The organism is Chitinophaga sancti (genome assembly GCF_034087045.1).
Classification (GTDB): Bacteria; Bacteroidota; Bacteroidia; order Chitinophagales; family Chitinophagaceae; genus Chitinophaga; species Chitinophaga sancti_B.
This window is the reverse complement of record NZ_CP139247.1, coordinates 1,383,425-1,498,767: the sequence shown is the minus strand read 5'-3', so window position 1 is coordinate 1,498,767 and position 115,343 is coordinate 1,383,425. Positions and strand designations below refer to the sequence as shown.

The 115,343-nt window shown below is 43.8% G+C and carries 104 protein-coding genes (2 of these 104 running past the window's edge); 42 read left to right on the top strand and 62 right to left on the bottom strand.

What is annotated here, in order from left to right:
• A protein-coding gene (locus SIO70_RS06310; RefSeq protein ID WP_320580102.1) for a TonB-dependent receptor crosses the window boundary here: on the bottom strand, nt 1-1,471 show its 5' portion. It extends 1,343 nt beyond the left edge of the window; only the first 1,471 of its 2,814 coding nucleotides appear in the window; the start codon lies at nt 1,469-1,471; its stop codon lies beyond the left edge, outside the window.
• A gap of 403 nt (nt 1,472-1,874) precedes the next feature.
• Between SIO70_RS06310 and SIO70_RS06305 the strand changes: the two genes are divergently transcribed.
• Both SIO70_RS06305 and SIO70_RS06300 read left to right on the top strand, forming a co-directional pair.
• On the top strand, nt 1,875-2,225 hold the full coding sequence (locus tag SIO70_RS06305) for a carboxymuconolactone decarboxylase family protein (RefSeq protein WP_083724409.1): 351 nt from the start codon (nt 1,875-1,877) through the stop codon (nt 2,223-2,225).
• Nucleotides 2,226-2,331: 106 nt separating this feature from the next.
• Nucleotides 2,332-3,366 carry a 2-oxoacid:ferredoxin oxidoreductase subunit beta gene (locus tag SIO70_RS06300; RefSeq protein WP_320580101.1) on the top strand — a complete coding sequence of 345 codons (1,035 nt, stop codon included), beginning with the start codon at nt 2,332-2,334 and terminating at the stop codon, nt 3,364-3,366.
• A 139-nt stretch (nt 3,367-3,505) separates the two neighbouring features.
• Here SIO70_RS06300 and SIO70_RS06295 read toward each other — a convergent pair whose 3' ends face one another.
• Both SIO70_RS06295 and SIO70_RS06290 read right to left on the bottom strand, forming a co-directional pair.
• Nucleotides 3,506-4,156, bottom strand: coding sequence for a LysE family translocator (locus tag SIO70_RS06295; protein ID WP_083724405.1), 651 nt, complete (start codon nt 4,154-4,156; stop codon nt 3,506-3,508).
• Nucleotides 4,157-4,248: 92 nt separating this feature from the next.
• Complete coding sequence (locus SIO70_RS06290) at nt 4,249-5,787, bottom strand: GH3 auxin-responsive promoter family protein (RefSeq protein ID WP_320580100.1); 1,539 nt, start codon at nt 5,785-5,787, stop codon at nt 4,249-4,251.
• 192 nt (nt 5,788-5,979) lie between these two features.
• Between SIO70_RS06290 and SIO70_RS06285 the strand changes: the two genes are divergently transcribed.
• Both SIO70_RS06285 and thiL read left to right on the top strand, forming a co-directional pair.
• Nucleotides 5,980-6,753 carry an inositol monophosphatase family protein gene (locus SIO70_RS06285; RefSeq protein ID WP_320580099.1) on the top strand — a complete coding sequence of 258 codons (774 nt, stop codon included), beginning with the start codon at nt 5,980-5,982 and terminating at the stop codon, nt 6,751-6,753.
• Between the two features lie 8 nt (nt 6,754-6,761).
• Nucleotides 6,762-7,796: a thiamine-phosphate kinase gene (gene thiL, locus SIO70_RS06280; protein ID WP_320580098.1), complete on the top strand. Its 1,035-nt coding sequence runs from the start codon at nt 6,762-6,764 to the stop codon at nt 7,794-7,796.
• A gap of 309 nt (nt 7,797-8,105) precedes the next feature.
• Here thiL and SIO70_RS06275 read toward each other — a convergent pair whose 3' ends face one another.
• From SIO70_RS06275 to SIO70_RS06215, 13 genes are all read right to left on the bottom strand, one after another.
• The gene (locus SIO70_RS06275) at nt 8,106-9,788 is read right to left on the bottom strand and encodes an ArnT family glycosyltransferase (RefSeq protein WP_320580097.1); all 1,683 of its coding nucleotides are present in this window, start codon (nt 9,786-9,788) and stop codon (nt 8,106-8,108) included.
• Between the two features lie 20 nt (nt 9,789-9,808).
• The gene (gene nagA, locus SIO70_RS06270; RefSeq protein ID WP_320580096.1) at nt 9,809-10,918 is read right to left on the bottom strand and encodes an N-acetylglucosamine-6-phosphate deacetylase; all 1,110 of its coding nucleotides are present in this window, start codon (nt 10,916-10,918) and stop codon (nt 9,809-9,811) included.
• A gap of 26 nt (nt 10,919-10,944) precedes the next feature.
• Nucleotides 10,945-11,328, bottom strand: a complete 384-nt coding sequence (locus SIO70_RS06265) for a VOC family protein (protein WP_320580095.1) — start codon at nt 11,326-11,328, stop codon at nt 10,945-10,947.
• A complete protein-coding gene (locus tag SIO70_RS06260; RefSeq protein WP_320580094.1) occupies nt 11,328-12,122 on the bottom strand; it encodes an amidohydrolase in 795 nt (264 codons plus the stop codon). Before SIO70_RS06260 ends, SIO70_RS06265 begins: the two co-directional genes overlap by 1 nt.
• A gap of 58 nt (nt 12,123-12,180) precedes the next feature.
• Nucleotides 12,181-12,642 carry a regulatory protein RecX gene (locus SIO70_RS06255; protein WP_320580093.1) on the bottom strand — a complete coding sequence of 154 codons (462 nt, stop codon included), beginning with the start codon at nt 12,640-12,642 and terminating at the stop codon, nt 12,181-12,183.
• Nucleotides 12,642-14,993, bottom strand: a complete 2,352-nt coding sequence (locus SIO70_RS06250; RefSeq protein WP_320580092.1) for an ATP-dependent helicase — start codon at nt 14,991-14,993, stop codon at nt 12,642-12,644. Before SIO70_RS06250 ends, SIO70_RS06255 begins: the two co-directional genes overlap by 1 nt.
• Before the next feature lie 225 nt (nt 14,994-15,218).
• Complete coding sequence (locus SIO70_RS06245) at nt 15,219-15,719, bottom strand: RNA polymerase sigma factor (protein ID WP_072362852.1); 501 nt, start codon at nt 15,717-15,719, stop codon at nt 15,219-15,221.
• A 607-nt stretch (nt 15,720-16,326) separates the two neighbouring features.
• On the bottom strand, nt 16,327-16,788 hold the full coding sequence (gene rpiB / locus SIO70_RS06240; RefSeq protein WP_320580091.1) for a ribose 5-phosphate isomerase B: 462 nt from the start codon (nt 16,786-16,788) through the stop codon (nt 16,327-16,329).
• A gap of 36 nt (nt 16,789-16,824) precedes the next feature.
• Nucleotides 16,825-17,682, bottom strand: a complete 858-nt coding sequence (gene tatC / locus SIO70_RS06235; protein ID WP_320580090.1) for a twin-arginine translocase subunit TatC — start codon at nt 17,680-17,682, stop codon at nt 16,825-16,827.
• Nucleotides 17,683-18,393: 711 nt separating this feature from the next.
• A complete protein-coding gene (locus tag SIO70_RS06230; RefSeq protein ID WP_320580089.1) occupies nt 18,394-19,662 on the bottom strand; it encodes a hemolysin family protein in 1,269 nt (422 codons plus the stop codon).
• Nucleotides 19,663-19,745: 83 nt separating this feature from the next.
• Nucleotides 19,746-20,309, bottom strand: a complete 564-nt coding sequence (gmk, locus tag SIO70_RS06225) for a guanylate kinase (RefSeq protein WP_320580088.1) — start codon at nt 20,307-20,309, stop codon at nt 19,746-19,748.
• Between the two features lie 95 nt (nt 20,310-20,404).
• Nucleotides 20,405-21,718 (bottom strand): UDP-N-acetylglucosamine 1-carboxyvinyltransferase, encoded by a 1,314-nt coding sequence (gene murA / locus SIO70_RS06220; RefSeq protein ID WP_320580087.1) that lies wholly within the window; start codon nt 21,716-21,718, stop codon nt 20,405-20,407.
• Nucleotides 21,715-22,437 (bottom strand): DUF4290 domain-containing protein, encoded by a 723-nt coding sequence (locus SIO70_RS06215; protein ID WP_320580086.1) that lies wholly within the window; start codon nt 22,435-22,437, stop codon nt 21,715-21,717. The genes murA and SIO70_RS06215 overlap by 4 nt, the downstream gene beginning before the upstream one ends.
• A gap of 436 nt (nt 22,438-22,873) precedes the next feature.
• Between SIO70_RS06215 and SIO70_RS06210 the strand changes: the two genes are divergently transcribed.
• On the top strand, nt 22,874-23,170 hold the full coding sequence (locus tag SIO70_RS06210; protein WP_320582057.1) for an SDR family oxidoreductase: 297 nt from the start codon (nt 22,874-22,876) through the stop codon (nt 23,168-23,170).
• Here SIO70_RS06210 and SIO70_RS06205 read toward each other — a convergent pair.
• Nucleotides 23,058-23,978, bottom strand: coding sequence for a tryptophan 2,3-dioxygenase family protein (locus SIO70_RS06205; RefSeq protein WP_320580085.1), 921 nt, complete (start codon nt 23,976-23,978; stop codon nt 23,058-23,060). The two genes, SIO70_RS06210 and SIO70_RS06205, sit on opposite strands and share 113 nt — an antisense overlap.
• Nucleotides 23,979-24,057: 79 nt before the next feature.
• A complete protein-coding gene (locus SIO70_RS06200) occupies nt 24,058-24,525 on the bottom strand; it encodes an Lrp/AsnC ligand binding domain-containing protein (RefSeq protein WP_012788686.1) in 468 nt (155 codons plus the stop codon).
• Nucleotides 24,526-25,019: 494 nt separating this feature from the next.
• Between SIO70_RS06200 and trmB the strand changes: the two genes are divergently transcribed.
• The 6 genes from trmB (at nt 25,020) to SIO70_RS06170 (ending at nt 29,687) form a co-directional block, all read left to right on the top strand.
• A complete protein-coding gene (gene trmB / locus SIO70_RS06195; protein WP_320580084.1) occupies nt 25,020-25,727 on the top strand; it encodes a tRNA (guanosine(46)-N7)-methyltransferase TrmB in 708 nt (235 codons plus the stop codon).
• Nucleotides 25,699-25,902: a DUF5522 domain-containing protein gene (locus tag SIO70_RS06190; RefSeq protein WP_320580083.1), complete on the top strand. Its 204-nt coding sequence runs from the start codon at nt 25,699-25,701 to the stop codon at nt 25,900-25,902. The genes trmB and SIO70_RS06190 overlap by 29 nt, the downstream gene beginning before the upstream one ends.
• Before the next feature lie 158 nt (nt 25,903-26,060).
• Entirely contained in the window at nt 26,061-26,504 is a 444-nt protein-coding gene (locus SIO70_RS06185) for an IPExxxVDY family protein (RefSeq protein ID WP_083723246.1), read from the top strand.
• Nucleotides 26,505-26,584: 80 nt separating this feature from the next.
• Nucleotides 26,585-26,815, top strand: a complete 231-nt coding sequence (locus tag SIO70_RS06180) for a 4a-hydroxytetrahydrobiopterin dehydratase (protein WP_320580082.1) — start codon at nt 26,585-26,587, stop codon at nt 26,813-26,815.
• 16 nt (nt 26,816-26,831) lie between these two features.
• A complete protein-coding gene (locus SIO70_RS06175; protein ID WP_320580081.1) occupies nt 26,832-28,907 on the top strand; it encodes a histidine kinase in 2,076 nt (691 codons plus the stop codon).
• 24 nt (nt 28,908-28,931) lie between these two features.
• Nucleotides 28,932-29,687 carry a LytR/AlgR family response regulator transcription factor gene (locus tag SIO70_RS06170; RefSeq protein ID WP_320580080.1) on the top strand — a complete coding sequence of 252 codons (756 nt, stop codon included), beginning with the start codon at nt 28,932-28,934 and terminating at the stop codon, nt 29,685-29,687.
• A gap of 47 nt (nt 29,688-29,734) precedes the next feature.
• Here SIO70_RS06170 and rho read toward each other — a convergent pair whose 3' ends face one another.
• The gene (rho, locus tag SIO70_RS06165; RefSeq protein WP_414017923.1) at nt 29,735-31,450 is read right to left on the bottom strand and encodes a transcription termination factor Rho; all 1,716 of its coding nucleotides are present in this window, start codon (nt 31,448-31,450) and stop codon (nt 29,735-29,737) included.
• Nucleotides 31,451-31,931: 481 nt separating this feature from the next.
• Here rho and asnS point away from each other — a divergent pair, with 481 nt between their 5' ends.
• The 4 genes from asnS to chrA all read left to right on the top strand — a co-directional run bounded on the left by asnS (nt 31,932) and on the right by chrA (nt 36,316).
• Nucleotides 31,932-33,371 carry an asparagine--tRNA ligase gene (asnS, locus tag SIO70_RS06160; RefSeq protein ID WP_320580078.1) on the top strand — a complete coding sequence of 480 codons (1,440 nt, stop codon included), beginning with the start codon at nt 31,932-31,934 and terminating at the stop codon, nt 33,369-33,371.
• Between the two features lie 103 nt (nt 33,372-33,474).
• The gene (locus SIO70_RS06155; RefSeq protein ID WP_320580077.1) at nt 33,475-33,981 is read left to right on the top strand and encodes a biopolymer transporter ExbD; all 507 of its coding nucleotides are present in this window, start codon (nt 33,475-33,477) and stop codon (nt 33,979-33,981) included.
• A 38-nt stretch (nt 33,982-34,019) separates the two neighbouring features.
• Complete coding sequence (locus SIO70_RS06150) at nt 34,020-34,976, top strand: isopenicillin N synthase family dioxygenase (RefSeq protein ID WP_320580076.1); 957 nt, start codon at nt 34,020-34,022, stop codon at nt 34,974-34,976.
• Between the two features lie 146 nt (nt 34,977-35,122).
• On the top strand, nt 35,123-36,316 hold the full coding sequence (gene chrA, locus SIO70_RS06145; RefSeq protein ID WP_320580075.1) for a chromate efflux transporter: 1,194 nt from the start codon (nt 35,123-35,125) through the stop codon (nt 36,314-36,316).
• A 7-nt stretch (nt 36,317-36,323) separates the two neighbouring features.
• On the opposite strand, the gene SIO70_RS06140 is transcribed toward chrA, so the two are convergent.
• Nucleotides 36,324-37,097 carry a Ku protein gene (locus SIO70_RS06140; RefSeq protein ID WP_320580074.1) on the bottom strand — a complete coding sequence of 258 codons (774 nt, stop codon included), beginning with the start codon at nt 37,095-37,097 and terminating at the stop codon, nt 36,324-36,326.
• Nucleotides 37,098-37,182: 85 nt separating this feature from the next.
• Here SIO70_RS06140 and SIO70_RS06135 point away from each other — a divergent pair, with 85 nt between their 5' ends.
• A complete protein-coding gene (locus tag SIO70_RS06135) occupies nt 37,183-37,530 on the top strand; it encodes a hypothetical protein (RefSeq protein ID WP_320580073.1) in 348 nt (115 codons plus the stop codon).
• A gap of 44 nt (nt 37,531-37,574) precedes the next feature.
• On the opposite strand, the gene SIO70_RS06130 is transcribed toward SIO70_RS06135, so the two are convergent.
• The 3 genes from SIO70_RS06130 to SIO70_RS06120 form a co-directional block, all read right to left on the bottom strand.
• On the bottom strand, nt 37,575-38,624 hold the full coding sequence (locus SIO70_RS06130) for a DNA topoisomerase IB (protein ID WP_320580072.1): 1,050 nt from the start codon (nt 38,622-38,624) through the stop codon (nt 37,575-37,577).
• Between the two features lie 78 nt (nt 38,625-38,702).
• On the bottom strand, nt 38,703-39,242 hold the full coding sequence (locus SIO70_RS06125) for a ferritin-like domain-containing protein (protein ID WP_320580071.1): 540 nt from the start codon (nt 39,240-39,242) through the stop codon (nt 38,703-38,705).
• 13 nt (nt 39,243-39,255) lie between these two features.
• Complete coding sequence (locus SIO70_RS06120) at nt 39,256-39,465, bottom strand: hypothetical protein (protein ID WP_320580070.1); 210 nt, start codon at nt 39,463-39,465, stop codon at nt 39,256-39,258.
• Between the two features lie 261 nt (nt 39,466-39,726).
• Between SIO70_RS06120 and SIO70_RS06115 the strand changes: the two genes are divergently transcribed.
• Genes SIO70_RS06115 through SIO70_RS06105 form a run of 3 tightly spaced genes read left to right on the top strand, consistent with a single transcriptional unit; the run spans nt 39,727 to nt 43,044 of the window.
• On the top strand, nt 39,727-41,166 hold the full coding sequence (locus SIO70_RS06115) for a sensor histidine kinase (RefSeq protein WP_320580069.1): 1,440 nt from the start codon (nt 39,727-39,729) through the stop codon (nt 41,164-41,166).
• A complete protein-coding gene (locus SIO70_RS06110) occupies nt 41,153-41,608 on the top strand; it encodes a response regulator (protein WP_320580068.1) in 456 nt (151 codons plus the stop codon). The genes SIO70_RS06115 and SIO70_RS06110 overlap by 14 nt, the downstream gene beginning before the upstream one ends.
• Before the next feature lie 2 nt (nt 41,609-41,610).
• A complete protein-coding gene (locus SIO70_RS06105) occupies nt 41,611-43,044 on the top strand; it encodes an ATP-binding protein (protein WP_320580067.1) in 1,434 nt (477 codons plus the stop codon).
• A gap of 38 nt (nt 43,045-43,082) precedes the next feature.
• Here SIO70_RS06105 and SIO70_RS06100 read toward each other — a convergent pair whose 3' ends face one another.
• The 3 genes from SIO70_RS06100 to SIO70_RS06090 all read right to left on the bottom strand — a co-directional run bounded on the left by SIO70_RS06100 (nt 43,083) and on the right by SIO70_RS06090 (nt 45,619).
• Nucleotides 43,083-43,544 carry a low affinity iron permease family protein gene (locus tag SIO70_RS06100; protein ID WP_320580066.1) on the bottom strand — a complete coding sequence of 154 codons (462 nt, stop codon included), beginning with the start codon at nt 43,542-43,544 and terminating at the stop codon, nt 43,083-43,085.
• A 106-nt stretch (nt 43,545-43,650) separates the two neighbouring features.
• The gene (locus tag SIO70_RS06095) at nt 43,651-45,120 is read right to left on the bottom strand and encodes a sigma-54 dependent transcriptional regulator (protein WP_320580065.1); all 1,470 of its coding nucleotides are present in this window, start codon (nt 45,118-45,120) and stop codon (nt 43,651-43,653) included.
• A gap of 70 nt (nt 45,121-45,190) precedes the next feature.
• Nucleotides 45,191-45,619, bottom strand: a complete 429-nt coding sequence (locus SIO70_RS06090; RefSeq protein ID WP_320580064.1) for a response regulator — start codon at nt 45,617-45,619, stop codon at nt 45,191-45,193.
• Between the two features lie 753 nt (nt 45,620-46,372).
• On the opposite strand from SIO70_RS06090, the gene SIO70_RS06085 reads away from it, so the two are divergent.
• A complete protein-coding gene (locus SIO70_RS06085) occupies nt 46,373-46,612 on the top strand; it encodes a hypothetical protein (RefSeq protein WP_320580063.1) in 240 nt (79 codons plus the stop codon).
• Between the two features lie 33 nt (nt 46,613-46,645).
• Entirely contained in the window at nt 46,646-47,959 is a 1,314-nt protein-coding gene (locus tag SIO70_RS06080) for a DEAD/DEAH box helicase (RefSeq protein ID WP_320580062.1), read from the top strand.
• Here SIO70_RS06080 and SIO70_RS06075 read toward each other — a convergent pair.
• From SIO70_RS06075 to SIO70_RS06025, 11 genes are all read right to left on the bottom strand, one after another.
• Nucleotides 47,952-48,956, bottom strand: coding sequence for an NAD(P)H-dependent glycerol-3-phosphate dehydrogenase (locus SIO70_RS06075; RefSeq protein ID WP_320580061.1), 1,005 nt, complete (start codon nt 48,954-48,956; stop codon nt 47,952-47,954). The genes SIO70_RS06080 and SIO70_RS06075 overlap by 8 nt on opposite strands.
• 97 nt (nt 48,957-49,053) lie before the next feature.
• Nucleotides 49,054-51,090, bottom strand: coding sequence for a glycoside hydrolase domain-containing protein (locus SIO70_RS06070; protein ID WP_320580060.1), 2,037 nt, complete (start codon nt 51,088-51,090; stop codon nt 49,054-49,056).
• A gap of 85 nt (nt 51,091-51,175) precedes the next feature.
• On the bottom strand, nt 51,176-51,451 hold the full coding sequence (locus SIO70_RS06065) for a hypothetical protein (RefSeq protein ID WP_320580059.1): 276 nt from the start codon (nt 51,449-51,451) through the stop codon (nt 51,176-51,178).
• Nucleotides 51,452-51,775: 324 nt separating this feature from the next.
• Nucleotides 51,776-53,086, bottom strand: coding sequence for an efflux RND transporter periplasmic adaptor subunit (locus SIO70_RS06060; protein ID WP_320580058.1), 1,311 nt, complete (start codon nt 53,084-53,086; stop codon nt 51,776-51,778).
• 33 nt (nt 53,087-53,119) lie between these two features.
• Complete coding sequence (locus SIO70_RS06055) at nt 53,120-54,577, bottom strand: TolC family protein (RefSeq protein ID WP_320580057.1); 1,458 nt, start codon at nt 54,575-54,577, stop codon at nt 53,120-53,122.
• Nucleotides 54,578-54,756: 179 nt separating this feature from the next.
• On the bottom strand, nt 54,757-55,419 hold the full coding sequence (locus SIO70_RS06050; protein WP_320580056.1) for an ABC transporter ATP-binding protein: 663 nt from the start codon (nt 55,417-55,419) through the stop codon (nt 54,757-54,759).
• Nucleotides 55,420-55,423: 4 nt separating this feature from the next.
• Complete coding sequence (locus tag SIO70_RS06045; protein ID WP_320580055.1) at nt 55,424-57,838, bottom strand: ABC transporter permease; 2,415 nt, start codon at nt 57,836-57,838, stop codon at nt 55,424-55,426.
• Nucleotides 57,839-57,847: 9 nt separating this feature from the next.
• On the bottom strand, nt 57,848-60,211 hold the full coding sequence (locus SIO70_RS06040; RefSeq protein ID WP_320580054.1) for an ABC transporter permease: 2,364 nt from the start codon (nt 60,209-60,211) through the stop codon (nt 57,848-57,850).
• On the bottom strand, nt 60,208-62,547 hold the full coding sequence (locus tag SIO70_RS06035) for an ABC transporter permease (RefSeq protein ID WP_320580053.1): 2,340 nt from the start codon (nt 62,545-62,547) through the stop codon (nt 60,208-60,210). Before SIO70_RS06035 ends, SIO70_RS06040 begins: the two co-directional genes overlap by 4 nt.
• A 199-nt stretch (nt 62,548-62,746) precedes the next feature.
• Nucleotides 62,747-63,436, bottom strand: coding sequence for an ABC transporter ATP-binding protein (locus SIO70_RS06030; protein ID WP_083723276.1), 690 nt, complete (start codon nt 63,434-63,436; stop codon nt 62,747-62,749).
• A gap of 19 nt (nt 63,437-63,455) precedes the next feature.
• A complete protein-coding gene (locus tag SIO70_RS06025) occupies nt 63,456-64,703 on the bottom strand; it encodes an efflux RND transporter periplasmic adaptor subunit (protein ID WP_320580052.1) in 1,248 nt (415 codons plus the stop codon).
• Between the two features lie 290 nt (nt 64,704-64,993).
• Here SIO70_RS06025 and SIO70_RS06020 point away from each other — a divergent pair, with 290 nt between their 5' ends.
• The 5 genes from SIO70_RS06020 to SIO70_RS06000 are packed head-to-tail and all read left to right on the top strand — an operon-like array spanning nt 64,994 to nt 70,847.
• The gene (locus SIO70_RS06020; RefSeq protein WP_320580051.1) at nt 64,994-66,349 is read left to right on the top strand and encodes a sigma-54 dependent transcriptional regulator; all 1,356 of its coding nucleotides are present in this window, start codon (nt 64,994-64,996) and stop codon (nt 66,347-66,349) included.
• Entirely contained in the window at nt 66,350-67,687 is a 1,338-nt protein-coding gene (locus tag SIO70_RS06015) for a sensor histidine kinase (RefSeq protein ID WP_320580050.1), read from the top strand.
• Between the two features lie 17 nt (nt 67,688-67,704).
• On the top strand, nt 67,705-68,334 hold the full coding sequence (locus tag SIO70_RS06010) for a hypothetical protein (protein ID WP_320580049.1): 630 nt from the start codon (nt 67,705-67,707) through the stop codon (nt 68,332-68,334).
• A 34-nt stretch (nt 68,335-68,368) separates the two neighbouring features.
• Nucleotides 68,369-69,967, top strand: a complete 1,599-nt coding sequence (gene nadB / locus SIO70_RS06005) for an L-aspartate oxidase (protein ID WP_320580048.1) — start codon at nt 68,369-68,371, stop codon at nt 69,965-69,967.
• Nucleotides 69,968-69,986: 19 nt separating this feature from the next.
• Complete coding sequence (locus SIO70_RS06000) at nt 69,987-70,847, top strand: lysophospholipid acyltransferase family protein (RefSeq protein WP_320580047.1); 861 nt, start codon at nt 69,987-69,989, stop codon at nt 70,845-70,847.
• Between the two features lie 79 nt (nt 70,848-70,926).
• On the opposite strand, the gene SIO70_RS05995 is transcribed toward SIO70_RS06000, so the two are convergent.
• From SIO70_RS05995 to SIO70_RS05970, 6 genes are all read right to left on the bottom strand, one after another.
• Entirely contained in the window at nt 70,927-71,238 is a 312-nt protein-coding gene (locus tag SIO70_RS05995; RefSeq protein ID WP_320580046.1) for a BON domain-containing protein, read from the bottom strand.
• Between the two features lie 28 nt (nt 71,239-71,266).
• The gene (locus tag SIO70_RS05990) at nt 71,267-72,076 is read right to left on the bottom strand and encodes an SDR family oxidoreductase (RefSeq protein ID WP_320580045.1); all 810 of its coding nucleotides are present in this window, start codon (nt 72,074-72,076) and stop codon (nt 71,267-71,269) included.
• A 105-nt stretch (nt 72,077-72,181) separates the two neighbouring features.
• A complete protein-coding gene (locus tag SIO70_RS05985) occupies nt 72,182-73,585 on the bottom strand; it encodes an MBL fold metallo-hydrolase (protein WP_320580044.1) in 1,404 nt (467 codons plus the stop codon).
• Between the two features lie 294 nt (nt 73,586-73,879).
• Nucleotides 73,880-74,239 carry an ArsR/SmtB family transcription factor gene (locus SIO70_RS05980; protein ID WP_012788619.1) on the bottom strand — a complete coding sequence of 120 codons (360 nt, stop codon included), beginning with the start codon at nt 74,237-74,239 and terminating at the stop codon, nt 73,880-73,882.
• 291 nt (nt 74,240-74,530) lie between these two features.
• Nucleotides 74,531-75,208 (bottom strand): tRNA (adenosine(37)-N6)-threonylcarbamoyltransferase complex dimerization subunit type 1 TsaB, encoded by a 678-nt coding sequence (tsaB, locus tag SIO70_RS05975; RefSeq protein ID WP_320580043.1) that lies wholly within the window; start codon nt 75,206-75,208, stop codon nt 74,531-74,533.
• 3 nt (nt 75,209-75,211) lie between these two features.
• A complete protein-coding gene (locus tag SIO70_RS05970; RefSeq protein ID WP_320580042.1) occupies nt 75,212-75,865 on the bottom strand; it encodes a 3-hydroxyacyl-CoA dehydrogenase family protein in 654 nt (217 codons plus the stop codon).
• 50 nt (nt 75,866-75,915) lie between these two features.
• On the opposite strand from SIO70_RS05970, the gene SIO70_RS05965 reads away from it, so the two are divergent.
• The gene (locus tag SIO70_RS05965; protein ID WP_083723287.1) at nt 75,916-76,296 is read left to right on the top strand and encodes a RidA family protein; all 381 of its coding nucleotides are present in this window, start codon (nt 75,916-75,918) and stop codon (nt 76,294-76,296) included.
• A gap of 21 nt (nt 76,297-76,317) precedes the next feature.
• Here SIO70_RS05965 and SIO70_RS05960 read toward each other — a convergent pair whose 3' ends face one another.
• The 4 genes from SIO70_RS05960 to SIO70_RS05945 form a co-directional block, all read right to left on the bottom strand.
• The gene (locus tag SIO70_RS05960) at nt 76,318-77,973 is read right to left on the bottom strand and encodes a L,D-transpeptidase family protein (RefSeq protein WP_320580041.1); all 1,656 of its coding nucleotides are present in this window, start codon (nt 77,971-77,973) and stop codon (nt 76,318-76,320) included.
• A gap of 117 nt (nt 77,974-78,090) precedes the next feature.
• A complete protein-coding gene (locus SIO70_RS05955; RefSeq protein WP_320580040.1) occupies nt 78,091-79,641 on the bottom strand; it encodes an Rne/Rng family ribonuclease in 1,551 nt (516 codons plus the stop codon).
• Nucleotides 79,642-80,075: 434 nt separating this feature from the next.
• Nucleotides 80,076-80,918 carry a tetratricopeptide repeat protein gene (locus SIO70_RS05950; RefSeq protein ID WP_143708856.1) on the bottom strand — a complete coding sequence of 281 codons (843 nt, stop codon included), beginning with the start codon at nt 80,916-80,918 and terminating at the stop codon, nt 80,076-80,078.
• Nucleotides 80,919-80,941: 23 nt separating this feature from the next.
• Nucleotides 80,942-81,232 (bottom strand): HU family DNA-binding protein, encoded by a 291-nt coding sequence (locus tag SIO70_RS05945; RefSeq protein WP_072362799.1) that lies wholly within the window; start codon nt 81,230-81,232, stop codon nt 80,942-80,944.
• Nucleotides 81,233-81,750: 518 nt separating this feature from the next.
• Here SIO70_RS05945 and mutY point away from each other — a divergent pair.
• The 5 genes from mutY to SIO70_RS05920 all read left to right on the top strand — a co-directional run bounded on the left by mutY (nt 81,751) and on the right by SIO70_RS05920 (nt 86,274).
• Entirely contained in the window at nt 81,751-82,815 is a 1,065-nt protein-coding gene (gene mutY / locus SIO70_RS05940; protein ID WP_320580039.1) for an A/G-specific adenine glycosylase, read from the top strand.
• A gap of 178 nt (nt 82,816-82,993) precedes the next feature.
• Nucleotides 82,994-83,449: a single-stranded DNA-binding protein gene (locus SIO70_RS05935; protein WP_083723292.1), complete on the top strand. Its 456-nt coding sequence runs from the start codon at nt 82,994-82,996 to the stop codon at nt 83,447-83,449.
• A 170-nt stretch (nt 83,450-83,619) separates the two neighbouring features.
• Nucleotides 83,620-84,981 (top strand): gliding motility-associated protein GldE, encoded by a 1,362-nt coding sequence (gene gldE, locus SIO70_RS05930; protein ID WP_320580038.1) that lies wholly within the window; start codon nt 83,620-83,622, stop codon nt 84,979-84,981.
• An 18-nt stretch (nt 84,982-84,999) separates the two neighbouring features.
• On the top strand, nt 85,000-85,635 hold the full coding sequence (gene gldD, locus SIO70_RS05925; RefSeq protein ID WP_320580037.1) for a gliding motility lipoprotein GldD: 636 nt from the start codon (nt 85,000-85,002) through the stop codon (nt 85,633-85,635).
• A 63-nt stretch (nt 85,636-85,698) separates the two neighbouring features.
• Nucleotides 85,699-86,274 (top strand): DUF3109 family protein, encoded by a 576-nt coding sequence (locus SIO70_RS05920; RefSeq protein WP_320580036.1) that lies wholly within the window; start codon nt 85,699-85,701, stop codon nt 86,272-86,274.
• Here SIO70_RS05920 and SIO70_RS05915 read toward each other — a convergent pair.
• Nucleotides 86,271-86,405: a hypothetical protein gene (locus SIO70_RS05915; RefSeq protein WP_320580035.1), complete on the bottom strand. Its 135-nt coding sequence runs from the start codon at nt 86,403-86,405 to the stop codon at nt 86,271-86,273. The two genes, SIO70_RS05920 and SIO70_RS05915, sit on opposite strands and share 4 nt — an antisense overlap.
• On the opposite strand from SIO70_RS05915, the gene SIO70_RS05910 reads away from it, so the two are divergent.
• Both SIO70_RS05910 and SIO70_RS05905 read left to right on the top strand, forming a co-directional pair.
• On the top strand, nt 86,400-87,776 hold the full coding sequence (locus tag SIO70_RS05910) for a LutB/LldF family L-lactate oxidation iron-sulfur protein (RefSeq protein ID WP_320580034.1): 1,377 nt from the start codon (nt 86,400-86,402) through the stop codon (nt 87,774-87,776). The two genes, SIO70_RS05915 and SIO70_RS05910, sit on opposite strands and share 6 nt — an antisense overlap.
• 24 nt (nt 87,777-87,800) lie before the next feature.
• Nucleotides 87,801-88,010: a YqaE/Pmp3 family membrane protein gene (locus SIO70_RS05905; RefSeq protein WP_320580033.1), complete on the top strand. Its 210-nt coding sequence runs from the start codon at nt 87,801-87,803 to the stop codon at nt 88,008-88,010.
• Here the strand turns inward: SIO70_RS05905 and SIO70_RS05900 are convergent.
• The 7 genes from SIO70_RS05900 to SIO70_RS05870 form a co-directional block, all read right to left on the bottom strand.
• Nucleotides 88,004-89,260, bottom strand: coding sequence for a TonB family protein (locus SIO70_RS05900; RefSeq protein WP_320580032.1), 1,257 nt, complete (start codon nt 89,258-89,260; stop codon nt 88,004-88,006). The genes SIO70_RS05905 and SIO70_RS05900 overlap by 7 nt on opposite strands.
• On the bottom strand, nt 89,235-89,831 hold the full coding sequence (locus SIO70_RS05895; protein ID WP_320580031.1) for a sigma-70 family RNA polymerase sigma factor: 597 nt from the start codon (nt 89,829-89,831) through the stop codon (nt 89,235-89,237). The genes SIO70_RS05900 and SIO70_RS05895 overlap by 26 nt, the downstream gene beginning before the upstream one ends.
• Before the next feature lie 77 nt (nt 89,832-89,908).
• Nucleotides 89,909-91,423, bottom strand: a complete 1,515-nt coding sequence (gene purH / locus SIO70_RS05890; RefSeq protein WP_320580030.1) for a bifunctional phosphoribosylaminoimidazolecarboxamide formyltransferase/IMP cyclohydrolase — start codon at nt 91,421-91,423, stop codon at nt 89,909-89,911.
• A gap of 11 nt (nt 91,424-91,434) precedes the next feature.
• On the bottom strand, nt 91,435-93,375 hold the full coding sequence (locus tag SIO70_RS05885; RefSeq protein ID WP_320580029.1) for a ComEC/Rec2 family competence protein: 1,941 nt from the start codon (nt 93,373-93,375) through the stop codon (nt 91,435-91,437).
• Between the two features lie 472 nt (nt 93,376-93,847).
• Nucleotides 93,848-96,664: a carbamoyl-phosphate synthase large subunit gene (carB, locus tag SIO70_RS05880; protein ID WP_320580028.1), complete on the bottom strand. Its 2,817-nt coding sequence runs from the start codon at nt 96,662-96,664 to the stop codon at nt 93,848-93,850.
• Nucleotides 96,665-97,239: 575 nt separating this feature from the next.
• On the bottom strand, nt 97,240-98,397 hold the full coding sequence (locus SIO70_RS05875; protein ID WP_320580027.1) for an MFS transporter: 1,158 nt from the start codon (nt 98,395-98,397) through the stop codon (nt 97,240-97,242).
• A gap of 14 nt (nt 98,398-98,411) precedes the next feature.
• A complete protein-coding gene (locus SIO70_RS05870; protein WP_320580026.1) occupies nt 98,412-99,158 on the bottom strand; it encodes a DeoR/GlpR family DNA-binding transcription regulator in 747 nt (248 codons plus the stop codon).
• Nucleotides 99,159-99,252: 94 nt separating this feature from the next.
• Between SIO70_RS05870 and SIO70_RS05865 the strand changes: the two genes are divergently transcribed.
• Entirely contained in the window at nt 99,253-99,774 is a 522-nt protein-coding gene (locus SIO70_RS05865; RefSeq protein WP_320580025.1) for a 5' nucleotidase, NT5C type, read from the top strand.
• Here SIO70_RS05865 and SIO70_RS05860 read toward each other — a convergent pair.
• Both SIO70_RS05860 and SIO70_RS05855 read right to left on the bottom strand, forming a co-directional pair.
• Entirely contained in the window at nt 99,769-100,245 is a 477-nt protein-coding gene (locus SIO70_RS05860) for a hypothetical protein (protein WP_320580024.1), read from the bottom strand. The genes SIO70_RS05865 and SIO70_RS05860 overlap by 6 nt on opposite strands.
• Nucleotides 100,246-100,422: 177 nt before the next feature.
• On the bottom strand, nt 100,423-101,046 hold the full coding sequence (locus SIO70_RS05855; protein ID WP_320580023.1) for a helix-turn-helix transcriptional regulator: 624 nt from the start codon (nt 101,044-101,046) through the stop codon (nt 100,423-100,425).
• A gap of 372 nt (nt 101,047-101,418) precedes the next feature.
• Between SIO70_RS05855 and SIO70_RS05850 the strand changes: the two genes are divergently transcribed.
• The 3 genes from SIO70_RS05850 (at nt 101,419) to SIO70_RS05840 (ending at nt 104,860) form a co-directional block, all read left to right on the top strand.
• Nucleotides 101,419-101,712 (top strand): hypothetical protein, encoded by a 294-nt coding sequence (locus SIO70_RS05850; RefSeq protein WP_320580022.1) that lies wholly within the window; start codon nt 101,419-101,421, stop codon nt 101,710-101,712.
• A gap of 227 nt (nt 101,713-101,939) precedes the next feature.
• Nucleotides 101,940-103,853 (top strand): acetate--CoA ligase, encoded by a 1,914-nt coding sequence (gene acs, locus SIO70_RS05845; protein ID WP_320580021.1) that lies wholly within the window; start codon nt 101,940-101,942, stop codon nt 103,851-103,853.
• A 71-nt stretch (nt 103,854-103,924) separates the two neighbouring features.
• Nucleotides 103,925-104,860 (top strand): alpha/beta hydrolase, encoded by a 936-nt coding sequence (locus SIO70_RS05840; RefSeq protein WP_320580020.1) that lies wholly within the window; start codon nt 103,925-103,927, stop codon nt 104,858-104,860.
• Nucleotides 104,861-105,054: 194 nt separating this feature from the next.
• Here the strand turns inward: SIO70_RS05840 and SIO70_RS05835 are convergent, their stop codons facing one another.
• The 5 genes from SIO70_RS05835 to SIO70_RS05815 all read right to left on the bottom strand — a co-directional run bounded on the left by SIO70_RS05835 (nt 105,055) and on the right by SIO70_RS05815 (nt 111,626).
• Nucleotides 105,055-105,642, bottom strand: coding sequence for a L,D-transpeptidase (locus tag SIO70_RS05835; protein ID WP_320580019.1), 588 nt, complete (start codon nt 105,640-105,642; stop codon nt 105,055-105,057).
• A gap of 143 nt (nt 105,643-105,785) precedes the next feature.
• Entirely contained in the window at nt 105,786-108,701 is a 2,916-nt protein-coding gene (locus SIO70_RS05830) for a M16 family metallopeptidase (RefSeq protein WP_320580018.1), read from the bottom strand.
• Between the two features lie 404 nt (nt 108,702-109,105).
• Nucleotides 109,106-110,014 carry an outer membrane beta-barrel protein gene (locus SIO70_RS05825; RefSeq protein ID WP_320580017.1) on the bottom strand — a complete coding sequence of 303 codons (909 nt, stop codon included), beginning with the start codon at nt 110,012-110,014 and terminating at the stop codon, nt 109,106-109,108.
• Nucleotides 110,015-110,067: 53 nt separating this feature from the next.
• Nucleotides 110,068-111,114, bottom strand: a complete 1,047-nt coding sequence (locus SIO70_RS05820) for a hypothetical protein (protein WP_320580016.1) — start codon at nt 111,112-111,114, stop codon at nt 110,068-110,070.
• 26 nt (nt 111,115-111,140) lie between these two features.
• Nucleotides 111,141-111,626 (bottom strand): RNA polymerase sigma factor, encoded by a 486-nt coding sequence (locus SIO70_RS05815; RefSeq protein ID WP_320580015.1) that lies wholly within the window; start codon nt 111,624-111,626, stop codon nt 111,141-111,143.
• Between the two features lie 363 nt (nt 111,627-111,989).
• Here SIO70_RS05815 and kbl point away from each other — a divergent pair, with 363 nt between their 5' ends.
• The 4 genes from kbl to SIO70_RS05795 form a co-directional block, all read left to right on the top strand.
• The gene (kbl, locus tag SIO70_RS05810) at nt 111,990-113,177 is read left to right on the top strand and encodes a glycine C-acetyltransferase (RefSeq protein WP_320580014.1); all 1,188 of its coding nucleotides are present in this window, start codon (nt 111,990-111,992) and stop codon (nt 113,175-113,177) included.
• A 69-nt stretch (nt 113,178-113,246) separates the two neighbouring features.
• Nucleotides 113,247-114,059 (top strand): penicillin-binding transpeptidase domain-containing protein, encoded by an 813-nt coding sequence (locus SIO70_RS05805; RefSeq protein ID WP_320580013.1) that lies wholly within the window; start codon nt 113,247-113,249, stop codon nt 114,057-114,059.
• Between the two features lie 182 nt (nt 114,060-114,241).
• Entirely contained in the window at nt 114,242-115,276 is a 1,035-nt protein-coding gene (locus SIO70_RS05800) for a VWA domain-containing protein (RefSeq protein ID WP_320580012.1), read from the top strand.
• On the top strand, nt 115,273-115,343 hold the start of the coding sequence (locus SIO70_RS05795; RefSeq protein ID WP_320580011.1) for a tetratricopeptide repeat protein. 724 nt of this gene lie beyond the right edge of the window; the window shows 71 of its 795 coding nt (coding positions 1-71); its start codon is at nt 115,273-115,275; its stop codon lies off the right edge, out of view. The genes SIO70_RS05800 and SIO70_RS05795 overlap by 4 nt, the downstream gene beginning before the upstream one ends.

Sequence of the window (115,343 nt, the reverse complement as noted above, 5' to 3'; positions counted from 1 at the left end):
ATTTCAGACCCAATTCATTCTCGCGGGTATAATCATGATTCTCCGACAGGGAATTGAAGTTCAGATCTTCATCAGTTACGGTCGTTGTTACCAATGGAAAACGGGTGTCAGAAAGATCCAGGGCTACTGGTGCATCTTTCACACGGAATTCCATATAACGTTCGTTCGGACGATCTTCGCTGGCAGATGAATAGCTCACAGCCCAGTCCAGGTCGACCTTGCTACCCAACAGGTGTTCACCACGTACAGAGTAGTTCTGTACACGCTGGTCTTCCAGTCTTCTGCCTTTATTTCTATCATTGTTAATACCACCTTTGGTTTCACGACGAACCTGACCGGTATAACTACTGATACTGCCATCATCGGCATACTCAGGTTCGATATCGCTATACCTCAGGCGATAACGGTTTTCACGGTCATCGCGCCAGTTGTACATAGCGTTGAGGTAAATGGTATTCTTAGGATTGATCTTATAGTCCAGTGCAGCAGATAAGCTACGACGGATGCGCTGTACATTGTAAGTACGCACCTCCATTTCTTCGGTGTATACATTTCCTGCGTCATCTTTTTTCCAGGTAGCTTCCACATCGTCGGAGCCGTAATCGTTGTTATTGTAGGAAGCACTTACAACTGCACCCAACTTGTTGTTGAAGAAGCGGTTACCCAATACCAGACCACCAGTGTACAATGGTTTGTTACGGATAGGATTCACACCACCGGAGAGGGTGGCAGATACACGCAAGCCATTGGGTGCTGCGCGGGTCACGAGGTTCACCGAACCACCGATTGCATCTGCATCCATATCGGGGGTGAGGGTTTTGTTTACTTCGATGGTTTGCACCATGTCTGAGGGAATGAGGTCCATCTGTACACGGCGGTTATCACCTTCGGCAGAAGGGATCCTGTCGCCGTTCATGGTTACTGAGTTCAGCTCAGGAGCCAGACCACGGATAATGATGTTACGGGCTTCGCCCTGGTCGTTCTGCATGGTGATACCTGGAATACGCTTCATCGCATCGCCGATGTTTGCATCCGGGAAACGGCCAATCTGGTCAGCAGACACGATATTGGTGACGTTTGGATTGTTTTTCTGCTGGTTCAGGGCTTTTGCCTGACCGCGCAGACGGTCACCCACTACCAATACCTCTTTTCCGGCGATTCCACCGGCTTCGAGTTGCAGTTTCAGATCAGTGGCTTTGCCTGGGGCTACAGTTACTTCCTGTGTGTAAGATTGGTAGCCAATGTAAGTAACTTCGAGTGTGTAGGTACCCACCGGAACGCCGAGAAATTCGAATTTACCCTGCTGGTTGGATACTGTGTAATGACTACCTGGTTTCAGTTTCAGGGTGGCTCCCGGGAGGGATAAAGCCTGATTTTTGTCGACGATACTACCGGTTACCAGCCCGGTAGTCTGACCCAGACAAATAACGCTGAGCCACGAGAAGAGCAAAGTGAAAATTAACTTCCGCATAAAGGTTGAATTAATGTGTGGGATTTTTTTTCGCATAGTTGAATAGAAGCAGGTTCCCCAGACCTGCAGGTGAGCATTTAGTTCAAAACATGTGGTTGAATAGTGATGCAAAGGAAATATTCTAATGTTACGCCACTGTTAAGGGGGTGAAAAAATTGGGTTCGCCTTCGGCAAAAGCGATTTTTTTGAAGGGGGTATGGCCTGTGGCTGGCTTTTGAATGGGGTTACGATTACTAATTGTTATGACCTATAACTGGCAGTTATGGCAAACCCCGTAATAATTTAGAAATCAAATACTTAATAAAGAGTGGTTTTGACCGTTCAAACCAATAGTCTACTCATTAAGTAGATTGATTTATATTTGGGAATCGTTTCATAGCTTTATTGTGACAAATACAACAAAATGGCAGACGAGATAAAAGCATTTAACGATTACCGGGAAAAGATGAATGAGGTCATTCTGGGTAAACAAAACAAAGTGATCAACCGGTTATTCAATCTGGACACCAACACTTATATGGAAGGTGCCCTTAGTACAAAAGTGAAAGAAATGCTGGGGTTGGTTTCATCTATGGTATTACGTTGCGACGACTGCATCAAATACCATCTGGGCAAATGCCACGAGCAGGGAATCACCACTGAAGAGATGTACGAGATTTTTGCAGTAGCTAATATAGTTGGGGGTACAATCGTAATACCACATACAAGAAGAGCGGCTGAATATTGGGAAGCTTTGTTGGCACAGGAAAGCTGATTGTGGTCAGTTCCCTATACAAGTATTCCGGATTGCGCAATACCTATCGGGATACAATTCGTAACTTTGCCAACCAATTATTACTATTTCTATTAACAATACAACAATGTCAACAGCAACTATAGCTCCGCAGGCGTTAACGGCGAAGGATTTTGCAACGGACCAGGAAGTACGCTGGTGCCCGGGTTGCGGGGATTATTCTATATTGAAGCAGGTGCAGACCATTATGCCTGGATTGGGTATACCGAAAGAGAATATCGTGATCGTTTCCGGTATTGGCTGTTCATCCCGTTTTCCATATTATATGAATACCTACGGCATGCACTCCATCCATGGCCGTGCTACTGCGATCGCATCTGGTCTGAAAGCCGTGCGTCCTGAGCTGAGTGTATGGATTGTGACTGGTGATGGTGATGGTTTGTCCATCGGTGGTAACCACACGATTCACCTGCTGCGCCGTAACTTTGATGTCAATGTAATGCTGTTCAACAACCAGATCTATGGTCTGACCAAAGGACAGTACTCTCCTACTTCTGAAACCAGCAAGGTGACGAAGTCTACGCCTTACGGCAGTATTGACCATCCGTTCAACCCAATGGCGCTGGCGCTGGGTGCTGATGCGTCTTTCATTGCCAGAAGCATGGACCGCGATCCTAAACACCTGCAGGAAATGCTGAAACGCAGCCATGCCCATAAAGGTGCTTCTTTCCTCGAGATCTATCAGAACTGTAACATCTTTAATGATGGTGCTTTTGAAGTGTTTACGGAGAAATCAAGCAAGGCTGAGCAGGCAATCTTTGTAGAGCAGGGACAGCCGCTGGTATTTGGTGCACAGAAGAACAAAGGTATCCGTCTGGATGGATTGAAACCTGTGGTAGTTGAGCTGGGTAGTGAGTATAGTGCAGATGACCTGTGGATCCATGATGAACATGATTTCTATAAGGCACAGATATTGACCCGTATGTTCGACGATCCCCGTATTGAAGGACATTTCCCACGTCCATTCGGCGTGTTTTATCAAGGATTCCGTCCTACTTATGAGGAGCAATTAAATTTCCAGGTAGAAGATGCATTTAGCAAGAGAGGTCCTGGGGATTTGGATAAGTTGTTGGCTGGTAAAGAAACATGGACAATCAGATAATCGCTTTTAATCCACCAATAAATAAGAAAAGCATCTTCCGCAAGGGGATGCTTTTTGTTTTATAATGAAAAACGCGCTTTCACCTTCGGTAAAAGCGCGTTTTTCGCAGCGCGCCTGCGGCAGGCTCTAAATTCGATTATTAGTGGCCCAGGGCACTTACATTAAATACCATCTGATACAACAACAGCACTCCAAACACAATCATACTCGCCCCTGATATCTTATTCAACCACTTTACATTCGTCAGGGTCAGCTTATGCCTGATCTTATCCGCCACAAATACCTTCAATATATCTGTAGATAGCACCCATACCAGGCATACTCCGTAAGTAATAATCTTATGCCCCGTTGTGTGCGGACTATTCGAAACACAGATACCCAACCAGAATAATATCACACCGGGATTCAGGGAATTCATCAGGAATCCAGCCAGCCAGATCTTTAAATAATCATGGGTCCGGAACATCTCCGGCTTTTCATCACCGGTACTGATCTTCACCTTTTTGAACAGAAGCCCATATAGCCCCATACAAATCAGTAAACTCCCACCAACAATACCAATAGGTTTATTATATTCCTTCAGATCCAGAAAAAACGCTGTGGCCAGATTCCCCAGCAACACATAAAATATATCACTGAATGATACACCCAGCGCAAAACTGATTCCAGCCTTGAAACCGTTATTTACACTATATTTTATTATCGCGAAGATGACGGGGCCGACAGATACGGATAAAACCAGTCCAAGTGCCACTCCGGAGAAGACCGCTGATAAGAAAGCAGATGTCATGCGCTACAAAATTCCTATCTAAAAATAAGGGGTAACTCTTCCCTTTGTTGATGAAGTTACCCCCTCTTCTAACTTTATAATTCGTTAATTTCTTACACTGACTTCAGCCTGGACGCCAGAAAGTTCTCCCAGTCTTTCAATTTATCACCTTTCATCACCCGTGGGAATTTGTTCATAGCACCTTCTTTGCCCTTTACGCGCAGGTAGTCAATGAACACATCTTTTGGCAGGATCTCAACAAAGATCTCCTTCAGTGCAGAGGTACGTTCTACTGCGTAGTCGTCATTTACCTCGCTCAGGGTCTGGTCAATGATTTCACGGACACGGCTACTGTCTACATTCACATCGTCTGTACCGATAAACCAGCGGTGAGCAAACAGGTTCTCATGTGGGAACCCTGCTACGGTAAATTCATTGACAGTAATACCCAGCTTCTTCTGCACGGCATCGATCGCATTGTTCATGTTATCGATACTCATGTGTTCGCCACAGAGGCTCAGGAACTGTTTGGTACGACCTACAATGATGATTTCATGCTCTTTTACGGAAGTAAACTTCACAACGTCACCAATCAGGTAGCGCCATGCACCGGCACAGGTCGACAGCATCACCGCATACTCCACATCTTCCACCACCTCATGGATCATGTAAGACTTAGGATTTGGTTTTACTTCGCCATCGCTGGTAAAGTTCTCTTCTGTAAATGGAATGAATTCGTAGAAGATGCCCGCGTTCAGGACCAGTTTAATGCCCCTTACATTCGGACGGGCCTGGAAACCGAAAGAGCCTTCCGAGGCCATATATGTTTCAATGAAATTGATCGGTTTACCCAGCAGTTTCTGGAAACTGTCACGATAAGGCTCGAAGCTAACGCCTCCATGGATGTACACAGCCAGGTTTGGCCAGATCTCATGGATGTTCTTTACCCCGTGGTATTTGATGATCTCTGCCAGTACAATCTGTACCCAGGCAGGCACCCCACATACCGTACCTACATCCCATTGTGGCGCCTTGCGCACAATGAGCTTGATACGCTGTTCCCAGTTTGGTTTTTTGGAAATGTTGCCGCCTGGCTTGTAGAAACGTCTGAACCAACGGGGGATATTCTTTGCCTGAATACCACTCATATCTCCTTCATAGTAATCCCCTTTTTCGTACAGAGCAGTTGTACCACCCAGCATGAGGATCCCTTTGGAGAAAGATTTAGGGGGAATGTCGAAGTTAGCCATAGAATACAGCTGCTTAACACCCACCTTCTTCACGTTACGCAGCATATCGCGGGTAACAGGTATGTGCTTACTCGCAGATTCGGAAGTTCCCGAACTGAGGGCGAAATATTTGATCTTCTCAGGCCAGCTTACATTAGCCTCTCCTTCCAGACACTTATACCACCAATCCGCATGCATCTTGTTATAGTTGTGTACGGGTACAGTGGAACGATAATTAGCGATGATATTCGGGCTATTGAGTATGTCCTGGAAGTTGTAATGCTGACCGAACTGCGTATCCTTAGCTTTCGTAAGTAGCCTGTACAATACCTGTAACTGATACTGGCGTGGCGTACCTAACTTGAATGTGAACTTCTTCCTGATGCGCAGTGACCTGGATATAAGATTACCTAAAATGGCCATTAATTACCTTCTTCTTTATAAACTGCAAAAATACGGCGAATTTCGGATTAGGTGGAGACTCAATTTTATCAGACCGGCCGTTAGCAGCCTGAACATTCAACTACCAGTTTTTGTCCCCTCCTGGCAATCCTATACAAACATATTACTAAAAACGATATGGGCAGTAAAAAAATTGAAACGTACCTTTGCCCCATGTTAAAAGATACCCTTCTCAAGGCAACACAGGCTGGCGGACAAGTTTTACAGCATTATTTCAATGGGGCTTTTCAGATCAGCAGCAAAAGTACCATCAATGACCTGGTAACGGAAGCGGATAAAGGGGCAGAAACTGCCATCTTCAAGGTCATCCAGGATACTTACCCTGACCATTTTATCCTCAGTGAGGAGTCGGGTGAACTGGTGACCACCTCCAACACCAAATGGATCATTGATCCACTGGATGGTACGGTAAACTTTGCTCATGGTATTCCTATCTGCTGCGTAAGCATCGGGGTGGAAGTAGATGGAGAAATGGTACTGGGAGCTGTGTACAACCCCTTCCTCAATGAATTCTACTTTGCAGAAAAAGGGAAAGGGGCTACGCGGAACGACAAGCCTATTCACGTATCTGCCAAGACAGATCTGGGTAGTGCCTGCATGGCAACGGGTTTCCCTTACCAGTGGGAAGGTGGTGAAAATGATCCGGTAGATATTTTTGCTTACTTCGTAAAGAGAGGACAGGCAGTGCGCCGCCTCGGCTCTGCCGCGATTGACCTGTGCTGGGTAGCTGATGGTCGCTTTGACGGTTATTATGAACATACGCTGAATGCCTGGGATGCTGCTGCCGGCTTCCTTATCGTAGAAGAAGCAGGTGGTAAAGTAACCGATTTCAAAGGCAATAGATACTCCCCTTACCAGCGCACGCTGATTGCCACAAATGGCAATATTCATCAGCAACTGGTAGATGTCGTTAATGGAAAATTTTGAACTAAACAATGAGTGAAGAAAGAACCGAGATAAACTCGTTAGGCGAATTTGGCCTGATCGATCTCCTGACTAAAAATATTGAAATCCAGCAGGCGAGTACTGTATTGGGTGTGGGTGACGATGCTGCCGTGATAGACCACTTTGGCCGTCAGACAGTGGTATCTACCGACATGCTGGTGGAAGGTATTCACTTTGACCTGATGTATACCCCGCTCAAGCACCTGGGATACAAGTCTGTAACAGTGAACCTCTCCGACATATATGCCATGAATGCAACGCCTACACATATTACGGTGAGCATTGCCTTCAACAACCGTTTTTCCGTAGAGGCACTGAACGAGTTTTACGAAGGTGTATATGCCGCCTGTGAGAAATATGGTGTGGACCTGATTGGAGGTGATACTTCCAACTCTCAGAAAGGGTTTATCATCAGCGTCACAGCTATTGGTGAGGTAGCGCCTGACCAGTTTGTGAAGCGCTCCACTGCCCAAAAAGGCGACCTGCTATGCGTATCCGGCGATCTGGGTGCTGCATTCCTGGGTCTCACCCTGCTGGAAAGAGAGAAGAAGATCTACCTTGAAAGTCCGCAGTTGCAGCCTGACCTGGAAGACCAGACCTATATCATAGGCCGTCAGCTGAAGCCAGAAGCAAGAAAGAACATCGTCGAGTGGCTGGAGAAGAACGACATCAAGCCTACAGCCATGATGGATGTAAGCGATGGTCTGAGCTCTGAAATCCTGCATATCTGTAAGCAGTCGAACCTGGGCGTAGTGCTGTATGAAGAGAAGATCCCTATTGCACAGGAGAGTAAGGAAATGGCGCTGAAGTTTGGAATGGATCCAACCGCATGTGCACTGAGTGGTGGCGAAGACTATGAGCTGCTGTTTACCATGAAGCAGGAGGACTACGATAAGATCGTATTGTCCGAAGAAATCAGTGTGATCGGGTATATGGCAGATATCAGCGAAGGAGCACACATCTTAACGAAAGGTGGAAATAAGTTTAAGTTGGTAGCGCAGGGATGGAATGCGTTCAAGCAATAAAATATTAAAGCATTGATTTTAAAAAGCGCTTCTCTCGAAGCGCTTTTTTGATAACAAATATTTCTGTTTTGGATCATTAATTTTCCATCTTGCGTAATGTAACCAGTTGTTTTTCAGTAGATATTTGTCTCACTGTAAACAACTCCATGATACTGAAGCATGCGCTGATCCTAACACCAGGCAGCATCGTAATCTCCTCTCAACCAATTTTTCTCAACAAATCACGCCGGCGCGGTGGGGTGTGGGGTTGTTTGAGAAAACGAATGGAACGCCCTTTTATTTGCATAATGGTAGGGCGAGGACGGAGGTTTATTGAACGATGACTTTGACTGCCTGGCTATTATGTGTAGGTGGTAATACCCCTGCAAATACACAGAATTTCAGCTGGTAAGTACCTGGTTTATCAGGCATTTGCACCTCTATCCGCACTATTCTTCGATCTATTGCTTTGCTGATTGTCAGCGCTGTTTTTACCGCAGGTATTTCTACATCTTTTTGTGTAAAAGCATACCCCACTACCGCCTCATTCGCTGTATCTACGGGCACCGCTTCATGATACCCATTATCCACCTGCAGCAGGAATCCCATGGTTGCACCCGGATTTACTTTCACCTGTTGCATGGCAGCTTTGAACTGGATCAGTGAATAGGAATAATAAGGATCCTGCAGGTGAAATTTCACTAACCCTCTTGAGGTAATGAAGCTATCCGTAACTGGAATAAGCTCTGTTGAGTAGCTAATTTCTACCTGTTTCCCCCACAGCTGCTTTTCCGTTTCCCAATAGTTATACTGACTACGGCGGTTGTACCGGCTATTGATACTATACCCCAAACCATTGTCACTATAAAACATGTATTTGGAAGGCTGCTGATAACTATTCAAAAATACGATCGGACGGCCACCGGCATGTTCCTGCAAAGCCTTTGCCCACTCCCTGTTATGATGTATTTCAGGACGGATATTTACACCAGGCATAAAATCCCATATCAGGTATACACGGGCAACGAATACAATTACCAGTGTAACAGGCGCCAGGTATTGAATCACTTTCAGTGAACGACGAATAGATCTCTTTCTTCTTACTGACTGATGCGCCAACACCATTACAGGTGTAAACAACATTACCGTCCAGTTAGCCTCTACCCTGCCCTTGAATGTACTGAACAGGAAGAACACCAGCACACCGATTGTACAGAACTTCAATGCTCTTTCAAAAGCACTCTGGATCGGACATACAAAAGCATAATACAACACTAACCAACCTGCCAGCGGACCAAATAACAGGATCTGTCCAAGGATGTATTCTATCGTAAAATTCAGCTGATAAACGGAGGCATTCCTTTCTATCAGGTGATACTGCAGGGAAGGGAAATTATGCGCGTATTGCCAGTATAAATGCGGTAAGAATAAGATCGTAGTGATAGCTACAGCTATATAAAACTTGAATACCCGCAGGAGATTCAGGTTGGAGAGTACAGTAAATCCTACCAGCAATACACCATGGTATTTGCTATAAAACATCAGCGCCATACTCAATGCCAGCAGGAAAGTATTTTTCCAGCTTTGCTGTTCGAGAAACGCTCTGTAGATGTAAAAGTATAATGCTGCAAAGAAGATCAACGGCACATCAGGCACTGCCAGCATACCCCCCAGCTGCATAGCACCCATTACCAGCAACAAAAGGTAAAATAGCCGGTTATCCTTGCGGGGAATGAGTTTGTCAGTAACAATAATGGTCCCCAGGTTCAGGATCACCATGCCGATACGTACACCAAATTCATTGTGAAAAAGGCCATACCCCAGTTTGATCAACACTGCGACCATTGGCGGGTGGTCGAAGTACCCCCAGCTCAGATGATGGGCATACACCCAATAATAAGCTTCATCATCCATCAGTTCTGTAAAACCTGCCTGTATCAAGCAAAGCAGGAACCAGCCCAACAGGAAAAGGTTCTTATATTGATTCCTGGTAAAGTAGCGTAGAATGCCCATGAATTAACTGGTTAAAACCGCTAAGATAAGATAAGTTGCTGGAAGGCCCACCTTTCATCCAGTGCCAGCATGGCTGTGCGGAATCCAGGGGCAATGCGACCCAGCTCCTGAGAGAGTCCTGCTACTACCGCAGGATAAGCTGCTGCCATTCGCAAAGCTTCCTGAGGTGCAATACCTACCTGTGCAATACAGTTCTGTACAGCTTCCAGCATAGTGAGTGCAGAACCGGATAATGTGCCATTCGCATCTTCATAACGACCGCTTTCGGCATTCCAATGAAACCCATAGTCCTCTCCATCACTACCTGCCACAGCATCAGTGATCAGGAACAGACGGTTGCCCATGATCTTCTTGCTGATGCGGATGGTATTGAAGTCTACATGTATACCATCGGCTACCACACTCGCATGTACATGCGGATGATCATAGATAGCCCCCACCATACCGGGTGCTCTGCTTTGCAGTTGAGACATTGCATTGAAGAGATGTGTACAGGTAGTAATACCATTGTCAAATGACTGATAAAGCTGTTGGTAGGTACCATTGCTATGACCTGCAGACACCAGCACTCCTGCTTCCTGCAGGCGGTCGATGAGTGCAGGGGCACAACGCTCAGGCGCCACTGTCATCATCTTTACGATACCAGCGCCATGTGCTAAAATCCAGTCTATATCATCTGAAGTAGGTGCTTTGATGTATTTCAGTAAGTGTGCCCCATTCTTTTCAGGGCTGATATAAGGACCTTCCAGGTGTAAGCCTAAGCATCCTTCTCCTCCCTGTTCCCAATATTCCTTTACAGCAGCGATAGATTGTAGAATAATTTCAGGTGATTGTGTAGGAATGGTAATCATAAAGTAAGCCGCACCACCAGCTTTGCAATATTCATACGTTGCTTTGATAGATTCCACATCAGGTAAGGCAGGGAAATAACGACCGTTGCCACCGTAAATCTGTAAGTCAATGAATGCGGGTACCAGGTCTGCACCGTTTAGGTCATGGATTGTCGCGTGGGCGGGGATTGTTTTTTGGGATACAATATCAATGATCCTACCGTTTTCTGAAAGTACTACATGGTCTTCCAGCCAGTTGTCGCCAGTGAAGATCCTGCAATTGCTATACGCATTCAGCATGGGTTATGTTTTATGATCCGCCGGGCTCACTGTTCATAAAGCTCCAGTGGTAACCCATCCGGATCGGTAAAGAATGTAAACCTCTTTTCGGTATAGGGGTCAATACGAACAGGCTCTGTGATGACAGCGTGGGTCTTCAGGTGAGCCACGGCCTTGTCGATATCCGACACTGCAAATGCCAGGTGACGCAGGCCGTTCGCCTCCGGCCGGGAAGGCCGGGGCGGGGGATCAGGAAATGAGAATAGTTCGATCACATACTGCCCATTTAATGCAAGATCCAGCTTGTACGATTTTCGTTCCTGCCGGTATACTTCACGGATTATTTCCAATCCGAGTATTTCCGTATAGAATTGCTTACTCCGCTCATAGTCTGAGCAGATCACTGCAATATGATGAATAGCTTGTAACATTAAAACAACTGAAATTTATCAGCATCTCTGAGGAAAGGAATTTTCTCCCGTATGTCGTCCAGTTTGGCGCGCTCGAGTGTAGTAGTAAAAATATCTTCGTCGTGACTCTTTCTGTATAATATTTCACCCAGTGGGTCAATGAGGCTGGTGTCGCCGCTGTGGTAGATGCCATTACCATCGTCTCCTACCCTGTTCAAACCAATTGCATATACCTGGTTTTCTATGGCACGTGCCTGAATCAGTGTTTTCCAGGCGGTGCTACGGCGCTCAGGCCAGTTAGCTACGTTGATGAGAAGGTCGTATGCAGGCGCGTTGGTGTCGCTATTTATCTGGTTACGCTGCCATACGGGGAAACGCAGGTCGTAACAGATGTTGAGGCATATTTTCCAACCTTTTACGGAAGCGATCAGGCGGGTATCGCCAGCTGAGTAGTGTTTATCTTCGCCGGCAAAGGCAAAGCGGTGACGTTTGTCGTAAACACCGGCTACGCCGTTTGGCTGCATCCAGATGAAGCGGTTGTAATATTCTCCTTCTTCTTCGATGATCAGGCTTCCGCCGATAATGATGTTTTTCTCTGCTGCTTTTTTAGTCATCCACTGCACTGCCTTGCCATCCATCTTTTCAGCCAGCTTTTCAGGCTGCATGCTGAAGCCTGTGCTGAACATTTCAGGAAGGACGACTACTTCGGTTCTTTCCTTGATGCTATCAATCTTTTCATTGAACATCTTCAGGTTAGCATCAATGTCTTCCCAATGCAATTTGGTCTGTATAAGCGTTACTTTCAGATCTGACATAAATTATCGGTTTCTAATTGCATAAAATTACGATGACTTTGGCTAAAAACTTTTAAAATTATAGCCCATCTTTTGCAATTTGTTTAAGGGTTTCACTTACCAGCTCAGGTTCGTACCCTTTTTGTAACAGGTATTGGGTAGTCTTGTACTGTCTTTTCAGGTATTCTTCTCCTTTCAGGGATGCATATTTCTTTTCCACCAGGGATTGCAGCACATCCATATAATCCTCATCATCAATTTCTTCCATGCCTTTTTTGATGCAGTAAGCAGATACCTGGTGTTGCCTGAGGCCTGCCAGGATCTTTTTGCGTCCCCACTTCTGTGAGCGGAATTTACCACCGGCATAGGCACGGGCAAATCGCTCTTCGTTCAGGAAGTTGTCAGCTATCAGAGCTGCAATAGCTTCCTCTATCTCATCACCACGCAGCCCCAGCTCAAGGCATTTTGTTTTCACCTCGCTGTGGCTGCGTTCCTGATAGGCACAGTAATGACGTAATTTTAAGAGGATAGAAGTCTGCATTATTTCTTTACGATCATCAATCGTGCGTAGTTCAGCATAATCTTTTTCTCCCCGCCGCCCTTAGGGAATACAACGGTTGCAATACGGTTGTTAGGTGCTCCCTCCATATTGAGGATGGTACCAAAACCGAATTTCTGGTGTTCCACATCCATACCAGCTTCCATAGTAGCCGGGTCGTCCGGCGTAAAACCGGCAGTAGGCACATGGGTGCTGGCAGCACCGTTGGCAACGGGTTTAGGTGTAGGGCGTGGGCCGGCAACAGGCTGGGAAGACTGGCTACCCGGCGTTTTCTTCTGCATACGGTCGAACATGTTGCTACCACTATTGCCCCATAGGCCACCACCATTGTTGATCGGGCTTCTGCCACCTACAGCACCACCACCTGCATAGCTGCGGTCAATGTATTGCTCAGGCATTTCCTCGAGGAAACGGCTGGATTCATTATTGACCAGCTGACCAAAGCGGTAACGGCTGTTTGCATAAGTGAGAAACAATCTTGCCTTAGCACGGGTGATCACCACATAGAAAAGGCGGCGTTCTTCTTCCAGCTCTTCTCTTGAATTGATAGAGAGGGAGCTTGGGAAAAGGTTTTCTTCCAGACCTACGCTGAATACTACCGGAAATTCCAGGCCTTTTGCAGCATGGATCGTCATGAGTTTCACCACATCACTGTCTTCGTCGTTGCCTTTGTCAGCATCGGTGAGCAGGGTAATTTGCTGCAGATAGGTACCCAGTGATTTTTCCAGCAGCTCACCATCTTCAGTAGGTGTTTCGGTAAACTCCTTCACAGAGTTCAGGAGTTCCTGGATGTTTTCGTAGCGGGCGAGACCTTCGGTCGTTTTATCGTTGAAGAGTTCTTTGACGATGTTAGTAGACTTACCTACCTGTACGGCGATGTCGTAAGCATTGTGTTTACCCTGCATAGCCTGGAAACTACGGATCATCGTCACAAAGTTTTCAATGGCTTCCAGTGTACCGCCTTTAAATCCGAATTCCTGCGCCCTTTCCAGCACGTTCCAGAAGGTGATATTGTGGTCGTTGGCGAAGATCACTACTTTTTCGACAGTGGTTTTACCAATTCCGCGGATCGGGTAGTTGATGATGCGTTTCAGGCTTTCTTCATCAGATGGATTCATCACGATGCGCAGGTAAGCCACGAAGTCTTTGATTTCCTTTCGTTGATAGAAGGAGATACCACCATAAATCCGGTAAGGTATAGCTTTGCGGCGCAGGTTTTCTTCAAATGCACGGCTTTGTGCATTGGTACGGTACAGGATAGCGAAATCCCTGTTTGCGTAGTGGTTGCGTAGTTTTTGTTCGGCAATGGTTTCGGCTACGAATTTGCCTTCTTCATTGTCGGTCATGGTGCGCACCAGTTTTATCTTTTCACCATTTGGATTGTCCGTCCACAGGTTCTTTTCGATCTGTCCTTTGTTGTTCGCGATCACATCGTTGGCAACCTGGAGAATGGATTTGGTACTACGATAGTTCTGTTCCAGTTTTACCACCCTGGCATCGTTGTAATCCTTCTCGAACTGGAGGATGTTCTGGATGGTAGCACCACGGAAGGAGTAGATACTTTGTGCATCGTCTCCCACCACACAGATATTTTCATGTGCAGCGCCTAGCAGTTTGATGATTTCGTACTGGGCAGGATTGGTATCCTGGTACTCATCGATCATGATATACTTGAATTTGTGCTGGTATTTGTGCAGTACTTCGGGGAAGTTCTTCAGGAGCTGGTACATTTTGAAGAGCAGGTCATCGAAGTCCATTGCGCCATTTTTGAAGCAGCGTTTGGCATACATTTCATACAGCTTGCCGGTCATAGGGCGGTTGGCCCTCATATCTTCCTGCTGGATGGCGTAATCGTGCTGGTATTCTTCAGGGCCTACAAGGTTATTTTTGGCGGAGGATATACGGTTATAGACCATGTTAGGTTTATAATGTTTATCATCCAGATTTTGCTCGTTTATGATTGTTTTCAGTACGCTTTTCGCATCGTCAGAATCATAAATAGTAAAGTCGTTGGGGTAACCGAGGCGATGTGCTTCGGCCCTTAACAAACGGGCAAACACGGAGTGGAAGGTCCCAATGTAGAGGTTCCTGGCTTCGGTACCACCGAGGATCTTTTCCACACGTTCCTTCATCTCTTTAGCGGCCTTGTTGGTAAAGGTCAATGAGAGAATATTAAAAGCATCTACACCATTGTGGAGCAGGTGGGCGATACGGGTAGTAAGTACTTTCGTCTTACCGGAACCAGCACCCGCTACGATCATCAGCGGGCCTTTGATATGCTCAACTGCTTCGCGCTGCCGCTCATTCAGTTCGTCTAAGTAATTTGCCTTCATTATGTATATTAAAAATCCACATTACCATCAGGAACTGATGGGCAAAAATTTAAAGGGAAGCCGTAAAAATACGAATTAAATTCATGTACCCATCGCTGAATGTGGAAAGCGGGGCGGGATGCAGGTTTTAGGGTATTTTTAATTGTTAAGGTAAAGAGAAATAATGTCTATGCAGATGGTAAAATCTGCGGTAACGAATTGTCCAAATTTCATGTAATAAAAAGATTAGAAGCGTACGATCCTCGACTTCAGCATTTTTCTGGCAAAGTGGATGCGGCTTTTCACGGTACCCAATGGTTCATTAAGCATGGCTGCAATTTCATAATACTTATAACCTTCGAAGTAAAGCATGAATGGTTGTTTGAAAATCACAGGCAGATTGTACACTGCTGAGTGAACATCCTTGATACGCAGATTCGTTTCGGCAGCATTACCAATGGTTGGGATCTGCTGGTGCATGAGGAACTCGCCTGCGGAATTGTCAAGCAGACGAAACTGTCTGTTGCCACGACGGTAATTGTTGATAAAAATATTGCGCATGATAGTATAGAGCCAGGCGCGGATATTTGTACCTGCAAGGTATTTATCGCGATTGGCGAGTGCGCGGAAAAGTGTTTCCTGGTAAAGGTCTTTTGCTGATTCGGCATCCTTGGTGAGGGTAACAGCATACGGTCTCAGGAAATCGGCATTTCCAAGTAAAAGTGCATTAAATTCTGTCGAAGACATATTTGTGAAGTTTAAGCATCTGAAAAAAATGTTGTTTCAGCTGATAAACCGGATTGAAGGAAAACAAATATTTACCAGTATGGGATAAAGGGAATATCGCTGCTTGCTCTAAATCCGGATGGGGGTTGCATCACATTATATTCAGATCATGTATCCCCGCAATTCACAAATGATGTCGTTGCGCTATTACGACGAATAATAGTGGTTAGGCGCCGGCGTACAATATTAGTAGCAGGTATTTCCATGGTGGTAAAATTTATAGGTTACTTATGATGGGGGTTTTGGTTTGCAATTCTCTTGTCTAAAAATAATTCCTGTGCGATGTTAAATACCGAACGTTACAATGCTTGTTTTTGATAAAATGGAATAGTCGTAGGTATTCACTAAAGCACGCTATGTACAGATTGGATTCTAATATAAAATGACACTCAAGTGACTGACTCTTAACACAATTTAACAAAAGATTTTATTATTGCCAAAATAATTATATGCTTAAAATGAGTGTGCTATTTACGTTTTTGGAAGTATTATTTTTTGCCTTCGATTGCAATATAAAAAAGGCGCTGTGGCATATGCCACAGCGCCTTTTTTATTCATCAAGCACCTGTTATAAGCAGGCGATTTTTCTAACTCTGTTTTCATGTCTGCCACCTTCAAATGGGGTGTTTATGAATACGTCTACCATTTGTTTTGCCACCGTATCATCTACAAAGCGGGCAGGTACGCACAACACATTTGCATTGTTATGACAGCGGGACAGGCGGGACAGTTCTTCGCCCCAACAGATCGCTGCACGAATACCCTGGTGTTTATTAGCTGTAATTGCTACGCCATTACCACTCCCACACACGAGTATGCCAAACGCTGCCTGCTCTCGTTCTACCAGTGTCGCTACGGGATGAGCGAAGTCAGGATAATCGGCCGATTCACTAGAGAATGCACCGACATCCTTAACCTGTAAACCTTTTGCTTCCAGGTATGAAATAATCTCTTCCTTGTAGTCGAAGCCAGCGTGATCAGAGCCGATGGCTATTGGCAAAGACAAATTGAATGTTGTTTGTTGTGACATAAAAAAACTTTTAAACAGTGAAACCGTTACGCTTTATCAGGACCACTCTTCTATTTCCGGTTCTTTTTCTTTATCGTCCATACCTTTCAGTGCTCTAACAGATATATAGATACTGATTTCATATAGCAAATATAAAGGTGTAAATACGATCAGCTGGTCAATTACGTCAGGTGGAGTGATTACCGCTGCCAGTACCAGTATTATCACGATTGCGTGACGACGGTAGGTGCGCAGGAAAGTAGGTGTAATCAATCCGATCTTGGTAAGGAAGAAGATGAGTACGGGCAATTCAAATAATACACCCATACCAATTACGATCTGGGTCATCAGATCGAAGTAGTCATCTATGAAAAACTGATTGACAGCTTTGGTCGTTACGGTATAGCCAGCCAGGAAGTTGATCGTAAAAGGCGCCATCAGGAAATAACTGAAGCAGATCCCTAAGAAGAACTGGAAGGATACCCAGAAGATAATACCTCTTGCTCCTTTTATTTCTCTTTCTTTCAGTGCCGGTTTTACAAAGCGCCAGAATTCCCAGAAGATATAAGGAAAGCCTAATACCAGGCCGACAATAAACGCCAGCTTGAACTGGAGCATGATTTGCCCCGTCAGGATATGGTTCTGAAATACTATATCCACCGGGGTAATACAGAGCTTATCTCCCAGCCCGGTTGCGTGGCTAATTTTACACAGTGCGATATAGGAAGGAAAATCCCTATTAGTAGGACCAAAAACAATTCTATCCAGTATTTCATTTGTATATACCCAACCGATGATACCAAACACCACAATTGCTACAGCAGCGCGGAACAGATGCCCTCTTAGTTCATCCAGGTGGTCAAAGAAAGTCATCTCCGCTTTCTCATTGTTATTTGCAAAAAGTCTCTTGAACATATCTGATATCAGGCTGAGTTAAACATTATTTCCTAAGGAGCACAAATATAGCTGTTGCCTGGAAGAAAACAGAGTAATACGGATGGTTTTAATGTGATTTAAATGCAGGAAATGATAAGTGATAAGTAGTAAGGTATAGTCTGGCAGGGAAGTTGATATTAGGTTAACGATTTAGCAGTACAAGAGGAAGACTACTTAAAAAAAAGAGAGCCAGCCCGAGAAGAATCAAGAGCCGGCCTTTCATCCATTGTTTGTTAACCCCAAAAAAGTTGAATTCGAGAATGTCTTTAGTTTCCAGTGTCACTTCCTATTCGATTGATGGCAAGCTTTCAAAATAGTCCGTGTTTCTGGTCACTTTTAAATTTCTATTACAAAAATAGTAAAGAATTATGTTATTATCAATGTTGTAACAATTTTTTTTACATCCTTTTAACAAAAATCAAATCATTGTGTTACATCATCTGTAGCAAATGTATAAAATTCGTGTTAATTCCCTACTACTTTTTTTAAATCGTTTTAGCAGGTCAGATGCTTAATGACTATGCAAATATATTAAAAAAAATATCACAATATCAATACCTGATTTCTTTTCTTTTATAAAAAACTAGTAAGTTCTCCTAAATACCTGACAAATAAGCAACTAAAAGTGAAGTTTTTTTCAAAAAAAGCCGTCATTTTATCCAGATGTGGATAAGTACATGATCTCTATACTTATCCGAGTACTTTCATCTTAATCATTTCGATGCGTGTCTCAGTCACATTAATTATTTCGAACTCATAATCATTGATAATAATGCGTTCTTTTTGACGAGGAATAGTCTCGTGATGATTAATGATATAACCTGACAGGGTCTCACTTTCATCTTCAGGAAAATCAAATCCATATTTTTCATTGAGATAATCGAGTTCCAGACGACCGGAGAAAATATATTCTTTTTCTGCGATCTGCTTGTCTACAAACTCTTCCTCATCGTGTTCGTCCTTGATTTCCCCGAATATTTCCTCGAGTACATCTTCGATGGTTACAATACCAGCGGTACCACCAAATTCATCTACTACCCAGGCAATGCTTTTACGCTCTTTATTGAACTTGCCCAACAGGTCGATGGCACTCATCGTCTCAGGTACAGCCAAGATAGGGTGCAGAATGGCCTGAATATCAGTAGGGCCTTTGAACATATCCAGCTGGTGAATATAACCGAGTATATTATCGATGGTGTTTTCGTAAATGATGACCTTAGACAGCTTGGTGTCCATAAACTTGCGCTGTGCCTGTGCAATAGGACTATTTATCTCCAGGGCCTCTATTTCCTTGCGGGGAATGAGACAACCACGGATCTTGACATGTGCAAGGGATAGGGCATTTTCGAACAACTCAGTATTCAGCTCCTGGTTTTCGGTCACATGCTGTTGCGACTGGCGTATAAAATGCTCCACATCCACACGTGGGAAAGAGGTAGCGGTTTCTATAATCCTGACGTTAAAAAGATATTTCAGTATCCATTCAGATACTGATACGAGCAGACTACCTACTACAAACAGTGGTTTTGAAATCACTGATATAGGCAGGGCAAAGAAACTGAGCAGTCCTTCAGGCCGGGAGCGGAATATAGCACGGGGCAGGAAGAAACCGAATGTAAGTAATATCAGGGTCGCCAGCAGCAATTCCATTAACAATAACAGGGGCTGATAGCTGGTACTTTCCTGTGGGGAGAGTACTTTGTTCCAAAGGGGCTGAAAGAATCCGGCGAACAGAATGCCATAGATAACGATCGTAATCGTAAGGCCCAGCAGGCTGGTAGCCAGAAAACGCGAGGGGTTATCATTAAAACTGGCAAGGATCTTTCCGGTAGCGCGGCCTTGTTTCTTCTTGAGCTCAATGCTAAGTTTGTTCACATTGGCGAAAGCTGTTTCCAGCCCGGCGAAGAAACCTGCCAGCAATACCAGGAATGCCAGTATTGGGAGTGTATAAGTATCCATATGTAACAAAAATAAAGAATTCCTGACTGCAAATAGTGTGCAGATAATTTGGGAAAGGGGCCTTGCGGCCCCCTACGATACAATTATTTTAAAAAGGCCTCTACCAGCGCTTTTACTTCTGCATAAGCGACTGGTAATTTATCATTGATCACAATTTCATCAAACTGATGCGAGAAAGAAAGCTCATAGCGGGCTTTCCCCAATCGTTCTTCCAGCGAAGCCTGGGTTTCTGTACCCCGCTCACTCAGACGAACCCTGAGGGCATCGAGTGTAGGGGGTTGAATAAAGATAGTCAACGCAGCTTCCTGATAATGCTCCTTGATACTCAGTGCACCCTTAACATCAATGTCTACCATTGGCGTCTGCCCATTGTGCCAGATGCGTTCCAGCTCTGACTTCAATGTACCATAATACTTACCGGCATACACCATTTCATACTCGGCAAATGCATGTTCCTCTATCTTATCATGAAAATCTTCCTGGGTCAGGAAATAATAATCCTTTCCATTCACTTCCTGCTCTCTCGCTTTACGTGTAGTTGCAGAAATGGAAAATGCCAGCTGCGGCATCTCTGATAACAGTTGCTTAACGATGGTGGTTTTTCCTGCTCCGGAAGGGGCGGTGATAATAATGATCTTATTAGCCATAATATAGTTTCCTGATTAAAATTAAGCCATAAGCAGCAGGAGTTCGTCTCTTGAAGCTTATGGCTTATAAATATTCTGCGTACAGCTAATTGTACTTATACTCTCTTGATATCTGCCCCCAGCTTACGCAGGCGCTCATCGATGTACTGATATCCGCGATCGATCTGCTCAATATTCTGGATGGTACTCTTACCTTCTGCACTTAATGCAGCTATAAGCAGAGATACACCCGCCCTGATATCAGGTGATGACATAGTAATACCTCTCAGTTTATGCTGACGGCCCAGGCCTATCACCACTGCACGGTGAGGATCACAAAGTACGATCTGGGCACCCATATCGATCAGTTTGTCCACAAAGAACAAACGGCTTTCAAACATCTTCTGATGGATCATTACACTACCTGATGCCTGTGTGGCAACCACGAGTACAATACTCAGCAGGTCTGGCGTAAAGCCTGGCCATGGGTGGTCAGAGATAGTGAGGATAGATCCATCCAGGAAAGTCTGGATTTCATATTTGTCCTGTGCGGGAATATAGATATCATCGCCCTGGATCTCCAGCTGAATACCCAGTTGACGGAACTTTTCAGGAATTATACCCAGGTGCTGCACACCGGCACCTTTGATCGTGATTTCGCTTTGTGTCATTGCAGCCAGACCAATGAAGGAACCGATCTCAATCATATCAGGCAGCATACGATGGCTGCAGCCTTTGAGAGAAGTGACCCCTTCGATGGTAAGGAGGTTAGACCCTACTCCACTGATCTTAGCACCCATGCTGTTCAGCATTTTTGACAGCTGTTGCAGATAAGGTTCGCAGGCAGCATTATAGATGGTGGTTGTACCATTTGCCATCACAGCCGCCATTACGATATTGGCTGTACCTGTTACCGAAGGCTCGTCCAGCAGCATGTATGTACCTTTCAGGCCACCATCGCCAGCTTCAAGCCTGAAGTAATTATCATCATTATCATATACGAACTGGGCACCCAGCTTTTCGAACCCAATAATGTGGGTATCGAGACGGCGGCGACCTATTTTATCACCTCCGGGTTTAGGGATGTAGGCTTTGCCAAAGCGGGCGAGTAATGGGCCAGCTATCATGACAGAACCTCTCAGTCGTCCTGATTTCTTTTTGAATTCTGCACTTTCCAGATAAGGAAGGTTGATCTGATCAGCCTGAAATTCGCAGGTGTCACGGCTAATCCTGTTAATTTTCACCCCCATATCACCCAACAACTCTATCAGCAGGTTTACATCCAGGATATCCGGAATATTGCTGATGGTCACCTTTTCGGGAGTTAGTAAAACAGCACTGACAATCTGTAAAGCTTCATTTTTGGCACCCTGGGGCACAATTTCCCCTTTAAGACGGTTGCCTCCTCTTACTTCAAAAGCACTACTCACTTGTTCCTGTTTTTATATTTTTGGTTCTTATTGTTGTTGTTTTTAGTTTTTCCGCCTTTGAAGTTATTCTGCTGCTGGAAATTGCGTTTCTTGTTACTACCACCAGCATTATTGCTGGAAGTACGAACAAATTCAGCATTGGTATTAAAGTTCGGACTTGTTGCAGCAATTACAGCACTCGCATGTGCCGCTGTATTGAAACCTGGGTGAAATTCCAGCTGACCGTTAGTGATACCGGTGAGCTCCGCTTTGATAGCATCGTCATGCACACTTTCCTTATGCCAGTTGCTATAGGCCAGTTTCATGTAGTTACCGATACATTGTGTAAACCCATCCTTCTTTTCCTGATTGTCTTCGGCGATGGCCTTATCAATGACCATCTCCAGATTTTTACCAAAGTGACGATTGCGGGGATACTTTTTAGGGTAAGGCAGTCTTTCTGGTCTAGCTTTCAGGGTTTCGCGTGTAGGAATGGGGTAAGGTGATTCTACATCTAATCTGAAGTCGGAGATGAGAAACAGGTGATCCCATAACTTATGCCGGAAGTCTTCAACATTGCGGAGGTGGGGGTTGAGCGTGCCCATAAGCTCGATAAGCGCCATTGCATTGGCCTGGCGGTGATCTGGGTCTTGTATATTCAGGACGTACTCGATCATCTTTTGGATGTTCCGTCCATACTCCTTCATAATCAAATGGTTACGGGTGGTATTGTATTCCATATCACAATTTAAAAAAATACTAATGTAGTCTTGCTTGAAAGGTAAGTTTTGTGCTTTGCGCATTCACAAATGCAAAAGTGCTAAAGGAGAACATTTTTAATTTTTGTACCCTGGGCTCTGGCTAAAGCCGGGATGGCTTTTTTCATGTGAAAGCAAACCGTTCTATGCAAACTTATGAAAAATAGTTTAATTGTACGATAGCTGAGAGTTTCGTGGAGAATTAGTTTAACGTTTTGTATAGAACCACCGGGCCCTGCTGATACCTATGTTAAATCTTTTCCAACTTTAATATTACTTCAACTTCCGGGCCTTAAATTTATTGTTACAACATGCATTCTTCAAAAATTCTATTTTATGGGAGCACCGAACAGCAAAGTTGCGCTGGTAACAGGCGCAGGATCAGGCATTAGGCGAAGCAATCGTGGTGTAGGAAGCAATCGATCAGCTGGCAGCTTTACACCCTATAGGCCGGTTAGGTCAACCTGAAGAAGTTGCGGAACTGGTGCTATTCCTGGGTAGCCCCGCCGCATCATTCATGACAGGATCTTATGATCAGGTAGGTGGATGGCTGTTATCTCGCACGATAAAAAAAAGCCGCAATTTAAAGCTGCGGCCTATTTTTATAATTCCTTTCCCCAGTTGTCCATTTCTTCTTCTGTCCATAATTCCGGGAAGAAAACAATACGTTTATTGCGGGGAGGCAGGTATTTCTGCCAGTTGGTTCCACCAGTAGCAGCTATATCTTCCGGCTTGCGGTTCAGATAGCGAACAGCTGATTTATAGTGCATGAGTGGCCAGCGTACATTGATATTCGTATCATACTCCTTCAACAGCGGTATGAGCTCCTGCTGGTCTTGCGGAGACAACCGGCGATACTGCGCCTGTATGTTATTATCCTTGTAACGAGTGGCCAGTTGCAGGAACTCGTTCATGTACTTCAACTCAAACTGCCGGAGAGTAAGAGTTTTCTTACCTGTAGACAATTCAGTAGCCCCACTTCGCCAGTAGATCTTTTCCAGTACCTGATCCAGCTCAGTCTCTTTTAGGTCCGCGCGCTGTGGTTGATAGACCAGGTTGACCAGGTTTGTGGAGCAGATTTCAATTTTTCTGAATTGGCCACTCTGGAAACCGGAAGCCGGTAACAGGGCCATTCGGAACTGCAGGAACTGATCTTTGTCCATACCATCTACCATGATCTCAAAAGAGTTGATCAGGTTACGAAAGTAATTGTTGATCCTTTTGAGTTGTGTCTGAAAAACTGCTACAGTGAGCGTTGGTGCAAAGCTGATTTGCTCAATAGCCTGGAGCGCGAGTTTGAAATACAATTCAGTGATCTGGTGATAAATGATAAAGATGTTCTCATCCGGAATGGGGGTACGGGGATGCTGAAGGTTAAGTAGAACGTCGAGCTGGATATAATCCCAATAGGTGAGGTAATCTGCATAGAGCAGCCCATCCAGATAGGAAGACAGGTCCTGGCCCATAGCAGCATACTTCTCTTCAAGACGCTTGATCTTGTCAGTAATTTCTGTTGTAACCATAAAGTATGAATATGAATTTAGAAGTCCCCTCCCCTGCCTTTTACAGCTGACGGGAAGGGGAAAATATCATGGGGCTTGCCTATTCCACAACGTTGATCGTTCTATAAAAGCTTTCTTCCAGAGAAATTAATGTTTCGGTGCGTTCAATGCCTTTGATCTTCTGTAATTCATCGTGAAGTATGCGGCGAAGTTGTGTAATGTCTTTACAGATTATCTCTGCAAACATGCTATAGCTACCAGTTGTATAGTTCAAGCGTACCATTTCAGGTATCTTACGCAATTCCTTAGCCACAGTGTCGTACATGGAGCTTTTTTCAAGGTAAATACCGATAAAAGCAATTACGTCGTAGCCGATCATTTTTAAATCTACGTGTAATTTTGTACCTTTAACGATACCCAGTTCTTGTAGCTTCTTCATTCTAACGTGGATCGTGCCACCGGAAACGAAAAGCTTCTTTCCGAGGTCAGCGTAGGAGATTTCTGCATTATGCATCATTTCACTGATGATCTGCAAATCGAGTTTGTCAATATTCAAATTGTGGCTCATTTTTACAATTTGTTTTTGAATGCATTAAAATTACATGCAAATATTTGAAAAATATCGAATTTTCAAAAATTTTTCTTAAAAAATTTGCAAGAAAACCGTTATGTCTTTAGATTTGCATCATAATAATCATTCAAAACAACGCCGACGTCAAATAAACGGGGGCCGGAATTGAAAAAAGAGAGTGAGAAGTTCTTAAATATTGTGGGGTGATGAAATTTGGCAGACATGCCCTCTTGTCTCGGGGGTTGGGAGTCCAGGATAAACACAGCATAATGGGTTGACCACTAATCTTATTTGTGCTGCGGCTAACTGCCCAGTGGAGGTTCGAGCCCTCCCCCTACAGCCTTGGTTTAAAGCTGTTCCGTTCACGCGGGACAGCTTTTTTGTTTTTAGGCCCTTTCGTTCCCCTTTTAGAGCCAGCCGTAGACCTTTCTGCTCCTTTTTATATCTTCTGCCGAAGGCAGATACAGTTAATCTATTATTTTTGCACCCAAATGGGACAAAAAAAATTACAACGTTTCGCCGAAATTGAGACATTCCCGAATGTACTGATCTATCCGGAAGGCATGCCGGGCCAATGGCAGTCATTCTATAAGAATACCAATCCCCTGACACTGGAACTTGCCTGTGGCAAGGGAGATTATACTATTGGGCTCGCCAGACGCTTCCCTGAAAGGAACTTCCTGGGCGTAGACCTGAAAGGTAACCGCATATGGAGAGGTGCTAAGACCGGAATTGATGAGAATATAGATAACGCCGCCTTCCTCCGTACACAGATCGATAAGCTCAACAATTATTTCGTACCGGGAGAAATCAGTGAAATCTGGATCACCTTCCCGGATCCATTTCTTCGTCAGTCCAAATCAAAGAAAAGACTGACCCATCCTAAGTTTTTACAATTATATCAACCACTCCTGGCGCCAGGTGGCACCATCAATCTGAAAACGGACTCCCCGGAGCTGTATGCCTTTACCCAGGAAGTGATCGAACATAGTGGATGTACTTTAATAGAAGACATTCCCGATATTTATGCTTTAGGTGAAGTACCTGCCCTTTTACAGATTCAGACGTATTACGAAAAAATGCACCTGGAGAACGGCAGAACTATCCGCTATCTCAAATTCAGACTACCGGAACAACCGATTGACTGGAAGTCTATAAAATTACCATCTGATGCAGCCCCAGCTGAAGGAGGGAATTGATTTTTACTATAATGAAAACGGGTATGTAGTACTCACAGCAGCTTTTCTACTAAAGAGAGGATATTGCTGCGGCAATGGATGCATGCACTGCCCTTACGATTACGAAAAAGTACCGGAACCCCGCAGAAGTGATCTGCTCGCTGCCCGGAAGTTAAATAATAAAGAAAAAGGCTGACCTCGACAGCCTTTTTCTTTTATTGGCACGGAAAGTGCCCGATAAGTGTGACAAATCCGTAACCTTAAAAGGTGTACATTGGCGTCCGCCGGGAAAAATGGTTTATAACAATGAGAGACGCTGTTGAACATCAACCTTCTACTAGTCAACCTACTAGCATGTCAGTACTCAAATTAAAACTGGATCAGGACCAATTAGTGGAAGACTTCTTCGAGTCGACCCATCTGATTGGCATCGTGTCTTCTGCGCGGGATTATCAGGTGTGCTGGCAGGTAAATCGGGATCTGCACTACGACTTCAGGGTTAACAATTCTCTGGAGATCAACCTGACTAAAAATCAGCGGTCGTTTTACTTCAGTGTGTTTGAATTTGAAGAACCGACCAAATCAGCGGCACATTATTTCTATAATAATCACTGCCAGGCAGAATTCCTACTCCCTGAGCTAAAAAATGTAGATTATCTCTGGTTGATTAAAGGAGATTACTACCAGCTGCAGGATGTCAAAAAATTAATCGGGCAGTTACGTCATGTGGAGCCAGTACAATTAGTATCTTTATTGGATATTAGAAAGCTCGAAAACAAGATGAACCTCATCTTTTAACCGGAAATTACCGGTTTTCCTCACCGAATCACACTATTGCATGAACACTTTAATTGTTTCATGATTAAAATCTTTTTGTTATGTGGCAAGAGAAAAACAATCAACTATATCGTGCCTTTACATTCAAAGACTTTAAAGAAGCATTCTCATTTATGACTAAAGTAGCACTGATAGCTGAAAAAATGGATCATCACCCCAATTGGAATAACGTCTATAATAAGGTGGAGATTTATCTGAACACGCACGATGCCGGGGACACCATCACCGACAAAGACCATGCGCTGGCAAAAGCTATTGATAGTTGCCTATAAATTTTATACTTAAACAGTGATTCGGATCTATTTCTTATTACTGTTGTTTTGTTACTCCAATAAAACCCTGGGCAGCTTAACAGCAAAAGACACACTGGCAGCAGATTTTGATAATCTTCCGACAGCTCTGGATCTGCGGCCCTGGTTGATGAGCATGGAAGATTTGGGGGAGCAGGTAACACCACAACAGATACCTATTTTGCATTTCAACCACAACGTTTCCCTTTTCCACGACTCAAAAAAGAACAATGGAAAAGGCCACGATTGCTGGCTTCGTCTATCTGTAAAAAATACCGGTAGTGAAGATTCTGTATTGGCTCTCTTTACAGGGTGGCATGACCATATGTACTGGTACGTGCAGGAAGGCCAGCAACTACAATTGCTGGTTCAGACTGGTATGATGCAGGACAGAGACAACATTCGCCGCTGGGAACATTATGCTTTTCCTGTGAATGTGCCACCCGGAAAAACACGTACTTTCTATTTACATATCAATAACCAGTTTTTTAACGAGAACCCACTCATGCCAGTATTGTACGACGCCATGCAATACAATAACTTCCGGAATGCTACTTTGGCGCACTTCCGTAAAGAAGAAGCCATGATCTTTATGCTGCTGGGCATGTTGCTGGTATGTCTTACAATTGCAATCATCAATTATATTCAATTACCGGATCGCTCGTATCTGTACTTTGCTGCATACATGCTTGGGTTGATTTTATTTTTTGCCCTGCGGCTGGATAGTAAACCCTATCAGCTATCCGTGTTTTACAACTGGCCAATGTTGAAATATTACTGGGATGTGCCGGCACTATTATTCTGTTTTTATCTTATGTACCTGGCCTTCGGGAAATCCTTCCTCAACCTGCAGGAGCGGTATCCCTTTATGGAAAGGTTGTTCAATATATTTGCCTCCTGCATTGGTGGTATTATTATCATTTGTTTTTACTGTATCGCCAGGGGATTGTACCAGGTGCCGGGCATGATCTACAGCTATGTATATCTCGCCACCCTCCTTCCTTTGCTGGCGGTATTCGCAGCACTGGCCAAGCGATCCCGCCATCATCCACTGGTACGTTTTTTTCTCTTTGGATCACTCTGTTTTTATATGGCCAGCTTTGGCTCCTTTCTCATGCTGATACGTCCTCTGGGACTGATCAGTGCACTGGGAGAACTGTCTGCCCCTTCGTTGCTCATCATTGTCGGGGTATTGCTGCAATCTATGTTTTTCCTGGCAGGCCTCAGTTATCGCAATAAACTAGTGCACCATGAAAGAACCCGTACACAGGAGCTGCTGATCAAACAACTGAATAAAAACAAAGAACTTCAGCATAAACTGAATGAGCAACTGGAAGAACTTGTAAAAGAACAGACGACAGAAATTCTCCGCAAGAAACAGGAGCTGGAAGAACAACGAAAAATACACCTGGAAACAGAGTACGATAAAAAACTAACAGAGATAGAACTGAAGGCCATCCGCGCGCAGATCAATCCACACTTTATTTTCAATTGTCTTAATTCCATTCAGCTGTTTGTCATGCAGCGGGATTATGAATATGCACAGAAGTATTTGTCTGATTTCTCTTACCTGATCAGGAAAACATTAGATTTCTCAAGACGCAATTTCATATCATTAGCAGATGAAATCGCGTATCTGAATACTTACCTGGGTCTTGAAAAGATGCGGTTTGAAAATAAGATGGAATATGAGCTGCAGGTAGATCCGCTCATTGCCACCGCGGAACTGGAAATACCTGCTATGCTGCTACAACCATATGTAGAAAATGCGGTAAAATATGGAATGACGAATTCCCGTGACCATATCGGACACCTGTTGATACAGTTTAACCAGGTAGCGCCGGATATGCTGGAATGCCTGATTGAAGACAATGGTATTGGTATAAACAGGTCTAAGTCTATGCGTACATTACCGAAGCATCATCAGTCGTCCGGCATGGAGATCAGCTCTAACCGTGCAGAGTTGCTTAACAAGATGTACAACACGGGAATTCACATAGACATCATTGATAAATCGGATAAAAATTCTTTGGAAAGTGGTACTATTGTGCGGATACTTATTCCCCAATTGTAGGCCAGCTACTACTCTTTAGACTTTATGATAAAGGCCGTAATTATAGATGACGAGCGCAATAGCCGGGACATCATTTCCCTGATGCTGGAAAAGTATTGTCCTCAGGTAGAAATTGTAGCTACTGCTTCTGACTGTGCTGATGGTATAGCTACAATCCGGGAATTCCAGCCCGAGTTGGTTTTCCTCGACCTTGAAATGCCTGATGGAACCGGGTTTGATGTATTACTGGGCACACAGAACGTACCGCCGTTTGAAGCGGTGTTTGTCACTGCATTTGAAAAAAAATTCCTGCATGCGATCCGTTTCAGCGAAGTGGAAATTATTTTAAAACCAATAGATCGGGAAAGTCTCACAACAGCCATTACCATTATCGGTGCAAGGCTGGCAGCGGGAAAAAGTAAAGACAGATACAAAGTACTGCTGGCTAATTTTAACAAGGGTCGGAATACAAGTCTGGAACTGGTATTGCCACAGTCAGAAGGAGATGATACCACCATCACTTTATCTACCATTACTTACCTGGAAGCACTGGGCGATAAAACATTGTTTTACCTGGACGATCATCACCAGGTACAGGCGAACAGGCCATTCCGATACTATGCAGATCTATTCAGTACCTTAAGATTTTACCAGGTCAATAATCTACAGATGGCGCAGATGAGTCAGATCAGCCATGTAAGTACAGAAGGAGGAAATGTAGTGATGAGAAATGGTGTGACACTGGAAGTAGCAGAACGACGAAAAAAAGATCTACTCTTACACTTAAAACAGTTTAAATAAAAAAGCATCCCGGTTGGGATGCTTTTTTATTTATGGTTGGGAGTTGCTTATCCGTTCATAGAGATCAGGAACTCATCATTATTTTTAGTCCCCCTCATGTGCTGTAACATGAAGTGCATGGATTCTTCTGTATTCATATCCGCGAGGTGATTGCGGAGAATGTGAAGGCGTTTCAGATGATCCTTATCGAGGAGCAGATCATCACGGCGGGTAGAGGAAGCTGATACGTCGATAGCAGGGAAGATACGTCTGTTCGCCAGTTTACGATCCAGTTGTAATTCCATGTTACCGGTACCTTTGAATTCTTCGAAGATCACTTCGTCCATTTTAGAACCAGTATCGATCAGTGCAGTTGCAAGGATGGTCAGTGAACCACCATTTTCGATCTTACGGGCTGCACCGAAGAATTGTTTTGGTTTCTGCATAGCGTTTGCTTCCACACCACCACTCAGTACTTTACCTGAAGCAGGAGCTACGGTGTTGTGCGCACGGGCGAGGCGGGTGATGGAATCCAACAGGATCACTACATCATGTCCGCATTCTACCAGGCGTTTTGCTTTTTGCAGTGCGATGGCAGAAACTTTCACGTGCTTTTCAGCTGGTTCATCGAAAGTAGAAGCGATGACTTCTGCTTTTACGCTACGTTCCATATCGGTTACCTCTTCCGGACGCTCATCGATGAGCACTACCATCAGATAAACTTCAGGGTGGTTCGTTGCGATTGCATTTGCTACTTCTTTCAGCAACATGGTTTTACCCACCTTAGGCTGTGCTACGATCAGACCACGCTGACCTTTACCTATAGGGGTAAACATGTCCATGATGCGGGTAGAGTAGTTATTAGAAGTAGTAGTTAGTCTTAATTTCTCGAAAGGAAACAGAGGTGTCAGGTAATCGAATGGTACGCGGTCACGTACTTCTTCAGGTGATTTACCATTGATCGTTTCTACTTTCAGGAGAGCGAAGTATTTCTCACCTTCTTTCGGAGGTCTAACGGAACCTTTAACGGTATCGCCTGTCTTGAGACCGAATAATTTGATCTGGGAAGGAGACACGTAAATATCATCAGGAGAGCTGAGGTAGTTATAATCAGATGAGCGGAGGAAACCATAGCCATCAGGCATCATTTCCAGTACCCCTTCGCTGAGGATAATACCATCAAATTCTATATTGAAAGCAGGTTCTTTCTGCTTGTTGTTGAAACGTTGTTTCTGCGGCACGATAGGCTCTTCCGGCATTACGAAGTCGTCGTCGTCATCCTCTTCTTCCTCATCGTCTTCTTCATCCTCTTCTACTACTACTTTTTTTGCAGGAGCAGCAACAGGCGCCTTGGTATTAGTAATTACTTCTTCCTCTTCATCCTCTTCGTCTTCAGTAAACTGAGGGATGATTTCATCGTCGTCGTCGTCAAATGTAAGGGAAGGAATACTATCCAGATCTATATCGAAGTCTTTCTTTTTGGGTTTGGTTTCGGATGCCTTAGGTTCTTCAACTTCTTTAGCTTTATTGAGTGCTCCAGGTTTTCTACCGCGTTTTGGTTTTTCATCTGATGCGGCTTCTGCTACTGGTTCTTCGTGTTCGTCTTCTTTTTTTGTTGATTTCCGTTTACGTGTCTTCTTTTCTTCTCCATTGGCCGGGTTACCTTCTGAGGCCATTACTGCCTGCTTGTCGAGAATTTTGTAGATAAGATCCTGTTTGCTCAGTTTTTTGGCGTTTGGCACATCCAGTTTCTCTGCAATGTCAAGCAGCTCAGGAACGAGCATGTCGTTCAGTTGTAAGATGTCGTACATCATCGTGTGTTGTCAAATTTTAGAAGTGTTGCAAGGTGGGTACCACTACATACCAACATACACCAATTACAAAATAATTGTTTTTTGAGTCCAATAAATTTAATCTGGTTATTAAATCTGATAGGGAATGTTGAGTTTAGGACTGCTGATGAAGATGTGAATTTGAACTTAATCAGACAGATTGTAACGCAAGATTAAAACAACTTTCGCTATTATCCAAAAAAAAAGCAGGTTCCAAAATGCCTGTAATCCGGCCCTGAGGCCCTTTGGAGAGCAGTTTCAGGGAGGAAAACACCGGCCCACAGCCTGTCTTCGGATATGGTCCCGCTTATTGCCCGCAACTTTCCTGCCAAATCGGGGATAACAGTATTTTTCCACATTTAACATTTTATTTGGAAAAGGGTGCAGAATCACCCTTATCACTTAAATTTGCAATCCTAAAATTTACATTAATATGAGCCAAAGAACGAAGGTTAAGCAAATCCTGCTTGACGACAAAACAGACTACAACGTGGTGGTAAAAGGCTGGATACGGTCTTTCCGTAACAACCAGTTCATAGCTTTGAACGATGGCTCTACCAATAATAATATCCAGATTGTATTGGATCAGAACTCTGTTTCTGCTGAACTAATCAAGCGTCTGACCACAGGTGCTGCCATCAGCGTATCAGGGACTGTAATTCCATCTCTGGGTAAAGGCCAGCGCGTAGAGATCAAAGCTGTAGAACTGGAAATTCTGGGTGACTGTGATGGTGAGAAATATCCCCTGCAGCTGAAAAACCGCCCGAGCCTGGAATATCTGCGTGAAATTGCACACCTGCGTTTCCGCACCAACACCTTCGGGTCTGTATTCCGCCTGCGTCATGCACTGGCTTTTGCTGTACACAAATTCTTTAACGAAAAAGGCTTTGTATACCTGCACACGCCTATCATCACTGCATCTGACGCGGAAGGTGCCGGCGAAATGTTTCACGTAAGTACCCTGGATCCTAAAAATCCACCCCTGACTGAAGATGGTAACATTGATTATAAAGAAGACTTCTTTGGCAGAGCGACCAATCTGACCGTATCTGGTCAGCTGGAAGGCGAACTGGGAGCAATGGCATTCGGTGATGTCTACACCTTTGGCCCTACCTTCCGCGCAGAGAATTCCAATACAGCCCGTCACCTTGCTGAGTTTTGGATGATCGAACCAGAAATGGCTTTCTATGACCTGGAAGACAATATGAACCTGGCAGAGGCTTTCATCAAATCCGTAATCGGTTATGTGCTGGAAAATAACCGGGAAGACCTGGAATTCCTGGCTGCACGCCTTGCTGAGGAAGAAAAGCAAAAACCACAGCAGGAAAGAAGTGAAATGGGGCTGATCGAAAAACTGGAGTTTGTACTGAACAATGAATTCCAGCGTCTCACTTACACAGAAGCAATTGACATTCTGAAAAACAGTAAGCCAAATAAATCAAAGAAATTCAACTACCTGATCGAAGAATGGGGTGCAGATCTGCAGAGTGAGCACGAACGTTACCTGGTTGAAAAGCACTTCAAGAAACCTGTGATACTCACAGATTATCCTGCGGCGATCAAGGCTTTCTACATGAAGCAGAACGATGACGGCAAAACCGTTAGAGCAATGGATATTCTCTTCCCGGGTATCGGTGAAATTGTAGGTGGTTCTCAGCGTGAAGAAAACTACGACAAGCTGGTAAGACGTATGGAAGAAATGAAACTGCCAGTAGAAGAAATGAGCTGGTACCTGGATACAAGACGCTATGGTAGTGCTCCGCATGCAGGTTTCGGCTTAGGTTTTGAAAGACTGGTACTGTTTGTAACAGGTATGGGAAATATCAGAGACGTGATTCCTTTCCCAAGAACTCCAAAGAGTGCAGAGTTTTAATTCTTAATATGCACAATATTTAAAATGGCTCCGGGGTGAAAATCCGAAGCCATTTTTTTATGGAATATTGTTACGCCCGCGTCTATATTATAAATCTTTTGTTATGGCTGAAATGAACACCCAATCCAACCCTGGCAAACAAAGAGGTGGCCAGCGCGCTAAGAAACTGAATACCCGGGTAGATATGACCCCTATGGTAGACCTGGGATTCCTGTTGATCACTTTTTTCATGTTGACCACTACTCTCCTGCAACCAAAAACCATGGACCTGATCATGCCTCGTGACGACGGTAAACCACAGCCACTGGCCGAAAGCAATGCTATGACCGTACTGCTCGGCGCTAACAATACCGTAAAATATTATGAAGGCATGTATCATCCCGAAGACGTAAAAACCATTACCTATGCGGATATCAGGGATGCGATCATCAAAAAGAAAAAAGAGATCATGAAAAGAACCGGCGACAATAAACTGATGGTACTGATCAAAGCCAACAACGACGCCAACTATAAAAATGTAGTAGATATCATGGACGAAATGCTTATCAACCGCGTAGACCGTTATGCCATGGTAGACATTACAGACGAAGAAAAAGCATTACTGAAATAGTCATTTTCTATACCTTAGTGATGTAAATCGCATTAACTATGGTAACGACACATTCCATCCCTGTTGTAGACCTCGCCGCCTTTACAAAGGGCGACGCCGCCAGCAAAGCAGCCTTTGTGCAGCAGCTGGGTAAAGCTTATGAGGAAGTAGGATTTGTAGCAGTAAAAAATCACGGTATTCCCGACAAGCTGATTGAAGACCTGTATAAGTATGTACAGCAGTTCTTCGCATTACCAGCTGATGTAAAGCGCAGTTACGAAATTCCGGAACTGGCAGGCCAGCGTGGTTATACTTCATTTGGTAAAGAACATGCAAAAGGATTTGATGCCCCAGATCTGAAAGAGTTTTTCCAGTTTGGACAAACTGTAACAGATGGTGATCCGATTGCCAAAGAATATCCGGATAACGTAGCAGTGAAGGAACTGCCGGCTTTCACACCTACCTGCACAGCAGCTTATAAAGCTTTTGAAGCTTCAGGTATCTCCCTGTTACAGGCTATTGCACTGTACCTGGGTCTGGATGAGCATTACTTCGACCTGTTTGTTCATAACGGTAATTCTATCCTGAGAGCGATTCACTACCCTCCTATCAAAGATGAACCTAAGTCTGCCATCCGCGCAGAACAGCATGAGGATATCAACCTGATCACCCTGCTGGTAGGTGCTTCTGCAGATGGTCTGCAGATCCTGGATAAACAGAATAACTGGGTACCGGTGACTTCACTGCCTGAGCAAATCGTAGTAAATGTGGGCGATATGCTGCAAAGACTGACGAACAATAAACTAAAGTCTACCACACACCGCGTAGTAAATCCACCTCGTGAACTGTGGGGTACCAGCAGATTCTCTATTCCATTCTTCCTGCATCCTAAGTCAGAGATGCCGCTGAATTGTCTTGAAAACACAATAGATGCAGCACATCCGAGGGAGTATGAACCAATTACCGCCGGTGAGTACCTGGATGAACGATTGAGAGAAATAGGATTAAAGAAATAATTCCCTTTTAAATAAGCCGGCCATCTCTGGCCGGCTTTATTTATGATAAATATCATAGTTAACCCACAAAATCAACCTTTTGTCGCATAAATGTTTGATATCTTCAATATTTTAATGAAATTCGGGCAGCCGTAATTTCCCGCATAGTGTTTCTTCGTCATATTCCGTTCCTGCGGGCTGTTTTTTTACACAGTTTAACAGCCTATGGTGGCCCGCAAGGTCACCTGGCTATGATGTTGCAGACATTCGTGCAGCAAAGAAAGGATGTGACAGAGCAGGAGTTGATGGAATACAATGCTTTCTGTCAGCTGCTCCCCGGAGCTTCTTCTTCCCAGACCCTCACCCTCATCGGCTACAAACGTGGAGGTGTACCACTGGCAGTCGCCACCCTGCTCATATGGATTGCACCAGCCTGTTTTTTGATGGGATCTCTTAGTTTCCTCTTACAATATTTTGATCAGAAGGCCCTGCATACAGACATTTTCAAGTATGTACAACCCATGGCGGTAGGCTTCCTCATTTATGGCAGTTTCCGGGCTTTCAGTATCAGTATCCGTAACCTGGCCACTTTTATCATCATGGTAGTGGCCTTACTCACGGCCATCTACCTGAAGTCTCCATGGACGTTTCCCGCCCTGATCATCCTTGGTGGCATTGTCTCTAACTTCAGTAACAAGCGTATTCCTGATATTCCTGACCAGCCTAAAAAGATCCAATGGACCAACATCTGGTTGTTTGCCACTCTCTTTATACTCGCAGGTGTATTCTCTGAAGTAGCCCGTACGCACAACTGGATCACCCGTCGTCCGTTCAACCTGTTTGAAAACTTTTATCGTTTCGGCAGCCTTGTATTTGGTGGTGGTGATATATTGATTGCGATGATGCTGGAACAATATGTAACCCGTGCAAAATCGGCATTTATGAGTGCAGAGGAGTTACTGACAGGTGCAGGTATTATGCGTGCCTTGCCAGGACCTACATTCTCTATTACTGCTTATGTGGGGGGAATGGTAATGCGCAACCTGGGACCGGGGTATCAGTTGCTGGGTTGTATGCTGGCGCCAATTGCTATCTTTTTACCCAGCTTGCTGCTGGTTTTATTCTTCTTCCCAATCTGGACCAATCTGAAAAAATATGTAGTCATCTATCGTGCATTGGAAGGTATCAATGCCGCTGTGGTAGGTATCATGTGGGCGGCGACCTTCATGTTATTTATGGCCATACCGCACACATGGTACAATATTGCAATCGCCCTGAGCACACTGGCAATATTGGCATTCTCACGTCTCCCCTCTCCTTTTATCGTACTTGCCTGTCTGGTACTTGGTTGGTTAATGTAATCAATCATCATGATGCCCGCTTACCCCCGCTACCCAGACTGGCTTTCAGCTGACTAAACAGGTCTGTACTCTTTGTATGCACCACGTTCATCTTCTTCACCGCACGCTTCTTACCACTCGCTTTTTGTTTGATAATTTTCAGCAGCTCTGCATGATATTCATCTTTAAACCGACTAATGTCAAATTCTGTGGTATAACTTTCAACCAGCTTTACTGCCATATCCAACTCTTTTTTCTGGATCCTGGCAGCAGGCAATGTCAGCTCCTCAGGTGTGCGAATTTCTTCCTGAAAACGGAGTTGATGCAATAGTAAATAATTATCCCGTGGGCGGATCACTACAATATGCTCACTGGTGCGCAACACAAATCTGCCGATACCAGCTTTCCCTGTTTGTTCAAGCGTTTTCAGCAATAATGCATATGCTTTCGTACCTGATTTTTCCGGTTCTATAAAGTAAGGTGTCTCGAAATAAATATCATCAATCTCAGTTTCCTCTACAAAAGATTCAATGGTAATGATCTTTGTTTTTTCAGGACTTGCGGCCTCAAAATCTTCATCTTCCAGTATAATGTATTCATCATTATACTGGTATCCTTTTACTATTTTATCCCATGGTACTTCTTTACCAGTGCTTTCATTTACCCGGTGAAATTTTATGTGTGCCTGATCACGCTTGTCAAGCATATCAAGGTCGAGCCTGCTGTCTTTGACTGCGCTGTACAGTTTTACCGGAATATTGACCAGCCCGAAGCCGATAGTCCCTGACCATATTGCTCTCATAATAATTGATTTATACTTCTATTGGCATCCAAAGGATATGCCATGGCACGGCTTTTGGATTTTTAATCTGTAAAAACCTTTGTTTATGGAAAAGCCAGGTGAAATGACAACACTTACCAGAGTGTTAGAAAAATTGCACACTAAGGGTCTGGATCATGAGTTGGTAATGAGTGACCATGGCCGCTTGCAGAATAAAGAAAAACAAAAGATCTACAACCCTGATGAGTTGAAGATCATTAAAACCTACCGATTTGAAGGTGAATCAGATCCCGGAGATATGTCAATATTGTATCTTATAGAAGACAAAGAAGGAGAAATTGGGTATGTTCTGGATGCTTATGGGGCCTATAGTACGCACGAAGAATCAGGGTTTGATGAATTTATTCAGAAAATACCGGTAGAGGACAGAGAAGATCAAATGATCTTTGCCTAAATTAATAACTACTAAAACTTATTGACTGACGGACGATTGTTGTTTTACGATCGTCCGTCTTTCATAAATTTCAACAGCACCCTCTCATCATTGTGTAACCCACCTTTAGGAACCTTTTCCCTTCCGGCTTTCAATGCATCCAGATACGGACCGAGCTTACATTGTTCATATGCTTCTACAAGACGGGGATGGATGTAATATTTCTTACACACGGCCATGGTATTGCCCAGTTTTCCCGCTACGCTATCGATAATACCTACCAGGTTTTGTTTGCACTCATGTTGCGACTCAAAAGGCGTCAGATCTGCCAACAGGTTTAATGCATGCAGGGTACCTGACCAGGTACGAAAATCCTTGCAGGTAAAGTCTTCTCCTGTCCAGAGTTTCAGGTATTCATTAATATCGCCGGAGTCGAGTGATTTATGATCTCCTGCTTCATAGTATTGAAACAATTCCTGACCGGGAATATCTCTTACTTTCTGCAGCAATCTGGCAAGTTGGCGATGCTTAAGTGTGATCTGGTGTATTACTCCTTTTTTGCCTTTAAACTTGAAGAAAGCCGTTCCATCACTTATTTTCACATGCTGATCACGCAATGTGGTCAGGCCATAGGAGCCATACAGTTTTTCATAAGCTACATTGCCTACGCGGATCAGGGTTTCCTGCATAACACTGAGTGCAATGGCGATCACTTTTCCCTTATCGAGTGTTTTCTTTTTCAGTGCCTCATCTATATTGCGGCGCAATTGCGGTAGTTTCTCCCCAAAATGTAGCAGGCGGTCGTATTTGGTTTCGTTGCGCACCTTGGCCCAGGTAGAATGATAGCGGTATTGTCTTCTGCCCATGGCATCGATGCCAGTAGCCTGCAGGTGACCATTTGGATAAGGAGAAATCCATACTTCCTGCCAGGCGGGTGGAATTACTAATCCCCTGATGCGATGCAATGTATCCTCATCAGTAATCTTCTCACCATGCTGATCCTGGTAGTAAAAACCACTTCTTGTTTTTACACGGGAATAACCCGCGGTACCAGATCTTACATATCTCAATTTCACTGCCCTTGCGGTGGCCATTGCTTCGGCTACTACATCCATAATTTAACCTTTTAAAAAGGCTCCATACATTTTACAATGCAGGAGCCTGAGGGTTCTCAATGATTAGTAAGAAAAAAACTATTCTGCTGCAGCTTCTTCATTGATAGAAGATTCTGCTATTTGTGTGAGCAGACTGTCTGCTTCTTTTTCTTCGCCCAGTGTCTGCTCCAGTACGGATGCTACATCATCATGTCCCATGATATGTGCGAGTGTACGCAGGCTACCATAAGCTGAGATTTCGTAGTGTTCAATTTTCTGGGAACAGATGATGATACCTGCATCTCTTACTGCTGTATCTTCTTCTGTATCGTCTACTACTTCCTGACCTTCTGAAATCAGGCCTTCCATGGCTTCACATTTCTTGGCTCTTGGTGCTTGTCCCAACATTTCGAATACCTGTTCCAGTCTTTCAACATGTCCTTTAGTTTGTTCCTGGTGATCTGTAATAGCGTTGATCAGTTCCTGGGAAGTGGCTGCTTTAGCCATTTTACCCAGTGCCTTTACCAGATTTTTTTCAGCCCAATAAATATCTTTCAGCTCATCCATGAAAAGCTTATGGAATTTTGATTCAGGCATGGCGCTTTTTGATGCTGCCTTTTTTTTAGTAGTCGTTGCCATAATTTTTGGAGTTTTATGCTTTAGGATTAGGTGGAGTACGATGTGTGTCATGATCAGGCACCTCGTTCGGAACCGGGTTTCTTTCTGGCCCCTGGGGTGATGGCGGAGGTGTGATCTCCGGACCGGGAGCTGGGTTTGGATTCGTTGGAGGTGTTTGTATCGGTTGTTTTTCAGGTACGCCTCCTGGAGGCGGATCACCTGCGAACATTGTATAGTGTATCATGATGATCAGTTTTTACAGAAAATAAAAACAAAGTTCATTCCCGGTGCCAGATTTTGATGCATAAATCCCAAAAACCATTTACCCACAACCCTTCACCACAAATAGTTTCATAGGCATATAACCAACGTTGACAGCTATATTTTTTCATGCAGCAGCCACGGCTGCACATGGTGTAGACAAGTGATTTCATATTGTAGAATTTGTTTCCGTTTCGGAACCCGGAACTTTTTAGTACATTCGAATGCTGTCGAATAAACTACCATGCATATCCCGGTTCAGAAAAAGCTACGAGCAGGATTTTTTATAGCTGCTACTGTAATGATCATTGCTTCTGTTTGCTCTTATATTGTTACTAAGAACCTGCTTGATAATGCTAGATGGATGAACCACACCATTGAAGTATCCAAAAGGCTGGAAGTAATCACCAAGCAGGTAAAAGATGCGGAAGCTGCAATCCGCGGTTTTAGCATCACCAGGGACACTGCCTTCCTGCGACCCAGTATGCAGGAACGGAGCATCAGGATTGAAGAAGAATACCTGCATCTACGCCAGGTAACAAGTGGTTCGCCGCAACAACGGCTACACCTTGATACGCTGAAACAACTCCTGGATAATAAATACAAACAACTCGCTGCCGGCGAAACCAAATGGCGTTCTTTCCGGAAAGACACTTCCTCGGTACAGGAAGGTGAAAAATCAATGGATAAGATAGATAGGAAAGTACAGGATATGATGAAGATCGAAGAACAGCACCTGCCGGAAAAATCTGAGATGCAGCGATTTTATTCCATGATATGGGTGCCTGTTATATTTATTTCTTCACTCATTGCCATCTTCATAGGCATCTATTCCTATGTGACCCTCACACGGGAATATCGCCTGCAATTACACATTGAATCAAGATTAAAATCTTACCAGCGGGACCTGCAACAAAACATCAGTCTGTTAAATAAATCCAACGAAGAACTGGAACAATTCGCTTATGTAGCCAGTCATGACCTGCAGGAACCCTTGCGCAAGATCTCTACCTTCAGCGACCGGTTGCAAATGAAATACGGCTCTCAACTCCCTACCGAAGCCAATGAACTATTGGAACGCATGGGAGCTGCAGTGACCCGCATGCGTATATTGATCAGTGACCTGCTGCTTTTTTCAAGAGCTGGCCGCATTACCCCTGAGAATATTGTAAAAACAGACCTGAATACCCTGCTTCAACAGGTATGCAGTGACCTGGAAGAAAGTCTTCAGGAAAAGAAAGGTACTATTCATTCAGAAGTGTTGCCTGTAATAGAAGGCAATCTCACCTCTTTGCAACAGCTCATTCAGAACATCCTCACAAATGCAATTAAGTTCGCCAGCCCCGAGCGGCAACTGGAAATCAATATCCGTTGTCAGCTCCTGAAAGGTGCTGCACTGGACATCCCCGTGAGAGAAAATCAACTGGAAGATACCTTTTGCCGTCTTTCATTTGAAGATAATGGTATAGGATTTGAACCGGCCTATGCCGAGCGCATCTTTTTGCTTTTTCAGCGGTTACATGGCATGAGCGAATACTCAGGGACTGGTATTGGCCTGGCTATCTGTAAAAAAATCACAGACAGTCATCATGGTTACATCAAAGCTCATGGAGAAGCAGGCAAAGGCGCCAGTTTTATAGTTATATTACCACTTACCCAAACCCATCAGGATGAGCAGTATTAAACCTGCCGGAAAAATTAGCATCCTTATTGCTGATGATGATGCAGATGACCGGGAACTGATCAAGGCCGCATTTGAAGAAAACAGTACAGATCATCAGATTAGCTTCGTGGAAAACGGGGAAGAGCTGTTGCTCTACCTGAAGCGGAGTGGGCAGTATGCGGATGAAACGCTACACCCTCTTCCACACATCATACTGCTGGACCTCAATATGCCCAAGAAAGATGGTCGTGAGGCATTAAAAGAGGTAAAGGCTGATCCTTTATTAAAGAGTATACCTGTTATCATTCTTACTACCTCCATGGAAGAAAAGGATATTGCTAAGAGCTACGAACTGGGTGTAAACAGTTATATCATCAAACCGGTAACTTTTTCAGGTCTCGTAGAATTTACCAATGTATTAAGTAAATATTGGTTCGAAATTGCAGAACTGCCAAACATTTAAGAATGACTGATCAACCTGTTCACATATTGATGATCGATGATGATGAAGATGACTTTTACCTGGTAAGCCAGTTATTGCAGGACATCTCTCCGGGTCAGTACGATCTGGCCTGGGCACCTACTTATTCAAAAGCAGTGGAGGAAGTAGAGCGGAAAAAGCATGATATCTACCTAGTAGATTATCGCCTGGGACCATATACAGGTATCGACATCCTTCATCACTTCCAACAGCTGCAATACAAAGCACCCGTGATTATGCTCACGGGTAAAGGGGATTACAGTATAGATAAGGAAGCCATGCAGGCAGGTGCCTCTGACTACCTCGTAAAAGGAGAAATCAGTGCAGACCTGCTGGAACGCTCCATTCGCTATGCCCTGGATGAGGCCCGCCACCTGCGCACCATCGAAGAAAAAGAAAAAAAATACTTTAGTGTGTTTGAAAAAGCACATGACCTCATCATACTCGCAGATTGTGACAAGAACGTCATCGATGCAAACCCCGCAGCCATCAGGACCCTGCTGTATAGCAAGGAAGAATTCCTGCAGATGAATTTGAAAAAACTATTTTTCCAGGAAGAACAAAGCCGCCACTTCTTCGACCACATCTGTGGAGAAGACAGTAGTCTGCAAACAGAGTATAACTTCGTGACCAAAGAAGGTAAAAAACTGGATGTAATGGTCAGCGCAGTGATGCTGGATGAAGCAGAACAGATCTTCCTCTGTATTGCACAGGATATCACCGAACGAAAAAGAGAAGAACTGGAAAAGCAACAGCAACAGAAGTTCATCGTCACCGGTCGCATTGCCCGCGTGATCGCTCATGAGGTAAGAAATCCGCTCACCAATATCCTGCTGGCCGTAAGCCAGTTCAAAGGTGAACCGGTGAGTGTGGAAGAAAGCCAGGTATATGTAGATATCATAGAGCGCAACTGTACCCGCATCAATCAGCTCATTACAGAACTGCTCAGTTCTACCCGTATGATAGAGCTGAACATCCATGCACATGGTGCAAATGAACTGACAGAAAAAGCATTGCTGCTGGCGAAAGACAGGTTGCAACTGAATGAAATAAAAGTCAAAAAAGAATACATTTACCCCGACATCATGGTACCTGCTGATGAAGAAAAAGTAATCATTGCATTACTCAACATCATCATCAATGCTATTGAGGCGATGACACCAGGTAAGGGGGTGCTCACAATTAATACAGAGCGCCTGAAAGACAAGGCGATTATCATGATCAGTGATAATGGTCCAGGCATACCTGAAGAAACGAAAATGAGGCTGTTTGACCCCTTCTTTACGAACAAACCGAAAGGTACCGGTCTGGGGTTAACAAGTACCCAAAACATTATAATGAACCACAAAGGAACCGTACATGTAGAAAGTGAGATTGATAAAGGCAGTGTATTTACGGTCGTTTTGCCCGCTAACTAATCACATAAAAAGGCCGGAGACTTTATAGTGATCCGGCCTTAATTTTTTTCATCCACTTCTATCTTGTCTTCTGCATTTTCGATTGCCTCTTCTACAGAGTGTGACTCTTTCATCGACATCTTCTTTTTCGTTTCCTCCGCCAGCTTGCAATAATATTTATGCAGGGTATCCAGTTCTTCTTCTGATAAATCTTCGACCACAATAAGGCGATTACTCGCCATTTTATTGGCTGCAATTAATTCATTCAGTTTTAACTGTAATGATTTGGAATCTTTATTCTGTGACTTTTGTATTACGAACACCATTAGAAAAGTGATGATAGTAGTACCCGTATTGATGACCAGCTGCCATGTATCGGAATAATGAAATACCGGCCCTGTAAGTCCCCATATAACTATTGCTAACAGAGCAAGAAAGAACGCTCCCGGCGAACCTGTGATATGACTGACTTTACTTGAAAATTTCTCAAAAAAATTTCCATTGTCTTGTTGCGCTTTCATGATGTTGTATTTATACTTAAGTAAGGCAAATAATATACCTGTTAAAAAATAAAAAAGGGGCGCTATAAAGCGCCCCACAATAAACTATAAACAAACACTATATTGATCAATAATTTATATTCAGTAACCGGAGCTTGTTGTACAGGGTTTTCCTGTCAATATTCAACAACTGCGCGGCCTTCGTTTTATTGTATTTTACCTCTTTGAGTACGTTGATGATCTTATTGTATTCAGCCTGCAATGCAACTGTTTTCAGATCATTTTCGTTGGTAATAGAAATCAATTCACCTGACATATTCACCTGATGATCTTCATCATAAGATGGTTGTTGGGAGAATGATTCTTTCATTTCCAGTGGTAATGTAGACAGCGTGATATCTTCATGTTCCGGTGTTAACAGGCAGGCACGGCGAATCACATTTTTCAGTTCGCGGATATTACCGGGCCAGTTGTAACGGTTGAAGCAATCCCATACTTCATGTGTAATCTTACCACAGTTCTTTTGCAGTTCTCCTTCCACCTGACGCATGAAAGCATCTACGAATAAAGACAGATCTTCTACTCTCTCACGCAATGGCGGAATATAAATAGTGAACTCATTGAAGCGATGGAAAAGGTCTTCACGGAAACGGCCTTTCTGTACAGATTCAGACAGCTTCTCGTTGCTCGCTACGATGATGCGCACATCAATCGGAATTTCCTTCAGGTTACCAACACGACGGATCACTTTTTCCTGGATCACACGCAGCAGGGCTACCTGTATATCGTAAGAGAGGTTTGCCACTTCATCGAGGAAGAGCGTACCGCCATGTGCCTGTTCAAAGGCGCCGATCTTGGTATTGATCGCACCGGTGAAGGCTCCTTTTTCGTGACCGAACAATTCACTTGCAGCCAGTTCTTTCGAAAGGCTTCCACAGTCCAATGCTACAAAAGGTTGAGAATGACGTTTACTATGGTGGTGAATGAGGTGGGCAACAGATTCTTTACCCGTACCTGTTTCACCAAATATGATAGTACTATAATCGGTAGGCGCTACGAGCTTAATCTGGCGGATTAGTTCGCGGGCACCAGCACTTTCCCCATATACATATTTATTACTCTTATCGATCATCTCTCCATTTTGTACATCTGCAATGGCAGCAGCGGCAGGTCTTTCTCCTACACTGCCATTGTAAGTTCTGGCAGGCATAGAATTTTCCCTTTCGCGTTCGGAATCCATGTGCGCGAAGGCTTTATGTACAAGGTTGAGGATTTCGTCCGGATACAATGGTTTTGATAAATAATCATAAGCACCATTTTTCACCATATCTACTGCGACCCTTACATCGGTATAACCGGTGATGATGATCACGATTGTACGGGGATTGATTTGCAATATGTCCTGTAATAACTGAGCACCATCTGTATCCTTTAAACGATAGTCACACAACACCAGATCAAATGTTTTCTCCTTCATCATTTTCAGCGCAGTGGCACCGCTCATAGTAGTATCTACTTTGAAGCCGTGTTTGCCCAGAAACTTACTAAGCAGTGTACAAATATTGATCTCATCGTCTATAATCAGAATATTTCTCATAAAAGTTATATGTGGTGTTAGAACAACAGCTTTTTTAAATTTACTAATTAATACCTTTCATTGCAACGCATTATCTGCTTAACATGTTACTCATCAGCTCATCCAGACTTTTTACATTGAATGGCTTGGCGAGGAAGTAACTGGCACCCGCCTTGAGTGCTTTCTGTTTTTCCATACCATTATCATAAGCGCTAATGGTGACAACTGGCAGGGCTGGGCATTTTTTCTTAATGCCAGGTAATGCTTCCAATCCCGACCCATCTGGCAGATGGATATCCAGGAAAAGCAAATCCGGTTGTTGCTGCTGCAAATACTGCGTTCCCTCCGTGAGTGAATGCACATATTTTACATTATATCCATGCTTAACAAGACTCAACTGTAGCAGTATACAGATATCCGGTTCATCGTCAATAATCAGAATAAATGACTTGTTCATCCCCTCATGCGTATATAGTGTGTCGGATGGGGGTCCCACATCCGGTTTAATATGCTGTGACATGCTTACACTTGTTCCATTAATAAATGATTATCAAAAACATAGGAGGATCCTTTGGCTTCAATTCACACTTCACCTATTTTTCCCACTCCTTTTTCAGTATAGTAGTTCCAAATATCAATCCATTATACCTGTGGCAGCTTCTGCAAGATATTCCATACAAATGTGTGGAATTATTTCCACAATACATGATCCCTATTACCCCAATTCCCAGGGCAGAAGTGTGGAATCAGGGGTTGGACCGCGTGGTATGGTAATTGAAACCGTTATCCACGAAGCATAACATTTTTTCATTCATAGCTGTTGTTTTAGTTTATTGTCCTGGGTGCGAACCCGGGACAATCTTTTTTATGCCTGTTCCTATAGCATGTCCTTAGTACAATAAGGGTACTAATAGGGCACCAAAAGGGCACCTCATTATCTCTGGGATAATGAGGTGCCCTTTTGGTGTAGTTATAATGACCTGTTTATGATAAGGCCTGGTTATATTCAATCAGGCTTTTTTTAGTCGATCGACTATTTTTTTTCATTAACATGGCGTTCACAAAATTCTGAGATCAAGACGCTACATTTGACTCAGACGACGAAAAGCTAATTCAGACGCCTTGCCTGTGAGCAGGCTCATCATCATTTATTTATACATTTTATTAACAGGTTCTTGAGGCGACTGCCTGGCTAAAATAATAGCCAGGCCAGCGCCATCAGTTATTCTGTGAAAACCGCTATTCTTTATTCATCTAAAACCTCAATCTTCACATGCGTACGCTTGCTTGTAGTATTACAGTCAACGGGGTCAGCAGGAAAATATCCCTGCGTAAAAAAGCCAAAGAGAAAAAATATCTTGTAGTTATGAAAGGAGATGTGCTGGAATACACCTTTGACAAAGACAATATACTTTCACAGTCAGCAGGTCCGGCTATTACTGAGGCCGGTCTATCTGAACATATTGAATGGATGATCCGGAACTATTTCGGACCCGAGCCTTCCGCTCAATAGCGTTTGAATAACTTACCGTACTTTTGCCCCGCAATGCAAAATGTATACGAAAATATCCTCTCTGCGCTCCAGATCGATGCGCTAAATGAGATGCAAGAGGCATCTATCAAGGCAAATCAGGAAGCAGACAATGTCATCCTGCTCTCAGACACCGGCTCTGGTAAGACCCTGGGCTTCTTAATACCTGTACTGGAATCACTGGACAAAACAGTATCCGGTACCCAGGCCCTGATCGTCGTGCCTTCCAGAGAACTGGCCCTTCAGATCGAAAATGTGTGGAAAAACATGCGTACAGGTGTAAAAATCACTTGCTGCTATGGTGGCCATAAGAGAGAGACGGAAGAAAATAATCTCCAGGAAGCACCTGCCCTCATAGTTGGTACCCCTGGCAGACTGGGAGACCACATCCGTAGGGAGAATATCAAACCTGAGACTATCAAAATGCTGGTACTGGACGAGTTTGACAAGTCGTTGGAACTGGGTTTTGTAGATGAACTGGAATTTATCCTCAACGGACTCACCGGACTGAAAAAGCGCCTGCTCACCTCCGCAACCGACACTGTAGAAATACCTGAATTTGTAAACATGGAAAATCCGGTAACCCTGGATTTCCTGAGTGGCGAACCCGCTCCTGCCCTGGCTATTCAATACCTGGAAAGTCCTGAAAAAGATAAACTTGACACCCTGTTCGAGCTTGTCTGCAAACTGGGTAACCGCTCTACCATCATCTTCTGTAACCACCGTGATGCTGTAGAGCGTACCAACTCCCTGCTTAAGGATAAGGGTCTGGTAAGCGTGTTCTATCATGGCGCCATGGAGCAACATGAAAGAGAAGCGGCTCTCGCCAAATTCAGAAATGGCTCCTCCAACCTCCTTGTCACTACCGACCTGGCAGCAAGAGGACTGGATATTCCAAACATCCGTTACATCATTCATTATCACCTGCCTACCACAGAGGCGATCTTCACCCATAGAAACGGTCGTACAGCCAGAATGGATGCCAGTGGCACCGCCATCCTGATCATTGGCCCTGATGAGCACCTGCCGGATTATATCTCCGAAGAGGTGAACCTGATCTCTGTAGAAGGTGATTATGAAATTCCTGAAAAACCAAAATGGACGACCTTCTTTATAGGTGCCGGTAAGAAGGACAAGGTGAATAAGATCGATATCGTAGGCTTCCTGAGCAACAGGGGTGAACTGAAGAAAGAAGATATCGGCTTAATTGAAGTGAAAGATTTCTACTCTTTTGTAGCGGTACGAAAGAGCAAGGCCAGTCATGTGCTGAACCTCATACAAAATCAAAAGATCAAGAATAAGAAAGTGAAAATAGCTATCGCTAAATAAAACCTTTTTCCAGCGCCAGAAATGCTTCCGCAGCATTCTGGTGCTGCCATAATATGGAAAATACCGCCTGTGCTACAGGCATATATGCCCCCACCTGCTCATTCATTTCTTTCAGACACTTACTGGCATAGTACCCTTCGGCAATCATGTTCAGCTCCAGCTGTGCAGACTTCACGCTATATCCCTTACCAATCATATTGCCAAAGGTACGATTACGGCTATGGAGGCTATAGCAGGTCACCAGCAGATCGCCCAGGTAGGCGCTGGCATTGTAGTTATGCTCTATTATAGGTTCTGTATGGTCCTGACTATAAGTTTCCAGGAACTGCTGCATCTCTCTGAAGCAGTTTGTGATATATACACTGAGAAAGTTGTCTCCATAGTCCAGGCCATGGGCAATACCGGCACCCAATGCATAAATATTCTTTAATACAGCCGCCAGTTGTACACCAATCACGTCTTTGTTGACAATGGTCTGTAAATAACTATTTGTAAAAAGATCCGCCATTTGCTGAGCAGCATCTTCTTCCAGACCGGAGAAGGTAAGATAAGAAAGCTTTTCATTGGCTACCTCTTCTGCATGGCAGGGACCCGTGATAGTAAAGTATTGATCTAAAGGAAGATTGAAGATATCTTCGAGGTATTCGTTGATGAGTTGGTTAGCCCCAGGCACCAGACCTTTGATAGCGTTGATCACCTTTTTTCCTTGCAGGGCATCCGTCGGTAATTGTAAAAGCACTTCTTCCAGGAAGGCGGAAGGCACCGCCAGTACAAGTACATCGCTGGCTGCCACTACAGCTTCCAGGTCATTGCTCAACTGTATCAGATTGGTATCAAAGTATACAGATGTGAGATAATGTTTATTGTGGTGGCGTTGCTGCATATAACGGATCGTCTCTTCACTTCTGATCCACCAGTTGATCTGTCTGCCATTGTCCGTTAATATTTTGGCCATGGCTGTAGCCCAGCTGCCGCTACCAATGATTCCTGCTTTCATCTCTGTATCTATTTGGTCTATACTCCAATATCCTGCAAAGTAAAGGAACTTCAATAAAAAAACGCTTTTGCCACTTGCAAAAGCGTTTTTTTATTCATTATTTCGTGAGGTAAATATTGTCGACCCCCTGTTTCTCATTGGGTTTATCACCGGCTACAATGGTGAGCTCCCCTCCTTTTGTGATCTCCTCCTGCGTAATCCAGTTTCGATCTATCTGCTTTCCGTTTAGCAACACCTGTTGGATGTACACGTTCTTCTCTCCAAAATTCTTTACCTGTACATGGAATTTCTTTCCACCATTCCACTCCCACTCAACTGATTCGAACAAAGGCACATTCAGGTAATACACAGGTTCTCCGATACAAGCCGGGAAAATACCGGCAGATACCAGTACAAACCAGCTGGACATTGTTCCTGCATCATCATCCATCGTTCTTGCATAAGCTGCAGGCTGGTTCTTGTAAATCACATCAATTTCAGATCCTATGCCTCTACTATTATCATTGAAGTAATGCTGGATCATGGTATCCACTGCAATCTTATGTACAAGTGCCTGTGACTTCCATGGCTGTGTAGTCATATTGTACTGGAAAGGCGCCTGCAGATCCGGCTGATTGGTATGGTTGTAATAATCATGACCAAAGAATTCATCCAGCTGTGCAATGTAATTTGCTTCGCCACCACATAACGCTATCAATCCTTTGATATCAAAAGGTACAAACCAGCGATACTGCCAGATAGTGCCCTGGTACAAACCTCTTGCCTGCATCTGATCTACATCGCGACGGGTCAGGTCCTGAAAATCTTTCGTCCAGTATTGTTTGTAATTAGCAGCCTGCTCACGATAGGAAGTTGCTTTCCGGGAGTTCTTCAACACATTGAAGATGCCTGACATTGCCCATAGGTCATAAGAAGATTCCAGCGCTTTATCAGGATGTGCAAAATCTAAATTCGCCGCTTCTTTTTCCAGTGAATCAGCGATGGTTTTAAAGTCTACTTTATACCCTTTGCGATATGCATCCAGCAGCACCACTTCGGCATGTTCAGTACGAACCGTGATGCTTGGTTCATGCAGGGTCGCCATATCTTTTTTACCATGTGCATACAAGCCTGCAATAGAAGTCATCATATCCTGGTACTCACCAGGAAATGCGATAGACAACAAAGGTAATTGTGCACGATAGTTATCCCAGATTGCCCAGCCATTGTAGATCTTGCTGGTTGTCTTTTGCAACGTACCATCAGTAGCTGCATAACTGCCATCTGGTTCTGATACTACATAAGGAGATTGAATAGAACGATAGAATAAAGAATAAAAGAGTTTCTCACGGGCAGCATCACCTTTCACTTTGATGTGTCCCAGCATGGCATTCCAGTCTTTGTCACTGGCTGTTTTCAGGGTTTCAAAGCCACCTTTGCTGATCGATGCTTTTGCATAAGATTCACCTACTGCCGAAAGCGCCACACGTACATTGAGCAACTTTGTGTTGTTACTCACCCGTGCAATCAGCTGGTGATTGCCGGTGGAGTCCCAGGTTACGCCCTGTTCTGTTTCCAGGTAGTAGTAAATGCGATAGACGCCTGCGCTACAGGTAGTGCGGGATTCAATCCATCCACTTACAGCATTGCCATTGATGGTATGCTGCTCAGCCACAAAGCGGCCTACGTGTGCAAAACCGAGATCAATGAACAAACCTTTTTTACCTGCGGGAAACTGGTACTGATGCAAGCCGGCATTTTTATAAACGGTAAATGAGGCACCGATACCATTTTCGAATGCCACAGTATAATACCCAGGCGAAGCTTTTTCCGCGGCCTTAATCAGGTCTGCTTTTGCAGGAGCATCACCCAGGAAAGGGCGCACCAGCAGGTTTCCACCACAACCCTGACAGCCTACGCCCTCCATACGGTTGTGGGTAAAACCCAGAAATTCTTTTGCGAGATACTCATACCCGGTGTGGGTAGATGGATAGGTTTCCGGACCTATGCTAAGCATACTAAAAGGATAGGATGCTGCAGGGGACATTTGCCCATGGTCTCCGGATGAGCCAAGGAATACATTCACCTGACTGCTTTGCTGACCTGCTGCCGCCAAGGGCAGGAGGCTTAAGAAATATATGGCAAGCCTTTTCATACCTAAAAGGCCTAAATATATACTAGAACGCCCACATATACCAGTCCGTACTGTATAAGTGGGCGTCGTAACAAATGAATGTTACTTATTCAGCTGTTGCTGTTGCAGGAGCAGCTGCCGCTTTTTTTGTCTTAACTGCTTTCGCTGGCTTAGTTTTCTTTTTGGTGGTAATAGCCTTTTTCTTTGCTTTCTCAACACCTTTACTCAACAACTTCGCAGCCTTTTTGATTCTGCTTTTGAACTTTGTGTCTCCCAGGTCTTTCTTCAGATCGACGAGTAATAAATCTAACTTCTTCTCAATATCATGACGGGCATCTTTGCTGGTAGATTTACCAGCTTTGGGTGTTTTGGTACTTGACATAACCTCTTAAATATTTGCTTAATGTGATAACATAAAATTAATATTAAATTAACATTGGGCAATGTTAAGTTTTTCATCATATCATCACGCAAAATGCAAATGGGCATATTCAACGAGTGAATATGCCCAATACTGAAGTTCCCGTTCTAAAATAATTAGATAGCCTGTGAGCCACCATTAATGACATTGACAGTTCCGCGGTAGGCTCAGGCAACTTATATGTTACAACATATGTGCAAAGGTCTGACCAGTATTTATTAATAAAAACAAAACGCTTCTGCCCGTTGAGCAGAAGCGTTTTTATGTAAAAAGAGTTATCAGTAGTTATTTATTTGTCGTTTCAAACAGGTCTTTCTTCTGTACCACCTTCACTTTCTTATCGTTTGCCAGATCTTTCGAAATAGCTGAATAAGGGGCAGTCACAACCGTATCTCCCTGTTTAATACCTGTCAGCACTTCAATATAGCTATCATCCTGAACACCGGTTGTTACAGGTACCTGCTTTACTGTCTTATCAGGTTTCAGCATGAAGACAATTTCGCTATTGTCATTCCGGCTGGTGCTATCCTTTTCTCTTGTCGTCACCGCATTGATAGGTACAGACAATACATGATTTTTACGCTGGGTCTGAATATCTACAGAAGCACTCATACCCGGGCGGAAAGGATAAGGTTTTTTACCAGTGACCAGATCCTGGTAACTTTCCTGCAGGATGCGAATATGTACTACATAATTCGTCACCTGGTCAGCAGAAGATGTGGTAGTAGTAGTGCTTGTCGCAGCATTTTTGCTGGAACTGGCAATCTGGGTTACGATACCTTTGAACTTACGGTTATTATAGGCATCAACTTCTATGATAGCGGTATCATTATATTTTACACGGGGAATATCGTTCTCTCCCACATCTACCTGCACTTCCATGGTATTCAGATCTGCAATACGCATGATTTCAGTACCCGTCATCTGTGCGGTACCTACCACACGCTCGCCTTTCTTCATTGGCAGCAGGGATACGATACCATTCATGGGAGCAACGATCGTAGTTCTGTTCAGGTTGGTATTTGCTTCTGTTAAACTAGCGCGCGCACTGGCTACTGCAAAGCGGTTGCTATTTACAGCCTCCACAGCAGCATTGTAATCTGCAAGGGCGGAGCGATAAGTACCTTCAGCAGTTTCAAACTCGCTGCGGGAAACTACTTTCTGTGTAAACAGTTCTTTATTACGATCATAAGCCAGCTTGTTCTGATCCAGTTTGGCTTTGTATGCGGCCAGTGATGCAGCACTATTGGCTTGTTGCGCCTGTGCCTGGCTCAGGGCAGCGTTCGCTTTGTCCCTCATAGAGCCGTATACATCTGCATAGATCTTTACCAGTACCTGACCTTTTCTAACGGAGTCTCCTTCTATGACCGGAAGGTCAACAATTTCACCGGATACATCGGAGCTTACCTTTACTTCAGTTTCTGGATAAATCTTGCCACTGGCCGACACTACTTCTATAATGTCTTTGTAACCAGCTTGTTCTGTTGCGACTTTAATACCTTCAGATCTTCTGCTTGCCAGCAGGACCCAAATAATAATGACAAGTACAATAAGAGGTATGATCACTCTGTAAAGTGTCTTTCTTTTTTTCTTCATATGCCGGTGTATTTCAAAATGGAGCGGGACTTGCTACAGCGTTATTTTTTGGTCCCTGTAAAACTCCAGAAGCTTCATTTTAAATATATAGTCGTACTGCGCGGATACTTTGTTGATCTGCGCATTGAACAATTTGCTTTGTGTAGTAATATAATCAATCGTATTCATTAAACCCAGATCAAATCGTTTAGTGGCAAAATCAAATGCCTTCTGGGATGCGTCTACGCCCCTGGATGCTGCATAGAACTTCTGCAAAGAGGTAACAGCATTTGCATGAGCAGTGTAGATATCCTGACGAAGTTTCTGGTTATCCTTTTCCATGGTCAGTTTCTGCGTTTCAATATTGAGTCTTGCCTTCTGCGCATTGGTGCGGTAGGTCCATCCATTTAAAATAGGAATGTTGAGAGACAAGCCAATCGTTTGCTTAAAGTTATTGCTAACCTGGGTACCCAATGGGATTGTAGTATATTTCGTATTATAGGTGTACGACTTAGTCGTTACGTCATAAGTTGTTCCATTTACCACCACCGTACCGACATTCACATCTTCAACAGATCTAATTGAGATAATTTCTCCATTCTTTGCACTGTTTGCATAGCTGCTATAAGCCTGTCCTGAAGCAGATAACGTCGGATACATCTGTGCCCTGTAAGCAGCATAGGATTTTTCATAAGATTTAATCAGCAGCTGATCGGCCTTCATCTGTGGGTTATTGGAAGTGGCGGCACTATACACCATCTCCGGATCTACTTCATCCAGTCTTGGTAGCGGAATTTCAGTAATATTATCTGGTATCTGTGGTACGTATGGCTGATCAAAACTCAAATTTAACAAGGCCTTCATCTGTAAGGTAGATTGAATCACCTGGTTCTGGGCATTCACCAGGGTCACACTATCCGAAGCCAGCTGCGATTCAAGGTCTGCCTGATTACTCTCAGGTACGGACCCCGCTATTACCAGTTTTTTGGTATTCTCCAACTGATCTACGGTGAGTTTTACCTGTACTTCACTTATATGCACCTGTTCTGTATTCAGCAGGATCTGTAAAAATGAGGTGGCAATATTAAAGGCGACATCGTTCCTTGCTTTCTCCAGCAACTTATCCTGTGCCTGATATTGATATTTATTAGCTGCAATTGTGTTCTGCTGGTAGAAGAAATTAAAGAGGTTAGCCCCTGCAGATAAAACCCCGCTATAAGAAGTAACAGCTGAAGTGATGAATGTATTGGTATTGGGGTCAATATTACGACCGTTGGCATAGCTGCCATTCAAAGATCCATTCAGGGTAGGAATCTGTGCCATCTTGCTTTGATGAAGCGTCAGTTCTGCCAGTCTTTTTTGCACGACCTGCTGCCTGATATCTATGTTATTAGCCAGGGCATAATCTACGGAACGCTGAAGGCTCCAGGTATCCTGTGCTTTAGTTGCTACAGTGTTAGCAAAGAATAAACAAATTGCCAGGATACATCCCGGGTACTTGGATAATTTCATGACATTCCAAAAATATACTAATTGTAATGATAACATAAACATTTTCTTTATAAAAGCCTGAAAAACGATCCCGTTACGGTACAAAAAAACCGGCGTTCAAAGTCTGCAGCTGGCAAAACGGCTATTTTGCTGCATCAAAAAGACTTTAAACACCGGATTATTAAATTATTAACTCCCAATTATGCGATTTTCCCGTCGCGGATTTGTATAATTCGCTGACCATAGGTTGCGTTTAACTCGGAGTGTGTAACCTGTATAATGGTGATCTTGTCTTTTTGGTTTAATTGTTTGAACAGTTCCATGATTTCTTTGGCCTGATCAGAATGCAGATTACCGGTTGGTTCGTCCGCCAGTATTACCCTGGGTTCAGCTACAATAGCGCGGGCAATTCCTACCAGCTGTTGCTGTCCACCAGATAACTGGTTGGGAAACAGATCCTTCTTTGCAACAATATTAAACCTGTCAAGTACGTCTGCTACACGGCTCTTTCTTTCTGCCGATGGAATGTTTTTATATAAAAGTGGTGTTTCTATGTTTTCATAAACGGTCAATTCGTCTATCAGGTGATATGCCTGGAACACAAACCCAATGGAACCCCGGTGCAATTGGGTACGCTTCTTTTCATTCATCTTATGTACCGGTTCTCCTTCGAATAGGTATTCTCCCTGTGAAGGCTCTTCCAACAGTCCGAGGATATGCAGTAACGTAGACTTCCCCGAACCAGAAGGCCCCATAATGGATACAAACTCTCCTTCAAATATTGTGAGGTCAATATCTTTCAATATTTCATTTTTGCCAAATCCTACGGGATAATATTTTGAAATGTGCTTTAGCTGTATCATTATTTTAAACTGTTTTGATCGATTTTACGGGATTCATGAATGCTGTTCTGATCGTTTGTATACTAATAGTAAAAAATGCAATAATGAGTGCCGCCATTCCAACGAGGGCAAATAACCACCATTGAATCTGAATGCGATAAGCAAAATGCTGTAACCAGGTACTCATGATATACCAGGCCATGGGTGTGGCGATCATGATGGCTATGGCCACCAGTTTTAAAAATCCTCCTGACAGCAGGGCAACGATGCTGCCTACGGAAGCCCCCATTACTTTGCGGATACCAATCTCCTTATTCCGCTGCCCTATTACCAGTACGGCTACTGCAAACAGGCCCATACATGAGATGAGAATAGCCAGTATGGCGCTACAAACAATGATGGTAGCCAATCTGGCTTCTGCCTCGTACATCCGGTTTACATTTTCATTCAGGAAGGAACCTTTAAAATCCCCTTGGGGCACAACCTCCTTCCATGCTCTTTCCACAGCAGCCATAGCGCCAGGCAGGTCTGTGGATTTCACTTTCACAAATATAGCAGCTGCCTGTAATGATGGTGTCAGTTTCAAAGCCAATGGTCCAATCCCCTGGCGCAGAGATTTAAAGTTAAAATCTTTTATGATTCCGATGATCTGTATTTGTTGCCCGTCAAATTCGAAGTGCTCTCCTACTACATCCTTCCCTCCTCCCAATACTGACGCCAGTTTTTCATTTACAATAACCGTATTGGAGTCCGCACCAAACGACCTGGAGAAATCCCTTCCGGATACCAGTTGCAATCCTAACGTTTGCAAATAATCATACTCCACGGGTACCCATACCGTCTTTGCCTCATGCCCCTTGAAATTAAAACCAACTTTCCATGTAGATTCACCACCTGCCAATCCGGCCCCCAGATTCATGTAGGATGCCGTGCTGGAAATAACATGTGGATCTCCATTTAATTGCTGTTGCATACGGGCAAGCACCTTGGTAGCATCTACATTACCCGTCATAGGGATACTGATCACCTGCTCCGTATCAAAGCCCATAGGCCGGGTACGGAGGTAATGCAGCTGTTGCCAGAGCACTGCGGTAGAACTGATGAGTAATACCGCTACTACAAATTGAACCACGATAAGTGTATTTCTCAAAAAACCACTTTTACCTAAACTCATCTTGCCTTTCAGCACTTCAATCAGGTTGGTGCGGGCTATTAACCAGGCAGGATAACCACCTGCCAGTATAGTTACAAAGAAGAAAGCAATAATGGTACAGCTAATCAATCTTACATTCAGTAAAATAGAGAAGTCCAGATGATAGCTGAACAGACGATTGAAAGATGGCAGAACTAATAAGCCCAATGCCAGACTGGCTATAAAAGCAATGCAGCAAACGATCAGTGCTTCACACCAAAACTGCATGATGAGTTGTGTACGTACAGCGCCTAATGCTTTTCTCAAACCAATTTCCCCTGCCCTGGTAAAGGATCTGCCCATACTCAGGTTGATAAAATTGATGCTGGCAGTAGCTACAATCAACAGCGCCATGATCAGTAACATCCATGGATAAAATGGGTTGATGTCTCCTCCCGTATTACTCTCTTCTCTGAAATGCATATCTGATAATGGTAAGGTACGCATCGTCAACATTTCCCCATCAGGACCAGGTGTTACACCATTCTCTTTCATGCTACTCAGCTTATTGTTCCTGTACTTATGGATCACGGCTTTCATTTGCTGTTCCAGCATAGCAGGTGTAGCATGAGGACGCAGTTGAGCAAATACCTGGTAGGATTGATTATCCCAGGTATCAGGATCTTCCAGCCCTGCTATTATATTCTGAAAACTGCAAAGCACTTCAAAACCGATGCTGCTGTTGCGAGGTACATCTGCCATTACACCGGCAATGGTAAATGGCTGCAGATGATTATTCATGTTGATCTGCACCAGCTTACCAATAGGTGATTCACCCTGGAATAATTTGTCTGCTGCCTTTTTCGTAATAAGGATCTGACTGGGTTTCTGCAATGCATTTTTGTCTCCTTCCAGCTGGGCAAAACTAAACATAGAGAGGAAAGAAGGATCTACAAAAGTAACATGCAGGTCCAGGGATCTTTCTTTATAAGAAACAGCTTCATAGTCCCATCCAAAACGGGTAGCCGATTGTACAGCAGAACACTCCTTCTCAATGGCAGGGCCAAATGGAGCGGACTGACTACTGTTGTTCTGTATACTCCCATCCACCATCCTTTCAGCAGTATAGATCTGTAAAACGCTGTTTTTATTTGTATGAAACTGATCGTAAGACCATTCAAAATAAGCCGCAATACCCAGGAGAAAAGCAATACAAAACGCTACCGTCATTCCTGTGATATTGATCACGGAAAAAACTTTCTGACGCATCAGGTTGCGCCATCCTATTTTTATATAGTTATAGAACATACCAATAATTTATTCAGTTCTGATAGCTTTTGCCGGATTGGCCAGTGCTGCTTTGACAGTGCGAATCCCCACTGTCATCCATGCAATGACTAAAGCCCCTCCTAAAGTGAGCAAAAATAGATTCGCCTGTAAACCGATCCTAACATTGAAAGTAGCTAACCAGCCCTGCATGAAATAAGCAGCCAGCGGAGCAGCAATGATAAAACCAATGATCACCAGTAGCGTGAATTCCTTAGATAATAATACCAGTACATCCATTACAGAGGCACCTAATACTTTGCGAATTCCCACTTCCTTTCTACGCTGTACCACCATCAAAGATACCAGTCCATACAAACCCAAACATGAAATGAACATCGCTACAAAAGCAAACAATTTATACAAAGCAGACAATTGTATCTCTTCCTGGTAAAAGTCTTTCAACAGATCATCCATGAATTCATATTCATACAGGTAATTTGGCCATGCTGTCTTACACGTTTTTTCTATTGCTGCCAGCGCTTCCGGCATCTGATCCGGATCGATCTTTACATTCAGTGTACGATACCTGGAAGTATTATTCATCAATACTAACGGGGAGACTGGTTCTTTCAGACTATTTGCCCTGAAGTCCTTTACTACTCCTATAATCGGCCCGGATACCTGGTCGTCAGAGAATGCCATTCGCTTACCAACAATATCAGCAGGCTCACGATATCCCAATGTTTTAGCAAGTGTTTCGTTCACTACAAAACCATTGGCCGTATCGGCAGATGTATAGTTATTACCTGCGATCAGTTGCATACCATAAGTATTGACGTATGACTGGTCAGCAAATTTTAAATCCACACTTAAATCATTCAGCGTACGCCCCTCGAATCGTAATCTGCCAAACCAACCACCATAACTGGATGCGGGTGTAAAGCTGAAGCTTACATTTTTAATTCCCTGTGATTGCAACAGTTGATTGCGGATAAATCCAAATTGCTGTATAGAAACACTATCCTTTGGTATAGATACCGTCACCACTGCTTTCTGATCAAACCCCAATGGCGCATGCAATACCTTTTTCATCTGACTCATCACTACCATCATACAGATGAGTAGTATCTGCGCTACCGCAAACTGCAATACCACTAATACTCTTCTGAGAGAAAGACTACCAGATATTTTAATACCTTTTAGTGCGGTGACCGGATTAAATCCTGACATGATGAAGGCAGGATAACCACCAGCTAATAGCGTTACTGCTATTAACAATCCAACAATAAAGAAGAGCAAACCTGTATCAAATAATTCCAGCATTGGCAACCGCATAATGCTGCATACTTCAGGCAGACATAATTTACCAATTAACAATCCTAACAACAATGCAAAAAAGGTAATGACAAATGTTTCTGCCAGAAATTGTCCTATTAATTGCTTTCTGCCACCACCCAATGCCTTGCGCACACCCACTTCCCGCGAACGGGTCACTGCCTGTGCAGTAGCAATATTTATAAAGTTGACACTACCTATAATCAATAAAAACAGACCTACCACTATCAATCCACTGATCATGCGCAGGCTAAAAACAGCATTATAATTGCGAAAGCGTGTATCTGTATGTACAGTTGACAATGGCTGCAACTGCAATTGCTCGTTGCGGTTTTCTTTCGGCTTATATCGATTGATCATGTCGGACAACATGGTGTTACCATGTGCCATATCCATACCGGCTGGCAGCTTTACCAACACGCTATGTGCTTCATTTACAGATAGCCAATCATCCTGTTTTAGTTGTGGTAGCAAAGTGGCATAGGATATCGCCACATTAAATGGGAAATCTGTATTTGCAGGCATATCATCCAGAATGCCGGTTACCCTTATTATTCTCTCGTTATTATGATTGAAGGTTTTACCTATTGCGGCCTCCCAGCTACCAAAATATTTCACTGCAATACTTTTGGTTATTACACCTGTACCCGGAGCTGACAAAGACTCGCGAGGTTTGCCATACAGCCATTTGAAACCTAATATTTCAAATACAGAAGGTTCAGTATAATACACCCGATCCCGCTCTCTGAATTTCTTATCATCTACGATGATCACCCCATCTGTCTGACGGATGGCCCCTATATTTTCCAACTGCGGAAAATCTTTTCGCAATGCACCCGGCACAGGAAACGGCACACCCATAAAATATTCCGTTCCATTTGATTGCTGCGTCACAGATACGACCCTGTATATTCTTTCCTTACCCGCATGAAACTTGTCAAAACTCATTTCAAAATGCACTATCCTGTAAATAAGCAGACATGCGGCCATAGCTAATGCCAGACCAGCGATATTGATACCTGCATAGGTTTTATGACGAACCAGATTACGGAATGCTATTTTGAAATAAGAACTCATTCTGTTCTCAATGCTTTAACAGGGTTCATATTAGCAGCTCTGAAGGATTGTATACTTACTGTAGCCAATGCAATCAATACAGCGAGCAATCCAGCTATGCCAAACATCCACCACTCAATGTCAACACGGTAAGTGTAATGCTGTAGCCAGTTATTCATGATATAAGCTGAGATTGGAGATGCGATGAGAATGGCGATTAATACAGGTTTCAGAAACTCTTTTGACAATAGCAACATCACTTGCTGCACACCTGCTCCCATGACCTTACGAATACCAATTTCTTTCTTACGCTGTTCCGCAGCAAATACTGACAAGCCTAACAACCCAAGACAACTGATGATGACAGCCAGCGAAGCAAAGATGTTGATCGCCCTGCTCAGGAATCTTTCATTGTCATATTTCTTCTGGTAACTGTCATCTACAAAAGTATAATTGAAAGGATAGTCCGGATTCATCTCACGATACACTTTTTCCAGTCTGTCCATGGATGCCTTTACAGAAAGTGCTGGATTCAATTTAAAGGTCATCACACCACGCCAGTCAGGATTATACGTGAAGATCATGGGTGTTGCAGGCTTATAAGACGTCTCCCATACAAAATCTTTGACTACAGCAGTAATCGTACGGCGCTGTCCATTGTAAGTGATCACCTGTCCCATTGGGTCCTTCAGGTGCATTGCTTTCAATGCAGTTTCATTCACCATGATAGACATAGAATCTGCAGTGGATAAGAAGTCTCTGCCCTGTAAGACAGGGATACTAAATGTACTGGCAAAATTTGCGGCAGTAGCAATCACACCAAATGATTTCTGATCTTCTCCTGCCTCTTGTCCCGGCCATTTAAGGCCCCAGGTTGTACTACCTGCATTGGTGATCTGGTTACTCACAATTGTGCCCTCTACAGCCCCCCCTGAAGCAATTACTGCATTTCTAAAAGCATCATACCCATCATATAATCTGCCTTCCAGTTCTATATCCACGAGCCCTTTGGGATCGTAACCAATCGGTTTGTGCTGGATAAAATAGAGCTGACGGTAAATGACAATTGTCGTAATAATGAGCACTACTGCCAATCCAAACTGGAATACGACTAAAGCCTGTCTGGATAAGAAATTACCTTTTATTTTAGTAACACTACCTTTCAATACTTTGATCGGTTTGAAGGAAGAAAGATACAATGCCGGATAGCTACCAGCCAGTAATCCCGTTACCAGCAGGAAACAAGGCAGTGAACCCCAGAAGACCATGGGGGCTTTACTTAATTTCAGCGCACTATTTGCAAAAGTATTGAATGCCGGCAGCAGTATCCACAACAGCAATAACGCCAATACAGTAGACAGTGTTACCAATATTAAAGACTCCCCAAAAAACTGAGAGATCAGTAAGCTACGGTTAGCACCAATCGCTTTCCGCACCCCTACTTCGCGAGCCCTACGCTCTGCCTGTGCGGTGCTCAGGTTCATAAAATTCACACAGGCAATCAGCAAAATACCCAGTGCGAGCAATAAAAACAGGCGTACTGTTTCAATGTTCCCACCAATGATTTTCCCATCTTTGATCGTATTATATAATTTCCAATCCTTTGCCGCATGCAGCATAAGGGTCGTATTAATATTATTGTTACCTGCATCTTGCAGCACATGTTTTACTTTGCCCTGAACAGTCGCGATCGATGCATTTGGTTGCAGCAATACAAAAGTCATAATACCAAAGTTGCCCCAGGTGTTATCTTTAATCCATTGCTCTTTTGCAGTATACAACGACCAGCTACACAAATAGTCAAACTGAATAGAAGAATTTGCAGGGGGATCATTCACTACTGCACTTACTACCAGAGGATCCTGCGCATCCAGCTTTACTAACTGACCAATGGGATTCGTGTTTCCGAATAACTTATGTGCGGTGCTCGCGGTCACTACAATTTCATTCTTCTCATTCAATGGTTTTGCATTTCCATTGATGACCGGAAAACTAAAAATATCCAGGTATTGAGGATCCACATAACCGCCAGTTAACTTAATGCTGTTTTCACCTGCCTGTAGCAGGTGAGCGTAGAAATAACTTGCACGGGAGGTTGTTTTGATCCCGGGTATTGTTTTCTCCAGCGTAGACGCCAGTGGAACTGGGGTAGTCCATACACCTGCATCCTCAGTCACTACCTGGTAAATATTATCTATATTCTTATGAAATTGATCAAAACTAAACTGGAAGAGCACATATAGCATCAGCATAAAACTAATCGCCATACCAATTGCCAACCCACCAATATTGATCGCAGAGAATAACTTATTACGCCATAGGTTGCGCAATGCGATCCTGATGTAACTCCTAATCATAACAAACGGTTTTATAAATTTGTAAAAGGAAGGGCTGGTCAATACCGGCCCAGGTTTCATTTTGAACTTGTCATTTTAAAACGTAACGACTTAAATATCTTTATTCAGTTCTCAATGATTTCACAGGGTTAGTCAATGCGGCTCTTACTGACTGAAAACTAATGGTGAATTAATGTTTAAGCATGTCAATTATGGTTTATTATACGTGAAACTGCTCCTTGATGTTTTCAGTCACTACCTTACCATCAAACAGGTTAACCACGCGATGTGCAAATCCGGCATCATAAGGGCTGTGCGTTACCATGATCATGGTAGTACCTCCATCATTCAATTCCTGCAATAGTTTCATTACCTCTTCACCATTCGTAGAATCGAGGTTACCGGTAGGCTCATCCGCCAGTATCATTTTGGGCTTTGCCACTACAGCACGCGCTATTGCCACACGCTGTTGCTGACCACCAGATAACTGTTGCGGGAAGTGGTTACGGCGGTGCATGATGTTCATACGTTCCAGTACTTCTTCCACTTTCTTTTTACGATCGCTGGCAGGTACTTTCAGGTACAGGAGCGGCAATTCCACATTTTCAAAAACAGTCAGCTCATCGATGAGGTTAAAGCTCTGGAATACGAATCCAATAGACCCTTTTCTCAACTGGGCACGTTGTCTTTCGCTCATTCTTGCCACTTCATGATCCCAGAAGTGATACTCTCCACCGGATGGATTATCCAGCAGCCCCAGGATATTCAATAAAGTAGACTTACCACAACCTGATGGCCCCATGATAGCAACAAACTCACCGTCTTTTACTTCCATGTTGATCCCATTGAGTGCAGAAGTCTCGATTTCTTCAGTGGTAAATATCTTTTGCAGATTAACGGTACGTATCATTGATGTTATTTTGATTATATTAAAATACTAATACTTCTTTGTCTCCAAAATTCTCATAGGATGAAGTGATCACCTGTTCGCCTTCCTCCAATCCTTCGAGGATCTCAAAGAACTGAGGATTTTTCTGGCCCAGGGAAATATTGCGCTTTACAGCACGTTTACCGCTTTTATCCACAACGTACACCCAGTTGCCACCAGTATCAGAGAAGAAACCACCTACAGGCAGCAACAGGGCTGCAGAAGATTTACCTAATTCGAGGCGGATAGGAGAGGATTGTCCCCTGCGGATGCCATCGGGAGTTTCTTTGTCAAACTTCATGTCTACATTGAATCGGCCGTTTTTTACCTCAGGATATACTTTGATGATAACAAGTTCATAGTTCTTGTTATTGAATTCAAAGCTGGCTTTCAGGCCAGGGAATACTCTTGAAATATAGTGTTCATCTACCTCGGCTCTCATTTTGAAACCATTCAGATCGTCAATCTGCCCGATGTTCTGGCCAGCTTGTATACTCCCCCCTATTTCAGCATCTACTGAGGATAACTGTCCGTCAATCGGCGCTTTCAATACCAGGTTGTTCATATTATCTTTCATCATCTGAAGATTACGCTGGGTGCGGGAGATTGTAGATTCCAATCTTTCAATCTGGATTTTGGCATTCTCTTCCTGAAATTTCTGGCTTTCAATTTCAATCTGCTTTTGTTTCACCAGCCTTTCGTAATCAAGTTTATACTTAATATAATCCTGGCGGGCCACGATTTTTTCATCGACCAGCTGCTTATTTCTGTCATACAGATCCTTGGCCTGATCTATCTGAAAGTCCAGTTCATTGAGGGTCTGCTGCATTGTAAACCGGTTCTGCTTCAGGGTCTGCCGGGTATTCTGCAGTTCATTGATCAGGCGATATATTTCAGTTTCATGGTTTACAAACTCCATTTCCATATTCTGGTTTTGAAGGCGGAGAATACTATCTCCCCTTTTCACCATACTACCACCTTCCAGGTATTTCTGACTGACGTACCCACCTACGATTGCATCGAGACGTATGGTCTTCAAAGGTAATACGACTGCTGTAACAGCAATATATGTATCGAAAGTACCCCGGGTGACTTTAGAAATAGTAATCTTGTCCTTCTCTACATTTAATTTCGAGCGGTGATCGGCAAAGATCAGGTTATAGATCAGCAACAGTGCTACGACTACGCCTCCACTTACCAGGGAGATCCTTTTCTTTGACCAGTATTTCTTTTCTATTTTTCTATCCATAGGTGAATGTGCTAAACTTGCATACCGGATAAGACAACCGGCATGCCAAAGCCGGGAATCCTTTACCAGTAAAGCATTTCAAAGCACAACACCCTTTCAAAACGTCCTGTACCGCACACTGTACGTCCAATTCCGGACACTTTCCCCCAATCCGGCGCCAGTACTGCCAAAAACCGAAATCTTTTTATAATATTGCCAGTGGCCACATCCGCAGTCGTTTGCCCAGGTCAATCATTGTCGGGAACATTGTTTGCGGAGCTCTATCAACAATATATTTATTTGAATTGGTTATGACTACGACTACACTGCCTGGTAAAATACTGATAGTAGATGATGATATGGACGTATTGCGCGCAGCACGCCTCCTGTTGAAACGCCATTTTGGACAGGTAGACTTTGAGCGCAATCCCCAAAAGATCCCTTACCTGGTATCTAATTTTGAATACGACGTGATCCTGCTGGACATGAACTTTACCCGTGACCTGAGCAGTGGTAAGGAAGGATTTGAATGGCTGGACAGGATACTGGACATCCAGCCCTCAGCAGCAGTAGTCATGTTCACTGCCTATGGCGACGTGGAAATGGCAGTAAGGGCCATCAAAGCAGGAGCAGCTGATTTTGTGCTGAAACCCTGGGAAAATGAAAAGCTCCTGGCCACTATGCAGGGAGCTTACAACAAAAAACATCAGCATAAGGATAAGGTAGCCCCACCCAGCCCAGCGACTAACAATAATAGTTCAATCATTGGCAACAGTCCATCCATGATGGCAGTATTGGATACAGCTGAAAGGGTAGCCGGCACCGATGCCAACGTACTCATTCTAGGTGAAAATGGCACTGGCAAGGATATGCTGGCCAGACATATTCACCAGCTCTCCCATCGTACCTCCCACCCTTTTGTGAGTGTAGACCTTGGGGCCATCAGCGAAAGCCTGTTTGAAAGTGAACTGTTTGGCCATGTGAAAGGCGCCTTTACAGATGCCCGCGAAGACAGGGTTGGTCGGTTTGAAGAAGCCAACAAAGGCACTATCTTCCTCGATGAACTGGGAAACATTTCCCTACCGTTACAGGCCAAACTGCTCACCGTATTGCAAAACAGGTCGGTGACCAAAGTAGGTAGTAACAAAGCCAATCCTGTAGATGTACGCCTGATCTGCGCCACTAACCGCAACATTCAGCAGATGGCGGCACAACACCTGTTCCGCCAGGATTTACTCTACCGGATCAATACAATTGAAATACACCTTCCTCCCCTCAGAGAAAGACAGGAAGACATCATTGCTCTGGCAGAACATTTCCTCCAATTGTATAGCAGTAAATACAAACGCCCGGTGAATAGTCTGCACGAATCACTCGTACAACAGTTGCTACAATATGACTGGCCAGGGAATATCCGAGAACTGCAACACGCCATGGAGAGAGCGGTCATTCTCTCCCAGGGCAAGGTATTGCAGGCCAAAGATGTATTTGTGAAAAACCCCGTACAGGAAACCCAGCTGAATACCGGCTATAACCTGGAAGAAATGGAGCGCAACATCATCACTCAGGCTATGAAGAAATGTAATGGAAACATCACTGAAGCCGCCAGGGAACTGGGCCTCAGCAGAGCAGCTCTCTATAGAAGACTGGAAAAATATAATATATAGATGAACCGGTTCAGCGTCAATATATTCCTGCGCATACTCCTGCTCACCGCCAGCACCATTGCCGCCGTAGAAGTATGGATGATACTGGGGCCGATTCCCGGGTTAGCTATCGCCGCCCTGATCTGCCTGCAGATCTATGGAATGTATTACTACATGAACAGGATTAACAGAAAGCTCACACTCTTTTTGGAGTCCATCCGTTACGAAGATTTTTCCATCCGGTTCAGCGCCGATAATAAAATGGGGAAAAGCTTTCAGGCACTCAATTACCAGTTCAACGAAGTACTGGAAGCCTTCCGGCAAACCAGGGCCGAAAAAGAAGCAAACCTGAAATACATCGATACGATCGTACAGCATATCAGCATCGGCGTACTGTCTTTTGACGCGGAGGGTAGAATAGAACTCATCAATCCTGCAGCTTTCAAGTTACTGGGCATCTATCGTCTACGCAACATAGCAGAGTTAAAATCAGCTCACCCCGATCTGCCTGAATTATTGCTACAGGTGCACTCCGGCAATAAGATCCTGTATCGTACACGTACTGAACAACAACTCTCGATTCAGGCAGCAACTGTACGTTTACAGGGACGCCTGGTCAAATTGATCTCCCTGCAAAACATCCATGCAGAGTTGCAACAAAAAGAGCTGGAAGCCTGGCAGAACCTGACCAAGATCCTTCGTCATGAAATCATGAACTCTGTCACGCCAATCGTATCCCTCATAAGCACCATGCAGGATATCATTGAGCAGGACATTGCACCGGATAGCCACCAGCCCGAGGCGATTACTGACCTGATAGAAGCGCTGGAAACGATCAAAAGCCGGAGTAAAGGCATCATGAACTTCGTCAACGCCTACAGGGATTATACTGCTCTTCCCAAGCCACAATTTACGGATGTCAATATCAAGGAACTGATCACAGTAGTGAGTAACCTGTTGCAATCGGATCTTAAACAGGCAGGCATTTATTACCAGTTCGAAGTAGATTCTGCCGGTGCAGAAATTCATGCAGACAGCGCCCAGTTGCAGATGGTGCTGATCAACCTGGTCAAAAATGCCATGGATGCACTGGAACACACCGCTCACCCGGAAATCAAACTCACCGCAACGATGATCACTCATAACCAGGTTTGCATCGCGATTGCAGATAATGGTCCGGGTATAGATGCAGATGCGATCAATAAGATCTTTATCCCTTTCTATACCACTAAACGCAAAGGCAGCGGTATCGGTCTCAGCCTCTCCCAGCAAATCATCCAGTTGCATGGCGGACAATTGAAAGTAGATAGTACAAGTAGTAATGGTACCACATTTAATGTGATCCTTGCTACGGTGTAAATCCTTATTTTAGTAACATGAAACCGGTTGTCTTTAACAGTCTTTATTGGGGCACCATGCCTATACTGCTTTGGGCCTGTTTTGTGAATGCTGCATGGCTAAAGGAGCTGTCAATGGTTCTTTTGATTGTTTATGCGGCCGTATTTTACATATCCGGCACCCGCTACACACCTACACTTCTCAGAGTGTTGTTAATCATAGGCTTAGCTATTACAAGTCCTCCTTTAGTCCACCTTCTCGCCGGTGCTTCTATACCACTGGTTCACATCGTTTATATTGCTTACTTTTTAAAGATCCGCTATACGAATTATCCACTACCCACCTGTAAATGGGCATTTATCTTTCTGACAGAAGCGCTGGGTCTGGCGATCTTCTTCTATTACCTGCCTACGCTGGAAAACGTCTGGCCTGTGGTCTTTTGTCTTTTCACCGCTTCTATAGCCCTCCAATCCGTTATGCATGCCTTTCGGCTCAGTGATCAGCCAGCTGGCTGGTATTGCCTGGCAGGCATCACCTTCCTCATTGCCGGTGGCGCATTTTCACCAACTATCAGTTTAATCTGCTACGCATTAGCCAATTACGGTCTCGTCTATGGTGCTACCCGTTATATCTGGCAAAAGCAGGGCATCCCCTACGCAATCCGGTAATATACCGTACATTTGATTCGCTAGATGAGTTATTATGCAACAGACAGATTTTTTAGTGATCGGTTCCGGCATCGCAGGATTAACCTATGCGCTCAAAGTAGCAGGTGCCTGTCCAGATAAAAAGATCACCATCATCACTAAGACCCAGGAAGACGAAACGAATACGAAGTATGCACAGGGTGGCGTAGCTGTAGTGAATGATCTTGAGAATGACAGCTTTGCCAAGCACATTGAAGACACCCTGATTGCCGGCGATGGCCTATGCAATGAAAAAATAGTAGAGATCGTGGTGAAGGAAGGCCCCGAGCGGGTAAATGAGATCATTGAATGGGGCGCCAACTTTGATAAGAATCCTGACGGAGACTTTGCCCTTGGAAGAGAAGGCGGACACTCGGAATTCAGGGTGATCCACTACAAAGACATCACGGGTTATGAAATAGAAAGAGCCTTGCTGACAGCCGTTCGTCAACATCCAAATATCGAGCTGGTCACTCACTGCTTTGTGGTAGACCTCATCACCCAGCACCACCTGGGTTACCTGGTGACCAAATCCACGCCTGACATTGATTGTTATGGTGTATACGTACTGAACCTTCTCACAAACAAGATAGAAAAGATACTGAGCCGCATCACGCTCATCGCCACTGGTGGCAATGGGCAGGTGTACCGTAGTACTACTAACCCTTCTATCGCCACTGGCGATGGTGTGGCTATGGTGTACCGCGCCAAAGGTAGAATTGAAAATATGGAGTTCATCCAGTTTCACCCTACCGCACTTTATCAGCCAGGTGTGAACAACGCCTTCCTGATTACGGAAGCAGTACGTGGCGATGGTGGTATCCTGCGCAATATACATGGCGAAGACTTCATGCATAAATACGATCCCCGTCTCTCTCTCGCCCCCCGCGATATCGTGGCCAGAGCAATAGACAGTGAGATGAAGATCACCGGTACAGAACATGTATACCTCGATTGCCGGCATATGGATATGGAGAAGTTCATTCACCACTTCCCCAACATCTATGAGAAATGCCTGACATCTGGTATCGATGTAAAGAAAGATATGATTCCGGTAGCTCCGGCTGCTCACTATAGTTGCGGAGGTATCAAGGTAAATGAACAGGGTTGTACCAGCATTCAGAACCTGTATGCCTGCGGCGAGTGTTCCAGCACAGGATTACACGGCGCCAACCGCCTTGCGTCCAATTCACTGCTGGAAGCCATGGTGTTTGCACACCGTTGTTACCAGACTGCTGTAAACAGGATCGATTCAATTCCATTCAAAGAAAACGTACCCGACTGGAATGCAGCAGGAACCACGGCTCCCAAGGAAATGATCCTCATTACACAGAGCCTGAAAGAACTGAAGCAGATCATGAGTGATTATCTTGGTATCGTGCGTACCAATGAACGTATCCAGAGAGCAATACGCAGACTGGACATTCTGCACGAAGAAACAGAAAACCTCTATGAGAAGACAGAAGTATCTCCACAATTGTGTGAGCTACGCAACCTGATCACCGTAGGTTATTTGATCGTAAAAAGTGCTTCCTTCCGCAAGGAAAGCAGAGGTCTTCATTTCAATACCGATTATCCAAACAAGAGCGAACTGGTACAAAACATTGTGTTATAGAATTTGTTGCTAAGTAGAGATGTACTATTTAATTCTGGCTTTTACATACGCCATTTCAATATTGCCATTGTGGCTGTTATACCTCATCAGCGATGGGTTATACCTCATTATTTACTACCTGGCAGGCTACCGGAAAAAGATTGTATTTGACAATCTCCGCAAGTCATTCCCGGAAAAATCTCCTGCTGAAATCACCAGGCTGGCAAGGAATTATTACCGCAATCTGACGGATATGATCGTGGAGACAGTCAAACTGCTGACCATGAGCAAAAAGTCGCTGGAAAAGCGGTTTAAATGTGATTTAACAGTATTACATGAACTTTATGCACAGGGCAAAAGTTGTCAGCTGCATTTAGGACATAATTTCAACTGGGAATGGGCCAATGTATTTTGCATGCAGAGAGTAGGCTTCCCATTCCTGGTAGTATACATGCCGCTCACCAACAAATCTGCAGATCGCTTCTTCCGTCACTTTCGTGAGAAATCAGGCACAATACTGATCCCTGCGAATGATATCAAGGAGGCGATGGCACCCTGGCAGCATAAACAACACCTCATTGCACTGGTGGCAGACCAGAATCCTGGTAATCCACGGCGTAGCTACTGGTTCCCTTTCCTGAACAGAATGACTGCTTTCTATAAAGGACCGGAAATGAGTGCCAGAAGGAATGATACACCTGTAGTATTTGTAGATATACGAAAAGTAAAGAGAGGCTACTATGATGCTACGTTAAAGCTGGCATTTGAACACCCCCAGCAGGAACCGGAAGGTAAGGTCACAGAAACTTTTGTACGATACCTTGAAAACAATATATTGGAGCAGCCGGATGTGTGGGTGTGGAGCCACAGAAGGTGGAAACATCGCTATAATCAGCAATAAAACCATTCATGAAAAGAGTGAATTTACCAACGGGAATGAAACCTGTTTTCAGAAAAAGAGGACCGTTGGTCCCCTTTTTTTATTGCTGATTGACAGTGTCTTCCGGCATTGGCGGTAGCGGTGGTATTACTGGTTCCACCATGATATTATTGTTGACAGCTTTCACCCCATTTATTTTCTTTACTGCATCTTCTGCTGCTACTTTTGCACTGTCATTGGGGACCTCTCCATTTAGGTCTACTATTCCATCTTTTACCTCGGCAGTGATGCCGGGGGAATTATTCAGTTTATCAATTACGGCCAACTTTACAGTATCATCTCCAGGCTGGCACGAATACAGGCTGGTAATCACCAGTGTACTGGCGGTCATCAATAAAGATTTGCAATCCATGGTTAAAATTTAAAAATCCTATAATACTCTATCCATTGTCGGCAAAGCCGGGATAAAGGGTCATTCCTCCATCAATAAACAAAGTAGTACCTGTCACATAATCACTCTCATCACTCGCCAGCCATACGGCAGCTTTCGCGATATCTTCCGGTACACCTACCCTGCCATATGGTATCAGTTCTAATAATTTCTGCTCATCCTCTGGCGTATCCCATGCATCTTTGTTAATGCGTGTTTTGATTGCACCAGGCCCCAGACTGTTTACTCTTATCTTATATGGAGCCAATTCCTGTGCCATAGATTGCATGAGTAATTTCACTCCACCCTTGCTGGCAGCATAATTCACATGGCCGGCCCAGGGTATTACTTCGTGCACACTACTCATACAAATTATTTTCCCGGCGGCTTTGGAGCGAGAGGGCTGTACACCTCTTCTTTTGAATTCCTTTGCGGCTTCACGGGCACATAGAAATTGTCCTGTTAGATTGGTACCAATTACCGCATTCCACTGGTCCAGGGTCATTTCAAGGAAGGGCGCATCCTGCTGAATGCCTGCATTGGTCACTGCTATATCAAGCGTACCATAACGGGATAAGATGGCTGAATACATGGTCAGCACCTCCGCTTCCTGACTGATGTCACATTGATGTACGAAACCATCCCCACCGGCAGATTTAATTTCGTCCAGGATTTTCTCAGCATCTGTCCTGCTCTTGTCACTGTGAAAGTTAATGATCACGGCAGCGCCTGCTTCGGCCATTGCCAGTGCTGTAGCGGCTCCGATACCCGTACTGCTACCGGTGATCAGCGCAACCTGTCCTTGTAGTTGTTTGCCCATAGAAATACTTTTTCCACATTGTCGGTCAAAAAGCATACCTCCCGCAAATTAAAAAGGACCGTGCACCTGGCACGATCCTTTTTTAATTATTTGGTAATAAGTGTATTAATTCAATACGTTATTTTCCTTCACCACTTCCAGCCCTTGCATGCCTTTCATGTTGTTGAAACCACCTTCCACATTACGCAGGTTGTGAATGCCTTCTCTCTTCAGAATGGAGCAGGCAATGATACTTCTGTAACCACCCTGGCAATGAACATACAGGTTATGTAATTCATCGAAATCACCCAGGGTGCCTGGATCTGTCATATCGCTCAGGGTCAGGTTAATGGCATCCTTGATGTGACCGTCTGCAAACTCAGCTGGTTTTCGTACATCCACAATCACCAGGTTAGGGTCATGTGGAATGTCCATTGCCAGTTCATCAGGCTCTACGTTAATGATCATATCAAGTTTCTGACCAGCAGCAACCCAAGCTTCATAGCCACCTTTCAGGTAACCTACTACGTGGTCGAAACCTACACGTGCCAGACGAACGATCGTTTCTGCTTCCTGACCGGGGGTAGTAACCAGAACGATTTCCTGCTCAAAGTTCAGGAGACTGCCTGCCCACTCTGCAAAACGGCCTTCCAGCCCGATGCTGAGGGAACCAGGTACAAAACCTTCTGCAAATACTGTAGCAGGACGTGTATCCAGGATCAGGATTCCTTCTTTCACTTTGGCTTTGAATTCCTCAACGCTCAGCGGCTGGTTACTCTTGTCCATTACCGCCTGCAGCGTATCGTAACCTTCTTTGTTAATTCTTGCATTGATCGGGAAATAGGATGGGGGGGTAGCCAGACCATCGGTTACTTCAGCAATGAAAGATGCTTTATCGTTAGCCAGCAGTGCATAGTTAGTCGCCTTTTCCTCACCCAGTGTACTGAAAGTATTCGGACCCAGATTCTTACCACAGGAAGAACCTGGACCGTGAGCGGGATAGACGGTTACGGTATCTGGCAAAGTTTTGATCTTATTATTCAGGGAGTCGAAAAGCAAACCCGCCAGTTCTTCTTTAGTCAGATTACCACTGAAGAGGTCTGGACGGCCTACGTCTCCTACAAAGAGGGTATCGCCTGTAAACAGGCTGGCAGGTTGGCCCTGTTCGTCCAGCAGCAGATAACAGGTAGATTCCAGCGTATGACCGGGAGTATGGATCACCTGCAGACGCAGTTTTCCTATATTGAATAATTCTTTGTCTTTGGCTTTGTAGATAGGAAAGCTGGTTACCGCTTCGGGACCATATACGATAGGCGCCTGCGTAGCGGCAGCCAGATCCAGGTGACCTGATACGAAATCAGCATGAAAATGGGTTTCGAAAATATACTTTATAGTGGCGTTGCGCTCTTTAGCGAGGTCAAGGTATGCATCGATATCCCGCAGGGGATCTATCACAACAGCTTCACCTTCCGACTCTATAAAGTAGGCAGCCTCCGATAAGCAATTAGTATACAGTTGCTTTACAAACATTGATCTTTGATTTCCTGCAAATTTACGGATAATTAAAGCAGGAAGCTACCATGGGTACGAGGATATAACATATTAAGAATGCAATACAGATATGTATAGCAAAAAAACATCAACCCGTTATGTTGTTCATAACCGGAATGATGTTAAAAGATTTTACAATGCTACTGAGCTATCACTACTAACAAATGCTTCCCCCGCAAAAATTTGAACCTAACTAAAAGTTCTCAGCTTATTGCACTCTTAGTTAGGCCCCAATATTTTTTTGTACTCAGCTGAGCAATAACCAAAACCATATTAGCCTACCAGCTCTTCTACGAATTTGGCAACTTCTGCTATACGTTGTTTGTTAATCGTATAGTGAATGAATTTACCATCTCTTTCGGTAATCACAATGCCGGCACGACGAAGAATAGCCAGGTGCTGTGAAGCTACTGACTGCTCAAGACGCAGCTTAACGTAGATTTCAGTCACTGTCATTTTTTTGTGATCTTCCAGCAGCTTAATCATTTGCTGGCGCAGCTTATGATTTATTGCACGCAATACCATAGCTGCCTTCTTAACGGCAATGTAATCCAATTTAATTTGGTCTTTTTCATTGGTACCTCTAGAAATAATAAGAGTATTAGAAGAGGTCGTTAATAATGTTTTTTCCATCGCATAATAGTTTTAAAAAATGATGAAATGAAAGGGATCAACGGACAGTAAACCCATAACTTGTTAGAAAACAATAACCGGGTATCGATTTATACAAAAATATAATATTAGTCGTAATAAAAAAAACTTCTATACCTTATTTTTTAATATATAGACGGGGTTTACTTGCCAATTAAACGTAATTTGACAGTTCCATGACAGTATTTTGCATAAATGTTAAAAATACACTTCATTTTGAGAGCAATTAAGTAGTATTTGGGGGCAAAAAGCGTATTTGTGACAATATGGGTACTATTTCTTCATAGTTGAGTGGAAAGGTTTAAGATAGAAAGGACTAAAATATGCCACATCTTCAAATGTGCCTTTTTCAAAGGCTTTTTCTGCTAATTGCACCATATGTGCAGCTTTCAATGTATATGGTAAAAATGTAGCATGGGCGTGCTGTCCCATTAATTGCTGCCACTTGTCACTACCATTTCCAAAGAAAAAAACTTTCTTGTCAGCCAGTTGAGCAGCATAAGCCTCAGGAGTTAAAATCAATGCCTGTGGAGCAAGGATTTCATCCAGCTGTGCAGTGTATACGGCGGTATATACCTCCATACGACGTGCATCCAGCATTGGCGCATACAAAGCATTTTCATCATTAGCAACACTTAGGATGCCTAGCGTCATCTGTTGTAGCGTAGAAATTGCTATCAACGGTTTTTCCCAGGCATAGCATAACCCTTTGGCAGTAGCCACTCCTACCCTCAATCCGGTATAGGAACCAGGTCCGGCACTCACAGCGATGGCATCCAGTTGTGCAGGCGTCACACGGTGTTCCTGCATTAACTGCTGAATAAACAAAGTCATAGTCGCAGCATGATCCTGTTGCTGATCATTGACCAGGGTTTGTAATACCTGTCCATCTTTAGAAAGACATACTGAACCTATATTCGTAGCCGTATCGATATTGAGTATTAATGCCATTATTTAATTATTTCTAGCTTCCTTTTCCAATAATTCACTGATAGCATATCGTTCATTGCCAGTAGCTGTGTGTACAGCAGCAAGTACTTCGTATACTTCTTTGATCCCGATTTTTTTACTCCATTCAAAAGGACCCATGGGATAATTGGTGCCCAGTTTCATAGCGACATCAATGTCTTCCCTGGATGCAGTGTTTGTTTCAGCCGCCATATATGCCTCATTGATGATCATACATATCACCCGGGGAGTGACCATGCCTACTGCATCCTGCACCAGTTCATACTCCCAACCCAGTTGCTGCATGATAGCTACTAACACAGGTTGTTGTGTTGCATCCAGCAGAGAGATTTCTGTCACCGGCATATCAATAAAGCCTGGTAACCAGTTGCACCCTATCAGGGTACAGCCATATGTCTTATTCACTGAGTGCAGAGAGGTTTTCACCACACCTGCCAGTACCGGAATAGCCGGATATTGCGCGTAAACAGCGGCATTTTCCGGGTGCGCATCAAACAGTAAGTCAATGACGAGATCCCTGTTTTGCAGTGCTTCCGCCCCTTCCAGGCTATCAGTCCGCTCCACTGTATGTGCAGCCAGACCACCTTTGCGCTCTAACGCTATAAAATTTTGCTGATCTCCGATAACAAGGATATTCATGGGCTAAATTTTCGCAAACCTATTAATTAATAACTAATTATTTTTACACTATGGAAAAACAGATCATCAATACTCCGAATGCGCCTGCTCCAATAGGCCCATATAACCAGGCAATCCTGACAGGTAATATGCTTTTTGCTTCCGGACAGATTGCTATCAATCCAGCCACCAATCAGCTGGTAACTGAAGATATCGTTGCAGAAACACACCAGGTAATGCAGAATGTAAAAGCGATTCTGAATGCTGCAGGTATGGATTTCAGCGATGTACTGAAGAGTACCATCTTCATCACCGACATGAACGATTTCGGCAAGATCAATGAAGCTTACGGTAGTTACTTCAGCGGTTATTTCCCTGCCCGCGAAACGGTGCAGGTAGCTGCTTTGCCAAAGAACGTACACGTGGAGATCTCTGTGATTGCCAGCAAATAATATGAAAGCCAAAGGCTGACTTTATAAGTCAGCCTTTGTTCCAAATAAGGTGGTAGCCAGTTTCGCATCATGGCCATATACATCATCTCTGAAATTCAATCTGCCCTCACTATCCACAAACGCAGTGAAATATCCGATAAACACCGGCACCCGTTGTTTCAGCGTTACAAACTTCTCCTTACCCGCATTCATCGCATCTACAATCTTTGACTTCGTCCAGCTGGAATCTTTGCGCAGCAACCATTCTGCCAGGTGCTGAGGTTCGGAAACCCTGATACAGCCATGGCTGAAAGTACGTTTGTTCTCACCAAATAAACCTTTGGATGGCGTATCGTGCAGATAGATATTATACTCATTCGGGAAGAGAAATTTCACCTTACCCAAAGAATTGGATCCACCCGGTAACTGACGAATAATATATGGGAAATTAGAAGCAGAAGCTTTAGCCCAATTAATAGATCCTGCACTTACAGGTTTGCCATTTCCAGTCACTACTTCCATATGGTTTCTGGCCAGATAGCCACTGTTGCGACGCATGGCAGGTAGCACTTCTTTTTGCAGGATACCAGGCGGTACATTCCAATATGGGGCAAACACTACATACTTTACTTCATTGCTGAAGATAACGGTATTCGCACCTGGTTTTCCTACTACTACATTGCAACTCCAATCCAGTTTACTGCTATCGTATACATACAGTTTAAATGCAGGAATATTTACCAACAAATAAGTAGATGGTGGTGAAGCAGGCACCCAACGCAGACGCTCCATGTTGATCAGGATTTGTGTAATACGTTGTTTAGGTGTTACATTCAGTGCACGCAGCAGAGGCAACTGAATAGTACCATCCGTTTTCAGTCCGGTTCTATCCTGGAAGTTGCGGATAGCTGAATCCAATGCTGGTGTAAACAAAGCAGTAGTATCATCTGCCAACAGATCGCCTAACAGATGCAAACGATGTTTTACACTTGCAACCACTGGTGCAGAGGCTCCTTGTTTATATAATTTTTCTGCTGCACGCAGGGAATCCCATGGCTCTTTTTCCAGTGTAGCCAGTTGTTTGAGTTTATTGCGCAACAGTTTATATTGTATGTTTACAGGTTCTTCAAATGCATTTGCAGGACGGGTGATCATAGAGTCCAGCAAGCCTTCTATATTAATCTGTTTGCGAGGAATGAACCATTCTAAGTCTTTGGCAGTATCAGAAGTCAGACCACCCCATACTTTATTGCCATAAGCAAAAAACTGGGCAGTGAGCGACAGTTCAATCTGAGGAACAGATTTATCGTCAGGTTTCAGTTTACCTCCTTCCATCATGAGGGTATCGTACATCTCACGCAGCGGACGGCTGATAATACTAGTATCATTCAAACCAAAAGCAGCATCAGATTTCATCAGGTTGATAAAGTTTCCTGCCTGTTCGGTCAGTTGTCCATCATTACCTATCCAGGCAAAGTGATAGTTACGTTGTCTGTAGAAGCTACGGATATAAGAAGCATTGCTGGAATCATGTTGTAAAAAAGTATTTACAGCATTACTATCAAGCGTCAGGTCAATATAGTCCTTCTGGGTATAGTGACTGGTATCTCTTACGCGCTGTCGTTTACGTTTACCTTCGTGATTACAGGATGCGAAGACAGCTGCCAATGCAAGCAGAAATAGGGGAACATTGCGCATGATCATGATTTAATGTGGTATGGTATAAAAGTAAAGGAAAAAGTTGATAACCATTTAAAAGCAAAATGCTTAATGCGGTTACGGCATTAAGCATTTTGCAATATTGTGGATTCAGTTCTAGAGTTTTATTTCTTCATCATTGACATCAAAAAAGCGATACTCTGTCAGGTGGTAGTTAGAGTCAGCTTTAATTTTGATCCATTTTTTATACTGGAAATACCATTTCCATTGACGAGAGGTAAGGAATCCTTGTGTAAGGAAAGCTTTAAATATGGGGTGCACATGGATGGAGAGTCCCTTATGCTGATGGTTAATCAGGTATTGCAGGTTCTTTTCGATGTCATCTATGATCAGTACAGAGGCGCCGATTTTGCCGGTACCATGACAGGTAGGGCAATCTTCTGCTACAGAGATTGTGACTTCCGGTTTCACCCTTTGGCGGGTGATCTGCATGAGTCCGAACTTGGAGATAGGCAGAATGGTGTGTTTAGCTCTATCCTGGGCCATAAATTTCTCCATTGCTTCATACACTACCTTTTTGTTTTCAGGCAGCTTCATATCGATGAAGTCAATGATAATGATGCCTCCAAGGTCGCGCAGACGTAGTTGTCGGGCAATTTCGGCAGCAGCTTCCAGGTTGGATGCCAGGGCATTTTGTTCCTGGTTATTACTGGAGCTCTTGTAGCCGCTGTTCACATCGATGACATGGAGGGCTTCAGTTGCTTCAATAATAAGGTATACACCACTATCCAGGTTGACAGTTTTGCCAAAGGAAGCTTTTACCTGCCGGGTAATGCCGTAGTGATCAAAAATGGGTGCGCCATTATGATAATAAGTAACAATATCCTGCTTCTCGGGAGCTATCTTTTGGATATACGCCCGGGTGTCAGTGTACATGTTCTTATCGTTAATCACGATCCTGTTAAAACTTTCGTTCAGCAGGTCACGGAGTATACTGGTAGTCTTGGCCTGTTCGCTCAGTATTTTCTGTGGAGGCTGTGCGCCTTTCAGATTTGACTGAATATTTTTCCAGGTTTCGACCAGGGTGGTAAGGTCTTCGTGCAGTTCTGCAGTTTTCTTTCCTTCAGCGGCTGTGCGGACTATCACACCGAAATTGGGTGTTTTGATAGCTTCGACGATCTTTTGCAGGCGTTTTCTTTCTTCGGAAGAGTGTATCTTTTTAGATACAGCTACAATGTCATTAAAGGGTGTTAACACGATAAATCTTCCTGGTAAAGAAATTTCGCAGCTCAGACGGGGGCCTTTTGAAGAAATGGGCTCTTTCAGGATTTGCACAAGAATATTGGGTTTACCGCCCAGTACGTCTGTGATTTTACCGGTTTTTACAATTTCCGGCTCGTTCTTAAACTTTGTAAAATCAAACCCCTCGGGGGTTTTATCAGAAATAGCCTGCTGGGTAAATTTTAGTATTGAGCGTATGTAAGGGCTAAGATCAGTGTAATGCAAAAAGGCATCTTTCTCAAAGCCAACATCAACAAACGCTGCATTCAGGCCTGGAATTAGTTTTTTAACCCGCCCCAGGTATAAATCTCCTACAGCAAAATTGGGGTTGCCACTTTCATGATGCAATTCGACCAATTTTTTATCTTCCAGCAACGCTATTTCCACACCAGTAGGTGCCGCATTTATAATTAGTTCCTTGTTCAAGCGTCCAAAATTTTAACCATTATAACTTCACCTTTATGTTATGCACGACTATTTAATAACAGCTTACTGCATACCAGATTATAGCTAACAATGACGTTAGCATACATGATGATGGATTGCTTAAGGGTTTAGCGATCTAGCAGGTAATATCCGGGATGCTAAGCGGGAATTGTGGAAAAACCTGCATGACTTCAGCAATTTAAGAATAATCGCTAAAATCATGCAGGGTATATAAAAAAATTTATCCGATTAACACGCCTTAAATAAAACCTGGTTAGTATAAATGGCGGGAAACAGGAGAAAACTATTTCTTATTTTTCTTATGCCGGTTCTTTCTCAGTCTTTTTTTACGTTTGTGAGTGGCAATTTTATGTCTCTTTCTTTTCTTACCGCAAGGCATGCTAAAAAGTTTAAAATGTTTAAAAAATAGAATATTATTGAATACTCTTAATATAATTGTCAATTTCAGCCTTTAGGGCTGGGTCTTTGAGCAGTTTTTTGCATTGCTCGAACAGTTCCACTGCTTTTTTTACATCACCTTTAGAGCGGTAAGCTTCGGCCTGGACGAAAATGGCTTTCGCTTCGTCCGGGTGGCGTTGCAACAGTGTATCCATACGTTGGATGGCTTTGTCATACTGTCCTGATTGGATAGCAAGATTGGCCAGTGTCAACTGAGCTTCAAGATTGTCGGGATTGGCAGCCACCACTTCCCTGAGTTTCTGGACACCCACCATAGGTTCGCCGGTATTCATATACAACAGCGCCTGTTGAATCTTTAGGGAATCATTGTTCGGGCTAAGCTTAATAGCCTGATCCAGCAATGAGAGCGCCTGTTGGCTTTCCCATTTACTAATTGCCGGGTCCTGAGCATGTTCCAGGTGTTCCAAAAATAAATTGGCTGCAAAGGTGAGGCTTTTTTCGGAATTTTCCAACTTGGCGGCTTCGCCAAGATAATGCGCAGCTATGGGTAGTTGGTTAAGGCTATCCCAGGAGGCATAAAGCTGTTTATAAGCGGCTATTTGCTGAGTTTTAACATCACCCCGCACTACTTTATTTTCCAAAGAATTGATCAAAAGTAATTTATCAGCAGGGACTTTTTGCTTGGCTGTGGCCAGCAATTCGCTAAAGGCAATAGGTTGCTGCTCCTGACCGCCCATCATGGGGCCGGCAGTTGGCATCGCTTTTTTCTCCGAATGCGGTATGGTGCGGCCGAAGGCGACCAATACAACTAGTAATGCCACCGCGGCACCTACCAATAGAACTTGTGATTTTTGCACGCCTTAAATATTAGGCTGCAAAATTACGAAGAACTTTTAAGCTTCTTTACCTCAGCAACGAATTCTTTCGAAGGTTTGAATGCAGGAATAAAGTGCTCTGGAATTTCTACCGCCACATTCTTCTTAATGTTACGACCAATCTTGGCCGCTCTCTTCTTTGTAATAAAGCTACCAAAACCTCTAATATAGATATGCTCGCCATTAGCCAACGCTTCCTTGACCTCCTTAAACATGGCTTCTAGTGTTACTAACACATCTACTTTAGGTATGCCGGTTTTTTCAGCAATATTGTTAATTAAGTCAGCTTTTCTCATAATTGAAGCGAAGGATTACTTGTCCCAAAATTATTTAATTTTTTTTAATTGCTGAATTTTAAGCAAATAAATTTTATCTTTTTTTCTTATACCTTATATCTTTTTAATAATCACTCTACAAGTCTTTGTGTACTAAGCTTTAACGAATCTTATAGCATTGGGTACAACTTTAGCAAAGGTCATATTTTGTGATCACTACATGCTCACATTGATAGGTATGAAGCGGAATATTTCACTAAACCACTACTTAACGAATATACAAAAAATAATATTCATTTTGTCTTTTTTTTCTGCTCTTAATGAAAAAGTTATGTTCATTTTATTAAAATCAAATTCGGGATCCTACCTAAATATAACGCATTTTTCTACACATTAGTCTATTTATCAGCTAGTTCCGTTAAAAAAGCATTCAGATAACAGTTATTTTCATATGTAATAGATGATTATATATATTTTCATCGTACTTCCTTTTTCATCTACTCATTTTATCATTCCCGACTCACTTATCTTTGCATTTCATGAAACAATTTTTTACCAGCACCCTCCTCGAATGGAATCGTGATGACAATACACGCTCAATGCCATGGAAAGGCGAAAAAGACCCCTATCGGATATGGCTGTCTGAAATCATCCTTCAACAAACCCGCGTGGAACAAGGATGGGCTTATTACGAGAAATTTATTCAGGCTTACCCTACTGTACAGCAGTTAGCCGTTGCTCCGGAAGAAGAAGTATTCCGCCTCTGGCAGGGATTGGGTTACTATGCCCGTTGTAAAAATATGCTGGCAGCCGCCCGCCAGATCGTTTCCCAGTATCACGGACACTTCCCCAATACCTACGAGGCAATTCAGTCCCTCAAAGGCATTGGCCCTTATACCTCAGCTGCAATTGCCTCATTTGCGTTCAACCTTCCACATGCTGTGCTGGATGGCAACGTATTCCGTGTACTTTCCCGCTTCTTCGACATTGATACACCTATAGATAGCACTGCCGGCAAAAAACAGTTTGCTACCCTGGCTGCCGAACTTCTTCCCCACGGAGAATCAGCTACTTACAACCAGAGTATCATGGACTTTGGCGCAGTTGTGTGTAAACCACAGCAACCCACCTGCAAATTATGCCCCCTGGCTAAAAAGTGTAAAGCCCTTCACCTGGGCCTTATTGGCCTGCTACCAGTAAAGGCAAAAAAACTGGTGATCAAAAAGCGCTACTTCAACTACCTGATTGTAAGACATAAGGACGATTTCTATATCCGTAAACGTACGGAAAACGATATCTGGCAAAACCTACATGAGTTTGTACTTATTGAAACCAGCACCCCCGCCGATATCAGTGAAATAAAAAAACTCCCAGCATTCAAAGAAAAAGTAGGAGATATACGTTATAACATAGATGCAGTGTCCGCCTCGTCTAAACAGCAGTTGACACATCAAACCATCTATAGTCAGTTCATTATGCTGTCAGTAACTAAAAAGCCTGAGATGCCCGGCTATACAGCAGTTCCTCAGGATCAACTGGATAGGTATGCATTCCCCAAAACCATTACAGACTTCCTGAAACGTGGGGAATTGAGCTTGTTCTGATATAAAAACTCACTGAAGACAAAGTGCGCCCAACTTGCTGCGGCAAGGTATTTGAAGCTAAAACTAGTCAGCATTTTTTTCACAAGGATTTGAAAAAAATGTTAACTTTAAGAAGGTTGTTTATTTAAAGAAACAGTATATTTCCATCGTTAAAATCAATAGATTAAAACCTGCAACAATGAGAGGTGTTAATAAAGTAATCCTGATTGGCAACTTGGGTAGAGATCCGGATGTACAGTTTTTAGAAGGCAATATCGCAGTAGCTAAATTTTCTCTGGCTACTACGGAAACATTTAAAGACAGGGCCGGTAAACTGATCTCCCAAACAGAATGGCACACGGTAGTTTTATGGCGTGGACTGGCAGAATTAGCGCAGAAATACCTGCACAAAGGCAGCCTGGTTTACATTGAAGGACGTCTGCGCACACGTAGCTGGGAAGATAAGGAAGGAAATAAAAAATTTGCTACCGAAGTTGTAGGTGATAACCTCGTTATGCTGGATAAACGCATGGATCTTAATAATTCAGAGCATGCTATCCATCACAGTAATACAGGTAGCACTACCGGTGACAATTTCCCCAATATGGACATCCCCCCCCAAATTAGTGACGCAGCTGACGATCTGCCCTTTTAAACTATCCAATTAAAAAATATTAATTCTTTTTTGCTTGATAATCCCGTAATGGGGTATTACTTATATTTGCATATAGGGAAAGCGATTCAATTTAATACCTGAATTTCTTTCCCATTTTTTTGGAACCTGCTTTGCAGTGTAATGCTGGTTTTTAATTCCTTAACGAAAAGTTGAACAATTTGTACACCTATCCGGCAAGCATTATTTCTGGTAAGCTCACCCTGTTACAAGCCTCGGCGCCAATTGCCACGCCAAACGTGGTGATTTATCTGCTTGTAATCTTCATACTCTTACTCCTGGCTTTCATCGTCTCCGGCGCAGAAGTAGCCTTCTTCTCCCTGAATTACAAGGACCTGAACGCTCTGAAAACCAGACAAAATACCAGTGGAAAACTCATTACCAAACTCCTGGAAAAGCCCCGCTCCCTGCTGGCATCTCTCCAGATAGCAGGTATACTTCTTTCCCTGGCATTCATCATGGTGACCAGCTACCTCATCACCCAGATGGAAGACCTGCAGACCCTGCCTGTCGTTTCCTTCGTGGTGCGCATAGCCATCATTATCTTTGTACTCCTCTTCTTTGGCCAGGTACTCCCCAGGGTATGGGCCGCACAAAACAACATTCGCTTTGCTACCTACTTTGCCTGGTTTGTAAGCATTATTCATGCTACCCTCGAACCAGTGAGCGACTTCTATGTTAGCATGAGCGAAAGCATCGAAGCCCGCTTCTTTCACCGTGGTAGCGGCGCTGTAAACTACCAGGAAATAGACGAAGCCATCGAAATGAGTGTGGACCCGACTGCCTCACAGGAAGAAAAAAACATCCTGAAAGGTATCCTGAAGTTTGGCAATATCACCGTAAAACAAATCATGCATACCCGCCTGGATGTGCACGGTGTAGAATACGATGCCCCTTTTGATGTGGTTGTTAAGCATGTAGCTGACCTCCACTATTCCCGCCTGCCTGTTTACAAAGGCAATCTGGACAATATTGTTGGCGTTATTCACACCAAAGACCTGCTCCCACATCTCGACAAGGGCAATACTTTTGACTGGCACACCGTGATGCGCCAGCCATTCTTCGTTCACGGCCACAAGCTGATCGAAGACCTGCTATCTGAATTCCAGACCAGGAGAATGCACTTTGCTGTAGTGGTAGACGAATTTGGTGGTACCTCCGGTATCGTAACCCTGGAAGATATTGTGGAAGAAGTGATCGGAGATATCAAAGATGAATTTGACGAAGAAGAGTTCAACTATTCCAAAGTTGACAACTATACCTACGTGTTCGAGGGCAAAACCATGCTCAACGACGTTTGCCGTATCATGAACATCCCTCCGGATACCTTCGAAACAGTAAAGGGTGAAAGCGACTCCATCGGAGGCCTGATCCTTGAACTGGCTGGTAAATTCCCGGAAGAAAACAGCGTGATCACCTATGGAGACTATGACTTTACCGTACTGGAAAAGAGCAAGATGCGCATCCAGAAAGTACAGGTAAGCGTAAGGCAAAACGTGGAAGAAGAAGAATAATATCACAACATAGAAGCAATGAACTGTAAGAGAAAAAGAAGCCTTTCAACTGTTACCGCCCGGCTGAAGGGCTGTTTCATGCTGTTATTACTGCCGTTGCTGTATACTGCCTGTGACCAAACATATACCCCAAAACCAAGAGGGTACTTCCAGATCAATTTTCCTAAAAGAGAATATCGCGTTTTTGACCAACCCGGATATCCATATACATTCGAATATCCCGTTTACGCCAATATCGTCAAGGATAGCCTCTTCTTTGGACAAAAAACTGAAAATCCCTATTGGATAAATGTAGAGTTTCCTTCCCTCAATGGGAAAATATACATGAGCTACAAAGAAATCGGGAAAGGGGAAAACGACTTCCAGAAACTTGTCAATGATGCCTTTAAGATGACTTATAAGCATACTTATAAGGCAGAATACATTGAAGAAAAGAACATCGGTAACCCAGCCAACCACATTTATGGTCTCTTCTACGAAGTGGGAGGTAACGCAGCTTCTGCCAAACAGTTCTATATGACAGATTCCGTAAAACACTTTCTGCGTGGCGCCCTTTATTTCGACGCTGCACCAAATGCCGACTCCCTCGCTCCAGTGCACAAATTCCTACAGGAAGATATGCTTCACCTGGTGGAAACACTGAAATGGCGTTAGACTCCGAACCGAACCATGTAAAAGCAACCGGATTGTTGTAATTTTGCGGTCATTATCCTGCCAATGATCATCATAGACGATAAATATATCAGTGACGAAATAGTGGAAGAAAAGTTCGTATGCAACCTCGGGGCCTGCAAAGGAGCCTGCTGCGTAGCCGGGGACTGTGGAGCTCCACTGGACAAAGACGAAGTTAAGATCCTGAAGAAGGTCTATCCAAAAATCAAGTCTTACCTGCGCCCGGAAGGGATCGCCGAAATAGAAAAAACCGGGACCAATACTATTGATGATGAATATGGGTATGTAACCCCTATCGTGGATGGTGGTATCTGTGCCTACGCCAGCATCGATGAATATGGCGTAGTAGGTTGCGGTATAGAAAAAGCATACAAAGACGGCGTCGTAGATTATAAAAAGCCGATCTCCTGCCACCTCTACCCTATCCGGGTCACTAAATACGAATCTTTTGAAGCGGTCAACTACGATCGTTGGGACATATGTAAACCAGCATGCAAGAATGGCAAAAGCCTGAAAGTACCGGTGTACCGCTTCCTCCAGGAAGCTATCATCCGCAAATACGGAGAAGAATTTTACGCCGTGCTGGATAAAATAGCGACAAAAAAATACCGCGCAGATTAAGGCTGACGGCCTGTGGTATTATCCATCGGTAATTCCCTATCTTTACCAAACAGTTGTCTAAATACACCACCATACCGGAAAACGGTATGGCTTTTGTCATTCGCAATCAGCAATTCTAACAAAGTATGCATCAGAATGCCTCCACATTCCTGGACAAGAGCGAGAAGAAAGCGACAGACCTCGGTCATCGCCAGACAATCAATTATAATATAGGCAAGTATAATACAGCTGTAAAAGCCGGAAAAAATCAGTTCGCCGATCTGATGACTGCTCGCGAACGCGCCAAAAATATCAAGTGGCGAGCGATTGAACAACTGGACAAACACCTCGAAGAGTTTGAATCCAATCTGACCCGTCGTGGTGGAAAAGTGATCTGGGCGGAAAATGCGGAGCAGGTACTGGAAGAAATACTTAACATTTGCAAAGCCAGGAATTGCAAAAGCATCGTAAAGAGCAAATCAATGGCGACAGAAGAAGTTCATTTGAACAGCTTCCTGGCCGATCATAATATTGAGTGTGTAGAAACAGACCTGGGAGAATATATCCAACAGCTGGATGGTGAGCCGCCTTACCACATTGTAACGCCCGCTATGCACAAAAGTAAGGAAGATGTAGCCCGTCTGTTCGAAGAAAAACTGGGCACGCCTCCTAACCTCACTCCCCAGGAGCTGACCATGGTAGCCCGTGAAAAACTACGTCAGAAATACCTGGATGCAGAAATCGGCATCACGGGTGCAAACTTCATAATTGCAGATATCGGTGGTATCGCCGTAACTGAAAATGAAGGAAACGCACGTCTGAGCACCGCCTTTCCTAAAACACATATCGTACTGGTGGGCATCGAAAAGATGATCCCATCTATCAATGACCTGGCACTCTTCTGGCCATTGCTGGCTACCTATGGTACCGGTCAGCAGGTAACTGTATATAACTCCATCTTTACCGGTCCCCGTCAGGAAGGAGAAATAGATGGCCCTGAAGAAATGTATGTGATCCTGATGGATAATGGCCGTACTAATTTACTTGCGGATACCGATGCCAGAGAAGCACTGTATTGTATTCGCTGCGGTTCCTGCCTGAATGCCTGCCCTGTTTATAAAAACATTGGTGGTCATACCTATGGCACAACCTATAGTGGTCCAATCGGTTCTGTCATTACCCCTCACCTGAAGGGCGTTGAAAATTATATGCACCTGAGCTATGCTTCATCCCTTTGCGGAAACTGTACTGAAGTATGCCCGGTACGCATCAACCTCCATGAATTACTACTCCACAACCGACATAAAGCAGTAGAAGAAAACTATACTTCCGGTGCTGAAAAGATATCCTGGTTTGGCTGGAAACAAGTCAGTCTAAGCCGGCGCATGATGAACCTTGCCAGTGGAAATATGAAGAACTTCTTCATGAAAAGGTTCTTTACCCAAGCATGGGGAGAAGACAGGGAATTGCCTGTATTTACGCCTAAATCCTTCAACCAGATGTGGAAAGACCGCAAAAAGTAGTAAATTCCAATAAAAGACCACAACATGACGCTGATAGCAATATTGTTACCTTGGCTATCATTTTTGCTGAGAGGTAAGCTTCTTTCCGGCATATTATGCCTGATACTCCAATGCACAATACTGGGGTGGATTCCTGCTGCAATTTGGGCAGTCGTATCATTAAACGATAGTCGCGCAGATAGAAGAAACAGGAAACTGATTAAGGCGATAAAACAGAACAAAGCCAGCTATTGATGCGCTTCCGGGGTAAAATTCACATCAACTTTTACTTTTACAGCTTTTCCATTTGCTGCTGGTAGCCAGGCCGGTCCGGCTTTGATTAAGCGGATAGCTTCCTGATCACATTCAGTCTGAAGCTTTTTCAGCACCCTGAAATCAGTCAGCGAACCATCAGGTTGTACGTAGAATTGTACCCTGACTCTTCCTCTTACAGTAAGACCTGCAGGATATTGTACATTTTTAGTGAGATATATTTCGTACTTCTCAAATCCACCCATGGGAGAAGGATCATTATTGCCTGAATTACCGATTACGGTTGTAGTATCTGTAGTTCGTTTCAGTTGTATTCTTACAAACGGCTCTCTGCCTGAATAATTCAGGCTCTTACTTTCATATCCGGGAGCATAGGCAGTAAACAGTTGATTACCTCCCAATTTCTTACTCATTTTCGCGGCCGGGAGAGAGAAATATCCTTCCTGGTCTGTAGTTACACCATAAATTCCGGTAGTAACGGTTACACCGGCAATACCACTGTCTCCTTTCCAATTAAGGACCCTTCCTTTAATGAGGTTTTGATCATAAGTAGAAAACCTGGATATCTGGTTCATTGCCATCGCCGCAGTAGCTGATGATTTATACTCATCAGCTTCACGATAATTCTGACTGGCCAATTCATCAACAGTATCTTTAGCAACTGTAATAGAAGGAGTCAAAGCTGGTGCTGGTGCCAATGTGACCTCTGCCTGCGGCTGCGGTGCTGGCTTTGGTACATTTAGAGGAGTTGCCAATGGAGTAGTTACTGCCGGTGTCTGAAAACTTTTATTAGTCCCCTGTTCATTCTTAAACATCGTTGCACTTTCCGGCACCTGTACCATCGCTGGTACCTCAGCCGGAATAATGGTATCCGCCTTAATAGCCACCTTCGCTATTTCAGTTTTATTACCTGCAGGCCATAACCAGATAATGCTGGACCCAACTACAAAACACACCGACGCTGCAGCTACCCAACGCAGATACATTGGAATCACCCTCCTATTAGCAGGCGCCTGTACCCTTTGCTCCAGCCGTTTGCTCAGGTCAGCCAAATTCATACGCTGATCCGGAGCTTGCTGTTCAAAGCCCTCCAGTGCTTCTGCCAGGAATGGATCATCCAAAGCCTGCCGCTCCAGGGCATGCATAGCCTTGTGATCCAACTCTCCAGCCAGATAACGGCGTATCAACTCAGGATCTGCCACAGGTTTAATATGATTGTTTTGCTGCTGCATTATGTTGTTCCATACAATTTTTCAGATTGCGCTTCCCATTCTGAATATAGCTTTTCACCTTTTTCATTTCATATCCTGTCAGATCGGCTACTTCTTTGTAACTCTTTTCCTTCAGGTAAAAAAGATCGACACTACGCTTCTGTTCTTCCGGTAAGGTCTCCATACACCTTTCCATCTCCTGGAGATTTGTCTCCAGTACCGTACCGCCATCATGATGTGTAAACTGCTCGTTTTCCATAACAGGGAGCACATCAAGAGAGATCTCACGGCTTTCTTTATTCTTCATCGCCCGCAGTTTCATCAGACAATGATTGCGGGTCAGGACATGTAGCCAGCTTTTAAAGTTCTGTATCTCATACTGTTGCACTTTCACGATGAGTTCTTCAAAAATCTGCATCACAACATCCTTACTGGCCTCTTCATCAAAATAACGCAAACAGACCCCATATACCAGGTTCATGTAACGCTGGTATAGGGTAGCGAGATCTTCAAGCTTGCCGGATTTTTTGTATATCCGGATCAGCTGTGCATCGTCCGCCCCGTTGTCACTATTGTGATGTATAAATGCCATAGCCGATAACAAATATAAAAAATAAGCACCGGCATAACCGGTGCTTACAAAATATTATTCTTTCTGTTTAGAAAGGCTTAGTGTCTGAAATGACGCATACCGGTCATAACCATCACCATATCATTTTCTTTACAGTAAGTAATTGAGTCGTTGTCACGAACAGATCCCCCTGGCTGAATGATAGATACGATACCTTCAGCATGAGCGATACGTACGCAATCATCGAATGGGAAGAATGCATCAGACGCCATAGCTGACCCTCTCAGATCGAAATTGAATTGCTTTGCTTTTTCAATAGCATGGCGCAGCGCATCGATACGGGAAGTCTGACCACAACCTTTACCAATCAGCTGCTGATTTTTCACCAGTGCGATAGCGTTAGATTTCAGGTGTTTACATACGATGTTAGCAAAGGTAAGGTCTGCTTTCTCTTCCGGTGTTGCAGGTTTAGCACCTACATCATTCCAGTCCTGGAAGTTACCTTTATCATTTCCCTGCAGCAGTACGCCGTTCAGTACATTCTTATATACATTCGGAGCTACAACAGGTGCTTTCTGTTCTAATAAGATGCGGTTCTTCTTTGCCTGCAGCACTTCCAATGCATCAGGTGCAAAACCCGGAGCAATCAGGATTTCGAAAAAGATCTCACTGATAGACTCAGCAGTCGCTTTATCTACAATAGCATTACAAACCAGTACGCCACCAAATGCACTTTCCTTATCACCAGCCAGCGCAGCGTCCCAAGCTTCTTTCAGGGTAGAGCGACTAGCGATACCGCATACGTTGGTATGCTTAATGACAGCAAAAGTGATGTCTTTAAATTCCTGAATCAGCTGGCAGGCCGCATCTACGTCTACCAGGTTATTGTAAGACAGTTCTTTACCATGTAGCTTGTTGAAGATTTCAGACAAGTCACCATAGAATACACCCTTCTGGTGAGGATTTTCTCCATAACGCATGATCTGACCCAGAGGCGCAGATACCTGAAAATAAGCACCTGGCTCATTGTTCAGGAAGTACTGTGAAATTGCTACATCGTAGTTAGCACATACTTCAAATGCCTTCGCAGCAAAAGCACGACGATCTTCCAGTGAAGTAGCGCCATTGTTGTCAGTCAGTACTTTTTCCAGATCAGCATACTGGTCTTTGGAAGCAACGATCACTACATCTTTGTAGTTCTTACCGGCAGCTCTGATCAGAGATACACCACCGATATCGATCTTCTCGATGATAGTTTGTTCTTCCTTTGTACTTTTTACAGTCTCTTCGAACGGATACAGATCCACGATTACCAGATCCAGTTCAGGAATCTCGTATTGTGCAAGCTGTTCCAGATCCTGTGGATTATCCCGACGAGCAAGAATACCACCAAATACTTTAGGATGCAATGTTTTTACACGGCCTCCCAGGATGGAAGGATAAGCTGTCAGATTTTCTACAGCCACACAGGAAACACCTAAGTCTTCAATAAACTTTTGTGTACCACCGGTAGAATAGATGGTTACACCCTGTTCACCCAATTTTTTAACGATGTTCTCCAGGTTGTCTTTATAGAAAACGGAGATCAGTGCTGATTTTATTTGCTTTTGCATGTATGGAAACATTAGAAATTTACAACATAGGCTCCCTGGTCCGGAACCGAAAGGAAGCGCAAAGTTAGCGTGTAACATTCACTTTTCCATTTCTCTATCCTGCTGCGTGAACTGGATGCGTCAAAAATATAGCAGCCCACATCGTAAAACCCCTGCAAATCTTTGATTGCCACACGTGGATTATGTGACAGTAAAAGATAATCTGTCTTGAATTTTTTTGTAGGTCTTCCACCTGGCAGTGCGCTGTCTACTATTACCACGCGCTTATTTCCACAACAAATAAAATGCCCTAGCTGTTCAAACCCTGCTAACCTTCCTGTATCAGCTTCGTAAAAATCCCTTGCTGCCCGCAGCATATCAGCAGATATGCTATCATCTCCTGCGAACTGAACTACATGCCCCTGGATAAAGTCAACGCCCGTATGGCGTGGCTGATTGTACACAATCATGATCCGCTGTTGTTGCCGTTGTAACTTTCCTGGCAGTACAATCAGACTCCACAGACAAAGAGCGCCCATCATGTAAACAATCCCTTTCCTGCCTGCTAAGTATGCAACAATACAAACATACAATGCCACGACTCCATACACTGATAAATGCAACCCTGAAATTAATGCACCCGGCAAATGTCCTATCCATGCAACAATATTATTCATCGTTATCAACAACCATCGCAGACAGGCGCCCAGCCAATGAGTCTGCACACACAATAACATTATTTCACCATAAAGGATTAAAGTAGACAAGGGTACCGCCAGTAGATTCGCTGGCAGAAAATATAATGGAAACTGTCCAAAGAGATAAAGGCACAAAGGGAAAGTAATAGCTTGTGCAGCGATAGCGATTGTGATGGCTTCCCTTAGTTTTCGCCACCAATAAGATTTACTATCGAATGGCTTATTCAATAACAGGATGCCCAACACCGCCAGGTAAGACAATTGAAACCCTACATCTTTTATCAGCGAAGGATCATAACATAACAACAGGAATGCAGAAAGCGCAAGCTGATTATAAGTAGAAGATTCACGGTCTAAAAAGAACTTCCCGATAGTCACTACAGTCAGCATCACAGCAGCTCTCAATACCGAAGCAGAAGCACCTGTAAGCAAAGTAAAACCCCATACCACCACGATGATCAGCACTCCTTTCAGTGAAGGTATGGGCAACCATTGCAAGCTCCAGATCAGACAACCGTATATCAATGCCAGATGCATACCTGAAATAGCAATGATATGTACAATGCCCGTTTGCACATAATCATTCACCATTTCTCTATCTAAACCAAATCGGTACCCTATTAGCAAAGCCGCTGCCAGACCAGCTTCCCGGCCACCTATATAATGGTTGATGATTTGCAGGCAACTATTACGGCAACGCAACAAGATACTTTTAGGTTGCGAAATATGCCGCCAGTGGCCTGTTTGCAGGTGTACCTGCTGATAAATATATCGTGTCGCACAGTATTCACGATAATTGAAGGAACCAGGATTACCATTGAAAGAAATGAGTTGTACGGGCCCGTTGAACAATAACCGGTCTCCTTCCTGAATAGCCATAACAGCGCTATCCGGAGGAAAATAAATCAGTAACTGTTCTCTGGTCTGTAGTTCAACTACAGTTCTATATCCATATAGGCTATTTTGTACAGGGGCTGCTATCGTACCAACTAACACCTCATCAGGCGCGGCTTTGATCAGATGATGTTTATATTTTTCTTTTGCATCTACCAGCATACATCCCATGCATACAAGTAATAATTGTAGGATAATTCCTCTGTACACATCCAGTTTAAACTTTACCCATAGCGGCAAATAACCGATTCCCACATGAAGCATTAAAAGAAAAAGTATGGCTGGAAGAACATACAACAATGGTAATGGCCAGATGATTCCCAACATAAATGGAATCACAACCCGCAAAAAAGGAGCGGTTTTCAGGATGTAAACAAACATGACTTTGTATTGGTTAACAAAATGGAATACGGCAATTTACTTCACCAATCTCAGGAGTAAAAATTTGATACCTGGGAAGTCATCATGATAAGTTAATAAGATGAAAATATTCACGCCTTTAAAAGATGTTTTACACATATTAATAATTAAATATTTATTATATTATTAAAAATCAAATAAATAAGAATTATCACTATTTTCATCTGTTATTGATTAGTTAACATCTTTTTAATATTTAATATTTATAGTAAACTGCATTACCGGTCACGCTATTTATGTAAGTAAATAGTCGTGTCTTTAATGGTTATTTTGAGGGAAAAGAAAGAGCCTGATCTTCATCAGGCTCTGATTTTTTATATATCCCCTGCATTAAAACTTCACTTTATCCAATGCATTAAATATGCAGTAATAGCATAAAAAAGGGATGCATCTTATTGAGATACACCCCTTTTCAAAAATATGCTGTTACAAGTTATTTGCTCAGATACATGCTCTTCTCCTTGTACAAGGTTCTGAAATATGGATCACGCAGGTCTTTAATAAAGCGGATCGCTTCACCTGTTGATTTCATTTCAGGGCCTAATTCCTTGTTCACACCTGGGAACTTATTGAAAGAGAACACAGGCTCCTTAATTGCAAAACCGTCCAGTTTCTTCTCGATGGTGAAATCGGTCAGTTTATTCTTACCCAGCATCACTTTGGTTGCTATATTCAGGTAAGGTACCTGATAAGCTTTAGCGATGAATGGTGTAGTACGCGATGCACGTGGATTAGCTTCGATCACAAACACCTGACCATTCTTGATGGCAAACTGAATGTTGATCAATCCACGGATATCAAGTGCCCTTGCAATCTTCTCAGCGTAATACTCCATTGTTGTTACTTCCATTGGAGACAGGTTGAACGCTGGCAGTACCGCGTTACTGTCGCCACTGTGAATACCTGCAGGCTCGATGTGCTCCATTACACCCATTACATGGAAGTTTTCGCCATCAAAGATACCGTCGATCTCTGCCTCCTGACAACGATCCAGGAAGTGGTCAATCAGAATTTTGTTACCTGGTAAGTGTTTCAGCAGGCTCAGTACAGAGCTTTCCAGTTCTTCTTCGTTAATTACGATACGCATACGCTGACCGCCCAATACATATGAAGGACGAACCAGTACCGGATAACCAACTTCTTTCGCTACTTCAATCGCATCATCCGTATTGTAGGCAGTGCCATACTTAGGATAAGGAATGTTCAGTTCTTTCAGCAGGTCGGAGAAACGGCCACGGTCTTCGGCAATATCCATGTTGTCAAAGGATGTACCAATGATGCGAATTCCTTTTTCTTCCAGTTTTTTAGCCAGTTTCAGCGCAGTCTGTCCACCCAGCTGTACAATCACCCCTTCAGGTTTTTCCAGTTCGATAATCTCCCACAGATGCTCCCAGAATACTGGTTCGAAGTACAGCTTGTTCGCCATATCGAAGTCAGTAGATACTGTTTCAGGGTTACAGTTTACCATGATAGCATCGTAACCGCATTCCTGAATCGCCTGCAGACCATGCGTACAGCAGTAGTCAAATTCGATACCCTGACCGATACGGTTAGGACCCGAACCCAGTACGATTACTTTCTTCTTTTCAGAAGGCTGGCTTTCGTTTACAGAATCAAATGTGGAATAGAAATAAGGAGTTTTTGCTTCAAATTCCGCAGAACAGGTATCTACCATTTTGTAAGTACGGGTGATGCCCAGTTCCTTACGTTTTGCGTATACCTCTTCTTCTTCACAATTACCCAGCAGGTTTACCAGCTGTGCATCGGAGAAGCCCATACGTTTTGCTTCACGCAGCATATCAACCGGTATTGTATCCAGATCATGCTCCATCAGTTGTTTTTCCAGGGTCACGATATCATTGATCTGGTGCAGGAACCATTTGTCAATATAGGTAAGCTGGTGCAGGTGCTTTACAGATACACCTTCCATCAGGGCATCCTTGATACGGAAAATCCTGTCCCAGGTAGGTGTCTTCATTCTTTCCAGCAATTGCTCGCTCTTCATCTGGGATTTACCATAGTAACCCAGGCCCAGTGCATCGTTCTCCAGACTCTGACAAGCCTTCTGCAAAGCCTCAGGGAAAGTACGGCCAATTGCCATTACCTCACCTACTGACTTCATCTGCAGACCCAGTGTCTGATCAGCACCTTTAAATTTATCGAAGTTCCAGCGTGGCATCTTTACGATTACGTAGTCCAGTGCCGGTTCGAAGAAAGCCGAAGTGGTTCTGGTGATCTGGTTCTCCAGTTCATCCAGTGTATAACCGATTGCCAGTTTAGCAGCAATCTTTGCAATTGGATAACCAGTTGCTTTGGAAGCCAGTGCAGAAGAGCGGCTCACACGAGGATTGATCTCGATAGCGATGATCTCTTCAGTAGCAGGATTCAGAGAGAACTGTACGTTACAACCACCAGCAAAGTTGCCGAGGTCACGCATCATCTCCATCGCCTTGTTACGCATCAGCTGGTAAGCAGTGTCACTCAGCGTCATAGCAGGTGCCACAGTAATGGAATCACCTGTATGGATCCCCATTGGATCCAGGTTTTCCACTGTACAGATAATCACTACATTGTCTTTGGAATCACGCAGCAGTTCCAGTTCGAACTCCTTCCAACCCAGTACGGCTTTCTCTACCAGTACTTCGTGGATCGGAGATGCCTGAAGACCACGCTGCAAAGCTTCGTCCAGATCATCTTTGGTATGCACAAAACCACCACCGGTACCACCCAGGGTGAAGGAAGGACGGATTACAAGCGGGAAACCGATTTCCTGTGCGAATTCTTTACCTTCCAGGAAGGAGTTTGCTGTTTTTGCAGGCGCTACTGGTACCCCCAGCTGGATCATCCACTGGCGGAACTGTTCACGGTCTTCTGCTTTGTCGATAGCTTTGATATCCACCCCAATCAGGCGAACATTGTATTTTTCCCAGATACCCAGTTCATCTACCTCCTTACAAAGGTTCAGGGCGGTCTGACCACCCATGGTAGGTAACACAGCGTCTATCTGCTGCTCTTCCAGTATCTGTTCTATACTCTCTACAGTTAGGGGTAGTAAGTATACCCTATCGGCCATCATAGGGTCAGTCATGATAGTGGCCGGATTGGAATTTATCAGGATCACTTTGATACCTTCCTCACGCAGAGAACGTGCTGCCTGAGAACCGGAGTAGTCAAATTCACATGCCTGACCAATAATAATAGGACCAGAACCAATAATAAGAACAGATTTGATAGAAGAGTCTTTAGGCATTTGCGTATTTCATTGAAAAATTAAAACCTGGCTGATTTTCTTCTCATTCACCCGACAAAAAAATCGTGCAAAATTAAGGGTTATAAATTTTATTGCCACAATAAACTTTGAAACACGATTGAATCTATCACCTGAAACCCAATAACGGTCTGCAATTTCCTTAATGAATAATATTTAAACATATATAAATTTGCAGTGCCACAATACCAGATATCCAATGGATATATATATTGTTTTTAAATAATCTGTTAAATACCAGCAGATTACTGTTTGGATAGCCTACCAATTATCATCCACACACAAAATAACACCATTGTCCATTGTATGTTTGCACATGTAATTATTTCTTAACACCCAATTATTATTCTTACTGAGCATACAAAATCAGATCCAGATGCACCAATCATCTGCATGAAGGTGGCCTATGGCTTGGGCAGGAAATTCACAATCAGGCAAATAATAATAACTATAAAACAGGGAAGGCACCTGCTTTTACACAAGTGCCTTCCCCTAAATAATAATAATGTTTTTTCTTTTTGTAAGAGCTAACGCATATCCATTCCTGGATATGCTTCTTAATTTTTGACACGGTTACTCATCACTGCAATGGATAAACCCATCAGAGCAATAAGAAAGAAAGACGCCCTCAAACTAATGATCTGGGCAACTAACCCAATCAAAACCGGACCAAACAGAAATCCGAGATAACCAATCGTAGAAACCGCCGCCAGGGCCATTCCCGGAGTCATAGTATTACTCCGCCCTGCTGCACTATATACCAGTGGAACAACTGAAGATACCCCTGCGCCGACCATCAGAAACCCAATAATAGCAGTAGTAAAATAAGGGAATACAACTGCCAGCAACAGCCCGCCGGCAATAAGTCCGCCACTCAATTGTAATACCCGCTTTACCCCAAAACGCAACTTCAGATAATCTGCGAGGAAGCGGAAAGACGCCATCGTACTCATAAAGGCGTTAGTACCTACTACCGCAATATTAACATGAATCACTTTTCTGAAATATACCCCACTCCAGTCAAACATAGCTCCCTCGCAAATCATAGAGGCAAAAGCAATAATGCCAAGGATCATCAGGAACTTGTCAGGTAATACAAATAGCGGCTGCTTTTCTTCACGCTCACCGGCTTTGTCATCATGCCTTACCACATGATTGATATTCACCATAAGGATGATAAATACAATCACCATACTCACCAGAAAATGCTGATAGGGCAATATATGCCACTTCTGCATTCCCCACGCCAGCAGAGAACCTGCCAACCCACCAGAACTCCACAATCCATGAAAGGAAGCCATCACAGATCTGCCATACATTTTTTCTACAAATACCGCCTGTGTGTTCACTGCAATATTAGCAATGTTGCCACAAAACCCAAACACTACCAACAATGTAAAGAGTATCCAGGTCTCCCCTGCCAGACCAAGGGTCGGCAAAATCAAACCATACAAAGATCCAAACACCAGCAGAATCTGCCTGCTGCCATACTTACCAACCAGCGCACCAGCTGCCGGCATAGACAAAAGGGAACCTATCGGCAAAGCCAATAACAATCCACCTAACTGCCCTTCAGAAAGATGTAACTTTTGTTGAATGTCCGGAATACGGGTAGCCCAACTGAAAAAGCAAAATCCCGTCAGAAAAAATAGTGCGCTCACTGCTATGCGCGCCTGCCGCCGCTGCGGAAGGCCTGCTGTCAATTCCTGAAACATATAGATAATTAAAATCAGATCACGTTAATACCCAGCTCTCTGTAAGGTCCTGCCATGGCTAATCCTGCCTCGTCGGTTATAATCGTATCCATCTCTCTTATATCACATACTTTATATGGTTCCGCTGTTCCCATCTTATCGCTCGTGGCCAGAGCAATCACTTTGTTTGCAGACTGTACCATCACATTTTTTACGGTGGCTTCATCCAGATGAGGCCCCGTCACACCCACTTCTGTATGCAAACTGCATACGCCCATGAAACAGATATCAGCACGTAGCTTCTCTATCATACGAATCGTTTCAATCCCCGCCGTTACCTGCGAACTCTTGAAAATACGCCCCCCGGTAAGAATAACGTCTACCCCCGGATGTTCCATCAATTGCATGGCAATGGGAATACTGGGAGTAACAACTGTCAGCTGTAATGCAGGAGGGAATAATTTGACGAGTGCATAAGTGGTAGTACCACCATCCATTATAATAGTCTGGCCATTGTGCAAAAATGAGAGTGCTTTGTCAGCTATCGCTCTTTTGTCATCTTCGTGAATAGAGATTCTTTCTGTAAAATTAAACGGATTGGGAGAATGAGGAATGGCCCCTCCCCTTACTTTGATTAACAAACCATTTTGCGCCAGGGCTTCCAGATCACGACGCACGGTATCTTCTGACACATTTAAGTCATTACTCAACTCCGTATGCAACACTTTATGATCTGCCTGTAACTTTCTGAGGATGTACTCAAAACGTTCCTCTTTCAGCATGTTCTTGCAATTTTCTGCAATATTAAGTAAAAACATGCAATATTTTGCGGTGTATTTTGTGTTATTTGCATAAATTTGCAACAAATCGCAAAATATGGCAAGAATAGCTATAGACATGGATGGAGTTATGGCAGATACCTGCCAGCAATACATCGACTGGTACGCAGCACGCTACGGTGAAACAATTGACAGAAATTCCCTCTTGGGCTTACCGGAAACGGAAGGTTTTCCTGCAGGCAAAGACGTGATCAGAGGATTTCTGTATGAACCAGGGTTTTTCAGGAACAAGCCAGTCCTCAAGGACTGCCAGGAGGTAGTCAAAGCATTATTTGACAAACACGATGTATTCATCGTATCTGCAGCCATGGAGTTTCCACAATCACTCGTTGAAAAGTTGGATTGGTTACAGGAGCATTTTCCATTTATTGGGTGGGAACGTATCGTTTTCTGTGGATCCAAGACCATTGTACATGCTGATTACATGATCGATGATCACGTGAAAAATCTACAATATTTCAAAGGCGAACCGTTGATGTTTACAGCACCTCACAATGTCAATATTTCTGGCTACAAACGTGTAAACACCTGGGAAGAAATAGGTCAGTTACTATTATAGATCTATCCCTGCTTTATTATTTACACTGTTATAAGGATAGTAGTTCGGATCTGGAGCCAGCCCTTTGCGCACAGGTAAAAACAACATTTCATTTACCCTGTGCTCAAAGGCTTCCGGACCAGTGATCAACTCATGAGACAGAGGTTCCCACAGCATATCCACTGCCGGCGAGGTAGCACCTCCGGCTACCAGCTCAGATACATATAAGCCTTTCAGATCTTCCAGTAACTGATCTCTGAAAGCAGGCCACCATACATCGAGTTGCAAAGCCTCTTCCTGCACCATCAGGTATAAAGCGTCAGGCAATAGCAGGTAATCATCAACCCTGATCAGACTATTCTCCTGATCTCGGTTAAGTCTGCGGGCCAGCACATCGCAATATCTCTTTTGCGTAAGAATACCAGATGCCCCCTTTAAGTGCATGACGATATACCACATAGGCACATCGAATGCACCAGGCAAATAATTCATATCAGTGACATTTATTTTAAAATCCTGAAATCGGGATTAGCAAAATGTAATTTATCGCAAAATAATAGTACAATAAAATACGCTCGATGATGGAATTAAGAAAATGGCTCTCTATTTAATACAGAATAGGCTTTTTCAAAATAGGTCTTCTGATAGGTTGATAAACACTGGTTCATTTTAGCCCTTTTTGGATCGGGCTTGTTTACGTAATTGTAAATTTTCCTTCTTGAGCTGCTCGAGTGCTTCTTTGGTTGAAGAATGGGTTTTCAATAATAAATTGTGCTCTTCCAGCAACTTGTAATATTTTTCTCTTAAAGCGAGCATTTCATCATTATCAGCAACCCGCGTATCATCCAATGATCCGGGATGAAGGAAACCGGTTGAACTTATTTCAAGTGCCCTGGATACCTTGTCCAGTTCTTCACTTCCGAATAGTTCTTTATCAAAGAGATTATACATGGTTCGCCTCGACATTCCCAGCCGCTTGGCTAACCTTGTTTTATTCAATCCCCGTTCGCTGATAAGTTCCATCAATCTGTGACCATGATGTAATATTGAGGAAGCAGGTGGCTTTTCGCCGTTGATGACAGAAACGCTGTTCCATTCATAGAATTCTTCCGGCGAGATACTGATGATCTCACAGAACTTTTCTAATGTACTTCGCTTCATATCGCTTTTCCGTAAATGGTAATGGGCTATTTGGTTCGTGAAACCGGCCATATCAGCAAAGTCAACAATCTTAACCTTTTTCTGTTTTAAGATTTGCTTCAGGCGCTGGCCCATATGGATTAACCTGGACATGTATGCTTGATTTTACTAACTGTTTATCGCTTTTATGTGCAATTCATACAATATAATAATAATTTCCATTTCATTTTCCTAATTGGTCTTTCATATAGACAATATAGTTACATCATAATTAGGGGGAAAAAGTGACAAACTCCGTTCTAAATCAAGCAGTCTCCCATCAAATTCGGGGTAAAATGTTGACATTTATAAGCTATATAAATTTATAATAACAAGTCTTTTAATAATTTATAAAATTTGTGTGCATATTTTACGCCATTTATAATTTTATAAATACATTTGTTAACACGTGCACGTCTTTTACACTAATGACATCACTATCAACAAGTTGCAACCAATTGTCCCAAGGTATAAAACCAAAACAAAATGTCAAAATCAAAAGGCACTGAAGCAGTCAACCTTATGCAGGACTTGCACACCAAAATGATCAACTTGCCACTTACATTCCGCGAACGCGTTTGCATCGAATGTAGCTGGAGCGTTCCAACCTTCTATCGCAAAATGCGCCCGTCCACCAAAACGGTCAATGGAGAGAAAGAACAGGTCAATCCTTTACTCAGTAATGCAGAAAAGGAGAAGATCATTTCAGTATCAGACGAAGTGTACAAGGAATTCTGGGATTACTGCGACAAGTATCGCAAAAAGACTGGAAAGCACTAATTGCGCATTCCTTTTCCTGTAGTTTTGGCCTCCTGCCCGGAGGGTATTCACTACCTCTACCAAAAGGTCGTAGTGAAAGGCATATCAGTTATTCCCCTTTTTTACGTTAATATTTGCTTATAAACAATTAATCACTACCACCGTATTCCCCAATTTCATTAAATTTAAGCTGCACATATTACGCGCACGTTATTACTTATTGACCAACACAAAAACTGATTGCAGCCATGGCTTATCCTTACCAGATTAGAAGCTTAGAAGAGTATCAACAGCAGTATCAGCAGAGCGTCATGGACCCCGAGGGATTTTGGGCGAATGTAGCTGATCATTTTTATTGGCGCCGCAAATGGGATAAAGTCCTGGAATGGAACTTCAAAGAACCAGATGTAAAATGGTTCGTCGGTGGCAAGCTTAATATCACTGAAAATTGTATTGACCGCCACCTTGGCACATTAGGCAACACACCCGCCATCATTTGGGAACCAAATGATCCGGAAGAACGTCACCGCGTTATTACTTACAGAGACCTGTATAACAAAGTTTGCCAGTTCGCAAACGTTCTGAAAAATAATGGTGTTAAGAAAGGTGATCGTGTATGCATCTACATGGGTATGATTCCGGAACTGGCTATTGCCGTATTGGCATGCGCCCGTATCGGGGCCATTCACTCCGTGGTATTTGGTGGATTCAGCGCACAATCTATCGCCGATAGAATTCAGGACGCCCAGGCCAGCCTCGTTATTACATGCGATGGCGCCTTCCGTGGTAATAAAGATATTCCCCTGAAATCTGTAATCGACGATGCTCTCATAGCCTGCCCTTCCGTCAGGAAAGTTATCGTATGTACCCGTACCCGTACACCTGTAAGTATGATCAAAGGCCGCGACCTCTGGTGGGAAGATGAAATCAAACAGGTAGAAACCATGGGTAACCCTCCCTGCCCTGCCGAAGAAATGGATGCGGAAGACATGCTCTTCATTCTCTATACTTCCGGCTCTACCGGCAAGCCAAAAGGTGTCGTACATACCACCGCCGGCTATATGGTTTACGCTAACTACACATTCGTTAATACCTTCCAGTACCAGCCAGGTGAAGTATACTTCTGTACTGCAGACGTAGGCTGGATCACCGGGCATAGCTATATAATCTATGGTCCGCTCAGCGCAGGTGCTACCACCGTGATGTTCGAAGGAGTGCCTACATGGCCTGATGCCGGTCGCCTATGGTCTATCACCGACAAATTCCGTGTCAATACTCTTTACACCGCGCCTACTGCCATCCGCAGCCTCATGGGCTATGGCCTGGGACCAGTAAACCACAAAGACCTGAGCTCCCTGAAAAAACTGGGCAGCGTAGGTGAACCGATCAATGAAGAAGCATGGCATTGGTTCAAGGACAATATCGGTAAAGGACGTTGTCCAATAGTAGATACCTGGTGGCAGACTGAAACCGGTGGTATTATGATCACGCCAATCGCTGGCATCACAGCAGAAAAACCCGGTTACGCCACTCTCCCACTGCCAGGTGTTCAACCTATCCTCGTTGATGAACGAGGCCAGGAAATTACCGGCAACAATGTGAATGGTAACCTCTGTATAAAATTCCCATGGCCAGGCATGCTCCGTACTACTTACGGCGATCATGAACGCTGCCGTACCACTTACTTCGCTACCTACGACAATCTCTACTTCACCGGCGATGGTTGTCTCCGCGATGAAGATGGATATTATCGCATCACCGGCCGGGTGGACGATGTATTGAATGTTAGCGGACACCGTATCGGTACCGCAGAAGTCGAAAACGCTATCAACATGCACGCAGGCGTAGTAGAAAGCGCAGTGGTAGGATATCCGCACGATATCAAAGGACAAGGTATCTATGCCTTCGTCATTGCAGAAAAAATGGTGCATGATCCTGAACTCACAAAGAAAGACATTCTGCAAACTGTATCCCGCATCATTGGCCCTATTGCCAAACCAGATAAAATCCAGTTTGTAAGTGGATTACCTAAAACCAGATCAGGAAAAATCATGCGCCGTATTCTCCGCAAGATCGCTGAAGGTGAAATGGAGAACCTGGGCGATACCTCCACCCTACTGGATCCGAACGTAGTCGATGAAATCAAAAGAGGAAAGCAATAATACACCCAGCAATGCTTCTGCCAGTGGCAGAAGCATTGTTTTAAAGAAAAAATTCCTATACCTTGTTCCCCATGAAGCTGCTTAAACGTACCCTGATTATTCTCTTCATCACGCTCAATATTGTCGCTGCCTTTCATGCTTATAAATTCACTCATTTCTATGCACCTGGTACATCAGACAACCGTAAGCCAGAGCAGATGAATGCTATCGGAAAACTAAAAATCATCTTCTTTGGTGTACGCATATCTAAAACCGTTGCTAAAACTCATCCTGATACTGCTTACATTCCCGTCAGCCTGCCTACATCCAATGGCCTGCACCTCTCCTGCTGGTATATCCCTGTACCCAACTCCAAAGGCACGGTATTATTATTTCATGGTTACGGTGGCAACAAAGGTCCTTGCCTTTCAGAAGCTGCCTGGTTTCGCCATTTAGGATATAGTACTTTCCTCACAGACTTCAGAGGTCATGGTAATAGCGAAGGCAATACCTGCACGGTAGGATACAAAGAAGCAGATGATGTAAAAGCTGCTTATGAATATATCAGCAATCAGAATAACAAACCGATCATCCTATGGGGAGCGAGTATGGGAGCCGCAGCCATTATGAGAGCTGTACCCACTTATCACCTGCAGCCCCAAAAGCTGATTCTGGAATGTCCCTTCGCAACCCTTACCGATGCTGTGAAAAGTCGTATGCGCGCAGTCAATTTACCAGAAACACCACTCTCCCAATTGCTGGCAATTTGGGGCGGTTTAGAACAGGGATTTTGGGGACCGGGATACCAACCTGCAAAAGCGGGAGAAAAGCTGAAAATGCCCGTATTACTTTGCTGGGGTGAGCATGATATTAGAGTGACCAGGCAGGAAACGAATTCCGTTTTCAAACACCTGGGCAGTTCACAAAAACAACTGGTCGTATTTACCGGATCTGGTCATCAATCTTTTTGCAGACATGAAGGCCCTAAATGGAAAAATGCAGTCACTACTTTCCTGACCAAAAAATAAAAAAGCATGCTTCACCCGAATGAAGCATGCCTTCACAAGACCAATACCCGTCTTTATGTTAATTCATGACACCAGCCACAGAACGTTGCTAATGTCACTACGATGCTTAACCTAAAGCTTGTAAGATCTTCTAATGTTTATATTGTATAACAATACAAATTTAATATCTCTTACTGCAATCTAACATGCAGCTCTCATTTTCTGATCACCACCGGTGTACCCACTTTGATCACTTCGTACAACTCACTCACATCACTATTCTTCATACTAATACAACCCAGCGTCCAGTTAATACGTTGCTCTACATAGTTGTCGCGAATGCCGGAATTCCACTCTACGCCATGAATGCCAATGCCACCACCCGGTGTCGCCACCGAAGGCAGATATCCTTCAGTTTGCAAACGATGAAAACGCTCCATAGACGCTTCATTCGGATAGTCCAGCAGCATGAACCGGTTCCATAACTTATCGAGTCTTTTGCTCTGAATATGAAATGTCCCTTCCGGCGTCAACCGGTCACCTTCTTTGCACTTATCAGACTGATCATTATTACCAAATACTACCTTGTAGATTTTGCGAAGTGTCACATCCTCATATAAGTAAAGCCTATAGTCACTTTTGTCTATCAGCAGAAAGATCTTGTCAGGGTCTATATTCCCCGGATTCACTTTCACTGAATAAAGATAACTGTCATTGTCAATGTTAGTATTAATTGTGGTTTTAAATCCCGATACTGGCACATACAGTAATACCAATAATAGTAACAGGCAATAGCGATTCATTTTCACAGGGTATTTAGCTGGTTACTTAACGTTGAGCGTCAACTCTTTATTGCAACGGGTTAAAAAAATTGACGTCGCAAAGGTAAATAAAAAACCCTCCGGCACCACACAAGGCACCAGAGGGTTGATATTTTTGAGTGGAATTAGTAACCGAATACTTCTTCCAGCGTCAATACTTTCACATCACCAAACTTCTTCAGATCGTCCAGGTTCACACGTTTGTCTGATGCTACCACGCAATAAGTATATGGCTTATTTGCCAGCTCATCGTCATGGAATTTCTTAACATCATCAAAGGTGATCTTATCGATCTTTTCATATACCTTCTTACGGTTGTCTTCCTGCAGACCCAGTTTCTGGTCAGCCAGGTAAGTAAAGATGATACCATCCTGTGTGATTCTCTCTGTTTCAATATCCTGTTTCAGGCTCTGTCTTGCTGTTTCAAACAACTTGTCAGAACGAGGAATATCATTCAGCAATTCATTCATGCCGTTGATCGCATCATTCATCTTATCTGCCTGGCTACCTACGTAAGCAACTGTAGAATAGCGTGCGCCTTTCTTATCAGGTGTTGAATAGAAAGCATAAGTAGAATAAGCCAGTGCTTTGGATTCACGGATAGTCTGGAATACGATAGATCCCATACCACCACCAAAGTATCCATTGAACATGCTTACCAGCGCTGTTTTGTCAGGATTATATACCTCATCATTCCTTACCCAGTTTACTTCTGTCTGTACCATATCATAGTTTACAAACAGCACCTTGTTTTTAGTCTGATCTATTTTATCAAATTTCTGCTGAGGAGGTGTTTCCTTCCACGAAGCAGGAATCACGTGCTCTTTCTGTACAGCAGCAATCATTTCATTCATGGACTGAGGACCATAATAGATAACTGTGTGCTTGAAGTTACCCATGGAGTGCAACATGTCTGTCAACTGGCTGGCGGTTACACCATCCAGGTCAGCCTGGCTCAGCGCATTGTTAAAAGGATTCCTGGCACCATACATTGCATAATTAGCCAGGCCTTTCATAATATTGCCTTTATTCAGTTTGCTATCCGTACGTGATTTACCAATACGACCCTTCAGTGCTGCCAGTGCTTCTTCATTTACCTGGCAATGTGTCAACAGATGCTCGAACAGGGCAACAGCCTTATCAAAATTCTCCTGCAAACCAGAGATAGCAATCACAGAGTTTTCATTGCCTGAAGTTACGGTGAAGCTACATGCGATGTTGTAGAACTCCCTGCTGATCTGCTCCGAAGTATATTTATCAGTACTCAGGAATTGCAGGTACTGTGCAGCCAGTGGGAACAGTTTATTGTTCCAGCTACCCATGTCAAAACGATAGTACAGACGGAACAGACCATTGTCTTTGTTCTGCACATACAGTACGTCTGCCTGACCAGCCTTACCTTTCTGAATATCCTTGTCAAAATCCAGCCACTGTGGTTGTACTGGTGTAGCCGGAATAGCATCTACTTTTTTCAGGAAAGCAGATTGATCATTGCGGTTAATTGCTACAGGCGTGATCGTTGGCTTTTCTACCTTTTCAATATTCTTGTCTTCACCTTTACGCTTGTACAACAGTACGTAGTTATCATTAAAATATTTATTGGCGAAATCTACGATCTGCTGCTTGGTTACCTTACCCATGTTATCCACATAGGTTACATCAGCCAGCCAGTTCTGGCCCCTGTGCTTGATAAAACCATCCATCAGGGAACTAGCACGGTTGTTATTGTTTTCCAGACCCTGTAATTCAGAAAGTTTGGCATTGTTCACAATCGCCTTTACCAGAGTTTCGTCGAACTGACCTTTCTTCAGAATTTCCAGCTGACCCAATAACAGATCTTTTACCTGATCCAGGGTTTGACCCTGCTTAGGTTTACCACTCAGTTGGAACACTGCATAGTCCTTCCAGCCCATTACACCAGCGCTGGCGCTCAGTACTTTCTGTGCCTTATTCACATTCAGATCCAGCAGACCCGCTTTACCATTGTTCATGATTTCAGAAATTACACCCAGCAGTACAGAGGATTTGGTATCCAATGCACCCGGCATACGATATGCAATCATTACATTTTCAGCATCAGGACCTACTACTTCTTTCACAATCGGCGCTTTGATAGGCGCTTCTACAGGAGCTTTGTATTCTGGAACTGGTTTAGACTTCATGTAAGCGAAGTCTTCATCAATTTTCCTGATAACATAATCAGGATTGAAATCACCCGCCATTACGATGGCCATATTGTTAGGCACATAGTAAGAGTTGTAGAACTGACGGATCGCTTTCAGAGAAGGATTTTTCAGGTGCTCCACCGTACCGATGGTGCTCTGCTGACCATAGTTATGGGTAGGGAACAGAGAAGACAGCATCAGCTCATAAGACTTACGGCTATCATTATCCAGACCTCTGTTCTTTTCTTCATATACAGCTTCCAGTTCTGTGTGGAAGAGACGGAATACAGGATCTTTAAAACGTTCTGACTGTACAGCAAGATATTTGTCAATGGCATTGGAAGGAATGTCTTCCTCATAAATGGTCTCTTCAACCCAGGTATGCGCGTTGGTTCCCTGTGCACCCATACCGGTCATCATTTTATCATACTCGTTGGCAATGGCATATTTAGCAGCCAGACCTGATACGCTGTCTATCTGATGATAGATAGTTTTACGGGCTATAGCATCGGTTGTATGATTGTAGGTATCATAAAGACCTTCTATCTTGTCCAGGTAAGGTTTTTCCTTAGCCCAGTCCAGAGAACCAAATTGCTCCGTGCCTTTAAAAAGAAGGTGTTCCAGGTAGTGAGCAAGACCAGTATGATCATGTGGGTCATTGTTACTACCTGCTCTTGTGCCTATAAGGGTCTGAATACGAGGATCTTTTTTGTTGACGCTCAAAATTACAGTCAGACCATTTTTCAAGGTATAGAATCGGGCCTGCATGGGGTCATTAGCGATATACTTATAGGTATACCCGCCAGATTTGGCCTCCTTCCATTCATACTTCTGCTGGGCAATAACCAGTTGGATAATGCAACTGGCTAACAGCATTAAAAAAATTGTTTTTTTAACGAGGTTCATTTGTTGGTTTTTGAATAAAAACCAAATATAACGGTAATGTTCAACTTCCTACAAGGGGGAAATTGTTAAAAGGAGTATAAAGGTGAGCAACGGACGGGGGGCTCCCTGCCCTATCTCAATATGTAGAGATTTTTTTTGCAACAGAATAGAGTCAGCATAATGCCTGTTAGCGGCATTTGCAATAAAGATTGGTAAAGGTGAATGTGATTCTTTCTGAGCAAAACCATCCTGACCTGGATTCGAATCTGGCCCATGACCATAGATTTTCACTCCTACTATTCTCTTATCACATGAGTGGGCCCAGATTATAAACCCGGTACAAAACATAAACGTAATGAATGAGCGCATACTAACACATATTTGATCCTCAGTACTTAAAAACCATTGAAGCGTAACCCTACTGAAAATGGGTATTGCTCAAGACCGTAATCATGTAATGGCGTCAATGCAAAGTTGCCATACAGCTTAACAGGACCATATCCCACATCTCCGGTAATACTGAGTCTCCATTTATTAAGGTTAAAATCGTCAACTTTCTTTACTTTTCCCCGTTCCTTGCTGATCTGCTTTGTACGGGCTTTTACAAGGTAGCCTCCCATAACCCCCATGCTCATTTTAAAAGCACGTGAAGGGCGGGTTGGATTGCTGTTATAATTCAACATGACAGGCACACTCAAATATTCTACAAACAGCTTATTCTTTGAAAAGCTCACAGTATCCCTCATAATAGTAGTAGGGTAACCAGGAACATAAGTAATATTACGGGCAAAACGGTAGTTGTTCATTTCTACCCCCAGCGAATAAATCAGGTTCAGCTTATGTCTGTATATGTTCAGCCGCTGCTGGAACAACCAGATATTGACATTTACCGACTTACCGGCAATCAGCTTAAACTCTGATGGTGTGAGTGGTGAACTCCCCGTTCTGGGTGCCAGGGTATTCAACCCGGCTGCGGAATAGGTGTATGACTTATTCAGCTCATCAAAATATATATCGCTGGGTGAACCATACAATGCGTACGCAGCCGCCCCGTTATAATCACTCCGGTCTATATAGTTGTTATATCCCAGATCCAAAACGAACCAACGTGTCTGTAAATTGCGTTTTAGTTGAGTACGTGCATATGCAGTATCATTATACACTTTAAAGATGCGCTTGCCTTTGGCATCTTTTCCCTGTACAATAATCAATCCTTTCACCTGGATGGTATCGGCTGTCTGGGCATGAACACCCGCGCAGATGAAAAGCAATAAAATTAAACAGCGTAATACTTTACACTTCATATTAATAATTCTTACATCAAGATATTTGCCGTCCTGACAACAGCATTGCCTGCTTATTTTTTCTTTTTGGCAAAGAATCGCGCTACGTTTGCAACTCCATTTAATACTTTACTATCTCCTCTCATTGTCACTGACACAACAAGTTCTCCTTGAACGGGCCTGGAAGCTTCAGTTACCCGGGTATTCATAGCATCTTCTTTATTATTGTTTTCCGTTTTTGCAATGACTGGCGCTTTATCAGTTTCATTGGTTATTCCGGCATTCGCAATTTGTTGCTGTTCCTTCTGTTCTTTCAGCTGCTGCACAATCTCACTGGTCGTGCTTTCAGGCTGAGGCAGCTTGTTCAAAGCTACAGAAGCCGGATGACTGTCTTCCTGATTGGTAGTAACAGGTGTGGCATGAGCTTGTTGAACAGCTGATGGCATAGGCGTTGTATGCTGAGCTGCCACAGGCTGGGTACCTGCGATCTTCGGCGTATTATTATTGACTGGCTGCTTCTCTTTCACTGATAGCTGAGGAATAGGTGTTGAAACAGTTGGCTGCTGTTGCTGCTTTTCCTGTTGGTGCACAGCCAGCTCTGTTCCATGTTTATCCGTGTAAGGCGGAGGAATGGTTACAACCGCTACTCCTGCCACTATCGCAGCTGCGGCAGCCCACCACCAGATAGCACGTACATGTGTCGTATTCCTGTAAAGCCTTGACTTATCCGGGAATCTGACGGTCATATCCGGTTTCAGCCTGGATGCCTCCAGCAGGTGTAACTCCCGGCTGATGTGTGGATGTTGCTGAGCAAGTGCTTCAACCCTTTGTTGATCATCCTTATTGAGTTCATTATCTATATACTCCAGCAATAAGCCTTCGTAGTTTCCGGCAGAAAGTGTGTTGGCGTCCGACTGCCTGTACAACATTTCTTTCCCATCAAAGTACACTTTGTTATCCGGTACTAAACGCGCCGATTGCAGCAGGAGTAATTCCTGCCTGTATTTTGGGTGCTGCTGAAGGAAAACCTCCAGCGCGGCCTGCTCGTCCTCATTTAGTTCACCGTCCACGGCACTCAGCAGGTACTCCTCATAGTTAGATATGTCAATATTTATCGCCAAAATCTGATAAATAATAAATAATCAAATCAAATTACATTTTCAATTTTCCCAAGATACTGCTTCAGATGTAACCTCGCCCTATGCAGGTATACTTTTACCTGGGAGGGGTTTAGCTGCATAATCTCTCCGATCTCTTCGTAGCTGTATCCCTCATAGTCCTTTAATAGGATCAGGGACCGCTGTACATCCGTCAGCTTATCCAGTGCTTTCTCCAATACTTTCCTGGCGTCATTCACTTTCTGCCCGCTGATCCTCGTCTCTTCCTTGAACTCATCTACCAGGGTTATCCGCTTTATCTTACGGACATGGTCGATCATATTGTGGTAAGCTACTGTAAAGAGATATGACTTAGCCTTTTCAAAAGGCACATCTATACAATGTTTCCACAATATTTCAAACGCATTCTGTACCACGTCCTTCGCATCCTCTGTATGGTCTAGATTCTTTACTATAAACCGGAAGAGATTATCCGCGTACAGATCCACGCATTTGTTGTACTCCTTTTCCGTCATCCAGGTGTTGCAGGATTTTAGTGCTAATGTCCGACAATTACTTTTAACGCAATCTCTTCCTCTTGTCGTGCCCAACTACGTACCATAATTTTCTGCTATATTTCCCCGCTTTCTCCGGATGGCAGCAATTCCCACGGGCGCTTAAGCCATCTTTCACTACATACAGCGCGGAAATATACAGTCCGGATCATTACTCCTGGGTTAACAGGATCAGGGTGCAGACATTATTATGACGCAGAGCATCAACCAAATGTTACAGCCCCGTCAAACTTTTTATAGAACTTCCAGAATTCGCGCCCCAGGTCCTCGAATCGTAATACATTTATTGCCATAACTTTGAACCCGGTTACAAAATCTGCTACTATGAACGAAAAATTCATTGCCCGCCTGCAGGAGGAACTAAATGAGATCCAAACTGCTGGCCTTTTTAAAAACGAAAGGATCATCACCTCTGAACAAGGTGCAGAAATCCAGGTAGGTGGCAATATTGTCCTCAACTTTTGCGCCAATAACTACCTCGGCCTTTCCAGTAACCCCCGGGTGGTACAGGCTGCAAAAGATGCGATCGATACACATGGATATGGAATGAGCAGCGTGCGCTTTATATGTGGCACCCAGGATATTCATCGGGAATTAGAGCAAAAACTCGCACAATTCCTTGGTACAGAAGAAACTATCTTATACGTTGCAGCTTTTGATGCTAACGGTGGTGTATTCGAACCCCTGTTCAACGAGCAGGATGCTATCATCTCCGACGCCCTCAACCACGCTTCTATTATAGATGGCGTTCGTCTGTGTAAAGCACAGCGTTACCGCTATGAACATAATAATATGGCTGACCTCGAGGCTAAACTACAGGAAACTGCCGGCCTTCGCAGCCGTATCATTGTCACAGATGGCTCTTTCAGCATGGACGGCACCATTGCCCAGCTCGATAAGATCTGTGACCTGGCAGATAAATATGATGCCATCGTGATGATCGACGAAAGCCACTCTTCCGGCTTCCTGGGCAAAACCGGCCGCGGTACCCACGAATACAGAAATGTAATGGGCCGTATCGATATCATCACTGGTACCCTTGGTAAAGCATTGGGTGGTGCCTCCGGTGGTTTCACTAGCGGTAAAAAAGAGATCATCGACATGCTCCGTCAGCGTAGCCGTCCATACCTCTTCTCCAACTCCGTTGCTCCCAGCATCGTAGGCGCTTCCATCGCCGTACTGGATATGCTGAGTTCTACAACCGAACTCCGTGATAAACTGGAATACAACACCAAATACTTCCGCACCAAAATGACAGAGGCCGGTTTCGACATCCGCCCAGGCGATCACCCAATCGTACCTGTAATGTTGTATGATGCCGTACTCAGCCAGCAGTTTGCCGAAAAACTGCTAAAAGAAGGCATCTATGTCATCGGCTTCTTCTTCCCGGTAGTGGCAAAAGGGCAGGCACGTATCCGCGTCCAGCTCAGTGCCGCACACGAACAAGCCCACCTGGACAAGGCAATTGCCGCCTTCACCAAGGTAGGAAAGGAATTAGGTGTGATTAAATAATTCAGAAGCCCGCCCCTCAGGTGGGCTTCTACCTTTTATATATTACTTTTGCAGGATCAAAATGTTGCTATGATGAAACAAACCGCTTGGCTGCTACTGCTGATGGCGATCCTGGTGAATGCCTGCGCACCGAACAACGTACATATTCAGAAAGAATGGGAAAAGTACTTTACCGATAATAAGGTAGAAGGCACCTTTATGTTGTTTGACAACGGACAAGGCTCTTTTAAAGTATACAATATCGACCGCGCTAAAGAACGCTTCCTGCCGGCTTCCACCTTCAAGATCTTCAATACCCTCGTAGGCCTGGAAACCGGTGCTATCAAGGATACTGCTACTGTCATTCCCTGGAATGGCGTACGCCACGAAGGCGCTGATTCTGTATGGGACCGTGACCTGAGCCTGCAACAGGCTTTCCACCTATCAGCTGTTCCTTACTTTCAGGAAGTGGCCCGCCGTATTACCCAACCTGTGATGCAACACTGGCTGGATACCGTAAAATATGGCAATATGAAAATAAGCCGTATTGACACCTTCTGGCTGGACAATAGCCTCCGCATTTCCCCCGATGAGGAACTGGGCTTTGTAAAGAAACTGTACTTCGACGAGCTGCCTTTTCATAAGCTGACCATGCAATGGACACGTGCTGTGATGCTGATGGAAAAAACACCTAAGTACGAACTGAGCTACAAAACCGGCTGGGGCCAGGAAGGCAAAAAACAAATTGGCTGGATGGTAGGCTGGATCGAAGAAAACGGACATCCTGCCTTCTTTACACTCAATCTCGAAACAGATAATTCGAACATTGACATGGAAAAAGTGAGAATGAATATCACAAAAAGTATTCTCCAGGATGCCGGTTATATGGAAGGACACAAATAAATAATTATGAAAAGGGCCGCTAAAAACGGCCTTTTTTATACCTAAAAAAATCATTTGACTCTGTCAATCAACTATTTGCCTTCGTCAACTATCTTCCCTTATTCCCTGTCTACGTTAAAAATCTCCTAAATCCTTACCTCCTAATAGTGTAAAACGTACTAAAAAAATTATATTTGATCCCTATGATGTTACGTTTTCAGCATAGCGAATATTTATGGGCCTTAGCACTGCTGCTGGTTTTGCAACTGGCATTCATCAGCATCTCCTGGTGGAAGCGCAGCTCAATCCGCAAACTGGGTGACCCTGTTCTGGTAGAGAAGTTATTTACCGGCTACTCCCGCCGGCGTTTTGCATTCCGCTTCTTGCTCATTTTCCTGGCCTTCTTCTTCGGCGTTTTGGGATTGGCCAACATCCAGAAAGGAAGTCGAATGGAAAAAATTACCCGCAAAGGGGTGGATGTAGTCATTGCGCTGGACGTAAGTAAGAGTATGCTGGCCGGTGATGTAAAACCCGACCGCCTTACCCGCGCCAAACAATTAATTTCCAAACTGGTTGATAAACTGGATAACGACCGCGTCGGCCTGGTTGTATTTGCTGGTAATGCTTACCTCCAAATGCCCCTGACCATCGATTACTCAGCCGCCAAAATGTACCTGAGCACCGTAAGTCCGGATATGATCCCTACCCAGGGTACCGCTATCGGTCAGGCTATTCAGGTAAGTGATGACGCCTTTAATAAAAAGGAACGTAAACACAAATCACTCATCATTATCTCCGATGGGGAAGATCATGACGAAGCCGCTGTTTCTAAAGCAAATGCAGCTTTCGATGCAGGTGTGGTAATCAATACTATTGGCATTGGTTCTACTACCGGATCTCCATTACCCGATCCTGAAACCGGCACGTACAAAAAAGATAAAGATGGCAATACCGTTATCTCCAAACTGAATGAAGAGGAGCTGAAACGCATCGCTGCCGCAGGTAAAGGCATATACGAACACCTGGATAATAATACTGAAGAGGTAGTGAATTCACTGATCCATAGAATAGATAGCATGGAACAGAAAGAGTTCGGAGAGAATATTTTTACAGACTACAACAGCTATTTCCAATATTTTCTCGTTATTAGCTTAATACTGCTGGTAGCTGAGTTTTTTATTCCGGAAATTAAGCGCAGCACCCGCGCTAATGTTGTCACTGCTACAGAAAAACCATGAGAAAAAATAACCTGACATATCACCTGTTGCTGACTGGCATGTTCCTCTGCATTTGTAGCTATTCCTT

Excerpts from the sequence above, each read along its gene's own strand:
- SIO70_RS06305 (WP_083724409.1), top strand. The coding sequence starts at position 1,875 with ATGGCAGACGAGATAAAAGCATTTAACGATTACCGGGAAAAGATGAAT.
- SIO70_RS06300 (WP_320580101.1), top strand. The coding sequence starts at position 2,332 with ATGTCAACAGCAACTATAGCTCCGCAGGCGTTAACGGCGAAGGATTTT.
- SIO70_RS06295 (WP_083724405.1), bottom strand. The coding sequence starts at position 4,156 with ATGACATCTGCTTTCTTATCAGCGGTCTTCTCCGGAGTGGCACTTGGA.
- SIO70_RS06290 (WP_320580100.1), bottom strand. The coding sequence starts at position 5,787 with ATGGCCATTTTAGGTAATCTTATATCCAGGTCACTGCGCATCAGGAAG.
- SIO70_RS06285 (WP_320580099.1), top strand. The coding sequence starts at position 5,980 with ATGTTAAAAGATACCCTTCTCAAGGCAACACAGGCTGGCGGACAAGTT.
- thiL (WP_320580098.1), top strand. The coding sequence starts at position 6,762 with ATGAGTGAAGAAAGAACCGAGATAAACTCGTTAGGCGAATTTGGCCTG.
- SIO70_RS06275 (WP_320580097.1), bottom strand. The coding sequence starts at position 9,788 with ATGGGCATTCTACGCTACTTTACCAGGAATCAATATAAGAACCTTTTC.
- nagA (WP_320580096.1), bottom strand. The coding sequence starts at position 10,918 with ATGCTGAATGCGTATAGCAATTGCAGGATCTTCACTGGCGACAACTGG.
- SIO70_RS06265 (WP_320580095.1), bottom strand. The coding sequence starts at position 11,328 with ATGTTACAAGCTATTCATCATATTGCAGTGATCTGCTCAGACTATGAG.
- SIO70_RS06260 (WP_320580094.1), bottom strand. The coding sequence starts at position 12,122 with ATGTCAGATCTGAAAGTAACGCTTATACAGACCAAATTGCATTGGGAA.
- SIO70_RS06255 (WP_320580093.1), bottom strand. The coding sequence starts at position 12,642 with ATGCAGACTTCTATCCTCTTAAAATTACGTCATTACTGTGCCTATCAG.
- SIO70_RS06250 (WP_320580092.1), bottom strand. The coding sequence starts at position 14,993 with ATGAAGGCAAATTACTTAGACGAACTGAATGAGCGGCAGCGCGAAGCA.
- SIO70_RS06245 (WP_072362852.1), bottom strand. The coding sequence starts at position 15,719 with ATGTCTTCGACAGAATTTAATGCACTTTTACTTGGAAATGCCGATTTC.
- rpiB (WP_320580091.1), bottom strand. The coding sequence starts at position 16,788 with ATGTCACAACAAACAACATTCAATTTGTCTTTGCCAATAGCCATCGGC.
- tatC (WP_320580090.1), bottom strand. The coding sequence starts at position 17,682 with ATGTTCAAGAGACTTTTTGCAAATAACAATGAGAAAGCGGAGATGACT.
- SIO70_RS06230 (WP_320580089.1), bottom strand. The coding sequence starts at position 19,662 with ATGGATACTTATACACTCCCAATACTGGCATTCCTGGTATTGCTGGCA.
- gmk (WP_320580088.1), bottom strand. The coding sequence starts at position 20,309 with ATGGCTAATAAGATCATTATTATCACCGCCCCTTCCGGAGCAGGAAAA.
- SIO70_RS06215 (WP_320580086.1), bottom strand. The coding sequence starts at position 22,437 with ATGGAATACAATACCACCCGTAACCATTTGATTATGAAGGAGTATGGA.
- SIO70_RS06205 (WP_320580085.1), bottom strand. The coding sequence starts at position 23,978 with ATGGTTACAACAGAAATTACTGACAAGATCAAGCGTCTTGAAGAGAAG.
- SIO70_RS06200 (WP_012788686.1), bottom strand. The coding sequence starts at position 24,525 with ATGAGCCACAATTTGAATATTGACAAACTCGATTTGCAGATCATCAGT.
- trmB (WP_320580084.1), top strand. The coding sequence starts at position 25,020 with ATGGGACAAAAAAAATTACAACGTTTCGCCGAAATTGAGACATTCCCG.
- SIO70_RS06190 (WP_320580083.1), top strand. The coding sequence starts at position 25,699 with ATGCAGCCCCAGCTGAAGGAGGGAATTGATTTTTACTATAATGAAAAC.
- SIO70_RS06185 (WP_083723246.1), top strand. The coding sequence starts at position 26,061 with ATGTCAGTACTCAAATTAAAACTGGATCAGGACCAATTAGTGGAAGAC.
- SIO70_RS06180 (WP_320580082.1), top strand. The coding sequence starts at position 26,585 with ATGTGGCAAGAGAAAAACAATCAACTATATCGTGCCTTTACATTCAAA.
- SIO70_RS06170 (WP_320580080.1), top strand. The coding sequence starts at position 28,932 with ATGATAAAGGCCGTAATTATAGATGACGAGCGCAATAGCCGGGACATC.
- rho (WP_414017923.1), bottom strand. The coding sequence starts at position 31,450 with ATGCTCGTTCCTGAGCTGCTTGACATTGCAGAGAAACTGGATGTGCCA.
- asnS (WP_320580078.1), top strand. The coding sequence starts at position 31,932 with ATGAGCCAAAGAACGAAGGTTAAGCAAATCCTGCTTGACGACAAAACA.
- SIO70_RS06155 (WP_320580077.1), top strand. The coding sequence starts at position 33,475 with ATGGCTGAAATGAACACCCAATCCAACCCTGGCAAACAAAGAGGTGGC.
- SIO70_RS06150 (WP_320580076.1), top strand. The coding sequence starts at position 34,020 with ATGGTAACGACACATTCCATCCCTGTTGTAGACCTCGCCGCCTTTACA.
- SIO70_RS06140 (WP_320580074.1), bottom strand. The coding sequence starts at position 37,097 with ATGAGAGCAATATGGTCAGGGACTATCGGCTTCGGGCTGGTCAATATT.
- SIO70_RS06135 (WP_320580073.1), top strand. The coding sequence starts at position 37,183 with ATGGAAAAGCCAGGTGAAATGACAACACTTACCAGAGTGTTAGAAAAA.
- SIO70_RS06130 (WP_320580072.1), bottom strand. The coding sequence starts at position 38,624 with ATGGATGTAGTAGCCGAAGCAATGGCCACCGCAAGGGCAGTGAAATTG.
- SIO70_RS06125 (WP_320580071.1), bottom strand. The coding sequence starts at position 39,242 with ATGGCAACGACTACTAAAAAAAAGGCAGCATCAAAAAGCGCCATGCCT.
- SIO70_RS06120 (WP_320580070.1), bottom strand. The coding sequence starts at position 39,465 with ATGATACACTATACAATGTTCGCAGGTGATCCGCCTCCAGGAGGCGTA.
- SIO70_RS06115 (WP_320580069.1), top strand. The coding sequence starts at position 39,727 with ATGCATATCCCGGTTCAGAAAAAGCTACGAGCAGGATTTTTTATAGCT.
- SIO70_RS06110 (WP_320580068.1), top strand. The coding sequence starts at position 41,153 with ATGAGCAGTATTAAACCTGCCGGAAAAATTAGCATCCTTATTGCTGAT.
- SIO70_RS06105 (WP_320580067.1), top strand. The coding sequence starts at position 41,611 with ATGACTGATCAACCTGTTCACATATTGATGATCGATGATGATGAAGAT.
- SIO70_RS06100 (WP_320580066.1), bottom strand. The coding sequence starts at position 43,544 with ATGAAAGCGCAACAAGACAATGGAAATTTTTTTGAGAAATTTTCAAGT.
- SIO70_RS06095 (WP_320580065.1), bottom strand. The coding sequence starts at position 45,120 with ATGAGAAATATTCTGATTATAGACGATGAGATCAATATTTGTACACTG.
- SIO70_RS06090 (WP_320580064.1), bottom strand. The coding sequence starts at position 45,619 with ATGTCACAGCATATTAAACCGGATGTGGGACCCCCATCCGACACACTA.
- SIO70_RS06085 (WP_320580063.1), top strand. The coding sequence starts at position 46,373 with ATGCGTACGCTTGCTTGTAGTATTACAGTCAACGGGGTCAGCAGGAAA.
- SIO70_RS06080 (WP_320580062.1), top strand. The coding sequence starts at position 46,646 with ATGCAAAATGTATACGAAAATATCCTCTCTGCGCTCCAGATCGATGCG.
- SIO70_RS06075 (WP_320580061.1), bottom strand. The coding sequence starts at position 48,956 with ATGAAAGCAGGAATCATTGGTAGCGGCAGCTGGGCTACAGCCATGGCC.
- SIO70_RS06070 (WP_320580060.1), bottom strand. The coding sequence starts at position 51,090 with ATGAAAAGGCTTGCCATATATTTCTTAAGCCTCCTGCCCTTGGCGGCA.
- SIO70_RS06065 (WP_320580059.1), bottom strand. The coding sequence starts at position 51,451 with ATGTCAAGTACCAAAACACCCAAAGCTGGTAAATCTACCAGCAAAGAT.
- SIO70_RS06060 (WP_320580058.1), bottom strand. The coding sequence starts at position 53,086 with ATGAAGAAAAAAAGAAAGACACTTTACAGAGTGATCATACCTCTTATT.
- SIO70_RS06055 (WP_320580057.1), bottom strand. The coding sequence starts at position 54,577 with ATGAAATTATCCAAGTACCCGGGATGTATCCTGGCAATTTGTTTATTC.
- SIO70_RS06050 (WP_320580056.1), bottom strand. The coding sequence starts at position 55,419 with ATGATACAGCTAAAGCACATTTCAAAATATTATCCCGTAGGATTTGGC.
- SIO70_RS06045 (WP_320580055.1), bottom strand. The coding sequence starts at position 57,838 with ATGTTCTATAACTATATAAAAATAGGATGGCGCAACCTGATGCGTCAG.
- SIO70_RS06040 (WP_320580054.1), bottom strand. The coding sequence starts at position 60,211 with ATGAGTTCTTATTTCAAAATAGCATTCCGTAATCTGGTTCGTCATAAA.
- SIO70_RS06035 (WP_320580053.1), bottom strand. The coding sequence starts at position 62,547 with ATGATTAGGAGTTACATCAGGATCGCATTGCGCAACCTATGGCGTAAT.
- SIO70_RS06030 (WP_083723276.1), bottom strand. The coding sequence starts at position 63,436 with ATGATACGTACCGTTAATCTGCAAAAGATATTTACCACTGAAGAAATC.
- SIO70_RS06025 (WP_320580052.1), bottom strand. The coding sequence starts at position 64,703 with ATGGATAGAAAAATAGAAAAGAAATACTGGTCAAAGAAAAGGATCTCC.
- SIO70_RS06020 (WP_320580051.1), top strand. The coding sequence starts at position 64,994 with ATGACTACGACTACACTGCCTGGTAAAATACTGATAGTAGATGATGAT.
- SIO70_RS06015 (WP_320580050.1), top strand. The coding sequence starts at position 66,350 with ATGAACCGGTTCAGCGTCAATATATTCCTGCGCATACTCCTGCTCACC.
- SIO70_RS06010 (WP_320580049.1), top strand. The coding sequence starts at position 67,705 with ATGAAACCGGTTGTCTTTAACAGTCTTTATTGGGGCACCATGCCTATA.
- nadB (WP_320580048.1), top strand. The coding sequence starts at position 68,369 with ATGCAACAGACAGATTTTTTAGTGATCGGTTCCGGCATCGCAGGATTA.
- SIO70_RS06000 (WP_320580047.1), top strand. The coding sequence starts at position 69,987 with ATGTACTATTTAATTCTGGCTTTTACATACGCCATTTCAATATTGCCA.
- SIO70_RS05995 (WP_320580046.1), bottom strand. The coding sequence starts at position 71,238 with ATGGATTGCAAATCTTTATTGATGACCGCCAGTACACTGGTGATTACC.
- SIO70_RS05990 (WP_320580045.1), bottom strand. The coding sequence starts at position 72,076 with ATGGGCAAACAACTACAAGGACAGGTTGCGCTGATCACCGGTAGCAGT.
- SIO70_RS05985 (WP_320580044.1), bottom strand. The coding sequence starts at position 73,585 with ATGTTTGTAAAGCAACTGTATACTAATTGCTTATCGGAGGCTGCCTAC.
- SIO70_RS05980 (WP_012788619.1), bottom strand. The coding sequence starts at position 74,239 with ATGGAAAAAACATTATTAACGACCTCTTCTAATACTCTTATTATTTCT.
- tsaB (WP_320580043.1), bottom strand. The coding sequence starts at position 75,208 with ATGGCATTAATACTCAATATCGATACGGCTACGAATATAGGTTCAGTA.
- SIO70_RS05970 (WP_320580042.1), bottom strand. The coding sequence starts at position 75,865 with ATGAATATCCTTGTTATCGGAGATCAGCAAAATTTTATAGCGTTAGAG.
- SIO70_RS05965 (WP_083723287.1), top strand. The coding sequence starts at position 75,916 with ATGGAAAAACAGATCATCAATACTCCGAATGCGCCTGCTCCAATAGGC.
- SIO70_RS05960 (WP_320580041.1), bottom strand. The coding sequence starts at position 77,973 with ATGCGCAATGTTCCCCTATTTCTGCTTGCATTGGCAGCTGTCTTCGCA.
- SIO70_RS05945 (WP_072362799.1), bottom strand. The coding sequence starts at position 81,232 with ATGAGAAAAGCTGACTTAATTAACAATATTGCTGAAAAAACCGGCATA.
- mutY (WP_320580039.1), top strand. The coding sequence starts at position 81,751 with ATGAAACAATTTTTTACCAGCACCCTCCTCGAATGGAATCGTGATGAC.
- SIO70_RS05935 (WP_083723292.1), top strand. The coding sequence starts at position 82,994 with ATGAGAGGTGTTAATAAAGTAATCCTGATTGGCAACTTGGGTAGAGAT.
- gldD (WP_320580037.1), top strand. The coding sequence starts at position 85,000 with ATGAACTGTAAGAGAAAAAGAAGCCTTTCAACTGTTACCGCCCGGCTG.
- SIO70_RS05920 (WP_320580036.1), top strand. The coding sequence starts at position 85,699 with ATGATCATCATAGACGATAAATATATCAGTGACGAAATAGTGGAAGAA.
- SIO70_RS05910 (WP_320580034.1), top strand. The coding sequence starts at position 86,400 with ATGCATCAGAATGCCTCCACATTCCTGGACAAGAGCGAGAAGAAAGCG.
- SIO70_RS05915 (WP_320580035.1), bottom strand. The coding sequence starts at position 86,405 with ATGCATACTTTGTTAGAATTGCTGATTGCGAATGACAAAAGCCATACC.
- SIO70_RS05905 (WP_320580033.1), top strand. The coding sequence starts at position 87,801 with ATGACGCTGATAGCAATATTGTTACCTTGGCTATCATTTTTGCTGAGA.
- SIO70_RS05900 (WP_320580032.1), bottom strand. The coding sequence starts at position 89,260 with ATGCAGCAGCAAAACAATCATATTAAACCTGTGGCAGATCCTGAGTTG.
- SIO70_RS05895 (WP_320580031.1), bottom strand. The coding sequence starts at position 89,831 with ATGGCATTTATACATCACAATAGTGACAACGGGGCGGACGATGCACAG.
- purH (WP_320580030.1), bottom strand. The coding sequence starts at position 91,423 with ATGCAAAAGCAAATAAAATCAGCACTGATCTCCGTTTTCTATAAAGAC.
- SIO70_RS05885 (WP_320580029.1), bottom strand. The coding sequence starts at position 93,375 with ATGTTTGTTTACATCCTGAAAACCGCTCCTTTTTTGCGGGTTGTGATT.
- carB (WP_320580028.1), bottom strand. The coding sequence starts at position 96,664 with ATGCCTAAAGACTCTTCTATCAAATCTGTTCTTATTATTGGTTCTGGT.
- SIO70_RS05875 (WP_320580027.1), bottom strand. The coding sequence starts at position 98,397 with ATGTTTCAGGAATTGACAGCAGGCCTTCCGCAGCGGCGGCAGGCGCGC.
- SIO70_RS05870 (WP_320580026.1), bottom strand. The coding sequence starts at position 99,158 with ATGCTGAAAGAGGAACGTTTTGAGTACATCCTCAGAAAGTTACAGGCA.
- SIO70_RS05865 (WP_320580025.1), top strand. The coding sequence starts at position 99,253 with ATGGCAAGAATAGCTATAGACATGGATGGAGTTATGGCAGATACCTGC.
- SIO70_RS05860 (WP_320580024.1), bottom strand. The coding sequence starts at position 100,245 with ATGAATTATTTGCCTGGTGCATTCGATGTGCCTATGTGGTATATCGTC.
- SIO70_RS05855 (WP_320580023.1), bottom strand. The coding sequence starts at position 101,046 with ATGTCCAGGTTAATCCATATGGGCCAGCGCCTGAAGCAAATCTTAAAA.
- SIO70_RS05850 (WP_320580022.1), top strand. The coding sequence starts at position 101,419 with ATGTCAAAATCAAAAGGCACTGAAGCAGTCAACCTTATGCAGGACTTG.
- acs (WP_320580021.1), top strand. The coding sequence starts at position 101,940 with ATGGCTTATCCTTACCAGATTAGAAGCTTAGAAGAGTATCAACAGCAG.
- SIO70_RS05840 (WP_320580020.1), top strand. The coding sequence starts at position 103,925 with ATGAAGCTGCTTAAACGTACCCTGATTATTCTCTTCATCACGCTCAAT.
- SIO70_RS05835 (WP_320580019.1), bottom strand. The coding sequence starts at position 105,642 with ATGAATCGCTATTGCCTGTTACTATTATTGGTATTACTGTATGTGCCA.
- SIO70_RS05830 (WP_320580018.1), bottom strand. The coding sequence starts at position 108,701 with ATGCTGTTAGCCAGTTGCATTATCCAACTGGTTATTGCCCAGCAGAAG.
- SIO70_RS05825 (WP_320580017.1), bottom strand. The coding sequence starts at position 110,014 with ATGAAGTGTAAAGTATTACGCTGTTTAATTTTATTGCTTTTCATCTGC.
- SIO70_RS05815 (WP_320580015.1), bottom strand. The coding sequence starts at position 111,626 with ATGACGGAAAAGGAGTACAACAAATGCGTGGATCTGTACGCGGATAAT.
- kbl (WP_320580014.1), top strand. The coding sequence starts at position 111,990 with ATGAACGAAAAATTCATTGCCCGCCTGCAGGAGGAACTAAATGAGATC.
- SIO70_RS05805 (WP_320580013.1), top strand. The coding sequence starts at position 113,247 with ATGATGAAACAAACCGCTTGGCTGCTACTGCTGATGGCGATCCTGGTG.
- SIO70_RS05800 (WP_320580012.1), top strand. The coding sequence starts at position 114,242 with ATGATGTTACGTTTTCAGCATAGCGAATATTTATGGGCCTTAGCACTG.